The following is a 113,299-nucleotide window of genomic DNA, read 5'->3' as shown; positions in this document are numbered from 1 at the left end:
CCAGAGGCGGTAGAACCAGTAGCTGTCGTCGTCGCTTTGCACACGCCGCGCCAATTCAGCGGGGCTTTGGCCCGTCACGCGCTGGGCTTCGCGGCACAGGTGGGACTGGTCGGCATAGCCCGCGTCCAGCGCCACGTCTTGCCAGCGCGGAGCCTGGCCGGACGCCTCGCTGCGCTGGCGCGCTTGCATGAGGGTAGCTTCCGCCCGCGACAGCCAGCCCAGTCGCCGCAGCGATTGCCCCGCCCAGATGCGAACGTGGCGCTCCAGGCTGCGCAGGCTGCCCCCAAAGCCCCGGGCCGAAGCATGCAACTGCAGTTCTCGCATCCAGCGGAAGGCCGTGGCGCCGGCCAACTGGGCGCTGGGCTGGGCGTGGCCATGGCCCGCGACAAACTCCTCCAGCAGCACCATCCGCGCGGTGTCGTCCGCCGCAAGCCGGACCTGGTCGCACAAGGCCACCCAATGGGGAGGCAACGCATCTTGTGCAGGCAGCATGCCGTCGACCAGGGCACTGATATCCAGGCCGGCGAGACGGTGAAACGCCTGGGGGTAGAAAACCACACCGAAGGTGCGAACCGGCCCCGGGTTGCGCGTGACCCATGGCCGCGTTTGCGGGCCCAGCAGCAGGGTGGAAGGCAGGGCCTGCTGCACTTGCAGGTCGGGGCCCACCCACTCTGAGCGCCCCTCGAGAAACCATGCAATGCCGCAATACACGGACGCCGGATAGCGGTTGATGCCCTCCCCTTTCTGCGGGGACCCTGTGGTGTCCTTGGTGATGTAGGCGCGAATGCTGCCCGCCAGAGAAGCGGGCGGCAGGGCCACGGTGGCAAAAGGGAGTTGGAGGCGGATTCGCACAGGCGCTTATCGTAAACAGGCGCAAGGCTGGAACGTCCCACCGGAAACCCGCACGGTTGGCGAAAAAGTTCAAGACAGCCGAACTGGCGCCTTTCAAAATTGCGGCCACCATGCAGCCAGAACAAAGAACCCACACACCCTCTTCGCCTCTCCAAACCACCGTGGGCCAGCCGCTCCTGGCGTCAGCCCGGCCCAGCCACACAGCACTGCTTTGTGGCATTGCGCGGGCCCGGCACCAGTTGCTGGAGGGCGGTGAGATCTTTCAGGACCCGCTGGCGCTGGACATCCTGGGGCCCGCGCAGGCGGCGCAGTTGCGTGAGGCAGTGGACGGAGACGGCCCACAGAGCCGCCGCAAGGACGCGGGGAGCTTCTCACAGGCCATGCGCGGCGCGTTGGTGGTGCGCAGCCGCATTGCCGAAGACACGCTGCACGAAGCGGTGGCAGGCGGTGCCACGCAGTACGTGCTGCTGGGCGCGGGCCTGGACACGTTTGCCCTGCGCAATCGGTGGCCCCAGGGCTTGCGGCGCGTGTTCGAAGTGGACCACCCTGCCACCCAGGAGTGGAAACGGGGTCTCGCATCGCAGGCAGGGCTGGCGATGCCACCGGCTGCCACCTATGTGCCCGTGGATTTCGAACGGCAGGACTTCATGGAGCGGCTGGTGGCCCACGGGTTCCAGCGCCATGAACGCACGGTGTTTGCCTGGCTGGGCGTCACGATGTATCTGGCACCTGCCGCAGTAGAGGCCACGCTGGCGGGCATTGGCGCGCAGGTGGCTCCGGGCAGCGTGGTGGTCTTCGACTACGTGCGCCGGCCAGAGCCTGCGGAATGGGGTCGCCAGCTGGCACTGGCGCTGATGGGGCGGCGGTTTCGCCGCTTGGGCGAGCCTTGGCGATGTGCCATGGGCGATGCTGAACTGTACGGAATGCTGGCCCGACACGGTTTTGACCCCGCCGAGGTCATGACCCCCGCCACGATCAGAAGCACCTTGTTGGCACACCAGCCTGCCACCCTCTTGCAGCGTGCCCTGGGTGGGTTGCTCGGCGGAATCGTGCGGGCCCGTGTCGCGGCGCCAGCTCCTGCGAAACCAGCGTGAACGGCCTAGCAATCGCCATCACCCGTCCGAATGGGTCACGAAGGCTTGAGATACCGCACAAACGTCTTGCGAAACTTCTCCACCTTCGGCCCCACCACAAACGCGCAATATCCCGCGTTGGGGTTGTTGGCAAAGTAATCCTGGTGGTAGGCCTCGGCCACGCTGTAGTTGGCCAGCGGCTTCACCTCAGTGGTGATGGGTGCGCCAAACAGCTTGTCTTGTGACATCTGGCGGACCATGTCGTTGGCGATGTCGCCGTGCTCGGGGGTTTCGTAATAGATGCCGCTGCGGTACTGCGTGCCCACGTCGTTGCCCTGGCGGTTGAGGGTGGTCGGGTCATGAGTGTTGAAGAAGATCTCCAGGATCTCCTGCAGGCTGATCTCGTCGGCATCGAACGTCAGCCGCACCACCTCGGCGTGGCCGGTGTCGCCCTGGCAGATCTGTTCGTAGCTGGGATTGAGGGTGTGGCCGTTGGTGTAGCCGCTTTCCACATCGGTCACGCCGCGCACGCGGTCGAACACGGCTTCGGTGCACCAGAAGCAGCCGCCGCCCAGGGTGATGGTTTGCAAAGTCATGGTGGTCCTTGGGTACAAAACCTGAAGATTATGAATTGACGCTCCAGTTCATGCTTGCTACATTACTAACCGGTCAGTCATTAACGAAATTCACCCCTTGTCCCCCACATCCACCCCACCCAACGCCCCTGCTGGCACCAAACGCGAGCGCCGCAAGGAAGCCCGCCCGGGTGAGCTGCTGGAAGCCGCGCTGGACCTTTTTGTCGAAAAGGGGTTTGCCGCGACGCGGGTGGATGAAGTGGCGGCGCGGGCCGGGGTGTCCAAAGGCACGCTGTTTCTGTATTTCCCCAGCAAGGAAGAGCTGTTCAAGGCCGTGGTGCGCCACAACATCGCGGGCCGCTTTGAAGAGTGGCGTGGGGAGCTGGAGTCCTTTGAGGGCAACACAAGCGAACTGCTGCAGTATTGCTACCAGGTGTGGTGGGAACGCATCGGCGCCACCAAGGCCTCGGGCATCACCAAGCTGATGTTCAGCGAAGCCCAGAATTTCCCGGAGATTACCGAGTTCTACCAGCAGGAAGTGATTTTGCCGGGGCAGGCGCTGATCCGCCGCATCGTCGAGCGCGGCATCGAGCGCGGCGAGTTCCGCCCCGTGCCACTGGACTACATCGTGCACGTGGTGCTGGCGCCCATGATCTTCCTCATGATGTGGAAGCACTCGGTGGGGGCCTGCATTCCAGACTCGCTGGGCCTGCGGCCTGAGTTGTATATCGAGGCGCAGATCGACAACGTGCTGCATGGGCTGCTGGTGCGGCCCCCGGCGTCGCCTCCCATCCCCTCCCCTTCCTCTCCTTCTTTGCCGCCCTCACGCGGTACCTGACCATGAAACGCTGGATTCTCTGGATGGCGGCAGCCGTCGTTGTTGTCTTGCTCGGTGGCGGCGTGTGGCGTGCCATGGCGGCGCGGCAGGCGCAGCAAAAGGCGCTGACCGAAGCCACGGCGCAGCGCGCCCAGGCGCCGCTGCAAGTTGCCGCCGATGAGGTGTTGCCAGTGCGGCGGCAGAACCTCTCGCTCGGGGTGCCGGTGTCCGGGGCCTTGCGGGCGGTGGATTCGGCCATGGTCAAGGCCCGCGTGGGCGGTGAATTGCAAGGTCTCACGGTGCGCGAGGGCGACAGCGTGAAGGCCGGGCAGGAAGTGGCCCGCATCGACCCCACCGAGGCCCGCGCACGGTTGCGCCAGGCGCAGCAGCAGGCCGACGCCGCCAAATCCCAGGTGGAGATCAACCAGCGCCAGTACACCAACAACCGGGCACTGGTGGACCAGGGATTTATCTCGGCCACGGCACTGGTCACCTCGCAGGCCAGCCTCGAGGCGGCCCAATCCAGCTACCAGGCCACCGTGGCAGCGGCCGACGTGGCACGCAAGGCGCTGGAGGACACGGTGCTCAAGAGCCCCATCAGCGGGCTGGTGGCGCAGCGCCTGGCCCAGCCGGGCGAGCGCGTGGCGGTGGACGCCCGCATCATCGAGGTGGTGGACCTGTCGCGGCTGGAGCTCGAGGCACTGCTCAATCCGGCGGATTCGGTCGCGGTGCGGGTGGGCCAAAAGGCGCAACTCACCATCGAGGGCATCGCGGCCCCGGTGCCTGCCACTGTGGTGCGCATCAACCCCAGCGCCCAGGCCGGCAGCCGCACGGTGCCCGTCTACCTGCGGGTGGAGCAGGCCCCCGGCGCCACGCCACTGCGACAAGGCCTGTTTGTGCAGGGCACGCTGGATACCGGGCGGGCCGACGTGCTGGCCGTGCCGCTGGATGCCGTGCGCACCGACAAGCCCGCGCCCTATCTGCAAACACTGAAGGATGGCCGCGTGGCCTATGCAGAGGTCAAGACCGGCACGCGTGCCGTGGTGGGCGGCCAGACCCTGGTGGCGGTGGAAGGTGTGCCCGAAGGCACGGTGGTCGTTGCGGGCCGGATCGGCCAATTGCGCGAGGGCACGGCCGTGGCGGTGGCTGCCGCAGCGGTCCCCACGGCGTTGCCAGCAGCATCCCGCGCAGCCCCCTGATAGCACTGACGCACCATGTGGTTCACCAAAGTCAGTCTGAAAAACCCCGTGTTCGCCACGATGGTGATGCTCGCCATCGTCGTGCTGGGCCTGTTCTCCTACCAGCGCCTCAAGGTCGATCAGTTTCCGAACATCGACTTCCCGGTGGTGGTGGTCACCGTGGACTACCCCGGTGCGTCACCTGAAATCGTCGAGAGCGAAGTCACCAAGAAGATCGAGGAAGGCGTCAACTCGATTGCAGGCATCAACGCCCTCACCTCGCGCAGCTATGAGGGCACGGCCGTTGTCATCATCGAGTTCCAGCTCCACATCGATGGCCGCAAGGCCGCTGAAGACGTGCGCGAGAAGGTCGCCACCGTGCGCCCCTTGCTGCGCACCGAGGTCAAGGAGCCGCGTGTGCTGCGCTTTGACCCAGCCAGCAGGGCCGTGTGGTCGTTGGCCGTGTTGCCAGACGACACGGCGGGTGCCAAGCCGCGCAGCGCCGTCGAACTGACCACCTGGGCCGAGCAGATCCTGAAGAAACGCCTGGAGAACGTGCGCGGCGTGGGCGCCGTGAACCTGGTGGGCGCCACCAAGCGCGAAATCAACATCTACCTGAACCCGCAGGCGCTGGAAGCCTTTGGCGTGACACCCGACCAGGTGGCCACCGCCGTGCGCAACGAGAACCAGGACCTGCCCGTAGGCTCCATCCGGTCCCTCGCGCAGGAGCGCGTGGTGCAGATCGATGCGCGCATGGAGCGCCCTGAAGATTTCGGCAAGATCATCGTGGCCCGCAAAAACGGGGCCCCCGTGCGGCTGGACCAGGTCGCCCGCGTGAACGACGGCGCGCAGGAAGTCGAAAGCCTGGCCCTGTACAACGGCCAGCGCACGCTGCTGCTGTCGGTGCAGAAGTCGCAGGGCGAGAACACCATTGAAGTGGTGGATGGCCTGAGCGCCGCCGTGGTGGAACTGAAAAACCAGCTGCCCCCTGGCGTGCGGCTGGAGACCATTGGCGACAGCGCCCGCCCCATCCGCGTGGCGGTGAACAACGTGCGCCAGACGCTGATTGAGGGCGCCATCCTCACGGTGTTGATCGTCTTCCTGTTCCTGAACTCCTGGCGCTCCACCGTGATCACCGGGCTGACCCTGCCGATTGCGCTGATCGGCACGTTTTTGTTCATGAACATGTTCGGTTTCACCATCAACATGATCACGCTGATGGCGCTCTCGCTGTGCGTGGGCCTGTTGATCGACGATGCCATCGTGGTGCGCGAGAACATCGTGCGCCATGTGCAGATGGGCAAAGGCGCCTACGCGGCAGCCATGGACGGAACGCAGGAGATTGGCCTGGCGGTGCTGGCCACCACGCTGTCCATCGTGGCGGTGTTCATGCCCATCGGCTTCATGGGCGGCATCATCGGCAAGTTTTTCCACGAGTTCGGCATCACCATCGTCGCGGCGGTGATGATCTCGATGTTTGTGAGTTTCACGCTCGACCCCATGCTGTCGAGCATCTGGCACGACCCGAGCATCCACGCCCACGGCCAGAAGACAGAGCCTGTCACCTTCTACGACAAGACCATCGGCCGCGTCACCGGCTGGTTCGACCGTGCCACCGACGCGCTGGCAGAGGGCTACCAGCGCATCCTGCGCTGGTCGCTGGTGCACAAGCTGGCCACGATGGGCATTGCGCTGGCCATTTTTGTGCTGAGCGTCTTCATGGTGCCGCTGCTGGGCACCGAGTTCGTGCCCAAGGCCGATTTCTCTGAAACATCACTCAATTTCTATACCCCCGTGGGCTCGTCGCTCGAAACCACCGAGGCCAAGGCGCGGCAGGTGGAAGGTATCTTGCGCGAGATGCCCGAGGTGCGCTACACGCTGGCCACCATCAACACGGGCAATGCCCAGGGCAAGATCTACGCCAATATCTATGTGCGCCTGGTGGACCGCAAGGACCGCAGCCGCAGCGTGGACCAGATGTCTGACGTGCTGCGCGAGCGCCTCAAGACCGTGCCGGGCATCACCATCACCCACGTGGGCCTGCTCGATGCGGTGGGCGGCCAAAAGCAGGTGGAGTTCTCGCTGCAGGGGTCTGACCTGCAGGAGCTGGAGCGCCTGACGAAGGTGGTCACCGAAAAGATCCGTGACATCCCCGGCCTGGTGGACCTGGACACCAGCGCAAAGCCCGACAAGCCCGTGATCGCCCTCGATGTGCGGCGCGAAGTGGCATCCGACCTGGGCCTTTCCGTGGCACCCATGGCCGCATCGCTGCGCACCTTGGTGGCAGGCACCACGGTGGGCAACTGGCGTGCTCCGGACGACCAGACCTATGACGTGAATGTGCGCCTGGCCCCCGAGGCCCGCACCGCCCCGGCCGACCTGGAGCGCCTGCCCTTTGCCCTGACGGCCGCCGATGGCACCACCCGCATCGTGCGCCTGAACCAGGTGGCCCGCGTGACCGAATCCACCGGTGCCAACCAGATCAACCGGCGCGACCTGACCCGCGAAGTGGCCGTGAACGCCAATGTGGCCCAGCGCTCGGCGGGCGAGGTGTCCAATGACATCAAGAAGGCGCTGGAGAGCGTGAGCTTTCCGCCCGGCTACCGCTACCAGTTCAGCGGCTCCACCAAGAACATGGCGGAATCGTTTGGCTACGCCATCTCGGCGCTGGCCATGGCGATCATCTTCATCTACATGATCCTGGCGAGCCAGTTCAAGAGCTTCCTGCAGCCGCTGGCGCTCATGACCTCGCTGCCGCTCACGCTGATTGGCGTGGTGCTGGCGCTGCTGATGTTCCGCTCCACGCTGTCGATGTTCTCGATCATCGGGGTGGTGATGCTGATGGGCCTGGTGACCAAGAACGCCATCCTGCTGGTGGACTTTGCCATCCGAGCCCGCGAGGAGCATGTGAACGACGAGGGCCAGACCGTGCCGGGCCTGCCCCGTGCGGACGCCCTGTTGCTGGCCGCCCGCGTGCGGTTGCGCCCCATCCTCATGACCACGCTGGCCATGATCTTCGGCATGGTGCCGCTTGCTTTTGCGCTATCGGAAGGCTCGGAGCAGCGCGCCCCCATGGGCCAGGCCGTGATTGGCGGGGTGATCACCTCGTCGCTGCTGACGCTGGTGGTGGTGCCGGTGGTGTATTGCTACATGGACGACTTGGCACAGTGGGCGCTGCGCAAGTTCGGCCGGGCCCCGGCAGCGCCTAAAATCAAGGGTTTGTCCTGATCGTCCCGACACCTGCCTCCTACGGAGAAATTCCATGAACATGCCCCTGAACACGTCCGCCAACATCAGCGATCCTATTGCGCAGTCCCGCTACAACATGATCGAGCAGCAGATCCGCCCCTGGAACGTGCTCGACGCCGATGTGCTCGACCTGCTGGCCGTGGTGCGCCGCGAAGACTTTGTGCCCCCGGCCTACCGCAGCCTGGCGTTCATGGACATTGAAGTGCCCCTGCTGGGCAACGACGCCGAAGAGGCCGTGCGCCTGGGCCACAGCATGCTGCAGCCGCGCGTGGAAGCCCGCATCCTGCAGGACCTGCAGATCAAACCGACCGACCGAGTGCTGGAGATTGGCTCCGGCTCGGGTTACATGGCCGCCCTGCTGGCCCACCGCGCCGAGCGTGTGGTATCCCTCGAAATCAACCCCGAACTGGCCGAAATGGCCCGCGAGAACCTGCGCGATGCGGGCATCCAGAACGCCGATGTGCGCCTGAACGACGGCGCCCGTGACGCCATTCCCGACGGCCCTTTTGACGTGATCGTGCTCAGCGGATCGGTGGCCCAAGTGCCCACCGCCCTGCTCTCACTGCTGCGCGACGGTGGCCGCCTGGGCGGCATTGTGGGTGGCGAACCCGTGATGCGCTTCACGCTGACCCGCCGCACCGGTGACCGTTTCGAGACCACGTCGCCCTGGGACACCATCGCACCACGCCTGGTGAACTTCCCCGAGCCGTCCGGCTTCACGTTCTGAGTCTGATTTCATCCTTCGGAGTTCTGCATGATCGATCACGTCCGCCCCGCCCAGCTGTCTGCCTGGTTTGCCGCCGCACCCGAAGGCAGCCAGCCCCTGGTGCTGGACGTGCGCGAACCCTGGGAGCTGCAGACCGCCAGCGTGCGCGCGGATGGCTTTGAGCTGGTGGCCATCCCCATGGGCGAGCTGGCAGCGCGCCTGGCCGAGCTGGACCCTGCCCGCCCCATTGCCTGCCTGTGCCACCACGGCGCACGCAGCCTGCGCGTGGCCGCGTTCCTGCAGCACAACGGTTTTGAGCAGCTGGCCAATATCACGGGCGGCATCGATGCGTGGTCGCATGAAAACGACCCCGCCGTACCCCGCTACTGATGGAGGGTCGCACGTGCCGCCTCGCCACCCTCTGACCTGTTTCGCTCCCATTTCGAACCGCAGACTCTCCCGAAGGACCCCCATGACACCGCACCGGCCCCGCTCCTTGTCCCTTCTGTCCCTGGCGCTCGGCGCGGCGCTGAGCGCCCCGGTGCACGCCCAGAGCCTGGTGGACCTCGTGGAATCGGCCCGCACTTATGACACGACCTGGCAGTCGGCCCGCGCCCAGCTCGATGCGGCGTCCCGCCGCGCCGACCAGGCCCGCGCGGGCCTGCTGCCCAGCGCCGGTCTCACGGCCGGACTCAGCCGCGCCAATGTGGAGCTGAGCCGCCCGCCCATCGAAAACACCGGCACCACACAGACCCTGGGCGTGCAGGCATCGCAGCCGCTGTACCGTCCCGCCAACCGCATCACGCTGGAGCAAGGCCAGCGCGGCATCGACGTGGCGCAGGCGCAGCTCGACGCCGCCACGCAGGACCTGCTGGTTCGTGTGAGCCAGGCTTACTTTGACGTGCTGGCGGCGCAAGACACCCTGGCCTTCGTGCAGGCACAAAAAGCTGCCGTGTCGGAACAGCTGGCCTCCGCCAAGCGCAACTTCGAGGTGGGCACCACCACCGTCACCGACTCGCGCGAAGCCCAGGCCCGCTACGACCTGGTGGTTGCACAGGAAATCGCCGCTGAAAACGACTTGCGCGTGAAGCGCCTGGCGCTGGACCAGCTGGTGGGCATCACGGGCACCAAGCCCCAGCCACTGGCGCTGCCCGTGCAATTGCCCACGGCGCAGCCCGACAACGTGGCGACCTGGGTCGATACAGCACGCGACCAGCAGCCCGGCGTGCGCCAGGCCGCGATCGCGCTGGACATTGCCCGGCTGGAAATCAAAAAGGCCGAAACCGGCCACCTGCCCACCCTGGACCTGCAAGTGGGCTACAACATCACGCGCAACCCCAACGGAACGATCACGTCGCCCGGCGTGAACAACCGCACCAACAGCGCCAGTGTGGGCGTGGCCTTCAACCTGCCGCTGTTCGCTGGGTTCTCGGTGCAAAACCGTGTCAAGGAAACGCTGGCGCTGGAAGAAAAAGCCGCAGCCGACCTCGAAACCACCCGCCGCAACGTGGCCCAGGCCACGCGCGCCGCCTTCTTTGGCGTGCAGTCCGGCCAGGGCCAGGTGCAGGCCCTGGAAGCGGCCGAAGCCTCCAGCCAGAGCGCGCTGGACGCCAACAAGCTCGGTTACCAGGTGGGTGTGCGCATCAACATCGACGTGCTCAACGCACAAAGCCAGCTGTTCCAGACCAAGCGCGACCTGGCCCAGGCCCGCTACAACGTGCTGCTGGGCACGCTCAAGCTGCGCCAGGCGGCAGGCACGCTGACGCAGCAGGACGTCGAGGCGATCAACGCGCTGCTGGTCAAATAAAGGGGCTATAGGGCAGCACGGCGCAGGGCGAGAGAAGGCCGCTTGCCGGCCCCCGGCTATCCGCTGCCTGTAGCGAGGAACCTCGCCACAAAGTCCGCATGCCCCCGAACCCCGGGCGCTGATTCAGCCAAGCCCAAGCGTTTTTCGCAGGATTGAATCGACGGGGCCTGTGGGCATGCGGTCTTTGCAAGATTGCGGGCGGTGCCAAAAACCCAGCAGCCTCGCTCTGAGAATTTGGTGGCCAGGGCGCGGCCAATGCCCGATGAGACACCGGTCACAACGACAACTGGGGAGTTCGACACAGCGCTGGCTCCTTGGGGGGTGAGGTGGTTATGCAGACGGCTCAGCGGCACACGAGGGCCGTTGGGCACAGTTTCCGGGTCTGCGGACGGGCGATTTCGCCCGTTCACACCGGTGTCTCCCTGGCCTCAAGGGGTTTGTTGTTGTCGGGCCGAATCCGGAACCAGATGGAATACATGGCGGGCAGGAATACAAGCGTCAGAACCGTCCCCGCCAAGGTGCCCCCAATCAGCGTGTACGCAAGAGCCCCCCAAAACACCGAATGGGTCAGAGGGATGAAGGCCAGGATCGCCGCGAGTGCCGTCAGGATCACCGGGCGTGCACGCTGCACGGTCGCCTCAACCACCGCTTGGAACGGTTCCAGTCCCTCTTGCTGGTTGTGATCGATTTGTCCTATCAGGATGAGCGTATTGCGCATCAGGATGCCTGACAGCGCAATCAGGCCCACCAGCGCATTGATGCCGAACGGCTGGCCGAAGACCAGCAGGGTGGGTACTACGCCAATCAGACCTAGCGGGCTCGTCAAAAAGACCATGACCATCGCGGAGATCGAGCGCACCTGGAAGATGATGATGAGCAACGTGGCCGCCAGCATGATGGGAAAGAGTGGCAACATGGCTTGGGTCGCCTTGCCCGACTCCTCGATGGAGCCGGCTTCTTCGATGCGGTAGCCGCCTGGCAACTTGTCCATGACGGGCCGCAGCTGCGCGGTGATGGCGGTGGAAACATCTGGAGGCTGCACGCCATCGGCGATATCGCCATGCACGGTGATCGTCGGCATCCGGTCGCGCCGGCGCAGGACGGGCTCCTCCATGCGCACATCGACTTTCCCAACCTGAGACAGCGGTATGCGTTGGCCATTGGCGCCAGACAGCGTGAAATCCGCAATCCTCGCAGGGTCGAGCCGGACAGCACCCGCCGAGCGGGCCACCACCTGCACCGTGCGAATGTCCTCGCGCACGGCGGTGACAGGCACACCGTTCAGGAAGAACTGCAGTTGCTGCGCCACCGCGCTGGAGGTCAGGCCTAGCGCTTGCAGCCGGTCCTGGTTCAAAGTGAAGTGCAGAGTGGGCGTGCGCGTACCCCAGTCGGTATTGACTGTGCGCATCATCGGACTGGTGGTCATGACCTGTTGCACTTCGGCCGCTATTTCGCGAAGCTTGTCGGTGTCGGGGCCTATGACCCGGTAGGCGACCGGAAACGGTGAATACGGGCCGAACACGAGCTGAGTAACACGCACCCGCGCCTCAGGGGCCAGCCCGTCGGCAACTGCCTGGCGCAGCCGGTGCTTCAACGCATCACGCTCTTCCTGGCTGCCCGTGCTGACCACGATCTTGGCAAACGAAGGGTCGGGAAGCTCTGGGCTCATCGCCAAGTAAAAACGCGGCGCGCCCTGTCCGACATAGGCTGTGACGATGCTGGCTTCTGCCTGCTTCGCCAGCCATGCCTCCACCTTTGCGGTTGCGTCGCTGGTCTGCGTGATCGATGTGCCGTAGGGCATCTGTACCTCGACCAGAACTTCTGGCCGATCCGAGATCGGGAAGAACTGTTTTTTGACGATACCCATGCCGAGGATGGCCACCACGAAAAGACCCACCACGGCGCTGGCGACGAGCCATTTGCGGGCGATCACGCGCCCCAACACCTGGCGCAAGCGGTTGTAGCGCTGCGTGTCATAGATCGCGGCATGGCCTCCCTCGACCTTTTTGAAGTCGGGTAGCAGCTTGACACCCAGGTAGGGCGTGAAAACCACCGCAACGACCCAAGACGCGATGAGCGCAATGCCGACGATCCAGAACATGTTGCTGGTGTATTCGCCCGCAGTCGATGCTGCGAAGCCATTGGGCATGAAACCAACCGCCGTGACCAGTGTGCCGGAGAGCATGGGGGCAGCGGTGTGGCTCCAGGCGTAAGCGGACGCGGCCACACGGCTGTAGCCCTCTTCCATCTTCACGACCATCATTTCGATCGCGATGATGGCGTCATCCACCAAGAGTCCGAGTGCCAGAATCAATGACCCCAGCGTGATGCGGTCGAAGTTCTTGCCCGTCGCAGCCATCACCACGAAGACGATCGCCAAGGTCAGTGGCACGGCAGCCGCGACCACCAGGCCTGCGCGCCAGCCCATGCTGACAAAGCTCACCAGCATGACCACGAGCAGTGCGGCAAAGAACTTGACCATGAACTCATCGACCGAGGCGCTGATGTTGACGGCCTGGTCCGTGACCTTGGTCAGGCCCATGCCCAACGGCAGGTCAGCGTTGATGGCGCTCACCTCACCATCCAGCGCCTTGCCCAGGTCCAGCCCATTCCAGCCCTCGCGCATGACAACGCCGAGCAGCAACGCAGGCTCGCCACCATTGCGGATCATGAAGGTCGCCGGGTCTTCATAGCCGCGCTGGACCGTGGCTATGTCCGACAGCTTGAGGGTACGGCCTTGCGCTGACACCGGCGTGTCGCGGATCTTCTGGAGTTCGTCGAACGGACCATCCAGGCGGACGAACACTTGCGGGCCCTTGGTGTCAACGGACCCTGCAGGTGTCAGGGCGTTCTGGCTGTGGAGTGCCGCGAACACGTCCTGCGGGCTGATGCCCAGAGTGCCCAGGCGTTCGTGCGAAAACTCGACATAGATGCGCTCGGATTGTTCGCCCGTAATGTTGACCTTCTTCACGCCAGGCACATGCAAAAGCCGCTGGCGCAGCGTCTCGGCGTCCCGCACCAGCACGCGCTGTGCCTCGCCCTTCGCCTTGAGCGCGTACAACGCAAACGTCACATCCGCGTATTCGTCGTTGACCATGGGCCCGATCACACCCAACGGTAGGTTGCCCACTTCATCCCCCACCTTTTTGCGGGCTTGGTAGAACTGCTCCTGCACCTGTGAAGGTGGCGTGCTGTCGAGCAACGTCAGCGTCGTGAACGCCAGGCCAGGCCGGGTGTAAGTTTCGGAGCGGTCGTACCAACGCAACTCTTGCAGCCGCTTTTCGATTTTTTCGGCGACCTGGTCCTGCATTTCCTGCGCGGAGGCGCCGGGCCACGCGGTCACGATGGTCATCACCTTCACGGTGAAGGCTGGGTCTTCCGCCCGGCCCAGTTGGAGAAATGCCACCAGTCCCGCCAGCGTGATGAGGGCGATCAGGAACAGGGTGATGGAGCGCTCGCGTACCGCGAGCGCCGACAGGTTGAAGCGGCTTGCGCTCACGGGCGGACTCCTGCTGCAGCGGCATCGGCCCGGTCTGCCACCGTCACTTGATCACCTTCGTGCAACAAATGCGCACCCAGCGCAACGATTTGCTCCCCTTGCTGGAGTTTGCCGGTGATGCGCGCGCCACTGTCCGTCAGGTGGCCGACCACAACGGGCTGCCAGTAGACTTTGGCGGGCGCGCCGCGGATGACCCAGACTCCCGGGCCCTTGCCCATGTCGATCAGCGCGCCAATGGGCACCAGTAGATCGCCAGGCGCAGCAGACGCTGCATCCAGAATCCGGACAGTGACCGTGGCGCCCAGGGGGGCGTTGGCGAGTTCGCCTCTGAGCACATAGCGCGCCTCAAAGGTGCGGGTCAACCGGTCGGCGGCATCCGAAAGCTGCCGCAGTGTGGTGGGCACCACCACGCCCTCTTTGCCAAACAATGTGGCCTGCCCGGCGGAACCGACTGCGGGGCGCACGGTTTCCGGGAGTTGTACGACGGCTTCGCGCGGACCTCCCCGCGCCATTCGCACCACCACTTGAGCGGCGGTCACGACCTGGCCGGGTTCGGCCAGCGTTTCCACCACCACGCCATCGCTGTCTGCCACCAGCTCTGCATAGCGGCGCGCGTTGAGAGCCAGGTCGGCCTGCGCCTCGGCGGCACTGAGTTGGGCTTTCGCAGCGTCCGCCGCCGCCTTGGCCTGATCGTAGGCCGTGGCCGATATCGCGCCCGTGCCCCGCAGATCGCGGTAGCGGGCTTCGTCGCCTTCTGTCTGCAGAGCGCGTGCCCGGGCTGCAGCCACCGCCTCCTGCTGCGCATGGACGGCGAGCCTCAGATCAGCGGGGTCGATGCGCATCAGCACCTGGCCCCGTTTGACGGCCTGCCCTGTGTCAACCAGCCGCTCTAGCACCTTGCCTGGCACGCGAAAGCCCAGGTCGCTCTGAACCCGGGCCGCTACGGTTCCGGTGAAGGTTCGCGACGAGGCGCCGGCCTCTTGGACCGTGGCGACGCGTACTTGCGGTGATTGAGTGCGCGGATCGGGCGGCGACTCATGGCCGCAAGCGATCAGCGCAAACGGCAATGCGCAGAGGACGGCAGAGATAGAAAGGCGGCGCCAAAGCATGAAAGTCCCAGTGACGAAGTGATCAGGACTTTCATTTTGTTTCTTGTGACTAATTTAGTCAATAGTCACAAGCGGATTTTTGGATCAAGGGGACAAACTTCGCAGAACCAAGCTCGACAAATGTGCCGGCGCCTCCTGGTTGTAGTCAAAACTGTGCTGCAACAGCAGAGGGTTGAGATAGGGCCGGATCACGAGGTAGACCGCTAGCGCCGTTTCGTCCACGGGCGTCTTGCGCTCAAAGTCTCCGCTCTGCCGCCCCTCCTGAAGGATGTCCTGAATCAGCTTCTGCGTGCGCTCCTCATAGGCCACGACCGAAGGCCACCGCTCGCTGGCGGCCGACGTGGCAATCTCAAACAGTTTGCGGTCCTGAAAAAACAGGCGCAGGCTTGCCTCAATGATGGTCTTGAACATCCGCCTCAGTTTTTCGGGGGGCAGATCGGTTTGTGCCACCGCCGCCCTCACCTCCCCTTCGATCTCGCGCAGGCAATTGGCGCAAATCATCTCGCCAATGGCCTGCTTCGATTCGAAGAATTTGTAGATGTAGGCCTTGGAGAAGCCGATGGCTCTGGCAAGGTCCGAGACGGTAGTCTTCTCATAGCCGTACCGGCTGAAGTGCTGGGTGGCTGCTGCGACGACTTGGTCTCTCACTTCATGGTCGGCCGGGCCGCGGGTCAGGACAGCCGGGGTGTCTGATTTTTTCATGGATGCAGCTTAGCCGTAGTTTCCTCAATGAACAACCAGTGACCATTTGGTATTATGGTCACAAATTCACACTTGGAAACTGCCATGCCAACCAAACACACCCTCGCCGCACTCACTGCTGCCTGCCTTTTGGCCGGTTGCGCGGTGGGCCCGAACTACGCGCGCCCTCACTGGCACGCGCCGGAACGGTACCCTGGCCAGACGACCGTCGAGCAACGGGCTGCGGCTGGCACGGTGGATCTTGCCGTCTGGTGGGATGGCTTCGGTGATGCGCAGCTGAGCCGGTTTGTGTCACTGGCGCTCGATCAGAACCTTGATGTCGCGCAGGCGTTCGCCCGCGTCACACAGGCGCGTGCAGGGCTGGGGGTCGCGAATGCTGCGCTGCTACCCTCCGGCTACGCCAGCGGCCAGGCCGCCAAGGCATACCAATCCGCGGAGACACCTCTTGGACAAGTCTTGGATTCCACGCCCGATTTCAACCGCCATGGCAGCGCTTACGAAATGAACGGTGGCGCCAGCTGGGAGCTGGACTTGTTCGGAGGCCTGCGCCGTGGGCGCGAAGCCGCACTCGCCGAGTACCAGGCGTCAGAAGCGGCCGCAGTGGCGGTACGGTTGGCTGTGGCCGCGCAAACGGCCGATGTCTACATCACCATCCGAGGACTTCAAACGCGCCTTGACCTCGCAAGGCGGCAGATTCAGACCCAGCAAGAGCTGTTTTCGACGGTCTCGCTCTTGCACAGCAAAGGGCTGGCGGCCGAACTTCAGCGCAGGCAGGCCGAAGGTGCGCTTGCCCAAGTCCGGGCGGCGTTGCCAGTGCTGGAGGCGGGGCTGGACACGGCCATGAACGCCCTGGATGTCATGCTGGGCTCACACCCCGGAACCCACCGGACCGACCTGGCGACTGCTGGGGCCTTTCCCGCCGCTCCGCGAATTGTCAGCACCGGATCGCCGGGCGAATTGCTCACGCGCCGGCCTGACCTGATTGCGGCCGAGCGCCGCCTTGCGGGATCGAACGCGCGCATCGGTATCGCCATGGCCGAGTACTACCCCAAGCTTTCGTTGAGTGGCTTGATCGGCAGTGCGACCTCCCTTTCCGGGGGCAACCTTTTCAGCAGCGGTGCCACGCAGTCCGCTGGCGTGCTGGGCCTGCGCTGGCGATTGTTTGACTTCGGGCGCATCAACGCACAAATCGAGTTGGCCAAAGGCCGGGAAGCCGAGCTGCTGGCCGCATACCGCTTGGCCGCCCTGCGCGCAACACAAGAAGTGGAGGATGCGTTTTCGGCGCTCGTGAAACGCGAAGAGCAGGCGGCGGCGCTGAGCCAAGGGGTTGACTCGCTGGGCCAGGCGCGAGCCGCTTCATTTGCTGCGTATCAGAAAGGTGTGGTGAGCCGGATCGAAGTCCTGCAAGCCGACGAAAGCCTGCTGCGCGTGTCGGATGCGCGGGCACAGGCACGCACAGAGTCTGCCCGTGCTGCGGTGGCGGTGTTCAGGGCCCTCGGTGGGGGCTGGCAGCCTCACCAATCCTGAAGTGGCATGTCCGGTTGCACGATGCCCAAAATGGCCTGCACCGTGGCCCGTGCGGCCCCCCGGTGCGCCGTGGCAAAACGGGTGGCGCGGCCGCTGGCGGCGGCCTGCTGCGTGGCATCCGTCGCCAGCCTGGCCGCCAGGGCCATGCCCGCGGCCATGTCGGGCACGCGCTGGGCGGCCCCCGCCGCACAGGCCAGCTCGGCCGCCTCGGAAAAATTGAAGGTATGGGGGCCCAGCACCACGGGGCAGCCACAGGCGGCGGCCTCGATCAGGTTCTGGCCGCCCAGGGGCGCAAAACTGCCGCCCAGCAAGGCCACATCGGCCAGGCCGTAGTACAGCGCCATTTCTCCCAGTGAATCGCCCAGCCACACGTCGGCCGCCTCGGGCTCTGCCGACCAGTGGGTGCGGCGCGACACGGTGAGTCCGGCGCGCAGGAGCAACTGCTGCACCTCGTCAAACCGCTGGGGGTGGCGCGGCACGATGAGCCACTGCACGCCGCTTGCTTCACTATTGATAGCATTTGGCGCTTTTCCATCAAGCGCTAGAGCCTGTTTTTGCTTGAAATTCTCGATCCACATCGCCTCCTCGCCCTCGCGGCTGCTCGCCAGCAGGACCACGGGGCGCCCGGTGTGGGCGCGCCAGGCCCGGCCCTGGGCAATTTGGGCGGCATCGGGCACCACGTCGAACTTGAGGTTGCCAAACACGCCGCGCACCGGGGCACCGATGGCCCGCAGGCGGGTGGCGTCGTCCTCGGTCTGCGCCCAGGCCGCGGCCAGGCCCCCATAGGCGGGCCGGGCCAGCGCGGCCAGCCGCTGGGCCTTGTGCAGCGACTTTGCGTTGAAACGCGCATTGGCCAGTACCAGCGGCACGCCACGCTGCTGGCAGCCTGCCACCAGGTTGGGCCAGACCTCGGTTTCCATGAGGATGCCGATGGCCGGGCGAAAGGTGCGCAGAAACCGCGCCACGGCGCCGGGCGTATCCCAGGGCTGCCACACCTGCACGTCGCCGGGCAGCAGCAGCTTTTCGCCCTCGGCCCGTCCGGTCGCCGTGCCATGGGTGAGCAACAGGCGCATGCCCGGAAGCTGCTCCCGCAGCTGGGTCAGCAAGATCGCGGCGGCACGGGTTTCGCCCAGCGACACGGCATGGACCCAGACAAATTGCCCCAGCGGGTCGACGCTGTGGTGCGAGACCATGCTGTCCATCGGCACCGGATACCGGCCAAACCGCTCGCCCACCGCATGGGCATAACCGGGCTCGGCCACGGCGCGGCGGCGCAGCTTGCGGCGCAGCAAGGGCTGCGCGCACCAGGTCACCAGCGAATACAGGGCGCGGGCAGCGTTCATTCGGAAAGGATCAGCCGATCAGCTCCACCACGCCGCCCGTCCAGCCACTGTCGCCCCGCGCAGCCCAGACCAGGCAGGCGCTGTCATCGGGCGCGGCTGCCACGCAGTGGCCACCGGGCGCCCAGAAGGCGCTGCGGCCCGCGCTCACATAGCCGCCGGACGGCCCGCTGTAGTTGGCTGCCAGCACCGCCATGTCGTGGTCGCGGGCGTAGCCCTGCAGCAGGGCCGATTCGGCCCCGTAGGCTTTTTCGGAAATCAGCACACCCGCCGCGTACAGCCCAGCGCCCGCATTGCTGGCGGCCAGTGCGTGTTCGGGGTGGGTGATGTCGGCACACACGGCCAGCGCCGTGGGTTCACCGGCCAGCAACAGCACCTGGGCGTCGTCGGTGCCAGCACTGGCGAACCGCTCCTCGCTGGGGTGCAGGTGGCGCTTGCGGTACAGCGCCACACTGCCGTCGGCCCCGAGCACCCAGGCGCCAATGGCCGGCAAGGCGCCCGCCACCACCGGCGCAGCCGGAGCGCCGACCACCAGGGTGATGCCGTGGTGCTGGGCCGCCTGCCGCAAAGGGGTCAGCGCGGGATGGTCGACCGACAGCACGTTGGCCGCCAGCAGCTTCGGTTCATACCCCGTGAGCGACAGCTCGGGAAACACCAGCACCAGCACACGTTCGTGCACCGCCGCCCGCACAAAGGCCAGGTGCGTTTGCACGTTGCGCGCCACATCACCCGGCGCCGAGGGCGACTGGGCAGCGGCAACACGCAAGGGGGTGGACAGTGACGGTTTCATGCGGGACGGTTCAACAACAAAAACGGAAGATGGGCGCGGCGGATTCGACGATACGGCGTCAGTGGCTGGCGGCGCCCACGTGGGCATCAGGCTTGACCCGGTGCAGCAGGGCCAGCATGGCCGCTTCGATGCGGGCCAGGGCCTCGGTGGTGTGGCCCTCAAAGCGCAGCACCAGCACCGGCGTGGTGTTGCTGGCGCGGATCAGGCCAAAACCGTCGGGCCAGTCCACGCGCAGGCCGTCGATGGTGCTGATGATGGCGGGCGCGGCGAAGGTATCGGCCGCCAGGGCCTGCAGCTCGGCGGTGAGGCGGTGCGGTTCGCCCTCGGCGCAGGCCACGTTCAGCTCGGGGGTGGAGAAACTGGTGGGCAGCGCGTTGAGCACGGCGCTCGGGTCGCTGCTCTTGCTCAGGATTTCCAGCAGGCGGCAGCCTGCATAGGTGCCATCGTCAAAGCCGTACCAGCGCTCCTTGAAGAAGATGTGGCCGCTCATCTCTCCGCCCAATGGGGAGTTGGTCTCTTTCATGCGGGCCTTGATGAGTGAGTGGCCGGTCTTGAACATCACCGGCACGCCGCCGGCGGCCGCAATGGCGGGCGCCAGGCGCTGGGTGCACTTCACGTCGAAGATGATCTCGCCGCCGGGCACGCGCGAGAGCACGTCTTGCGCAAACAGCATCATCTGGCGGTCCGGGAAGATATTGGTGCCATCCTTGGTCACTATCCCCAAGCGGTCGCCGTCGCCGTCGAAGGCCAGGCCCAGTTCGGCGTCGCTGCTCTTCAGGGCCTCGATCAGGTCGCGCAGGTTCTCGGGCTTGCTGGGGTCGGGGTGGTGGTTGGGGAAGTTGCCATCGACCTCGGAGAACAGCTCGATCACCTCGCAGCCCAGGGCGCGGAAGATGTCCGGCGCCGACGCACCGGCAATGCCGTTGCCGCAGTCCACCACGATCTTGATCGGGCGGGCCAGCTTCACGTCGCCCACGATGCGCTCGCGGTAGGCAGGCAGCACGTCCACATGGCGCACCGAGCCGCCGGGCAGCAGCCGCCAGGTTTCCTGCTCCATGGTGCTGCGCAGGGCCTGAATCTCTTCGCCATAGATGGCACGGCCATTGAGCACCATCTTGAAGCCGTTGTAGTCCTTGGGGTTGTGGCTGCCCGTGACCTGGATACCGCTGTTGCACAGCGTGCTGGCCGCAAAGTACAAGAGCGGCGTGGTCACCAGGCCCACGTCAATCACCTCGATGCCCGCCTCCACCAAGCCCTGGATCAGCGCACCCGAGATGGCCGGGCCCGACAGACGCCCATCGCGGCCCACCGCCACGGTGGTCTGCCCTTCGGCGCGGGCTGCCGTACCAAAGGCCCGGCCCAGGCCCAGGGCCACTTCTTCATTCAGGGTGGACGGCACGATGCCGCGGATGTCGTAGGCTTTGAAAATGGCGGGTGTGGGCTGCACGCAGGGGGCCTTTCGCGAAGGGGGGTGGACGGGTTTTGGAAGTCCGCTGCATTGTAGGCGCGCCCCCTGGGCCACTTCGGGCATGCGTGCAGGCACATGTCCGAAAACGGCCAGTGAAAACACCCCCGGCTCCTATGATCCGGCCCATGAATCCGCCGACCCCGCCCGCCACTTTGGCCACCGCCCCCCCCCTGGACGAGGGCCGCTATCTGGCCGTGCTGGCGCGCGATGCGCGTTTTGACGGGCACTTCTTCACCGCCGTGACCTCCACCGGCATCTACTGCCGCCCGGTGTGCGCCGTGCGCACGCCACGGCGCGAGAACTGCCGCTTTTTTGTGCTGGCCGCCCAGGCCGAGAGCGCAGGCTTTCGCCCCTGCCTGCGCTGCCGGCCCGAACTGGCCCCGCAGGCGCTGGTGTGGTCGGTGCAGGACGCCAGCGGCATCCTGGTGCAGCAGGCCGTGCGCCTGCTGGATGCGCCCGACCTGTGGCCCGCACCGTCCGCGCGTGGTGAAGGCAGCGCCACGGTGTCCCGGCTGGCCGAGCGCCTGGGCGTGAGCGACCGGCACCTGCGCCGTATTTTTGAGGCGGCCCTGGGCGTTTCGCCCCTGCAATACCTGCAGACGCGCCGGCTCCTAACCGCCAAGCAGCTGCTCACCGACACTCGCATGCCCGTCACCCAGGTGGCCTTGGCCAGCGGTTTTGCGAGCGTGCGGCGATTCAATGCGGCGTTTTCGGGGCACTACGGTCTGAACCCCACACAGCTGCGACGCAGCGGCGCCACCGCCGGGGAGCAGCCCACCAGCACCTTGCGCCTGGCCTGGCGCCCACCCTTTGACGTAACCGCGCTGCTGGCCTTCTTTGAACGGCGGCAATTCCATGGCGTGGAATGGGTGCTCCCGGAAGAGGCGACGCTGCGGCGCACGGTGCGCCTGCAGCATTCCGGTCCGGCCCACACCGGCCTGCCCGGCGAGACCACGGGCTGGTTCAGCGCACGCTTTGACATGGCCCGCCACCAGGTGCTGCTGCAGACCAGCGACAGCCTGTACCCGGTGCTGCCGCTCGTGATCCGCCGCGTGCGTGCCATGCTCGACCTGGACGCCGACCCCGCTGCTATCAACGCCGTGCTGCACCCGTACTTCCCGGACGGGGACGGGCTGCGCGTGCCCGGTGCATTCGACGGCTTCGAGCTGGCCGTGCGCGCCGTGCTGGGCCAGCAGATCACCGTGGCCGCTGCGCGCACCCTGGGCCAGCGGCTGGTGGAACGGCTCGGTGAGCCCATCGCCACGCCCTGGCCCGGACTGAACCGGCTGTTTCCCACCGCCGCCACGCTCGCCGTGGCCGACGGCGACACCCTGGGCCAGCTGGGCATCGTGCGCCAGCGCCAGGCCGCCATCGTGGCGCTGGCCCGCGCGGTGGACAGCGGGGGCCTGGCGCTGCATGCGGGCGCCGACGTGGCAGCCACCACGGCCGCGCTGTGCGCCCTGCCCGGCATTGGTGACTGGACCGCACAGTACATCGCCATGCGCGTGCTGCGCTGGCCCGATGCGTTCCCGGCCGGGGACGTGGCGCTGCACAAGGCTTTGGGCGTGCAAGGGCACAAGAACCCGTCCCGCGCCGCTGCCGAGGCCTCGCAGGCATGGCGGCCCTGGCGCAGCTACGCGGTGCTGCGCGCCTGGGCCGCAGGCACTCTGGTGGGTGCAGTGCCAGCAGCTTCATAACTATCAAATTAATAGCTATTAGCGCTTATTCATCAAGCGCTGGCTGCCAATTTCATCCAAAAACCATTTCCTTCAGCCATGCAATTCCATCCCCATACCGTACAGATGCGCACCTCCACCGCGCTGGGTCCCGTGCGCCTGGCGGCATCGCCCACCGGCCTGGCCGGTGTCTGGTTTGAAGGTCAGCGCCACGAGCCCAGCCTGCAGCTTCATGGCCCCGCCGCCTGGGCTGATGCGGCAGGCCACCCGCTGCTGCAGGAAGCAGCACGCCAGCTTCAGCAGTACCTTCTCGGCGAACGCGCCGGGTTTGACCTGCCGCTGGACCTCTCGGGTGGCACGCCGTTCCAGCAGGAGGTGTGGCGCGCCTTGCTGGCCATCGGCCGTGGCGCCACCACCAGCTACGGCACCTTGAGCCGCCAGCTGGGCCGTCCCCTGGCCGTGCGCGCGGTGGGCGCCGCCGTGGGGCGCAACCCGGTCAGCGTCATCGTGCCCTGCCACCGGGTAGTGGGCACGGACGGCAGCCTTACCGGCTACGCCGGTGGCCTCGACCGCAAAAGGGCCTTGCTGACCCTGGAGAATGCGTACGCCACCGCCACCGGCGCAAGCCACTCCAAAGGAAATGCATGAACAGCCCGGGAACCCAGCCTGTATCGACCTGGATCGGAGAATTCATCCTGCTGGCGGCTTTGTGGGGCGCATCGTTTCTTTTCATGCGAATGGGCGCTGCCGAGTTCAGCCCCCTGCCCATGGTGGGTTTGCGCGTGGCGCTGGCCACCGTGTTCCTGTGGCCCATCATGCTGCGCCAGGGCCACTGGCCCGCGCTGCGCCAGCACTGGCGGCCGATCCTGTTTGCCGGGGTCATCAACTCTGCCATTCCGTTTGCGCTGTTTGCCTGGGCCGTGATGCACATCCAGACCGGGCTGGCCTCCATCCTGAATGCCACGGTGCCACTGTTTGGCGCGCTGGTGGCCTGGGTGTGGCTGGGTGACCGCATCAATCGCCTGCGCTGGGTGGGCCTGGCACTGGGTTTTGTGGGCGTGGCGCTGCTGGCCTGGCGCGCGCCGGCGGGCACCGGCTTCAAGAGCGACAGCGCCGGCTGGGCCATTGCGGCCTGCCTGCTGGCATCGTGCTTCTACGGCCTGTCGGCCAGCTTTGCGCGGCGCTACCTCACGGGCATTCCGCCGCTGGCCACGGCCACCGGCAGCCAGCTGGGCGCGGCGCTGGGCCTGGCCGTGCCCACGCTGTGGTTCTGGCCGGCGCAAATGCCCGGCCTGCACGCCTGGGGCGCCATTGTCGCCATCGCCGTGCTGTGCACGGGCATTGGCTACATCCTGTATTTTCGGCTCATCGAGAGCGCCGGGCCCAGCCGGGCGCTGGCCGTGACCTTCATCGCGCCGGTGTTTGCCGTGCTGTATGGCGCACTGTTCCTGGGGGAGCGCATCACGCCGTGGATGGTTGGCTGCGCCCTGGTGATCGTGTGCGGCACCCTGTTGTCAACGGGACTTATCAGGACACTCAGGCTGGCCCGGCCTGCTTCAGAACGGCCCTAAACTTGGCCCATGGGGTTTTCATCGGGCTTTTGCCATCTGACCAAGTCCGTCAACGGCACGCGGCGCTGCTGTATTGCCACACACATTCCCGGCCGCGCGCCCTGTACCCCCGGGCCTCAAGCCACCCCACCGCAGGTGGGTGCACAGGCGCATTGCCATGGGTAACAACACCCTTCTGGCTGCCACAGCGCTCATGTCGCTGCTGCTGTTGCTGGCCTGGCTGCCGCCGCACGAGTCCTTGCACCCATCGCGCCGCACCTTGCTGCTGCTGGGGTTGGCAGGCGGCCTCGTGTCCTGGATTTCTTTTGAGGCACTGCGCTGGAACGCCCCCGAACTGCGGGTGGTGGCGTACCCCACAGCTGCTGCGTTCCTGGCACTTTTTTTCCGCGTCCCTGCGGCCATCGTCACGGCGCTGATCGCCCTGGTGGCGGCGCTGTCGGCCGATGTGTCCGATGTGGTGCCCGCCAGCGCCGTGCTGGCGGCGGCCGTGGCCACCGGGGTGCTGTGGCGCAAGGTGGGGCACCGCCTGCATGTGCCCAAATGGGCCGCGCTCATCGGGCTGACGCTGACCCTGCCCCTGGCGGTGGCCGGCTGCCTCTGGGCCGCCGGCAGCGCGCCCGACCTGACCCGCAACCTGCCATGGCACCATGGCGCCGGGGTGTTCATGCTGGGCGTAGGCCGGTTGCTGCTGGCCAGCAAGGCGCGCTCCGAGCTTTCGCGCAGCGACATCCAGCAGACACTCGCGCAGCAGGAGCAGCGATTGCGGCTGGTGCTGGACTCCATGGGGGGCGGGCACTGGGAATGGGATGTCGTCCGGCGCGAATTTCGCTGCCACGGCAGCTTCTACGAGACCTTCGGCATCACCGCCGCCGATCTGGCCGCACCGGACCTGTGGCAGCGCTGGTACGCCCGGCGCCACCCGCAGGATGCCGAACGCAATGCCCCCAAGCTGGCGCGGGCCATGGACGGGCTGGAAGACAACTACGAAGCCGAGTTCCGGGTGATGGACACCGAGGGCCAGTGGCGATGGCTCATGTCGCGTGGCACGGTGGCGCGGCGCGACGCGCAGGGCCGCCCGGCGGCCCTCATCGGCATGGACGTGGACATCACCGCCCACCGGGCGGCCGAGGACGCGTTGCGCTCGTCCGAGGCCAAGTACACGACCTTCTACCAGACGCTGCCCGATCCTGCAGGCATCTCCCGCATCTCGGACGGCCGCTACATCGACGTGAACCCCGCGTTCTGCGAGGTGCTGGGCCGCCCGCGGGAAGAGGTGATCGGCCGTACCTCCACCGAGCTGAACATCTGGGCCTCCGAGCAGGAGCGCAAGCGGCTGGTGGAAACCTTCCGCCGCGATGGCAAGGTGGACCGGCTGCCCCTGGTGGCGCAGCGCGCAGGTGGCCGCATCCCGGGGTTGATGTCGGCACGCTCCGTGCTTGTGGATGGCGAGAACTGTTTTGTTTTCGTTTTCCACGACATGACCGAAGCCCACCGCGCCAGCGACGAGCTGCGTGCCCTCAACGGCCTGCTGCAGCAGGCTGGCCGGCTGGCCCGGCTGGGGGCCTGGGAGGACGAGCGCGGCAAGGGCCTGGTCTACTGGTCGGACGTGTGTTTTGACATCCATGGCCTGCCCCCCGGATCGCCGCTGCCCAGCGACTACATCGACCGCCATGTGGCCCCCGCCTACCGTGAGCCACTGCGCGAGCGCTTTCGCCAGAGCATTTTGGAACGCTCCGAGTGGAGCATGGAGATGGAGGTGCAGCACACCGACGGCCGCCTGGTCTGGGTGCGCGCGCGCGGCGAGCCCGTGGTCGAAAACGGCAGGGTCACCCGGGTGCGCGGCGTGATGCAGGACATCGACGAGGCCAAACGCGCCGAACAGCGCCTGCGCCAGTCCGAAGAGCGCTTCTCGCGCATCTTCCACCTCATGCCCTACCCCATGGGCCTGTCGCACCGCAGTGACGGGCGCTATGTGGACATCAACCCAGCCTGGGTGGAGATGCTGGGCATCTCGCGCGAAGAGGCGATCGGCAACACCGCCATCGAGCTGGGCATCTTCACCGAGGTCGACCGCGCGCGCCTGCTGGAGGCCGAGGGTGGCACGGGGCACCTGAGCAGCTACGAAATCACCTTGAACGTGCGCGGCGGCCCACCCCGCACGGTGCTGCAATCCATGCGCGCCACCGAATTCGACGGTGAGCCATGCTGGCTGTTCTCGGTGCACGACATCACCGACCGCAAACGCAACGAAGAGCAGGTGCGCGAGCGCGAGGAACTGCTCTCACTCACCATCTCGGCCGCATCGCTGGGCCTGTGGGACTGGAACCTGCAGACCGGCACCGTCACCGGCGACAGCCGCTGGCGCGCCATGCGGGGCCTGGACACGCCGCGCACCCCGCTGGCACCCATGCAATGGACGGCAGGCATTGCGCCCGACGACATCGACCGCATCACCAGCGAACTGGCCCGCCACATCGCCCACCCGGGCACCCCGTTTGACGCCACCTTGCGCGTGAACCAGGCGGGCGACCCCGCGCGGTGGCTGCGCAATCTGGGCAAGATCGTGGGCTTTGACGAGGCGGGCCGCCCCGCCCGCATGCTGGGGGTGGCCATTGACGTGACGCCCCAGCGCGAGCAAGAGGTGCTGCTGCAGCGGCTGGCCCTGTTCGATGCGCTCACCGGCCTGCCCAACCGTGTGCTGCTGGCCCGCAAGCTGCAGGAATGCATGGACCAGGCCCGCCAGAGCGGCCGGCAGCTGGGCGTGGCCTACCTGGACCTGGATGGCTTTAAGCCCGTGAACGACCGCCTGGGCCACGGGGCGGGCGATCGCCTGCTGGTGGTGGTGGCGGGCCGCTTGACGCGTGCGCTACGTCCCATGGACACGGTGGCGCGCCTGGGCGGAGACGAGTTCGTGATCCTCATGCCCGAGCTGGAATCCGTGGACGGCTGCGAGCGCATGCTGCACCGGGTGATGGAAAGCATCTCGGCGCCTTACACGCTGGACACCGAACGTGTGGTGGTCACCGCCAGCATCGGTTTTACGGTGTTCCCGCAGGACGAAGCCGACGCCGACGCCCTGCTGCGCCACGCCGACCAGGCCATGTATGCCGCCAAGCAGGCTGGGCGCAACCGTTTTCACCAGTTCGACGCTGCGCAGGAACGCGCTTTGCAGCTGCTGCGCGAGCAAGGCCGCCACCTGCGCGATGCACTGGCGGCTGCGCAGTTCACCCTGTACCTGCAACCCAAGGTGGACATGCGCAGCGGCGCCGTGGTGGGCGCCGAAGCGCTGACCCGCTGGCAGCACCCCGAGCGCGGCCTGGTGTCACCGGGCGAGTTCCTGCCGCTGCTGGAAGGCACCGAGTTGGAGATCGACTTTGGCGAATGGGTGATCGAGGCCGCCCTCACTGTCCTGGAGCAGTTGCAGGCGTATGGGTTACCCCTGCCGCTGAGCGTCAACATCGCCGCCCAGCACCTGCAGAACCCCGACTTTGCCGACTGGATGGCCCAGTGCATCGCGCGCCACCCCAGCGTGCCCGGCCACTTGGTGGAGATCGAGATCACCGAAAGCGCTGCGCTCTATGACCTGACCGCCGTGGCGCAAACCCTGACGGCGCTGCGTGCGCTGGGGGTGGTGGTGTCGCTGGACGACTTTGGCACCGGCTACTCGTCGCTGACCTACCTGCGCCGCCTGCCCATGGACACGCTCAAGATCGACCAGAGTTTTGTGCACGGCATGATGGGCGACCCCGGCGACCTGGCCATCGTGCAGGGCGTGATCGGCCTGGCCCGCTCCTTCGGCTACCGCGTGATCGCCGAGGGGGTGGAGACCGTGGAGCAAGGGCAGATGCTGCTGCAGCTTGGCTGCATGCAGGCCCAGGGCTATTGCATTGCCCGGCCCATGCCGCTGGAAGAGTTCATTGGCTGGATACCAAGGTGGCAGCCGCCGGTGGGGTGGCAGCGGCAGCGGCCGGTGTAAATTTTGATTTAAAACAGGCTCTACCGCTTATCCATAAAGCGTTAGCAGCTATCTTTTTAATACCGCTCCAGATTTTCATGCACCGCCGAGGGACCCCCATGAGCATTCGTGAACTGCATGCCCACGAACTGACGCAGCTGCTCACCCTGTACCAGCATCTGCACGAACACGATGACCCGCTACCTCCGGTGCATGAAGTCGAAGCCGTGTGGGCGGAGGCGCTTGCGAATCCGCGTATTCAATACTTTGGGGCCTACGTGGACGGTGCGCTGGTTTCCACCTGCACTCTCACCGTCATTCCAAATCTCACACGCGCCTGCCGACCCTACGGTGTCATCGAAAACGTGGTCACGCATGCGTCACACCGTGGCCAAGGTTGGGGGCACGCGATCCTGACACATGCGCTCGGGCAGGCCTGGCAGCGGTGTTGCTACAAGGTGATGCTGATGACCGGCCGAAAAGACGAAAGCACGCTGCGGTTTTACGAAAAGGCCGGGTTTGACCGCACGGCAAACAGGCTTTTGTCGCCAAACCGGCAACTTAGCCCGTCGCTGTTCCCGCTTCGCCCCGCAATCCGCAGGGCACTGGCAGGTCCTGCCCATGGGCTCCGGTTACCCCACCAGATCCTTCACCTGCTGCAGGGCCGCCGGGTCTTCCATCGTCGTCAGATCGCCGGGATCGCGCCGCTCGGCCACGGCCTGCAGCGCGCGGCGCAGCAGCTTTCCGCTGCGGGTCTTGGGCAGCACAGAGACAAAATACACGCGCGACGGGCGGGCCACGGCGCCGAGCTGCTGGTCCACCTGTTTCATCACCTCGCCTTCGAGCTTGAGGCGTGCAGCCTCATGGGTCAGGCCCGAGGCATCGCGCGCCACGGCAAACGCCATGGCCACCTGGCCTTTGAGGCTGTCGGCCACGCCCACCACGGCCACTTCGGCGATGTTGGGGTGGGAGGCAATGCTTTCCTCGATCTCCCGCGTACCCAGGCGGTGGCCGGCCACGTTGATCACGTCGTCGGTGCGGCCCAGAATGAAGTGGTAGCCGTCGGCATCGCGGATGCCCCAGTCAAAGGTGCTGTAGATCAGGCGGCCGGGGATGCTCTTCCAGTAGGTGTTCACAAACCGCGCATCGTCGCGCCACACGGTTTGCATGCAGCCGGGGGGCAGCGGGCCTTCGATGCCGACCACGCCTTTCTGGTTGGCACCGGTCAGTTCTTCGCCGTTGCTCTCGTCGATCAATTTGACGTGGTAGCCGTACATGGCCTTGCCGGGGCTGCCGAAGCGCGTGGTTTGCTGCTCTACGCCGTTGGCCAGCGTCAGGATGGGCCAGCCGGTTTCGGTCTGCCAGTAGTTGTCGATGATGGGAACGCCAAGCGCATCGCTGATCCACTGCGCCGTGGGCTCGTCCAGCGGCTCGCCCGCCAGCCACAGGGCCTTGAGGGTGGAAACGTTGTATTTCTTGAGCCAGCTCGGGTCCTGCTTCTTGAGCACCCGCACCGCCGTGGGCGCCGAGAACATGTGGGTGACCTGGTACTTCTCGACAACGCTCCACCACACGCCCGCGTCGGGCCGCGTGGGCAGGCCCTCGTACATGATGGTGGTCATGCCCGCAATCAGCGGGCCGTAGACGATGTAGCTGTGCCCCACCACCCAGCCGATGTCGCTGGTGGCGAAGTACACGTCGCCTGCTTTCGCATCAAAGATGTGCTTCATGCTGGCGGCCAGCGCCACGGTGTAGCCGCCTGTGTCGCGCTGCACACCCTTGGGCTTGCCAGTGGTGCCACTGGTGTACAGCGTATAGCTGGGGTGGGTGGATTCGACCCATTCACAGGGCACCACGGTGTTCAGGTGCTGCTCGCGCAGCGCCGCCCAGTCGTGGTCGCGGCCCGGTTGCAGGTGCATGGGCGCCAGGCCCCGGTTGGTCATGAGCACGGCGGCGGGCTTGTGTTTGGAGAGCGCAATAGCCTCGTCCAGCAGCGGCTTGTAGGGCACCACCTTGCCGCCGCGCGAGCCTGCATCGGCGCTGACCACGGCCACCGGCTCGGCGTCTTCAATGCGCGAGGCCAGCGAGCCCGAGGCAAAGCCGCCAAACACCACCGAATGCAGTGCCCCAATGCGCACGCAGGCCAGCATGGCAAAGGCGGCCTCGGCAATCATGGGCATGTAGATAAGCACACGGTCGCCCTTCTTCACCCCCAGCGACAACAACACGGCTGCCATGCGCTGCACCTCGGCATGCAGCTCGGCAAAGCTGTAGCTGCGCTCGGTGTCGGTTTCGGTGGAGATCGCCACCAGCGCACTTTGGCCGGCACGTGTGGCCAGGTGCCGGTCGACCGCGTTGTGGCACAGATTGGTGGTGCCGCCGACAAACCATTTGGCAAATGGCGGGTTGCTGTAGTCGCACACCTGCTGGGGCGGGGTCTTCCATTCAACCAACCCGGCCTGCTCGCGCCAGAAAGTGTCTGGCTGGTCGATGGACTGGCGGTAGAAGTCGGCATATGCGGTCATTGTGGGTGTCTCCTCGGCATCTCTCTCGCCCTGCCACGGCAGCAGGTTTTGAATTCATAATTATTCATAACGGGCTTGCGGCAAACTGACGCATGCCTTCGCACTTGCCATGAATCCACTGCGCTTAGCGGCCTGGTGCCCGCTGCAGTAAAGCGCATGCATCCGGCATCGCCGCCACTTTTTGCACGCGACCCGCCCCCTCCCATCGCTCTTTTGTATGCCCTGAAGCACTCGGCATGCAAGGATTCTTTGGTGACAACGATATCAAAAATAGAAATAACTATTTCAATAAACAACGCATATACTTCAAATCATGTGGTCCACCCTCATCATGACGCTGCCCACGCAGCCCAACGCCGTGCGGCTGCGCATCTGGCGCAATCTCAAGGCACTGGGCTGCGCCGCCCTGCGCGACGGCGCCTATCTGCTGCCGGAAGAACACGCGGGCCTGCTGGCCCCCATTGCCACCGAGGTGCGAGAACACGGCGGGACGGCCATGCTGCTGACCCTCACTGCGCCAGACAGCGCACAGCGCCAGGAGATTGAAGCGTTGTTCGACCGCACGGAGGCCTTCACTCAGTGGCGCGACACGGCCACGGCCTTGCAGGCGGAGCTGGCACAGATCACGGAAACCGAAGCGCGCCGCCGCCTGCGTGGCATTGCCGACGCCCTGCAGGCCTTGCACCGCACCGACTACTACCCCAGCGGCGCCGCCGCGCAGGCCGATGCCGATCTGGCCAGCCTGCGGCAGGTACTGGACGCCTGCTTCTCGCGCGGGGAGCCAACCGCCCTGCCCGCCCATGGCATCGCGCGCCTTCACGCCGCCCAGTTCCAGAACCAGCGCTGGGCCACGCGGGCGCGGCCCTGGGTGGACCGCCTGGCCTGCGCCTGGCTGATCCGCCGCTTCATCGACCCCGGTGCGCGTTTTGTGTGGCTGGCCGATCCGGCATCGCCGCCTGCTGATGTCCTGGGCTTTGACTTTGACGGTGCCCGGTTTACCCACGTGGGTGCCCTGGTGACCTTTGAGGTGCTCATTGCCAGCTTTGGGCTCGAAGCCGACTCCCGCCTGCAGCGCCTGGCCCGCGCCGTGCACTACCTGGACACGGGCGGCATGCCCGTGCCCGAAGCGGCTGGGCTGGAGGCCGTGCTGGCCGGCCTGCGCGAAGTGCATGCCGATGACGACGCCCTCACCCAGGCCGCCGCGCAGGTGTTCGATGCCTTGTACGCCGTGCCGTCCGCCCTCCCTTCCTCGCAGGCCCCGCTGCCCAGCACCGCACCATGACCACCCCCACCTCTGCGCCCGCCACCTCCGCCCTGGACCGCCCCGCCCCCGTCGGCTTTGGCGAGGCTTTCCTGTTCTGGCTCAAGCTCGGTTTCATCAGCTTTGGCGGGCCAGCGGGCCAGATCGCGATCATGCATGCCGAGCTGGTGGAGCGCCGCCGCTGGATCAGCGAAAAGCGCTTTCTGCACGCCCTCAACTACTGCATGCTGCTGCCGGGCCCCGAGGCGCAGCAACTGGCCACCTACATCGGCTGGCTCATGCACCGCACCTGGGGTGGCATCGTGGCCGGAGCGCTGTTTGTGTTGCCCTCGCTGTTCATCCTGATCGCACTGTCGTGGGTGTACCTGCGGTTTGGCGATGTGCCGGTGGTGGCGGGCATCTTCTACGGCATCAAGCCCGCCGTTACCGCGCTGGTGCTGCATGCGGCGCACCGCATTGGCACGCGCGCGCTCAAGAACGGCTGGATGTGGGGCATTGCCGCTGCGTCTTTTGTGGCCATCTTTGCGTTCGACACACCCTTCCCTGCCATCGTGCTTGTGGCGGGCCTCATTGGCTACTTTGGCGCGCAACACTGGCCGGCCGTGTTTGCCCTGGGGGGCGGCCATGCCAACGGCCACAAGGGCTATGGCCCGGCCTTGATCGACGATGACACCCCCACGCCCGCCCATGCGCGCTTCTCGCGCAGCCACCTGGCCAAGGTGCTCGCGGCCGGGCTGGCGCTGTGGCTCGCGGCCATGGCCGCGCTGGTGGCCACGCAGGGCTGGCAGGGCACGCTCACGCAGATGGGCTGGTTCTTCACCAAGGCCGCGCTGCTTACCTTTGGCGGCGCCTATGCCGTGCTGCCCTATGTGTACCAGGGCGCGGTGGAGCAATACCAGTGGCTCAGCGGCCCCCAAATGATCGACGGCCTGGCGCTGGGCGAGACCACCCCCGGCCCGCTGATCATGGTGGTGGCGTTTGTGGGTTTTGTGGGCGCCTGGCTGCAGCAGGTGTGGGGGCCAGATGCGCTATTTGCGGGCGCCGCTGCCGCTGCCGCCGTGGTGACCTTTGTGACCTTCCTGCCCTCGTTCATCTTCATCCTCGCGGGTGGCCCGGTGGTGGAGGCCACCCACGGCAAGCTCGGTTTCACCGCGCCACTGTCGGCCATTACCGCCGCCGTGGTGGGCGTAATCCTCAACCTGGCACTGTTTTTTGCCTACCACCTGCTGTGGCCCAAGGGCTTTGGCGGGGCGTTTGATGCGATCTCGGCCGTGATTGCACTGGGGGCGGGCGTGGCATTGTTCCGCTTCAAAACCGGTGTGCTGCCTTTGCTGGGCGCGTGCGCAGCCGTCGGACTGGCTGTGACTTTTATCAAACCGTGGCTTGCCTGAGCCGCCAGCTATTCATCCAACTTCCAGGAGCCGCACCATGCAAGCACGCCCCCAAGCCCTTCCTTTTGACCCGGCCACACTGCCCGGCCTGTCTGAAAAGCTGCTGCGCAGCCACCACAAGAACAACTATGGCGGCGCGGTGGCGCGGCTCAACGCCATCCGGTCGCAGCTGGCGGGTGTGGACTTTGCTTCGGCCCCCGGCTTTGCACTCAACGGGCTCAAGCGCGAAGAGCTGATCGCCAGCAACTCCATGCTGCTGCACGAGCTGTACTTCGCCAGCCTGGGTGGCCAGGGCGCGGCACCGGCGCCCGGCATGGCGCTGGCCCTGGCGGCCAGCTTTGGCAGCGTGGAGCGCTGGAGCGAAGAGTTCGTCGCCATGGGCAAGGCGCTGGGCGGCGGCTCCGGCTGGGTGCTGCTGGTGTTCCAGCCGCGCGAGGGCACGCTCGTCAACCAGTGGGCCGCCGACCACACCCAGGTGGCAGCGGGAGGTGTGCCCATCCTCGCTCTGGACATGTACGAGCATGCCTACCACCTCGACCACGGCGCAGCAGCGGGTGCCTATGTGGATGCCTTCATGGCAAACATCCACTGGGCCGCCATCTATGAGCGCTACCAGCATGCGGTACACGCCGCGAGTGAAGGGCTGCAAGCGTCCATTCAAGACGCGCAAGCAGCGGCACAACTGATTGATGTGCGCCGCGCCGGTGTGTACAAGGCGGCCACCACGGCCATCCCCAACGCCCGCTGGCGCGACCCTACCGCCATCGACACATGGGCCCCGGAGCTATCTGCCAGCGAAGACGTCGTGGTGTATTGCGTTTATGGCCATGAAGTAGGCCGCTCGACCGCGTTGCGCTTGCGCGCCGCGGGCCTCAACGCGCGGTTTCTGCAAGGTGGCCTGGACGGCTGGGTCGCGTCGGGCCAGCCCGTGCAGCCCAAAACGGCAGTGTCGCCGCCCGTTTAGTGCGCGGTCTGCGGCGCCATGCGCCGCTGCACCTCAGCCGCCAGGTGGGCGAGTGCGGGCAGCGGCCGCACGAACACTTCCAGGGTGGTGATGCGGCCCTGCCCATCCAATTGCAGACGGTCCACACCCCGCACGGTGTGGTGCCCGATGTGTCCCTCAAAGGCAAGGGCCAGCTGGCGCCCGTCCTCGCTCCACAGGCAATCACCATAGGAAAACCGGTCGTACAGGCTGAAGGCCAGGCCCAAAACCCCACCCACGGCGCCCGCGCCGTGCAGTGGTTGGTCGTCCAGCGGCGAATGCAGCAGCACCTCGGGGTGCAGCAGGCTCCCCACCGCACTGAAGTCGCCCGAGGCAAACATATGGCGCCATGCAGCCAGGGTGCGCACGGTGGCTGGGGCTGGGGCTGGAGAAGGAGAAATCCCGGGGTTCAGGGATGGCAGAGAGGTTGTCATGGCAGTGTCCTTGGGCTGGGGTGGAAAGAGCCGTGAATCCTCGCGGTGCCGGGTCATGCGCGCAATCACCTCCGAGGTCATAAAACCCACGGCACCTTGTGCCACCATCGGTGTCCATGTCACCCGTCGCCCCTGCAGCCTCCGACACCACCCCTGCGCGCATCGGCAGTCTGCTGCGGGCATTGCGCGTGCGGCGGCGCCAGAGCCAGTTGGCGCTGGCCATGGACACGGGCGTGTCCCAGCGCCACCTGAGTTGCCTGGAGACCGGCAAGGCCCAGCCCAGCCAGCCCATGCTGCTGGCGTTGCTGGATGCACTGGGCGTGCCTTTGGCGGAACGCAACCAGGCACTGATGGCGGCAGGGTTTGCGCCCCGCTACCCCCGCAGCGACTGGTCCGCCCAAGGCCTGGCCCCGGTGCGCGAGGCCTTGCACCGCCTGCTGGTGGCCCACGAGCCCGCGCCCGCAATGCTGCTGGACGCGCAATGGAACCTGCTGGAAATCAACGCCGCCGTGCCTGCGCTGATGCGCCTCATCGGGTTTTCGCCCCCAGCCGCCGAAGACTCGGAGCCCTTGAACTTGCTGGATCTTCTGCTCGGGCCGCAGGGGCTGAAGCCCTGGATCATCGACGCCCCGCGCATTGCCCAGGCGGTGCGTCGGCGTGCGGGCGCCGAGGCGCCATTCAACCCTGCCCTGGCCCACCGCCTTCAGGCGCTGCCCGAAGAAACCCGGCACCGCAGCGGCCAGCCCAGTGCCGAGCTGTCACCACCGGACTCGCCCGTGCTCCTGCTGCAATTGCGTTCCCAGGCGGGTGTGTTGAGCTTCATCTCCGCCACCACCACCCTCGGATCACCGCTGGACGTGACGCTGGACTCATTGCGCATCGACCACCTGCTGCCAGCGGACAGCACCACCCGCGCAGCGCTGGAGCGGGCTCTCACGTAAGGGGGTGATCTCACTTTCCGTGCAGAAAACCCGGTTAAGAGCTACGGGTTAACCCGCAATTTTTTATTGTCTGGAATTATCAGTAGCGAATACGTAGACTGCAGCAGGCTCGCGACCACGCCAGCCACGGGAGGACCAGCTTGTCTAGCTACTACCTACGTTTCGTTGGCGCCGATACCCTGCCAAAATCGCTATCTAAGCGGGAAGTCGAAGAGTGCTTTGGGCTGAGCATTGAAGACATCCAGGAGCTGCGCCCGCCCCGGTTCAGAGGGACTGCACGCCTTGGCGCTGCAGTCCAACTGGTCATGCTGCGCGCCACCGGGCGGCACCCCGATGCCTTTTCAGGCCTCCCCTCCGTTTTGCTGCGGTACCTGACCTCAGCGCTTGGTATGCATGCGACGGATATCGCTTCGGTGACCTCGCTGTACAAGGACAAGGACACGCGATACGAGCACCAGCTCTGGGCTCGGGAACGTGTCGGCTTCGCGGTAGTAGATGACACCACCAAACCGCTCCTGGCAGATGCTTTGGGGGAGCTTTCCGCCTCAGCGGTATCAGTCGATGACCTGATCCAACAGTCAGAACACTGGCTTTTTGATCGACGGATCGTCCTGCCTGGTGACCGGACACTGCGCGACATGGCGCGCATGGCCTTTGCTGAACAGGAGAATGCAGCAATCGCAGCGGTCCGCACCTGCGCGCCACCCAAACAGGTTCAGGCGGCGCTCTCGCACGCATTCTCAAAGCGATCAGGGCCTGGCGGTCACACAGTGCTGGAGTGGCTGCGCACACCCCCAGGGAAGCACGGGCAGATCACGCTGAGCGAGGTCACCAAGAAAATCGAGTGCCTCAAGTCACTGCAAGTTCACAAGTGGAAGCTGTCGGCGATTCCATTGAATCGTCTCAGGGCGTACAGCCAAGAGGTGATCAATCGTCCACCCTCCGCGACGAAATTTCTCTCTGAGGATCAGCGCGATCTGCGCATCGTCTCTTTCCTGCATGTCACCCTCTTGGATCAAACCGATCTCGCCGCAGACATCGGTGCGCGATGTCTCACAGATCTTTATCACAAGGCCTCTGGCAAGGTCCTAAAGAAGCAGGCCGAAAGTGCTGTGGATCTGCGTGCCGAGCGCGTCAAGCTGAAGGACATTCTCTACGACACGCAGTTGACCGATGCTCAGATCGTCGCGGCGATGCGCGACCTGGTACCCAAGAATGGAGAAAACTTTGCTGGCACGCGGGCTCAATTCGTCCGCGAAACACTGGTGAAGGATCAAGCGCCGCGTATGTCTGCCCTGCTCAATGCCCTCGGAGTCCTGGAGATCAAAGGCGACGAAACGGACAAGGCGCTCAAGCTGCTCAAGACGCTGCGCGATTTGTCCAAACGCGGCATCAGCAGCCTTCCCGAGGGGTTTGATGTGTCGGTCGCGGACCCAAGCTGGCACTCGCTGCTGGAAGGCCCTGATCGCAAGGTTGCTCTTGCAGCTCTCAAAGCAAGCGCAGCGACTTCTTTGAAGAAAGCGATCAAGGGCGGAAAGCTGTGGCTGGAACACAGCAGCCGCCATCGCAACCGTGCCGATCAGCTGATACCCGAAACGCAGTGGGCCGAGAAGCACAAGTCGCTGATCCGAGCTTTGAGCTTGACGGACAATCCAGATAAGTTCCTGGAGCGCGTGCTGGGACGGGTCAAAGCGGGCATCGGCCAACTGGTGCAGGCCGTGGAGGACGGGGCCTTGACCATAGACAGCCAGGGGCATATTCACATTGCACCGATTCAGGCGCTTGAAGTCGAACCCCAGGTCACCAAGACACGCGAGAGCATGTTCAACATGATCGGCGATGCCCAGTTTGGCAACATGCTGGTCGAGATCGACGCAAAAAGCGGCTTTAGCCAGGCTCTGCTAGGCCGCAGAGCCAAAGACATGGCTGAACTGAAGGCCGTCTACGGCGCCCTATACACACACGGAACAGAGAACACTGCCAAAGGTGTATGCGCGATGATCCCAGGCCTGCAGGTGTCTCAGGTCACTATGGCCATGCGTGCAACGGAGGCCAGCGGCCGTTTGCGGGAGGCCAACTCACGGGTCATTGAGTTCCAGCAAAGCATGCCTATTGCCAAACTCTGGGGCCAGGGCGACAAAGCATCCTCTGATTCGATGACGCTCGATACGTCACGGTACCTGCACTCGGCGCGTATGGAATACCGCCGCAAGCAGCATGGTGTTGGCATCTATGTGCACATGCTTGATACCTGGGCACTGTTTCATGACCAGCCTATCGTGATCAATGACCGGCAAGCAGCGCCAGCGGTGGACGGTGTCGAAGCGCACAACTGTTCCCGCCGCGAGGACCAGATCCGACTATCCCTGCTTGCTGTGGACACCCATGGCTACACCAACGCAGCGATGGCCATCGCCAAGTTGCTGGGCTTCGATCTGTGCGTCCGTTTGCGCCAATTGTCGGAACGTAAGATGTTCTTGGCCAGGGGGGACACTGTGCCGGAAGCTTTGGAGCGCCTAACCGTTGGGAAGGTCTCGCTTGGGAAGATTCGAGCCGGATGGATGGACCTACTGCACCTGGTTGCCTCTATCCGGCAAGGGCGCTTGACAGCTGGAGAAGCTATCGCCCGCCTTGGCAGCGCGGCGCGGGGCGATCCCGTGCACGCTGCCGCAGACGAATTGGGCAAGTTGCTGCGTACGATCTTTTTGTGTGACTATTTCACCATTCCCGAGTTTCGCCGCGAGATGCATGCCTTGCTCAACAGGGGCGAATCTGTACACCAGCTGCAGCGCGCTGTGTACCACGGACGTGTAGGAGTCTCACGCGGGCGCAGGGCTGATGAGCTGCGGGCTATCTCAACAGCGCACACCCTGCTGACCAACGTCGTGATCAGCTGGAACACCATGAAGATGCAAGATGTCGTGGATCGCTGGAAGGTGGCCAAACACCCCATAGATGAAAGCTGGCTGCGCCGCATCGGACCCGTGCACTTCGAGCACGTGAATTTTCGGGGGACGATTGCGTTCGACATGGATCCTTACATCGATGCGCTCATTGAGCGCCCAGCCAAGCAGCGTGTGGCACGTTTGCAGTGAATCGGTAATTTGAGCCGCTACCGAGCGAACCAGCCGGAGTCAAGACCAGTGTCGAAGTCCTTGCGCCCCCCACCGTGAGCCCTCGCCCGTGCTCCAAGACGCACTCCTGGACGCGCGCAAGTTTTCAAATGTCAGCTCTTTTTGCGTGCGATTTACCGGGTTAGCAGCTTGCAAACGTCAATAAAATCAACAACTTAGAGTTTTGCTTAAAAAATAGGCACCTCTTTTTGCGTGCGATTTACCGGGTTAGCAGTTCCGGGAAAAACCAGCTGCCCCAACCCCATCCTTCGGATTGCTGCCGCTCCATATGTGGCCGCACAGAACCTCCTGAGCACGACGGGCTCACCAGCGAGCACAACATCTTTCAGAGATCTTGTGACAAGGCTTCCACCAGTCGTTTTTGAATCTGTACATCTGCTGTTGTTGCGTCTGCTCTCGGGCTTACCGCCCATTGAGAGCACTGAACGGCCATTTTCCTCGCTTCAGATGTTGCCAAGCATGAAAGTCGGAAGACTGTCCCAATGATTTTTCTGCTCTTCTCGGCGTAAACACGTTGCCAGAGGCCTGAATGCTTGTTGGCGAAATCTTGCAGCAAACGCGTCAGCGTCCTGGTTAACTCCGCATCATCTTTAGCAACCAAAAGGTCTCCTTTTGGATTGAGTATTTTTGACACATCCATCGCAACTATGCCCCGGTGGCCGGATCCAATCTCTGTCTTGAAAGTCTCCTGAAGTTGTGAACAGGCCTTGCGCAGATTGCCCTCCAGCGCCTGCTCACTGGTCACCCGTTTGCATTCAACCCAAATTTTCCGTCCCTCGATCTTGATTCCAGTGTCGCTGCGAGCATTCAAGATCGCCTCCACGCTCCGAGCTGGGCGATGAGCCATGGCGGCTACGCTTGCTTCGAAAAGGAAATTACGTGCGGCCGTGGATTTTTGGGTCTCGCTGACTATATTGACTGGGCCGTTGACGGCCTTCTTTAGCTTTTCGATTACCGAGGTCAGTTCGAGCGGAGAAACGTCTTGATGGAGAAAGACACGGTCTCTTTCGCGCCCACGGTAATCGTTGTGTTGCCACCCGAGTACGTCGTTGAAACAGTGAACCTCGGATCCACCGCTTGCAATTGATCGACCAAGGCTTTGTGCACGTTGCCTATGGCTTCTGGATAAAACCCAGGCGTTCGGGTGCCCATGGCCATGGCCGCCATGCGATAGATATCCTTTTCATCGGGAAGCCGTTTGCCTTGCTCCATCAGAGCCCTTGCCTCAGCCGATGTTTTCCATGCTTTGAGCGTTCCTGCAGGGTACGAGTCCGGATCCCGGTCGATGATCGTCGAGCAGGTCTGGCATAGCCAGATGATGTTGCCAAAGCCGCGCCGGTCCTCTGCGGTCATTGCTGCGAGATAACGCGGCCCTCCAGGCGATGCCGCATGAATATGCGCGGCGACCCCCACATTGGAGAAGTCAACTTCGCCCACTGGCGCGGAGGTGGTGGCACGGCAATCGGGGTTGGAGCAACGACCCGCCACCCGCTGGTAAGCCTGATTCTTGGTCGGTTTCGTGAAGTCGTCGCGTGCCATGGGATAGTCGCTAGGTTGTATGCAGATACTGTGTGGAGCTTTTTCGCCGACTGACGGCCGACGTGCAAGCAATCAATGGCCGTCCATCGGTTTTTTCTTGCGAGCGGGCCTGGGCGGTGGTTGAAACTGCGCCACCAATCCGCGCAGGGTGTCAGCCTCCGCTTTGTGCTGCGCCACTGCCTGCAGTGCCTGCTGCAGCTCAACGCCTTGCAGTTGGTTCACGCGGGCGCTCTCGGCCAGCGAAGCCCGTGCGCTCTCCAGGTCTGCGGCCAATCGTGTCTGGGCTGCGTTGGCCTCCAGGACCTTTGTATGGTGATCACGCTCCACTTCTGCGAGCTTGCCCCGCAGCTGCTCCAGTTGCTTGTCTACCTGTGTTCGAGCAGTGCGCTCCCGATCAATTTCACGAAGCGCGCGGCGCTCGGCCTCGGCCGCACGGGAGGCCGCCTCATCGATGGCCGCACGCCCCTTGTCAAGTTCAGCACTGAAATGCTGCCTGCTCTTCGATTGTTCCAGCTTCAGCTCATCCACCTGCCTGGACAGCGCCTCACCTCGCGCTGTGCTCGCAGCGTGCGCACGCCGTTCTTGCTCAAGCTCTGCAGCAAGGGCCTGAGCTCGGGTCTCCAGTTCGGTGACTTTGGTCTGTGCGGTCTGTATCTGGGTCTCCAGGACGGCGCTTCGCTGCAGAGCCTCCTGCAGGTCTGCCTTTGCACTCTGGGCCTCTTTGTGCGTCTCGACGCGCAGGACAGCTAGCTCCTCGCGTGCCAACTCCGTTGCCTGGGTCCACAGCACGCTGACCGCCTGGCCTGCGGCCTCTTTAAGCGCCTCCGGTAGATCGGGGTGATCGATCTCTACCCGAGCCTTGCCGCGCAGATCTTCCCAGAACTTGGCCAGCGCTTCGGCTGGGGCGCTCATGGAGCCTTTTCGCACGTGCTGATACAGCTTGCTCGCGGTGGGCGTGATGCCGTACCGGAAAAACAGCAACGCGCACACCTCGCGGTACAGCGCTTTCGTATCGCTGAAACGCTCCCGCAGGGCTTCAACTTCGGCTTGGATTTCGGGTTCTTCGCTCATTTTCAAATAATACAACGTATAACGTATTAATCAATGATTTATTTTCGGATCTCTGGACATAATTAATCTAATGTCCATAGAATTCGGCTCATGAGCAGTTTGATCGTCGCACCAACCGTTTTCGCGCATCTTGAGCCCTTGGACGGCTTGGTGCTACCCGTTCATCTTTCCGGAGAGCGTGGCCGAAATCGTGCCCAGGGCCTGCCCCAGGTCGCGGCCAATGACGACCGCTCTGCGGTTTTGGCTTGGCTGGCGCGCTACAAGGATTCACCGGCCACGCTGGCCAGCTATCGCAAGGAGGCGGAAAGACTGCTGCTTTGGTGTGTGCACCAGCACGGAAAGGCCCTGTCCGATCTGACCCATGAGGATTTCCTGGTCTACGAGTCCTTTCTGAAAGATCCCCAACCGGTTGATCGATGGGTCATGCAGGTCGCGCAGAAGGCTCCTAGGTCCTCGCCCCACTGGCGTCCGTTCGCCAAGCCGCTGGACCGGCAGAGCCAGCGCCAGGCCCTGTCGATCCTCAACAGCCTCTTCAATTGGTTGGTTCAAGCCGGGTATCTGGCAGGCAACCCCTTGGCTCTGCGCCGCCGCAAATCAGTGGCTCGCCCCGCCAAGACCAGCAGGTTCTTGCCGCACGAACACTGGGCGCAAGTACGCGCAACGATTGAGTCCCTTCCCACGAGCACGCCTCGCCTCGCTCTCCAAGCGGCCCGATATCGGTGGCTCTTCTCACTCCTCTACATCGGTGGGCTGCGGATTTCGGAGGTCTGTAACAACTCGATGGGCGACTTTTACTGGCGACGGGGAGCCGACGGACGGGAGCGCTGGTGGCTGGAAATTCGTGGCAAGGGAGAAAAAACCAGAGTGATCCCCGCGACAGACGAGTTGGTCTCAGAGCTGATGCGCTACCGAAAGTCGAATGACCTGGGACCTCTACCTCATGAGGGCGATTCCTCCCCACTGCTCCTGCCGTTGATTGGTGGGTCTAAACCTATGGGACGCAGTGCGGTGCACGAGTTGGTCAAGACCATCTTCCGTGATACCGCAGCCCGCCTGCGCGCGCTAGGTCCTGACCATGAGGCCGCTGCCTCTCATGTAGAGCAGGCCTCAGCCCACTGGATGAGACATACGGCGGGCACTCACCAGAGCGACAACATGGATCTCAAGGCTGTGCGCGACAACCTGGGGCACGCAAATATTTCTACCACCAGCATCTATGTGCACACGGAAGACGATGTGCGCCATGACCAGACCACAAAAGCGCACAAGCTGGGGTGGTCGGTTTGATCGCGAGAAGTTGATCCTGTCGTTCAGTTGCGTGACATGCCATAAAAAGGTACCTCATCGGGAACTGGTTGCAGGTGCTGCTGCAGATATTCGAGTTTCGCCAACAGTTCGTCAAAGGTAATCACCTCCACGTCCTTGCAGGCGTTGCGGAAAACCTCAAAACAACGCAGTTCATGCTCTTCAATAGGGCGTCGTCCAGCAAGCACAACGCATCTGACCACATCCGCCCGGGAGGGGCGCAGAGATGGGTTATCGAAAACATGTGTCTGCCACCGAGTGCGCAACTCACTTTGTTGATGCAGCACCTGGGTGATAGCGCCACTAAGTTCTGAATGAGGGCCGAAAACATGCGGTTTCCTGTACGGCGTGACAAGCATCAAGGGTGCATCTGGGGTTTTGATTTCCACAATGGCAAGCGCTTGACCTTGCTCTTTGAAGAGGAAGTCCCCAATCTGCGCGCCCGACCCTGTCAGGCCTGATCCTTGAGCATGAAACTGCGTGTGAGACAGTTCGACAGGTCGAGCAAAAGCCAAACTCAAGACGAATTTATGCTGTTCAAAGAAACGTTGCCAGAGGTGTTCACCGAGCTTCTTCTCCAGCATATCTCGGTACTTGCCGATCATCGCTGTAAGCGTGGCTCGCTCGATTTCCGCGTGTAGTTTCAAGAGCTCAGTAGGTGCCTCGGCCGCCAACTCATCGACCTGCTTTCGCACTGTCTGAACATTGGCTCGACGCTCCGCGCGCTCGCGACTGGAGGTCTGCGCGGCGCTTTCGCGTCGTACCCGCACCAAAGGTGGAGCAACCCGCTCGATCCGTTGGAACTTCTCGGGATTGATTCTCGTGAGCACGTCGTCATAAACGAGGCCCTGCTGGATCCTTTGGATCAGGCTTCGCCCACGGGTCTTGGTCCTGTTGAAGGCGCGGCGCAGGCTGTCCAGTTCACTCTGGTCGATAAACACCGTGCGCCCATCCAGGCGCATTTCTGTTCTTTTTCCAATGGAAAGAATGTCAGCCTGCTGTACCAGCGACAGGGCCCGCCAAACCGTGTCGAGATCTTTGATAAGGCCAAGCCCGTCACCAGGCAGATCAAAAATGCTCGATGCCAGTCTCAATGCGACGTGAGCTGCCGCGTCCTGCGGGTCGCTTGGCAAATCGCTACGGGCGCCATCTTCGTAAATAACGGTCGTGAAGCGACCATGTTTTGGCTTCAGATAGCGCTTTGTGTGTGGATTCGCATGTATTGGATACATGATGATCCTGTTTGCCAGGATGGTCGCCAGCAAGGGCCGCTCCGATTCGGGTCTTGCTTGCCATATCTGCATGTCCCGGTCGATGGGTTGGAACGTCTTCAAATACAGCTTCTGCGTGGGCTCGCCGTTCTCGGTTGCTTCTTGCAACTTGAACTGCGCCTCCATCACGTCATCGCCACTGAGAATCTGCTGCCCCTCGGCTATCGCTCCCACCTCGGTTTCCATAGTTGTGCCCCTCCATGAATCGCTACCCAATGGTAGGCCATGGACTTCATGGTGAAATCACTCGCACTATGACCGACTCTTTGCACCTTCCAGCCCTGCGCGGCGGCCTGTTTGCACTGCTGGCAGCAGCCCTGTTCGGCATCAGCACGCCTTTGGTACAAAAGTTGGGCGTTGGATTGGGCGCTTTCAGCACGGCGGCGCTCCTGTATGCAGGAGCGGCCCTGATCGGGGTACTGTCGCTGCGGACTGCTGCGCATGAAGCGCGGGTGCAGAGATCCGACATTCCGAGCCTTCTGGCGATGGCTGGCTTTGGCGCGGCGCTGGGGCCGGTGGCCCTGGCCTGGGGCCTGCAGCACACGAGCGGGGCCAGCGCATCGCTCATGCTCACGTTGGAGGCGTTGTTCACCGCGACGCTGGCATGGTGGCTGTACAGCGAAACCATGGACCGCCGCGTGTGGGCCGCCATGCTCTTGCTGCTCGCAGGAGGAATGGCGCTTGTTCTGGACCAGGGCCTACAGGGAGGAGTTCAGCTGATGGGGTTGCTTGCCGTGTTGCTGGCCACGGTCGCCTGGGGGGTAGACAACACTTTGTCCCGTGGACTGGCTGAGCGCGACCCCAGCCAGGTGGTGATGGCCAAGGCTACCTTGGGAGCCGTAGTGACGGCTGCATTGGCGGTTTCGACTGGGGAGCCTTGGCCTTCGTTATCCGCAGCACTAGGACTTCTCGCCGTGGGAGCCACTGGCTACGGCCTGAGTCTGCGCTTTTACCTTCTTGCCCAGCGGGAGTTTGGCGCGGCGCGCACAGGCTCGGTGTTTGCTTTCGCGCCCTTCATCGGTGCTGCCGTGGCCTTCGGTTTCGGGGACCGCTCTGCGGGATGGTTGATGCTGCTGGGCGGGGTATTGATGCTGGCGGGAGTGGTACTGCACTTGGCGGAAAGCCATGGTCACGAGCACACACACGAAGTGCTTGAGCATGAGCATGCCCACCGGCACGACGATGGGCACCATTCACATGTGCACTTTGTGATGCCCAAGGGCAGCCACAGTCACAAGCACACCCATGAACCTATGACCCACGCTCATCCCCATGCTCCTGACGTGCACCATCAACACGTTCACTGAACCCCAGGGATTTTTTGTCTGCTCCCCCGAGGTCACTTGACCGTCAGGTCGGCGACCAGGCGAGCCTTGTAAGCCCTTTCCCGAATAGCATCCTCGCCGTCAGTCGCCCATACAAACGTGCTCTTCCATGCCCAAACCGTTCCATCGATCCGAAGAAACCGTAGGTCACCAGCTTTGCCATCCACGGTTGCGACTTGACGCTCTCCTTCGAAATCCAAGGTGAACGTATGCGTTCCTGGCTTCAACTTGAAGCGCACCATCGTGTTGGGGAGAGTCTCGGCGGCCATTTCGTTATCCGCGCTGATCTTCACAAACCGCCCGCCATCTCCCCAGTTGCGCCGTACGACGTAGACGGTGAGCGCATTCGGATCGGGAGTAAAGCGCTTCGCCTGAGCGTCGGCATTCAGGCTGGGGGCGGGTACCCGAGTGCACGCGACTACTCTGCCCTTACTGGTCTTGTAGCAGTATGGCTCTTCGGCGGAGGGATCGGCCCCAGTAGAGGTAGCACAACCCGCCAGCAGGCTAGCTGCCAGCACAGAGCTGAGGATCACGGAGAGGCGGCGGGTGCCTGAATATGCAGGTATTTTTGTCATGGATCTGTTTTTTTGCTGTGGAGGTTGTTGCGTATTGCCTGAAGCTTCATCAGCGACCCCGGTACCGTCACCCACGGTCTGCCTCCTTGGATTGCATATGGCGGTGCCGCGATTTCGGTGTTTTTCGGTGTTTAAAACGCATTGCCTGTCGATCCCTCAGTCTCTTGGCCAAGCGTCGGCTGTACTTGACTCTCACCGCCATTGGCGGGTGGCGTTTGAGCCAGATACGCCGCAGCCTCCAAAACACAAACACGGAGCTCAACAAGCCGATCCAAATCCAGAACAGCTTGGCAAAGAGCGCGACCTGTGCAGCCTGCATTGACATGGATCGCTCCTTTTTGGCCTCCAGCACAGGCATGTTGCCGATGGGCGGTCCGAACTCGCCGATATGTAGTCAGCTGCTTTGACGTGAACGGACTGCGGAAAGTGGGATCACCTCTGGAGGCGTTGCGAAGGCGATCCCCCCAGCCGGCCTTCGTGTACTACTTCAGCGTGAAGCGGACGGAGGCAACCGACTTGCCGGCCTTCGAGACGGCGACGACGGCTTTGGTACCTGCGGGAACCTTGAAGCTGCCCGACGCTTCCAGCTTGCCGTCGCCGACCTGGAGCTGAACTTCCTGCTTCTCGCTGCCAGCCAGCAGAGTGACCTTGGCTGTCATCCCCGTCACAGCAACGGGCTTCCCGTGGTCGCGCATATAGAGCTGCAGTTTGTCGGCGCTAGCAACGAATTCGTACTCGACCTCCTTGGCTTCTGCAACAGCACCACCGTGCATCGGCTTTAGGTCGTGACCGTGATTGTCCGCAGCGAAGGCTGCGCCCGAGATCGACACTGACAGGGCGAGAATGAGTTGGGAGAGTTTCATGACAGTTCCTTTGGGGTTGGAGAAAAGGGACGGTCCCACGATCAGCGAGCGGGACCGTTTCAACTACGCGGACGCGGACACGTCTGGGGGATGCGAGGGCTCAGCGGACACGTCCTCGTCTTCCTCATCGGGCCGGTGGGCCAGACGGTAAAGAATCGGCAGCACGAGAAGCGTGAGCAGCGTGGACGAGAGAATTCCGCCGATCACCACGGTGGCCAGGGGACGCTGGACTTCAGCGCCGGTGCCTGTCGCAATGGCCATTGGAATGAAGCCCAGCGAGGCCACCAGGGCAGTCATCAGAACCGGCCGTAGCCGGGTGAGCGCGCCGTCACGGATTGCTTCGTCAAGACCAACGCCGCCTTCCCTCAAGCTGCGGATGTACGAAATCATCACCAGACCATTGAGCACGGCCACCCCAGAAAGCGCGATGAAGCCGACAGCCGCAGAGATAGACATCGGAATGTCGCGAAGCCAAAGCGCCAGGATGCCCCCCGTCAAAGCGAATGGGATGCCAGTGAAGACCAGCAGACCATCCTTGACGTTGCCGAACATAGCGAATAGCAGCACGAAAACCAGCAGCAGGGACACCGGCACGACGACCTGCAGGCGCTGCGTGGCCGACTGCAAGTTCTCGAAGGTTCCGCCCCAGCTCGTCCAATAGCCGGTAGGAATCTTGATCTGGGCCAGGCCTTTCTCAGCCTCTGCGACGAAAGAGCCCACATCGCGCCCGCGCACGTTGGTGCTCACGACGATGCGGCGCTTGCCGTTCTCTCGGCTCACCTGGTTGGGGCCAGGAGCAAGCTCGAATGTTGCTACCTCGCCCAGCGGGATGAAGTTCGTTTTGGCCTCTGTCCCATTGGCAGAACGCGGCAGCGGGATAGGAAGGCGCTTCATCCCTTCGAGATCGTTGCGCAGGGATTCAGGCAGACGAACCAGGATGTCGAATCTGCGGTCGCCCTCGAACATAGTGCCGGCCTCGCGTCCACCGATAGCGGTGGCCACGGTGTCTTGAATGTCGGCAACGTTCAGACCATAGCGAGCAGCCTTCTGGCGGTCGATATTCACGGTGAGCATCGGAAGCCCCGTCGTCTGCTCAACCTTCACCTCAGAGGAGCCCTGAATCTTCTGCAGCATTGCGGAGACTTCTTCTGCGGACTTGTTCAGGACATCCATGTCGTCACCGAAGATCTTCACGGCTACGTCACTGCGCACCCCGGAGATCAGCTCGTTAAAGCGCAGCTGAATGGGCTGGGAGAACTCATAGTTGTTGCCCGGGATTTTCCCGATGACTTCCTGAATCGCCGCGAGTAATTCGTCGCGGGTTTTTCGAGGTTCGGGCCATTCGGCCATTGGCTTGAGCATGATGTACCCGTCCGAAATGTTCGGCGGCATGGGGTCCGAGGCAATCTCAGCAGTACCGGTTCTGGCGAAGATGCGCTCGATCTCGGGGAACTTCTCTTTCAAGGTCCTTTCAATCTGCTGCTGCATTTGGACTGACTGGGAAAGGCTGGTGCCTGGGATGCGCAGCGCCTGGATCGCAAAGTCGCCTTCATTGAGATTGGGCACAAATTCGCTGCCCATGCGCGTGGCGATCAACCCGCACAAGACCACAGCAACTGCAGCTGCGGTCAGTACGACCGCCTTGGCGGCCATGACACGGTCGAGCAATGGACCATACAAGCGCTTGGCATGGCCCAGCAGGAAGTTTTCCTTCTCGCTGACCCGATTGCCGATGAACAGGGCCACCGCTGCGGGGATGAATGTCACCGACAGAATCATGGCGCCCAGCAGTGCCGCGACCACCGTGAATGCCATGGGGTGGAACATCTTCCCTTCAACGCCTGTCAGCGCGAAGATGGGCAGGTACACCACCATGATGATGAGCTGTCCGAACAGCAATGGACGCCTTGACTCCTGGGATGCCAAAAATACCTCATGGAAGCGCTCAGCCCGCGTCAGTGGCCGACCGTGGTGCGCTTGTGCATGGGCAAGTCTCCGTACGCAGTTCTCAACGATCACCACCGCTCCGTCGATGATGATGCCGAAGTCCAACGCTCCCAGGCTCATCAGGTTGGCGCTCACCTTGTACTGAACCATACCCGTGAAGGTAAAAAGCATCGACAAGGGGATGACCATTGCCGTGATGATGGCGGCACGGATGTTGCCCAGAAAGAGGAACAGGATCACGATCACCAGAACCGCGCCTTCCAGCAGGTTCTTCTTCACCGTACTGATGGCTTTGTCAACAAGCACGGTACGGTCGTAGACTGTCACCGCGTGTACCCCCTCTGGGAGGCTCTTGTTGACTTCCAACATCTTCTTGTCCACCGCCTGCGAGACAGTCCGGCTGTTCTCGCCGATCAGCATGAACACCGTGCCGAGGACCACTTCGCGCCCGTTGTCTGTTGCAGCACCTGTGCGCAGTTCCCGGCCAATGCCAACTTCTGCCACGTCGCGAACGCGCACAGGAACACCGTTGGCGCTGCTGAGGATCACGTTACCGATGTCTTCCAGCGACTTCACCTGACCAGGTGCACGAATCAGATACTGCTCGCCACGCTTTTCGATATAGCCCGCGCCCACATTGCCGTTGTTGCGGTCCAGCGCAGTGACCACATCCTGCAGTGTCACGCCCAGAGAAGCCAGGCGTTCAGGGATGGGCGCGATCTGGTATTCCTTGGCAAAGCCGCCAATGGAATTGATCTCGGTCACGCCAGGAACATTTCGCAGCTGTGGCTTGATGATCCAGTCCTGAATCTCGCGCAGGTCAGTTGCGGTATAGGGTGAGCCATCGGGCTTCTTCGCCCCGTCCTTGGTTTCGACAGTCCAGAGATAGATTTCGCCCAGCCCGGTCGAGATGGGCCCCAGCGCTGGCGTGATGCCGGCAGGCAGCTTGTCGCGCGCCTCCTGGATACGCTCGTTGACGAGCTGCCGAGCAAAATAGATGTCGGTTCCGTCTTTAAAAATGACGGTCACCTGCGACAGACCGTACCGCGAAAGCGACCTGGTCTGCTCCAGGTTTGGCAGGCCAGCCATGACCGTCTCAATGGGGTATGTAACCCGCTGCTCAGTCTCCAAAGGCGAGTAGCCTGCGGCCTGTGTGTTGATCTGAACCTGGACGTTCGTGATGTCAGGGACCGCATCGATAGGCAGCTTTTGGTAGCTGAAGACGCCAAGCGCCGCCATGCCCAGGGCCGCTAGAAGCACCAACCATCGCTGTTCGATCGAGAATCGAATGAGTTTTTCAAACATGTATGCGCTCCGCGATCAGTGCGTGTGTTCGGCAGATCCCTTGCCGAGTTCAGACTTCACGACGAAGCTGCCGGTCGAGGCGTAGGGCATACCGGCTTTGAGACCCGAGAGGACTTCGACCCGCTTGCCATCGCTTCGGCCCAGCTTCACGGGTTGAGCGATAAAGCCTCCATCAACCTTGAGGAAGACCACCGGCTTTTCCCCGACGTTTTGGACGGCGTCGGCCGAGATGGTTACAGGCGCTGCCGTTTCTTCGGACACCACCTCAACATTGACAAACAGGCCGGGGCGCCAAGCGCCCTTGGGGTTGTCAAGAACCACGCGGGCTTTTGCCGTGCGGGTTTGCTCGCCAATGAGCGCTCCTACAAAAGCGACAGTGCCTGTAGCGGAGGCGTCAAAGGCGGTGGCCTTGATCGTGACCTTTTCGCCCACACGAACCGATGGCAGATCTTTCGCAGGAACATTGATCTCAGCCCACACTTGGGAAAGGTCCGAGATGGTGAAAACCGCAGCATCTTCCTTCACGGCTTCGCCGAGACTAAGGTGCTTCTCGATGACAATGCCATCAAAGGGCGCTCGCAACTCGATACGGTTCAGTCCTGCTACCGACGAGGCGGACAGGCCCATCGCGCTCAGTTTCTGATTGGCGTTGGCTACTGCGACCTCTGCTTCGCTCAAGGCCTGCTTGGCCTGCAGGTAGTCTTGCTCGGCAGACACCTTCTGCTCCCACAGCTTTTTTTCTCGCTCGTAGGTGGTCTTTGCCAGCGTTAAGCGCTTTTGGGCCGTCTGCAGCTCGCTGCGTTGCTCGGAAGCAGTCGGGCTCGCGATCACCGCCAAAACTTGCCCTTTCTTGACCACTTGGCCCAAGCTGGCATTGACGCTTTCCACGACTCCCGCAAGCCGGGGAACAACGTGAGACGTGCGATCTTCGTTCAAGCGTATCTCCCCGGGAAGGAGCAACGCCGTCTTGATGTTGGCTTTCACAGCAGCGTCCAGGCTGATGGATGCAGCCTTTATCTGGGCATCGGTCAGTTCGATCTTTCCTTCTTCCTTGCTCATCACGAACATGAAAGGCTCTGTGGCAGTCTGCGCAATGATCTCGATGTCGAACGCATGGGGTTCAGCAACGATCTCTCGGCTGACAAGACTGTCTTTTTCAGCGGCAAACGTCAGTTTCTGCTTTTCATCTGTCGGGCGGGTCACAGTTGCCGTGACCGTTGCAGCATTCAGGGGCAGCGGTTTATCTTTGTCGGACAGCCAGATTCGCAGTCGAGGCTCGCCACCGTCTTCAGACAACAATGCTTCCAAGCTGAAGTCGCCTTCCTTGAACACGGTACCGCCATGTGGTCCCTTGGCTTCGCTCTTTTCATGGTGTTCACCATCGGCATGCCCCTTGTCATCGTCGTGGCCCTTTTCGCTACCCTTGCCATGGTGCTCGCCGTCGCCGTGTCCCTTGGCCTCGGTATGGCCGCCGTGCCCGTGGCCATCGTCCTCGGTGGCTGCGGCTTTGGGCTTGCCGCCACCTTGCAAGATGAAAGTTCCCGCGCCGACCCCTATTGCGAGGACTACTGCAATGGCGATCAGGTGTTTTTTACTGATGGTGGATTTGCTGGAGTTCGTGTTCATGGTCATGCTCAGTGTTGCGTTGCGATCAGGCCGGGAACCATGCTGGCCCCGAGCAGGCGGTCGATATCAGCCGCCGCACGGTGTGCTTCGCCAAGGGCTTTGAGGTACTGGGATTTGGCTGTGAAGTAAGTGCGTTGGGCATCGAGCACTTCCAGGAAATTGAACTTACCGTTCTCGAAACCAATGGTGGCGGCGTCATAGGCCGACTTCGCACCGGGCAGAACTTCCTGCTGCAGTGACTGAACCTCTGCGGTGATCGTGGAAAGGCGCTCTCGTGCCTGCGCCACTTCGCTGTGCAGGCGCACGGTGGCTGCTTGCAGCTCATCGCGGGCCTTGTCCTCAAGTTTCAGCGCCTCCAGGAGGTTGCCTTGGTTGCGGTCGAAGACGGGAAGAGGCAAAGAGACCCCGAAAAGAAGGACGTTGCGCTGCGTCTCGTTGCTGCGCTGCATGCCGACGCTGACGGTGACATCGGGGACGCGTTTGCTTTGTTCCAGGTCGGTCAAGGCCTTGCGCCGATCCACCTCGATTCGCGCAAGTACCACGCCTGGCGAAGAAGCAATCAGGGGCTGGAGATCGACGAGGCTCGGGACCGAGGGCAGGTTCTCGGCCTTGCCCTCCAGGACGGTGTACGGCGCATCGATCCGTCCCAACAGCGCGAAAAGGCGAGACAGTGCATTGCGTTGTTCGCTTGCGGCCTGGGCGAGTTCGACGCGAACGCCGGCTTCGGCAACCCGGGCCTTGGACTCTTCCACTGGGGATACTTTGCCAGCGGCTACACGCTTTGAGACGGTATCCGTTGAAGATTTGGCCAGCGCTGCGCTGTCTCTGGCCAGTACCAATCGTTCCTGCGCAGTCAGAACATCAAAGTAAGCGGCAGCGACATTGGCCCGCACGGTGGCTTGCAGCTCGGCGAGTTGGGCCTGTGCTTGCTCGCGCGTTTTTTCGGCCGCCTTAGTGCGTGCCGCACGCTTTCCACCCAGTTCCACGGGAAGATTGAGTTGCCAGCTTTGCGTACGTGTTTTGGAGCGTGTGTCTTCCAGCGAGTACGCGAGCTCTGGATTGGGGCGCGAGCGTCCTTGAAGAACCTGTCCTTCGGTTGCCTCCCATTGGCGCTTTGCCGCAGCCACCTCCGGATTTCCCTCCAGGGCTAGTTCGATGGCCTTGGCCAGGGACAAAGGCTCAGCTGCGGCCGCTGCAGCTGACTGAGGTGCTCGTTCGCCAACGGCTGGCCCTGGTGGTAGGCCCTGGGAAAAGGCACCGCCCGAGGCGCTCAGCCATATAGCTGCGGCGCCTGCCGCGAGCTTGATCTTTCTACCGCCGCGCCATGCGTGCGGCATCTCTTGAAGGTAAATACCCTTGAACATCCGATTCTCCAGTGATTTCAAAACACGAGGGAATCGGCGGACTGGCAACCGTGCAGCTGCCTGGCAACTCGTCAGTCACTTCAGCTGCAACACACGCAACTGCTTCCGCCGCGATGGCGGACAAGACTGAAAAAGAAAAGTGAGATGCCCCCGCCGATCAGGCGAGGACGGACCACTGAGGGCGGTCAGGGGGCGTGGGCGTTACAGCCAGCAGACGCTGGCCTGGGGAAGACTCCACACGGCTGTCATGGGAAAAGGCTGGCTTTGCATCTGACCAGCTCAAGGCCCCGATACCCGCGCCATGGCAAACTGAACAGTCAACATCAAATGCAACTGCACCCTGGCTGGACTTTTCGGCCTGACCATTCCCGCCTTTGGCTTCATGCTTGTGTTCGTGATGCCCCAAATGCTGCGACTGCGAGGTTGAGCTCTCATGCATGCAATAAGCTGCCACCGCAGACCAGCTGAACTGGAACGGAAGCAATGCAAGCATAAGAACGGCGATCAAGCGGCACATTTTTGAAGTCTAGCATGCGTCATGAAGGGCGCGCTCGGGCGTGGATGGCCGCTGCGGAGCGCTGGGTTTAGAAATCAGCGAGCGCCGCCGTTCAGGTCCTGAAGAGCCTTCTTTTCAGCTGCAGACATGTTGAGAAATTCCTGTTGAACTTGCTCACGGGTCTTCGTTGCGCCCGTTGCTTTGACAGGCAACGCCCCCCCGCGTGAAAGGGTCGCCAGCGTGCCATCCCGGCGCGCTACTTCGACAGCCTGAAGCACATCGCCACGGGACATTGTGCTCTGCGTGTGGTCGGGATGGGTGGTCATGCCCACTTCGCCGTCGGCGGGATGGTACAGCGACGAGGCAGATGCCAATCCTGGAGCCGCGATAGCGAAGGCAATCAAAGTGAGCGTGAGGGGTTTGCGAACGGTCATGGTGTTGTCCCTTGATTTAAATCAGCCCTCGGCGATTTGCCGGGACTATGCCTTTCGACACAGGGATACTTTAAAAAACCGAGTGCGACAAGGCGCCAACAGCCAGATAACAAATTCGTAAACTACGAACAGGCCGGATTCTTCGAGAATGGCAGCATGAAAATTTTGCTCATCGAAGACGAAGTCAAGCTGGCCGAGTATCTGCGCAAGGGCCTGGGAGAGGCCGGCTACGTGGTGGACGTTGCACACAACGGGGTGGATGGCCTTCACATGGCTCTGGAAGGCGTGCACGATCTGCTGGTCTTGGACGCGATGCTTCCAGGGATCGACGGCTTCAGCCTTTTAACAGCCTTTCGCAAGACCAAGCAGACGCCGGTCTTGATGTTGACAGCAAGGGTCAGCGTCGAGGATCGGGTATTGGGACTCAAGACGGGTGCTGACGACTATCTGGTCAAGCCCTTTGCGTTTTCCGAACTGAGCGCCCGCATTCAGGTGCTGCTCCGGCGGACCCATGGTGCGAGGGATGCCGCAGAGCCCACGCAACTGCGTTTGGCGGACCTTGAATTGGACCTGGTACGGCGCAAAGCGTCCCGGCGTGGTCAGCGTTTGGAGTTGACTGCCAAGGAATTTCTGCTCCTGACGCTGTTTCTGAGAAGAAAAGGGGAAGTGCTTTCTCGCACTGAGATCGCTGAGCAGGTGTGGGATATGAACTTCGACAGCGATACCAGCGTGGTGGAGGTCGCGATCCGGCGCCTCCGTACCAAGATCGATGTGCCGTTTGACACTACGCTGCTCCACACCATTCGCGGCATGGGATATGTCATGGAGGACCGCAACGGATGAAGGCGTTGGCCCAACATCGCTCATTGCGCCAGCGGTTGTCGTGGTGGCTGGCGCTGCAGAGCTTTGCCGGACTCGGGGTGGTCTGTCTGATGGTTTATCTGGTGACCGAGTTCAATTTTCGTGATCGGCAAGAGGAAACGCTGGCACAAAAAGAAACCGTCATTCGGCACTTGCTGCAGGATGGCAAGGAGCATGGGGATTCGGAAGACCTTGCGCACAAACTCGATGACTTCCTTGTTGGGCACGGAGATCTGTCGCTCGAAGTCGCGCAGGCGGACGGGATGGTTATCTACGCCCACGCCCGCAACCAGAGTGCCAAGACGGTATGGCGCCAACGGCAGTTCGAAGTAGCACAGACTGCGGACCAGACTCCCTCAAAGAACTTGCGCGTTCAGCTGTCGCTGGACATTCGAACCGACCACCAGTTGTTGCACCGACTTGCTCTTACCTTGCTGGTCGCAGCCATCGGTGGGGCCATCGTTGTATCGCTGGGCGGATTCTCCCTGGTCAACTTGGGCCTGGCGCCCGTCCGAAGACTGGCCAGTCAGACGCGCGCAGTGTCGGCTGACAATCTACATCAACGTCTCGACAGCGCCGAGCAGCCCCTTGAGCTCGTGCCTCTGATCGACCAGTTCAACGCGCTTCTGGCGCGCATTGAGAAGGCGTATTTACAAATGGAGGGCTTCAATGCGGACGTGGCGCATGAGTTGTGCACGCCTTTGGCCACGCTCATTGCCAACAATGAATTGGCTTTGCTGCGCCCTGAGCGGGCGGATATGCGCGAGGTGCTGGCGTCCAACTTGGAGGAGTTGCACCGCCTGACCGGCATCGTAAATGACATGCTGTTCCTGTCCCAGGCGGATCGGGGTGTGGGAGCGCGCCGCGCGCCCGTGGCGAGCCTTGCATCAGTGGCTGCTGACGTACTGGACTACCACGAGGCCGCGCTGTCCGAGGCAGCTCTCACAGCTAAAGTGGTTGGTGATGCGCATGGCGCCTTCGACGTGCCGTTGCTGCGCCGGGCCCTGTCGAACTTGCTCGGCAACGCCACTCGATACGCGAGCTCTGGCTCAATCGTCCAGATCAACCTCAGAACCACCGATGAGGGTCGTGTGCTGATCAGTGTCACCAACTACGGCAGCACGATCGATCCCGAGATACTTCCGCAGCTGTTTGATCGATTTTTCCGCGCAGATCCTGCGCGCAGCCATGGGCAGAGCAACCATGGCCTCGGTTTGGCCATAGTAGGCGGTATTGCACGCATGCATCAGGGCAAGCCATTCGCATCGTCAGAAAATGGGGTAACGAATGTGGGAATCGAAATTCGCCCGAATTGATGGTGGTTTTCAACGGGGTGGGGTCGATCCTGTGCCCCTGCGACTGGGTACGGACCGTTCAGAAATCCGATTTACCCAGGACAAAGCAGTCATATTCTTTTTGCTGCTTGACTTTAAAGCCACTTCAAGGTTTCCAATTGGGCTATGAAATCAGAAACAAGCACACCTCCCACCACTGTTGACACCTGCTGCTCCTCGGGCAGTTCCAGTTCCGCAGCAGCGGTCCCTGCAGCCGCAAGCATCCCGGGCCAAGGCAAGCTGTTCCGAATCGCCACCATGGACTGCAGCGCTGAGGAGTCGGAGATCCGGCGGGCGCTGGAACCTCTGGAGGGAATCCGCTCGTTGGGCTTCCAACTCGGCGCGCGCACGCTGAAGATCGATGCGGAGGATCGCGCCTTGCCCCTGGCGCTCGATGCCATCCGCAAGGCGGGCTTCGATCCACAGCCGGTGGTCGCTGCGGTAGACACCCAGGGTAGCCAGGGCCGGGTGTTTCGCATTGCGACCATGGACTGCAGCGCCGAGGAGGCGGAGATTCGCCGGGCGCTGGAGCCTCTGGATGGGATTCGCTCTCTGGGCTTTCAGCTCGGTGCGCGGACGCTGAAGATCGATGCCGACGAAGGCACCTACCCGCTGGCCCTCGACGCCATCCGCAAAGCGGGCTTCGATCCGCAGCCAGTGGCCGGCGCCAATGGCTCCGAGGGCGGACAGGCGGGCGAACCAGCCGAAGGCGACGACCATGGACATGGTTTTGCAGGCGGCATCTCCCGTTTGGTGGCCGCGCTGGTGTTCGCCACGGGGGCTGAGGTCCTCTCGTTCTTTGCTCCAGACCAGATGGCCTGGAAGGTGGTGGGCATGGCCATCGCCGCGCTGGCTATCTGGCTGGCCGGGATCGACACCTACAAGAAAGGCCTTGCGGCGCTGCTGCGCGGCAAGCTGAACATCAATGCGCTGATGTCGGTGGCCGTCACCGGCGCATTCCTCATTGGTCAGTGGCCAGAAGCCGCGATGGTGATGGCTTTGTACGCGATTGCGGAGCTCATCGAAGCCAAGGCAGTGGACCGGGCCCGAAACGCTATCAAGGGCTTGCTGGAACTGGCGCCCGAAGAGGCTTTGGTACTGGGCACCAACGGAGCGTGGACCGCTACACCGGTGGCTTCGGTGGCCATCGGAGCGACCGTGCGCATCAAGCCGGGCGAACGCGTGCCGCTGGACGGTAAGGTGACCAAGGGCAATGGCGCCATCAACCAGGCCCCCGTGACTGGCGAGAGCATCCCCGTGGACAAGGCACCTGGCGACCAGGTGTTCGCCGGCACGATCAACGAGACTGGTGAGCTGGAGTTCGAGGTCACAGCCTTGTCGAGCAACACCACCCTGGCCAGGATCATCCAAGCCGTTGAGCAGGCGCAGGGCACGCGCGCTCCGACGCAGCGCTTTGTGGATCGGTTCGCCTCCATCTACACCCCCGCAGTCTTCGCCATTGCCGTGGCGGTGGCGGTCCTCACTCCTTTCCTGATGGGACTTACCTGGCTGGAGGCGCTCTACAAGGCCCTGGTCCTGCTGGTGATCGCCTGCCCATGCGCTCTGGTCATTTCCACGCCGGTCACGGTGGTCAGCGGATTGGCCGCAGGAGCGCGCCGTGGGATCTTGATCAAGGGCGGAACCTACTTGGAAGATGCCCGGCTTCTGAAGGCGGTGGCGCTGGACAAGACCGGCACCATCACCGAAGGCAAACCCAAGCTGGTGAAGTGGAAGGTGTGGGGTGCCGGTGACGAGGCCGCAGTCCAGCAGATGGCTGCCAGCCTGGCGGCTCGTTCCGACCACCCGGTTTCCAAGGCGATTGTCCAGGGCTTGGATGTAAAGGGTCCAGAAGCAGAAAGCTTCAAGGCCTTGCCTGGGCGCGGCGTCGAAGGCATGGTCAATGGTGTGCGCTTGATGCTGGGCAATCACCGACTGATACATGAGCTAGGACTGTGCGGTCCGGAGCTGGAGGCGGAGCTGGCCACCCATGAAAAACAAGGCCGCACGGTCACTCTCCTGGCGGACGAATCGCGCGTCCTGGCGCTGTTTGCGGTAGCGGACACCATTCGCGAGACGTCGAAGCAGGCCATCGTCGACCTCAAGGCGCTGGGAGTGACGTCGGTGATGCTGACGGGTGACAACACTGCCACGGCAAAGGCCATCGCTGCCCAGGCCGGCATTGACGATGCCCGTGGCGATCTGCTGCCCGAAGCCAAACTCGATGCCATCAAGGAAATGCAAAAGCGCTATGGCGCCACCGGCATGACCGGCGACGGCATCAACGATGCGCCGGCGCTAGCGCAGGCCGACATAGGTTTTGCCATGGGTGCGGCGGGAACCGACACGGCCATGGAAGCAGCCGATGTGGTCATCATGAACGATGACCTGCAGCGCGTCGCCGAGACAGTGCGTCTATCCAAGCGCACCCACGCCATTCTCTGGCAGAACATCACCCTGGCGCTGGGCATCAAGAGCGTCTTCCTGGTGATGGCGGTCGTTGGCACGGCCACCATGTGGATGGCGGTCTTCGCGGACATGGGAGCGAGCTTGCTGGTGGTAGCCAACGGACTGCGTCTGCTTCGCGGTACACGGGTGGAGCCAGCCGCCAAGCCAAGCCGCTCAGAAACCAAGGAGCATGCGCATTCCCACTGAGCGTTCGTCAGCGCGCGCCAAGTCCACCGGTGGGCTTGCGGAGCGCTTACTTGAATGTCCCGCTTTCATTTCTTGGTTTTGGAGACCTCTTGCGCCACTAGGTCAGTCAGCTGTTTGTGGCCAAAACTGGGCAGCGGGCGCCCGTTGACAAAGAAGGTCGGCGTCTTCTCGACCTTGAGGGCGGTCAGGTCCTGCACGTCCTGTAGCACCACGGCGTCCAATGCAGGGGCTGCGATGTCCGCCCGCGCCCGTTGCATGTCCAGCCCCGCCTGTTCAGCCGCCTTGTAGGCCAACTCCAGGTTGGGGGTTCCATGGTCCGCCCACTGCGGCTGTGCGGCCAGCACCGCTTCCAGCACGGCCAGGTACTTGTCCTGCCGCCGGGCCGATTCCAGTAGCTTGACCACCTGCTCCGAGCCTTGGTGGAAAGGCGCGTAGCGGATGACCAGCCGCACTTCGGTGGGGTACTGCTGCATCAGTTCCTTCACCACCGGATAAAAGGCGCGGCAGGTCTCGCAGGCGGGATCGAAGAACTCGACGATGGTCACGGGTGCCTCACGGGGCCCGATCACGGGTGAATGCATGCGGACCAGGCGTTCGGCTTGTCCTGCCACCTGCAGCTCCTGTGCACTTTGCACGCGGCTCTGGTACAGATTCACGCCGACAAGGAAGGCCACAAAGGCCATGCCCAGCACGAGGAAGATGATGAGTTTTCGGTGTTTCATTTGTCTGTTTTTCGCAGATAGAGGGAGAGCGAGACGGCGATGGCAATGAACGCCGCCAGTGAAAGCCAGGGCAACTCAATGCCGTAGAGGATGTCGAGCTTCTGATCGGCGCATGACACGCCGGCGCCGCAGGGGACCCAAGCCTTGGGCACCAGGCCTGCCGCCAAGAGGCTGTGGTAACCAGCCACGACCGCACCCGCCAGCGCCAGAGGCAAGGCATAGACAGCGCCCCGGCGGTCGTCGCTGTAAAAGGCCATTCCAAGAAGCAAGGCCAGCGGGAACATGGCAATGCGCTGGTACCAGCACAAGACGCAAGGAGCCATGCCCATGACTTCGCCGATGAACAACGCACTGCCGGTGGCGGACACAGCCAGCAGCCAGGCGATCAGGAGCAGCACCGAGGGCCGGCTCATCGACGCCTCCTTGAACAACGGTTCTGGCAGGAGGCACCGATCAAGGCACAACTGCGTGTGTAGATTCCAGAGCCATTCGACCCGACAGTGGAGGACATGGAAAGATCCCGAAGGCATGCTAATGAGGCCAGCACACGCTGTGCTGGCACGCTTGGCGGGGATCGGAGACGGTGGTGACCGATGCCCTGGTCAGGCCAGGGCGGGCCACTGCGGGCGTTCGGGGCGACTGACGGACTCTGAAGACGGCCACCCGCGCGTGTCGGTGTAAAAGCGCCCCAGGGGAAAGGCCGGCAGTAGATCGCGTTGCGCCTGAAAGGCTTCGGTGCCCTGCAGATGGCAGGAACCACAGTCCACGCTGGGCGCTGCATCGCCAGCTCGGGTGGATTCATCCATTGCTCCGTCCCGCAGCTGGGCGTGCTCGCAGCAATGCATTGCCACAGGAGGCAAGGAGCCCGGTCCTTCATCTTTGCAGTACGCGCCCACTGCCGCCCAGCACAGTTGCAGCGGCAACAGTACCAAGAGGAAAACAAGCAGTCGGGTGCGGGAGTGCATCCGGAAAATTGTAGTGGCATCCCAGGCGGAACGACCACTTTGGAGCGCCGGCCGATGCCATGCCCGGCAGTGTCGAATCGATCACACAGCCAGGCGCGACAACATAACAAACTTGTAATCCTGCGGTGCGCAAGCTGTCGGCATACGGTCAGCAAACTGTCACACGTGACCCGTCGGCTGGCTAGGAGTTGGTGCAGTTTCCGGGTCACGTGCATTCAAACCCAAGGAGATACACATGACACTGTCAAGATTCATCGGCGCCAACATCAATGTGGGCAAAGCCCAGTGTCAGCACATAAACAGAGTAGCAGTCAGCAGTATGCCAATTACCACGGGCTGCAAAGTGTCTGCTCTCGCCGCCCGTCCCTCGTCAGCTGGTTGTTTATAGAAACTACAAGTGGTTGTCGGACAGAGCCGAAAAGCAGCAGCGCAACTTCTCCCCCAGCTCCTGTTGGACTCCGGTGTCTGACAAGCCCGTTGTTCCATCGCATGCGACCAGGTTTTGCCAACAAGAGTCAGGCCAATCCTCCAGATCGTCATCAAGAGCTATCCACTGCCGGGGTTTTCTGCGCTGAGCGTCCTCTTGAACTTGCACGCCCCGGGGGGTGGTGCGGAACATGGAAAGGTTCCAGGGATCCACGCCATGCACACGCCTGTGGTACGTCCCACCAATAAATCGAGCACGCAAGGAGACAGGAAGGCGTTTGAGGGTTGCGCTGTATCCGGGACGGATGCACCAGGTGCTGCTCAGTACCAAGGCAACGGCTGGGTAGGGTTCAAGCACCGACTCCAGGACAGAGATCCATTCGAACAAGGAATGTCCTGCAGCCTCATACGGACTCATGTGGATGCCTTTGCGGGGATGCCAGAGCACCTTCTCATGGTGGACAACACCATCGAGGTCCAGGTACAGAACGACGTCCGCGCTGCGTGGAGTGGACGCGGGGAGATAAGGGGAATTCTGGTTAGTGGACATAACCGTATGTCGGGATTCTGTTTGGTGGCAATTTGCCCAGCGGGGATGAAGGCAGGTCCAGATCGGACTCAGAACTTACCAACACCCTTCGTACACCTACGAAAACGCTCCGTACTGGGCCTGCAAGAGCAAGCTTCTCAGAACCTCCAGGCCACCGGGCTCATTGAGCACATCGAGAGGCCTCCGATCACCCAATGCTGGGACCACCCCCATGAGCCAGTGATCAAGCCAGGCCTGTGCGTCGAAACCAGTTGGGTCGCCAGACTCATCAACCATGCGCCGCACAAGCATAGTGAGAATAGCGATGTGGTCTTCTAGGGCGATGGGGGCAGAATTCGTGTCCACAAGTTACCGATCAGTCCCGTTAACAATGGCACAGCGGCGTCGCCTGAGTGTCGGATCTTTGGTTGCATCGCCCGAGCGCGCATATTCCCTTGCGGTGATGACAGGAAGAGCGTGCTTGACCTTGATTGTGATGACGCGCTTCGCCTTGCGGGCAGCCTGACCTGTGCGGTGCAATTCCATGGCGCGGGGATCTCTCAAGAGCTGTCGCGAGCTTCGGAGAGCGATTTCATCAAAGTACCTCTCAGAAAAACGTCGCCCACGGGGGCATACTTTCGCAGAGGTCGCACCGGGGGCTTGCTTTGCGCTAATGATAGCAACGAAGTTCAAACTCATCGCGGGGTTGTATCGGTAGGAGAACCAGCGCTGACTCACCAAAGGCCACGCTTGCTCACTTTTACCAGCGCACTGGTAAGGGCCATCAGCGTCTCTGCATCTGTCAGCGCCTCCGCCCCCTTCAACGTGGACGGCAACGAAATTCCAGCGATCTCTTGAGTACGGTTGAGCACCTGCTCGACCAAACTGGTTCGGGGAACAAACATGTAGTGCACTTCACAGTCCAGGCCATGAGCCAAACGTGTAAGCGTATTCAGCGTGATAGTGCCGTTGGCCTCGGCCTGCTCCAGTTTGCGGACTCCCTGTGCCGTCATGCCCAAACGCTCACCTAGCGCTTTGGAACTCATGCCCAAGGCCAATCTCACCGTCTTTGCCCAGCCACACCTGGGCGTGGCATTTCGCTGCAGCTTCGCGAAATCGCAAAACTGCCGATCAAGTTCGGCCAAGCGGGTGAGATTCAGGCGGTTTTTCACGGGGCAAACGAATGAGACAACAGACTGGTTGCCTCTTTAAGCGCATTTGGGCAACCGGTATATTTCCATTGGGAGACGGGCGCACTTGGAACGAAAAAACGCCATCTCTGTTCAGTTATCTTCGCACGCCACGGTCTCGAACGGGACCAATTGGTCTCATATTAACTGGAATGGCGAATGATGCTGCGTTTAAAAAAAGCGACTCTCGGAAAGTTTGGTCCACAGGACATGATGGGTCTGATCACATCACGGGGATGGGAATCCATCTTGCCGGATGCGCTGAATGACAACCACCTTTTGTTGGTGTCAGACCAGCTCCGAGACCTTCTGTCTGGCTCGGGTTGGAGCGGGGATCATGATCCCGCTCGTGCTGCCTTACCGCTCACCCTGTTGCTTCTGACCAAGGCGGGAGCCAAGCGTTCAGGCGACAGCTTGGAAGTGGGTCTGGAAACTCTGCAAGAAGCACTGTGCTTGCTCAGCACTGCCGTGGATCGGGAGATCGTCAATCGGATGCTGCAACGCCAAGATGCCACACCCATTGGCACCGGTCTGATACAAGGGCTTCAAATTCTGGTTCAGCATGCCAAAGAACAGGCCGACTCGGAATGCCACGCCTAGTCTGAAATGATGCCCTTGAAGTCCGCTTTGACGGTCCTGAGGAGTTCATTGACCAAGTTCGTGTCCAGGTCTGGGCAGTACGCGGTAGCAATCAAGGTCAAAGGGTGTATCTGCATCTGCTCGGCCAATACCTCGATGGTGCGGATACTGGGCACTTGATGTCCCTGCTCGATGCGACTGATGTGTCGGCGGCTCGTTGCCAGCAACATGTCTTCCTGAACCAAGCCGCGTGCCGCGCGCAGTTGCTGCAGCGCCCGACCAAAGTCGGCTTGGGGTGGAACACGCTTTCGGGAAGACATCCACCCGATTTCCGTCCAATGAGACTAAAAAGACCACGACCAAATAGTCTCATTGGCTCGCTAACTCGGAAAAATATTTAGCCCTGTTGGAAATCTGTTTCTGAAGTCGCGCTGTGCCCATACTCTTTCTGGATTTTGATGGGGTCCTGCACCCAGAGCACTGCCACGAGTCGAGGCACTTCTGTTGCCTACCTATCTTGGAAGATGCGTTACGGCAGGTGGCAGAGTGCCAAGTCGTGATCACCAGCACCTGGCGCCTGGAGAAGTCCTATGAGGATCTCCTGCAAAGGTTCTCTCCGGACATTGCCGCGATGATCGACGGCGTCACCCCCAGATATTGCGATCTAACGAACGTCCCGAATACGCTAGTAGGCTATCAGCGGGAGGCGGAGTGCCACGCCTGGCTTTGGGCCAACGAAATGCCGCATCGCAGCTGGGTGGCCGTGGATGATCGATCGTGGCTATACCGGCCGTTTTGCAAGTCATTGTTTTTGGTCGATGGCCGCGCGGGGCTAACGCAGGCTACCGGTTCGCAACTTGCAGCTCGTCTTCAAAGCCTTCATTGAAAAGGCAGCCAGGAAGGTAGACGACAGGCCCTCAGATAACAAAGCTGGGGTTCACCGATAGTGAAAATACCTCTCGTCGGAAAAGTGGGGGCCACCTTTCTGCCCCCTCGCTCGGCTCTACTGGAGCTGCGCTTGGCAAGTCGAAGGATGGCTCAGTACGTCAATTCGATCCAGCGCAGTCCATAGCGCTGAATATCGCCCGAATCGGGCCACCAGCCTCCAACTTCCCCTGCATCTGTCTGCGTGAGTTCGAGCCCATCGTCGGTTACCAAGCGGTTGTGCTCTGGGAAATCCAAAACGTAAGCGTCGCCCTCGAAGTCAATGACCGTTTTGACCCCAGACCAACCGAAATGATTGGATCCATTGTTCTTCCCCAGATCAATGAGACCCACCACCTTGCCTACAGATCCCTGAGGCAAGAACTCATCCGGAGCATTCAATTTACGGCCTTCGCCGGAAGCAAAAATCTGCATAGGTGATCTCGTTTGACGCGGTCTGCCCAATGGTAGTCGCAAGTTCTGATTCGCAGGCGCTTCTGGGGAAAGATCGAAGTCTGCTGGATACCTGAAGGCGCGTTGGTGAGTCGAATTTGATTAGTGTACGTTTGTTCACTAAAATATCGAGCATGGCCCGAACCAACCGCGACACGATGCATTTGCTCAGTCTCCGAGCGCTGTATAGGAGTGAGGGATGCTTTCCGTCTTACAGTCGGATCGCTTCCCATCTGGGGTTCAAGGCCAAAAACGCCGCCTTCAAGCTCATCGGCCGACTCATCTCAAGTGGGGTGATCTCACTTTCGGTGCAGATTACCCGGTTAGGATGCTCGGGTTAACCCTAGATTTGTGTTTTCTGAGGCTAGGTGGTCTGCACTCCTGGCAGTCTTTTCAAAGTGTGGTTTGAAGACGAGCTGTCAGTTGTGAACCGGTGGCCTGCGTGAGTCCCGTTCGCCCATCGACCAAAAACAACGACTTGCAGAACGGCCGATAGAGCCACGATCGATCATCCACCGCCACCCATCTGCGATGTGGCACATCGTTGGCCCAAAGCCAGGCATGGCACTCGGCCTCCCGCTCGTACCCCACCAGCGTATTCGGGACGTTCGTTAGATCGCAATATCTGGGGGTAACACCTTCGATCATGGCGGCAATGTCCGGAGAGAACCTTTCCAATAGATCCTCATAGGCCTGTTCCAGGCGCCAGGTGCTGGTGATCACGATCTGGCACTCGGGCATCCACGCAAGGGCATCTACATGAGCCCGTATGAGGCTGCAGGGCATTCGCTGTTCGAATGGGTTCCAATCCTGGAGTCGGTGCTCCAACCCCACCCAACCGTTGCCCTGGTACTGAGTAGCACCTGGTGCATTCGCCCCGGGTACAGCGCAACCCTTAAGCGCCTTCCAGCGTCCTTGCGTGCTCGGTTTATTGGCGGGACATACCACAGACGTGTGCATGGCGTGGACCCATGGAACCTGTCCATGTTCCGCACCACACCCCGGGGCGTGCAAGTTCAAGAAGACGCTCAGCGCAGAAAACCCAAGCAGTGGATAGCGCTCGATGACGATCTGGAAGATTGGCCTGACTCCTGTCGGCAAAACCTGGTCGCATGCGAGGGAACTACGGGCTTATCCAACCCCGAGGTATAACACGAACTGAGGGAAAAATTGCGCAGCTGTCATGTGGCCTTATCGGCCAGAACCCCATAGCAGCTCGCGGGGTACAGTGGACTTAACAACGGTCCAACTATCGAATCTTCATTCGAGAAAACCCCCGCCGCAAGTGTCTTGGATGCAAGGTTAGACGCATCCTGAATGTACATTTTGACGAGCCTTCAATGTACATTTGGACGGTAAACGCATCATTGCTTTCCCATGCATAGTCCGACCATCCCATTTCGCCTAGTCTCCACTCAGCGCGAAGAGCAATTGGCTCAATTCAACGCCAGGAAAGAAATTGCTTGGTTTGGGTTTAGGGGGACGTTCAAAGAGCCAGGCTTGGCGATCATCAATTTCACCAAAATCGAATCTGGCCTTCAGGGAGGTGGAGGAACCTCCGCAATCAATGGCGGTGTTATCGCCGCAGGTTTTGATGCAGCCTTCGTGCTTGCAGGTTTGGGCCACTACGATTCCAAGGTCGTCGTCACCCTGGAGTTGTCGGTCAAATTTTTGTCCCTTGCACTTGTCAGCGAGTCGCTTGCATTCCAAGCGCATCTCGTTCGATCTGCTAAAAACTTCTCGTTCGCCGAGGGCTTTCTCTCTCAGGCAGGTACAGGACCAGCCCAGCATTTGGCAATTGCCACCGCTATGGTGGCGCCTGCGCGCTAGGCACGCGGCGGGAAGGCGCAAGGCGCAAGGCGCCAAAGGTCTCCTTCCCCTCGGCTGAGATGGAGATTTTCGACAGTCGTTCACCCAAGGCGCGAGCGTTCTAGCTCGTAGAGACACCACCAGCACTGAGGTCGTTTGCTGCTTTCCGATCTTCTATGCCGATTGAATTCCGTGAGACCTTGACCTTAACACCGTGGCAAGGTTCATAGTCAAAACGTGAATCAACCAAAGGAGGCTCACATGGTCCATTTCAATGTTCCTGATATGACGTGCGGCACTTGCGCCCAGCGCATTGGTCGTGCAATAGCTCAGGCCCAACTGCCTGGGGGCATCGAAGTAGAAATCGACGCAGCTGCATGTCAGGTACGCATCCCGGCGCAAGCCGGAGAAAGCACTGTGGAGCTTGTCCGCTCAGCGATTGAGCGTGCTGGATACAAAGCAGACGCGGCGGTGAGTCCTGCATCTCGCCGAACAACCGGTGGCTGCTGCTGTGCGTCTCGGTCCACAACCTCTGTTGATGTGAATCAAGGCGCTGCGAACCGTACGTCGTCATGCTGCAGTTGAACCTACAAGGAGACCATCATGCGTCTGAATATCGTCGCTGGGCTGTTGACAACCCTTTTCGTGGCGGGCTGTGCCGTCGCGCAATCTCCAAAACCTGCGGACGAACACGCAGGCCACCACCCCGGTGATGCGCAGAGCGGTGGCGTAACCACCCAGTCTGCCCCGGCAGCTACCACCCCGCCAACACCGGACGCCTTTGATCGTCAGATGAAGGCGATGCAGGAAATGCACAAAAAAATGCAGGCGGCCAAGACTCCCACCGAACGTTCAGCGCTGATGGGGGAACACATGAAGCTCATGCAGTCAGGCATGGCCATGATGGGCGCGGGTAGTTCTGGTGGCATGGGGATGGGAATGATGCAGCAAGGGGCGCAGACCAAACCTGCCATGCCTGCAGCCTCTGGAAACTCGGGTATGGGAGGCATGATGGGCATGCACGCTCAAATGGAGCGCCGTATGGCCATGATGGAACAGATGATGCAAATGATGGTGGACCGCCAAGCAGCCATGCCATCCAAGTAGTCTCACCGCGAACGTTCTTTGCGGGGGCAAGCTATCACTATTCCAAACGCTGGTGAGCTGCGCGAGGCTTGGTGACTCAGTCACTAACCACAGTGCAGTTGCGCCCGAGCGCCTTTGCCCTATAAACAGCTTGATCAGAGCGTTTTAGCAGTCGGGCGAGGAAATCCGCTCCGGTTTGGTGTACTGCACACGCCAGCCCGACACTGACCGTTACTGGCCCTGCCAATGAGCGCACCCGTCTGGCGCATTTGTGCACCCGCTCAGCAATTCTGGCAGCTGCTTCTGCGTCCGCATCAGGTAACCAAAGGACGAATTCTTCCCCACCGTATCGCACCACCAGGTCCGAACCACGTGCGTCTGCCTGTATCTGGCGAGCAAAGTTCACCAGCACCCGGTCGCCCTCGGGATGGCCATGCGCGTCGTTGATCCGTTTGAAGTAGTCCACGTCCACCATCAACAACGACACGTAACTCTGTCGAGAGGCCGTCCGTTGCCACTTCTGCACGATCAATTCCAGCGCACGGCGGTTTTTAAGACCCGTAAGCGGATCAGAGAGACTCAGTTCCGAAAGCTGGCGATTCTGCAATTCAACCTGTTGATTGCTGGCGGCCAAGCGCTGGGCAAGACCCTGGGCCTCTGCACGGGCCTTGATCAACTCGCCTTCGAAACGGCTGCGTTCGCGGGCCACAAAAAAGGCCCATACGATGTGGTCGCCCGTGTCCAGGCGCTTGCTGACCGCATTGACCATGACAGGAACAGTCTCGCCGCCAACACCGCGCAGGTGGAGGAACACTTCGCGCGCACTCTTGGCGTGATGCAGCGTGGGAAACAGGTGGGTCTGGCTGAAAATTCGAGAAGCTGGTGTCAACAGTTCATCCATGGAGTGGCCGAGCCAAAACGCCTCCGTGCCCCCGATCAGGACAAGGAACTCCCCGTTCATCCGCACGATGTGCCCCACCGGGTCCGTGATCATCATCGCGCAAGGGATGTCATCAACCGCCAGCATGTTCTGCCCTCTCGGTTTCGCTCACGCTAAGGAGAGATATCGCTGCATGGCGGCCGTCACCAGGTGCGGATGACTCATGTGGGCGCAGTGTCCGGTCACGTCCAGCACTTCCAGCGTGCTGTCCCTGAGCTTCTTGTGCATGTATTGCCCCACCGAATGGGGCGCCAACGCATCGTTGCCATGCTGCAGGATCAGACTCGGCCGGGTCACGAGCGACAGCTCCTCTCTGGTATCCGCAAAGAAGGTTGCCTGCGCAAAGATACGAGCCATCGTAGGATCGGTTGAGCAGAAACTCTCAGACAACTCTCCGCCCAGACTGTCTGCCTGCGGCGCTCCCGCCACAATGGGTGCGAGGTAGCTGGACCAGCCCATGAAGTTCTGGTCCATGAGGTCCAATAGGCCCTCCAAATCCTGGCGCTCGAACCCTCCAAGGTAGTCCGGAGCGTGATTGAGGTAGCAAGGCGACGGGCCAACCAGAATCAGGCGGTCAAAAAGTGTAGGTCGCTCGATGGAGGCCAGCAGGCCGATGCTGGCGCTGACCGAATGTCCAACAAAATGCACTCCGCGCTCGATGCCCAATGCGTCGCATACATCCAGCAGATCTTGCACGTAGCCTTTCAGACTTGCGTACTTCACGGGGTCAAAGGCGGCCAAGTCTGATTGGCCGCAGCCGACGTAGTCGAACAAGACCTGGCGGCACTTACCTTCAAAGGCCGGAGTGATATGTCGCCACATATGCTGGCTACACCCAAAGCCGTGCGCATAGACGAGCAAAGGGGCGTCCGGGCGAATTGGGTCGATCATATGAACGTTGTTGCGCTTACGAATTTCCACTGTTGTTCTTTCTGGGCGGTCTGCCCGCAGATTTTGCACGCCCGACGCTTGCACCGCGTGTGAAATGTATGCAAGCGTGCACGATTGCGAGCGCGAAACGACAGGTTTATTGGGAGCACTTGGTTGCGCAACGCAGCGTTCAGCCTCCGGATGCCTCTGCTTTCACTCTCCTTGGCTTACGCATCAGCACATAGGCCGCAGGAATCACGAACAAGGACAGCAGCGGCGCCGTCACCATACCGCCCAGCATGGGTGCCGCGATGCGGCTCATGACCTCCGAGCCTGTCCCGCTGCTCCACACGATGGGCACCAGGCCCGCCAGGATGACAGCCACGGTCATTGCCTTGGGTCGCACGCGCAGCACGGCACCTTCCCGAATCGCGTCCAGCAGCTCTTCCAGTGTGGGCTGCCTGCCGTCTGGACATCTCTCTGCGAGTGCCTGCTTGAGGTAGATGAGCATGACCACCCCGAACTCTGCCGCGACCCCCGCCAGGGCGATGAAGCCCACACCGGTGGCGATGGACAGGTTGTAGTTCATCAGGTAGAGGAACCAGATGCCCCCGGTCAACGCGAATGGCAACGTCGCCATGATCAGTCCCGCCTCACCCATGCGCGAGAAGGTCAAGTACAAAAGCACGAAAATGATCAGCAAGGTGGCTGGTACCACCACCTTGAGGCGAGCATTGGCCCGCTCTAGGTACTCGAACTGGCCAGAGTACGTGATGCTGACTCCTGGCTGCAGCTTGATCTGTCGGCTCACCGCGTCGCGCAGGTCATTGGCCACCGATGCCAGATCTCGTCCCCGCACATCAACATACACCCAGCCCGATGGACGGGCGTTCTCACTCTTGAGCATGGGCGGCCCATCGGTGATGGAGATGCTGGCCACCGTTGCCAGCGTGATTTGCTGCCCCATGGGGGTGGAGATGGGCAACTGGGCCAGCCGTTCGGGCGAGTCTCTCCACTCACGCGGGTAGCGCAGGTTGATGGGGAAGCGCGCCAGGCCCTCGACCGTTTCCGAGACGTTTTCTCCACCGATGGCCCCGGAGACCACGGCCTGGATATCGGACACATTCAGCCCGTAGCGCCCCGCGGCCGTGCGATCGATGCGGACATCGACGTAGCGGCCCCCTGTCAGGCGCTCGGCCAGTGACGAGGCCACTCCCGGAATGCCTTTGGCGACCTGCTCGACCTGTGCCGCGATCCCATCGATCACCTGCAGGTCGTTGCCCGTCACCTTGACACCGATGGGGCTCTTGATGCCGGTTGCCAGCATGTCGATTCGGTTGCGAATGGGTGGAATCCAGATGTTGGACAGGCCGGGGATCTTGACGGCCTTGTCCAACTCTTCGATCAGGCCCTCGGGCGTCATTCCTGGACGCCATTGGTCTCTGGGCTTGAGCTTCACCGTGGTCTCGAACATTTCCAGCGGGGCCGGATCGGTGGCGGTCTCTGCGCGGCCCGCCTTGCCGAAGACGCGCTCGACCTCGGGCACCGTCTTGATCATCCGGTTGCTCAATTGCAGAAGCTCCGTGGCTCGCTGTGCCGACAGGCCCGGCAGGGCTGACGGCATGTACAGCAGATCGCCTTCATCCAGCCTGGGCAGGAACTCGCCCCCCAACCGCGACAGGGGCCAGATCGTGGTCGTCAGCGCCAGCACGGCGATGACCAGGGTGGATTTGGGACGATGCAAGACCCACTCAAGGCAAGGTCGGTACACGGCAATCAGCGCGCGGGTGATGGGGTTTTTCTGCTCGTCAGGGATACGCCCCCGGATCCAGTAGCCCATGAGGACCGGGATCAGCGTGACCGAGAGTGCCGCAGCTGCGGCCATCGCGTAGGTCTTCGTGAACGCCAGCGGTCCAAACAAGCGGCCTTCCTGTGCTTCCAGCGTAAAAACGGGCACAAAGGACAACGTGATGATAAGCAGCGAGAAGAACAGCGCGGGGCCCACCTCCTCGGCAGCTTCGGTGATCACTTTCCAGCGTTCTTCCCCCACCAGTTGGCGGTCGGGATGCTTGTGCTGCCAGGCCTCCAGCTTCTTGTGGGCGTTCTCGATCATCACCACAGCTGCATCGACCATGGCGCCCACGGCGATTGCAATCCCGCCCAGGGACATGATGTTGGCGTTGATGCCCTGGTAGCGCATCACCAGAAACGCCGCCATGATCCCCAGCGGCAGAGAAATGATGGCGACCAGCGCAGAACGCAGGTGCCAGAGGAACAAGACACAGACCACCGCCACCACAATGAACTCCTCTACGAGTTTGGTGCTGAGGTTCTGGATCGCCCGCTCGATGAGTGCGCTGCGGTCGTAGGTGGTGACGATCTCCACGCCCTGGGGCAGGCTGCTTTGCAGCTCGCTGAGTTTGGCCTTTACGGCCTGGATCGTTTCCTGGGCGTTCTTGCCAGATCGCAGCACGACCACGCCTCCAGCCACTTCCCCCTCGCCGTCGAGTTCAGCGATGCCGCGCCGCATTTCCGGCCCGATCTGAACGGTGGCGACATCCCCCAGGCGCACAGGCACCCCTGCGCGCGACACCAACGGGATGGCGCGGAAGTCGTCCAGCGTCTTGAGATAGCCGCTGGCGCGCACCATGTACTCGGCGCCGGACAGTTCCAGCACCGATCCCCCCGTTTCCTGGTTGGCATTCATGATGGCCTCGCGCACCTGCCCCTGAGTGAGGCCTTGGGACGCAAGCTTGATGGGGTCGAGCACGACCTGGTACTGCTTGACCATGCCACCGACCGATGCCACCTCGGCCACGTTGGGTAAGCTCTTGAGTTCGAACTTCAGGAACCAGTCCTGCAAGGCGCGAAGCTGGGCCAGGTCGTTTTTGCCGGTGCGATCTACCAGGGCGTACTGGAAGATCCAGCCCACCCCGGTGGCATCTGGGCCCAACGACGACTTGGCCGTGGCGGGTAGTCGGCCCTGCACTTGGTTCATGTACTCCAGCACCCGGGAACGCGCCCAGTACAGGTCCGTGCCATCCTCAAACAGGATGTAGACGAATGAATCGCCAAAGAACGAAAAGCCTCGCACCGTCTTGGCGCCCGGGACGGACAGCATGGTGGTGGACAAGGGGTATGTGACCTGGTTCTCCACGATCTGCGGTGCCTGGCCGGGATAGGAGGTGCGGATGATGACCTGGACATCCGAAAGATCGGGAAGAGCGTCCACGGGGGTGCTGCGCACACCCCACACGCCCCAGGCCGTAAGCATCACGGTCGCCAGCAGAACCAGGAGTCGGTTCGCCACCGACCAGCGGATCAGACGCGCGATCATGGCTTGATCCTTTCCACGGCAGTGATCACGAAGTCCTTGCCTTGCTGCTGGAAGGTGAACTTCACCTGCTGCTCGGGTTTCAGTGCTTTTGCCAGTTCTGGGTTTGCCAACTTGAATGGCATGGTCATGCCGGGCCACTTCAGTTCAGGCACGGCCTCGTGGGTAAGGGTCAGCTCGGTGGGCGTGACCTCATCGACCACCCCTCGCACCGTAAAGCTCTTGGACGCCGGAGCCGCAGAGGCCGAGGAACCCTGTTCAGCGATGGGTTGCGCGCTGCTGCCTGGAGGCAGTGCGGGCATGATGCCTCGCAGGCTGGCTTCCGAGTCGATCAGGAACTGTGCCGAGGCGACCACCTGTTGTCCTGCGGTGAGGCCGCCTTGAATGACGAGGCGGTCATCGATTTCCCCGCCGAGTTGCACCTGGACGGGGTGGTACTTGCCAGGACCGTCCACCACGTAGACCAACGCCCTCTTGCCGGTGCGGATCACCGCTTCGCTGGGCACCAGCAGCGCTGGTTGTGTGCGTCCGGCCAGGACGATCTGCCCGGACATGCCCGCCTTCAGGCGCTGGGTGGGGTTGGGAAGCTCCAGGCGCACGCGCACCGTGCGGGTGTCCCGGTTGGCCTCTGGGAGGATGCTCACGACCCGGGCGTTGAGGGTTTCGCCCGGAAACGCGGCCAATCGGACCTGGGCGTCCTGCCCCAGTTGCAAGGGACCGCTTTGCGCTTCAGGAACGGCCGCTTCGATCCAGACGCTGGCCAGGCCGTTTACGCGCACCAGACTGCCCCCCGAAGAGACCGTCATGCCCTGGCGCACCATCAGTTCAGCCACCATGCCGGCCTGCGGGAAGGTCACCGTGTAGCGGCCCTGAGGTTCGCCCGTGCGCTCCACCTGGGCCACGAGCGAGGCAGGCATGCCCAGCAGCGACAGCCGCTGGCGCGCTGCTGTCGTCAGCGACTCGTCCTTGAGCGCCCGGACCGCGAGAAACTCGCGCTGCGCAGCCACCCACTCTGGCAGCAGTAGATCGGCCAATGGCGCGCCTGCGGCCACCACGTCGCCCGGGGCCCGGGCATAGACGCGTTCCACGAAGCCGCCCGAGCGGGCCTGGACGATGCTCACATCCCGGTCATTGAGCTGGACCGTGCCCAGCACGTCCACATCGGACCCAATGTCTCGCTGCTCTACCAGGGCGGTGCGCAGGCCGAGGGCTTGCACGGCCTGGGCGGAGACGCTCAGGCCGGAGCTTTCCGGAGTGTCCTCATCCGCATACTTGGGTACCAAGGCCATGTCCATGTAGGGGGACTTGCCTGGCTTATCGAACTTCTGCGTCGGCGACATCGGGTCGTACCAGTACAGCACCTTGCGGTCGGCTTTTGCTGCTTCTGTCGATGCGGGACTGGCTCCCAGTGCGTGGTTGTTCGCGGTGCGCCATTGGGAGACGGTCCAGCCGAGGGCGATGCCTGCAGCCACCAGTGCTACGGCCACAACGGTCTTCTTGAAAACGGTATTGGTCATGTGGTTCTCCCTTCAGTCCGCGATCAGGCTGTTCAGGCGGGCAATCACGGTGTCCCGCTGTGCCTGCAGCTCAATGAGTCGCCAGTGCGCCTCCCGCACCTGGGCCCTTGTAGCCAGCACGGCGCTCAAATCGCCCTTGGCAGACTGGTAGTTGGCCAACGCGAGTTCGGCGCGCCCTTGTGCCAAGCCGATGCCAGCCGATTGCAGCCGCTCGATCTGACTGTTCAGTGCCGCCAGCTCTGAGGCGCTGTCCTCCAGCTCCTGTAGGTGCCTGCGGGTCACGTCCTCCTGCTCGGCTTCCAGGCGCTGCAGCTCCAGCTGCTTGGCCTTGATCTGGGGTCCCTGACGCCGCTCCTGTTGCCAGGGAAGATCAAAGGTCACCTGGAAAGACACCATGTCGCCCCAGCGGCGGTCGCGGCGGCTGTAGGCGACTTCCCAGGACCAATCACCCTTGGTTTCTGCCTGGGCTTCGCGCGTTTCCGCCAAGGCCATGGCTTGCATGGCGGGGTACTGCGCGAGTTCCGCGTGGCGGTGTACCTCTGACCGAAGCTGGTCCAAAGGGCGGCTCAGCGGCCCGGGAACTCCCTGCAGCGCCTCGTCGGCGCGGGCGCCAACCCAGCGCCGCAACATCGCCCTGGCCTTGGATCGGTCCCGCTGCAGATCGTCCCTGCGGTCCGACAGCGCAAGAGCCTCCTGCTTGGCCATCAGGAGATCGCCCGCTTGGGCCGTCCCCCCCTCGATGCGGGCGGGCAGGCTGTCCTGCAGGCGCTGGTTCTCACTCAGTAGACCGGTGAGTACCTGATCACGTTGCTCGATAGCCTGGGCCATGATCCAGGCTTGGCTCAGCTCCTGGCGGATCTGCAGACGCTGGACCCCCAGAGTGGCGCGTTCGCGCTCCACCTTGGCCTGGGCGCTGGCGATCTGCGCATCTCGTTTGGCACGGTTGGGAACCTCCTGCATCAGCGCCAGGCGTTGCATGGTCATGGACTCGCGCGTAAGGCTGAAGCGATCCATGCCGCTGATGGGAAAGTTCTCGACCCCGACCGAGAGCTTTGGATCCGGCAGAGTTCCCGCCGACTTCTGGGTACTGCTGGCTGCGTCAATCTGCAGCCGCTGGGCCGTGATACGAGGGCTGTGCTGCTCCGCCAGATCCAAGGCTTCGGCAAACCCCAGGGCGTGGGCCTGGTTGCCTGCAAGGCCGATGCCGGCCAGCAGGAATCCGAGAGCGCAAAGGCGCAGATGGTTGAGGTTGCGCACACGGATGCGCGGCGAGAGAGGATGAATGCGCAGTTGCGCAGGCAGGCGCTCGCAGGGAGCGCCGAAGGAGATGTTGGGCATGATAGTCCTCGAAATGAAGGGGCACGAAGTCAGACCTGCGCGCACGCTGCAAGGCAGCGCACACGCCGTGCACGTTCAATTCCGAAAGACCTGATGGGTCAGATAGATGGGGGGAGAGCCCGCTCGACTGTCCAGCTCTGCGTAGACAGCCCGAGGGTCAATATGGCGTTCTGAGTCCAGGATCACGGGCAGCACATAAGCAACCCAGATGGCGTGAGCCGCGAGCGCCTGCAGATCGAGACCTTGTAGCGAGGGGGAGGACAAGCTGTCGCCATCACAATGGGCTCGACACAGCTGAGGATCTTGCTCATCCATGGTTCCCGCCATAGCGTGGCAATCGGGCATGGAGGGCATGCCGACTGAGTCTTCCATGGCCATGCCCGCTTTTTGCATCGATGCCGCATGGGCTGCGGAGTCCAGCTTGGGACAGGCATAGGCCGCCAACGCGAACTGCATCAGAAGCAACACCGCGACCAGAACGCTGGTTATCCAGCGTCTTTGGCGCAACACGGTGTTCCTGACAGCGATCATGGTGCGAATGGTATCCAGAATGCCAGTCACGGACTTAACCCAGATCAAGTCCGTGCAAGCGGCCCCTCCTCAGCCCTTGCGCAGCCGCAGCGCGTTGGTGATCACCGACGCAGAACTCAGGCTCATCGCCAGGGCCGCAATCATTGGCGACAGCAGCCATCCGGTGAAGGGATACAGCAGCCCTGCGGCGATCGGGATGCCCAGCGCGTTGTAGAGGAAGGCAAACATCAGGTTCTGCTTCATATTGCCCACCGTCGCCTCCGACAATTCCCGCGCAGTGGAAATCCCTCGCAGATCGCCCTTGACCAGGGTGACCTGTGCGCTGTTCATCGCCACGTCGGTGCCGGTGCCCATCGCGATCCCCACATCCGCCTTGGCAAGGGCGGGCGCGTCGTTGATCCCGTCCCCCGCCATGGCGACAACACGGCCTTCGGCCTGCAGCCGCGACACCAGGGCCAGCTTGTCCGCAGGCTTGACTTCGCCATGGACCTCATCAATCCCCAGTTTGGCCCCCACCGCCTTGGCGGTGGTCATGCCGTCGCCCGTGGCCATGACAATGCGCAGTCCCGCCGCATGCAAGGTCGCCAGCGCTTCCGGCGTGCTGGCCTTGATGGCATCCGAGACCGCCAGCAGGCCTTGAAGCTGGCCATCGGCCGCCAGGTACATCACGCTGGCGCCTGTGGCGCGCAAGGCCTCTGCCTGCGCAAGCAGCGGGTTCGCTGAAACCCCAACCTGCTCCATGAGGACCGTGTTGCCCAGGGCGAGCTGGCGTCCAGCGACCTGTCCGCGCACCCCGATGCCCGAGCCGGACTCAAAGTCCTCGGGCTTGTCCAGGGCGAGCCCCTTGGCGCGAGCTGCCTGGACAATGGCATCGGCCAGCGGATGCTCGCTGCCTTGGTCCAGACTGGCCGCCAGGCGCAGAACCTCATCCTCGGACAGACCGGGCATGGCCACTACACGTTCGAAGGAGGGCTTGCCTTCGGTGAGCGTGCCTGTTTTGTCCACGATCAGCGTGTCCACCTTGCGCAGGTTCTCGATGGCTGCCGCGTCCCTGAACAGCACGCCGCTGGTCGCCCCCCGGCCTGTGGCCACCATGATGGACATGGGAGTTGCCAGGCCCAACGCACAAGGGCACGCGATGATCAGCACCGCAACTGCATTGACCAGGCCGTAGACCCAGCGTGGCTCCGGACCGAACAGGCCCCACGCGAAGAGTGTGAGCAACGCGATACCCACCACAGCCATCACGAAGTAGCCCGCCACCTGGTCGGCCATGCGCTGCATGGGGGCCCGTGAGCGCTGTGCCTGCGCAACCATTTGAACGATCTGCGACAGCATGGTGGCGGAGCCCACCCGCTCGGACCGGATCACCAGTGCCCCGTTGGTATTGAGCGTGGCACCGATGACGGCATCACCAGGCCCTTTGACGATGGGCACCGGCTCGCCAGTGAGCATGGCTTCGTCCACCGCGCTGCTCCCCTCGACCACCACACCATCCACAGGAACCTTCTCGCCAGGCCGCACGCGCAAGAGGTCTCCCACATGGACATGGGACAAGGGAACATCACTCTCCTGACCGTTGGCGTCAATACGCCGCGCGGTCTTGGGGGCCAGGCCCAGCAGCGACTTGATGGCGGCCGAAGTCTGCGAGCGCGCCTTCAGCTCCAGCATCTGACCCAGCAGCGTGAGCGAGATGATGACCGCTGCAGCTTCGAAATACACCGCCACGCGCCCCATGGCCTGGAACGAGGCGGGAAACACCCCCGGCGCAACGGTCGCGACCACGCTATAGACAAATGCTGCGCCCGTTCCCAGACCAATCAGCGTCCACATGTTGGGACTGCGGTTCACGACCGACTGCGCACCGCGCAAGAAGAAGGGCCAGCCCGCCCACAGGACGATGGGTACCGTCAGCACCAGTTCAATCCAGCTCTGTGTGACCATCTCGAACCACTGCAACCGGTGCCCAAGCATGGCCAGGACGGTAACCACCACAGTGAGAGGCAGCGTCCACCAGAAGCGATGCCGGAAATCCACGAGCTCGGCGTTTTCTCCCTCATCCAGCGTGGGCAGCATGGGCTCCAGTGTCATGCCGCACTTGGGGCAATTTCCAGGATGGTCCTGTTGCACCTCAGGGTGCATGGGGCAGGTATAGGTTGTGCCCGGTTGCGCCGCTTCGGGCTCAGGCTGAGGCGCGCGCTCGCTGATGGGAGTCGAGAGAAACTTTTGCGGCGCTTCCATGAAGCGTGCTTTGCATTTGGCGCTGCAAAAGTAGTAAGGACGCCCTTCGTGCTCTGTCGAGTGATGCGATTGTTCCGTCACATCCATACCGCAGACAGGATCCTTTAGTCCCGTCGTGGGCAACGACACATGCGTGTGATGCCCTTCATGATGCTGGTGGTCATGATGGACGTGTTCGTGCGGTTGCGCATTCGACATGGATAGCCTCCCTGGGTGTTTTGGCCGTGCAAGATTACTTCTTGCTCGAATCGACGTTGTGGGAGCCGTGCCCCCCGTGTCCGTGGAAAAGGTGCATCAGGGGGCAAGCCAGCAAGAGCAGATACGGCCAGTAGCCCGCGACATGCGACCAGTGCTCTTTGAGAAGAAAAAACATGCCAATGAAAGCGAGCATGACGACTGCGCCAATCAGTCTCTTTCTGCCCATTGAAGCGCTGGCCTTATCCGATTGTCCTGTACTGTGATCGTGGTTCATGGTTTTCTCCATATGAGGTCGTCGAGACAGTGACGAGCCGTATGGAAACAATAAGGCTTAACACGGTGGCAATGTCAAACTGATGACAAGTCCTCTTGACGTGGATCATGTGCCTGCTCAGCCCCCATGCGCACTGCAAACGGCGTCTGAGTAACGCTGCCCTGATTCCCCGACAGCGGTCCAAGGGTCAGGGCAGCGATCGCTGAGTACAGAGAACTATTTCGTGGGTGCTGTGGGTTGCTTGCCATTGCGAACGAGAAACGCATCCAGCACAGCGATTTCCTTTTTTTGCGCGGAAATAATGTCCTGGGCCATGCTGAGTAGTTGGGGATCTTTTCCATCGCGCAATTGGCTCTGCGCCATGTCGATGGCACCTTGATGGTGGATGCGCATCATTTGCGCGAAATCCACATCGGGATTGCCTGACGTCTTCACGGACGCCATCTTGTCGTTGTTCTCTTTCATCATGGACTTAATGTCCATCTTGCCTGCAGGCATCGTCTGATCCATGGCAGCGCCTTTCATGCCAGCGTGTGGGGCAGACTGGGCGTGCAACGACAAGGGAACCACCAACGCGCATGCAAGAAAGGCGGTTGCCGAGACGGTTTTCGAGGGTGGGTGCAGAAATCTCATGGTGGGCTCCTTGAACAGCGTCAATCTGCGTGGGCCATGGCGGCACATTCTTGAGCGCATTTGTGGCAAGCGGCGGCACATGCCTTGCAATGCTCGGCTTCGTGCCTAGCGCACTCATCGCCGCAGGCCTTGCAGATCTGCGCGCACAGCGCACAAATCGCCTCGGCGTATTCGCTTCGGCGCGCCATCACATCGGCAGCTAAGCTGCAAGCGGCCGCACAGTCCGCGTCCAGCGCAATGCAGCGGGCCATCATCTTGACGTCCTCCTCCTTGAGGCACTCTGCGAAACACTGATGGCAAGCCGTCGCGCACGACCGGCAAGCATTGATGCAAGACATGTAGGGGTTCGGGGTGTGAATCATCTGGATCTCCTGATAGGTTTGGATGGCTCAAAAAGTTGAACTTGATCCTACGCAGCGGGCTGCAAGGAGCATCCATCTTCCGCCGCGAGAAGCATTCGGTTCTGTAGGCTCGCGCCGACGATTGACTCAGCCTTCGAGCAATTTGCCGCAATTTCGGTGCAAGATGACGAAGAGGTTTCACGGTCGTAATCTAGATGTCACATTCGACCAAGTAGTCTTCGCCAAGGCTCTTTGTTACGCCTATTCGCACGGCTGCCGTCCAATCACAGCCCTTCAAAGCTGACGTAACCACCATGCAGTGCACTACGGGCCCAGCTGTGGTACCTCTTACGCCACAAGGCGTCAGCGCACACGCGACGATCGGATGCCAGAAAGAACGCCAGATGGTTCGGCTTCCCCAGTGTTTGATCGCGCAGCGAGCATGCGGCCTGCGGCATCGACTTTGATCATGGCCAATCTTGGATGGCTCCAGTAGCGCGTTTTTCCATCCTCCGTCGCAACTCTGGTGGCCGACGCTTCAACGCGCACCTCGTTGTCGGTAGGTGCGGCAAACGTGGTCGCAGACGCCAGCGACGCTGCTGCGACCAACATAGACACAATCATCTTTTTGTACATGGTCTTACTTTCCTCATCAGTCATTAAAACGTCAGCTGGGCCGACGGCTACACGCGGATACAAGACATCAATGGGCGGCGTGTGGAAGAGGATTTTGGGCTACGGGGACGAACGAGAAGCTGTAGTGCGGATGACGTTTTCGAAATATACGGAACATGCAATGTTCATCGGGTGCTTCATCCCGGTGAGGAGACATAGACCGTATCTCGAACCAAATCCCTCTGCACTTTTCACCTCGCCCCAAACCTGTCAAAAGCGTAATCGGGAGGTCACCGCTTCGTAGGGGTGCGGGTTCTAGACTTCTCTCCGTGGCGCAGAAAAACGCCACCTGGATGGACCATATCGGGCATCCGGCGCCACAGGAGACCATCATGAAAATTCGTACTGCCATCCTCGTCGCCAGTCTCGCTGCATTCGCTACAGCGTCCTTCGCTACTTCGGTCTACCACGCAAGCCCAAGTCAGGAAGAAGGCGTGAGTCTGGCCCCCGACCACCTGGGCAACGCAGTCAGCCGTCAAGCTGTCGAAAGCACCGTACTGGCCGCGCAAAAGGACGGTTCTCTGTACTGGATCAGCCGTGGTTACCCGGCTACTTATCCGCTCGTCCCTGGCCCCAAGCTGACAAAGACCCGCCAGCAAGTCTTGGATGAGTTGCAGGCCGCCAAGCGCAATCCCGTGACCAGCGATGGCATGCGCGATCTCGGAGGCGAGGCAGGTTGGGTCAACGCCAGCCAACTGCCCTGAACCCCGAACCATCCCCACTCCCGCGAATCTCCAAGACCGGCCTGCGGCTGCACTCAAACCATCTCCATTTATCAAGAAGGAAATCCCATCATGAAACTCAAGTCCACCCTCATCGTCCTCTCTCTTATCGCAGCCCCTGCATTTGCTTCGGACCAAGTGGTCAGTAAGACGCGCGAGCAAGTCCGTGCTGAATTGGCGCAGGCTCAGCAGAGCGGCGACATGCTCGCCTTTGGCGAATCGGGTCTTACGCTCAAGCAGATCAATCCTGGCGCCTATCCCGTGGCTACTTCGACTCAGGTCGGCAAATCCCGAGAGCAAGTGCGGGACGAGCTGGAGCAGGCTATCCGTACAGGCGACATCATGGTGGCCGGTGAATTCGGCGTCAAACGCAATGAACTGATGTCAGGCCGCTATCCCATCGTGACAGGCAAATCGCTGAAGACACGTGACCAGGTAAAGAGCGAGCTGGCACGCGCCATCCGCGAAGGCGAAGTCGTCGCTGTGGGCGAAGACGGCCGCAAGCTCAACGAAATCTATCCGGACCGCTATCACGCAGCGCAGCATGCGGCCATGGCCACCACCTCGGACGAATCCTCCAAGGCGCCACGGTTTCAGTGAGTTTTCCCAGGGGGTCAGCGGCTGAGCTGGAGGAGCCTTGCCAAAAAAGGGCCGCCTCCAGCTTGAATGCAAAGCATGCCCACGGCCCCGACAGCAGGTGCGCACGACCGTTGTCTTACAACTCGCTCAGGATCAGACCTGCATGTTCATCACATCGGTGTAGGCCTGGACAATTCGATTGCGGCTTTGCAAGGTCGCCTGGAACGCAATATTCGACTTGACTCCAGCGAGCATGGTCCCTTCCAAGCTGACCGTGGGGTTGCCAAGTGTGACCTCTCGACTCAGCCGACCCGATTCACCTTGCAATTGGCTTGTGATTGTCAGCGCCTGCTTCATGGCGTCTAGAAAACCGCCCCCTTGGATGCTCGGTGCTGTGGACACAGAGTTTCCCAACAAACCGACTGGCGACAGACCAACCAATGGCTTGGTAGTGACGTTCATGTCGAGGACCTCATGGTTGGACGAAGAATTTGCGAAGTGCCGCCTTGGAGATCTCTACCAAGGTGATGGTCCATAGTAGTTACTGGCGCCAGACCTGGATCGTTTTTGGGCGCAGGGTTTCAGCCGCTAGTCCCTCCGTTCGGGATAACAGGAAATTCATCTTGCCGACATCGCCGAGAATCGAACCCGAGGCTCAAGGAGCGAAACCCAGGCGAACCGCACCATGCAAAAAAACCGGGTCTCACAGCTGCTGCGAAATCTCCAGCAGCGGCTTGATACTGGAACCAAAACGGCTCATCAAAGCGTGGTTCTGCTCCAGTTGGCTATACGGCAGGTACCGGATTCCCAACTCCGAAACGCGGGAGAATGCAGGCCTTTGAAGTTGTTCAGCGACCTTGTCTCTGCGATTGTCTGGAGCCACAAGAAACAATGCACAGTTACCTGCAACCGACGTGCCCAAGGCCAGGTCGAGCATTCGCACGATCCCCGAATAGATGGACGTGGTGTGCTCGACTTCAAATGCGGCCGCGACCTGCGATGTCTGAGTATCAATCCATACGACATCAATGAGTCGAATCGACTCCAGTCCCCTGTCCACGCTGGCAGGCAACTGCGCCAGACATCCGTCTCCCAAAAGGCCGCTGCCGTAGGAGCGACCCCGGTCGTTGGACGCTATCCAGACATCAAACCCGAGAGACTTGCCCAGATCGCGCAATGAAGCCTGAATACCCGTGTGGGTCGCATCGCTTTCGGTCGCCTGGGACATCTCCCGTTGCGATGCGGTGGATTCCAGCCGCACACGTTCAAGGTCTTCTTGCCAGAGTGTCGCCGTCGCCGCATCCATTGCTTGTGGCGGCGCTGCATATCGGCCACTGCCAATGTCAAACATGAGTCCCGCAATCGCACCGAGATCATTCGATAGTTTCAGCCGGTACTGCGCGTTCAAGCGCAGCAAGCCCTCCCGCATAGAAAGATAGTGGTCCCAACGTCCGAGCTTCACGCGCCCGCCAGTCACTGCGTTGAAACCATTGACAATGGCAGTGTTAAAGGGAGAGAGCAGCGTTGGGTGGATGAAATACAGCAAGTTGGCGACTGCTGGGCCCAAGCCTTTGATGCCGATTGCATCGATGCGCTGTATGGCGGCAACGACGTCTTCTGCGCAATCGCAGTGATCGCAGGTGTGAAGGAGATCTGCGAAGGCGAGCTGGTTACTCGTGTTCTCGTAGATGTCCGGAATCCTCAGCTTGGGTTTCCAGAGGAACGCGTGGTCCGCACCTTTGAAAATTTGGCGCTGCTCTGCCACGGAACCCACGATCGTCTCCAGCGAGGAGCCTCGGTAGGCGTTGCCAAACGTTCCTCCCCGGATGTCCTCCACCACCTGTGCAATGCCTCTGCGTATGGAGCGGAAGTTCTTGATCCTCTGATCCCACAGGAACCAGCTGTTGTAGGTGCTGCTCGGATCCGCCTTCCAGCAGTCAATAAGGGTTGCAAAGGGGTCATGCATTTGTCGTGAAGTGCTTGCCAATGGTCTGTGCACTGGGGAAATACATCGAAAAACAGGTCCTGCCATCGGCCGAACTCACTGAGATGCGGCCCCGGTGTGCATGAACAATCGCCTGGGTGATGGACAAGCCCAAGCCTGCACCGTCGGAATCCAGTTGCTTGCGCGACTTGTCTGCCCGAAAGAAACGGTCAAACAGGCGGGGGATCATCTGCGCATCGATAGAAGGTCCAGTGTTGACTACATCCACGGTGGTTCCGTGAACGTCCCCTTGAATGTCAACGACCACCTGTTCTCCAGGGGGGGTGTAGCGAACGGCGTTGGACAAGAGATTGCTCAGCGCCCGGCGAAGCATCAACCGGTCGCCAGTGATCTCCGCCGTTCCGATCAGTTGCAGCCGGACCCGCTTTTCTTCGGCAAGTGCCTCGTAGAAATCAAACAAGGCCTGTGCTTCATCATGAACTGCGATTCTCTCCGTGCTGGGAAGAATAAGCCCGTGGTCAGCCTTGACCAGGAACAACATGTCAGCCACCATGCGGGCCAAACGCTGGTACTCCTCGGCGTTGGAGGCCAGTATGTCCTGGTACTCCTCGGAGGAGCGAGCTTGGCTAAGCGTGACCTGGGTCTGCGTCATCAGATTGTTGATGGGCGTTCGCAGCTCGTGAGCCAGGTCCGAAGAAAACTCGGACAGCCGGTCGAACTCCTCCTTGAGCCGCCGGAGCATCTCGTTGAGAGTGGTCGCCAAGTCTGCCATTTCCACTGGAAACTCCTGGGTTGGCATCCGCTCGTCCAGTCGCTGTGCCGTGATGGCCATGGCGCGAGATCTCATGGCCCGAAGGGGGGCCAAGCCATTCTTTGCGGCCCACCAGCCCAGGACCCCGGCCACTAGAGTGGCCAACGCCACATAGCCCACAAGCACCCAAATCAATTCGTACATGAAGTGCTTGTGGTGGGCAATGTCTACAGCTACCCAGACCTGCAGCGGCGGCTCGGCGGAACCCGGCAACGTCACGAGTGCCGACATCCCTCGGTATTCCCGCCCCTTCGTTTTCCAGGAGGCAACCCCCAGGCGGGCCCTCTGGGCCAGGGCATGGAGATCATCTGGAAACTGGAAATCCGTGGTCGCGTAAAGCGTGGCCCTGTCACGGAAAACGCTGACAAAAAGGCCCTCATGGCTGTGCAAGACGTCGTCCAGACGCATTTTGAGGTCTTCAGGTGACGTGGATTTTCCTATCACCTCACGTGTGAGGTGGATCTTGTCGCGCAGGGCATCGCGATCCAGTTCCACAAAATGGCGATCGATAGAAATGGCGACGATGGTCCCCAAGCCAACGAGCACAAGCCCAGAAGCCAGCGTAAAAAAGGCCGTCAGCCGTGTCGTCAGCGAGTGCCGGGCTTTCACGGAATCTCCTGTGGCGCTTCAAGCACATACCCCATGCCTCGCACCGTCTGGATCAGTTTGGCGTCATAGGCATCGTCAATTTTGGCCCGAAGCCTACGCATTGCCACCTCGACCACGTTGGAGTCGCTGTCGAAATTCATATCCCACACCTGCGACGCGATCAGAGAGCGAGGCAAAACCTCTCCTTGGCGACGCATCAGCAGTTCCAGCAGACCGAATTCCTTGGGCGTGAGGTCGACGCGTTTGCCGGACCTGCTGACTCGACGCCGCAGAAGATCCAGTTCAAGATCGGCCACCTGCAGAATGGTCACCTCGGCGCCACTACGGCCGCGCCGCAGTATGGTCCGGGCCCTTGCCAGCAATTCGGCAAAAGAAAACGGCTTGACCAGATAGTCGTCTGCGCCTAATTCCAGCCCCTTGATCCGGTCTTGCACCTGATCCTTGGCCGTGAGAAATAGCACGGGCATCTCAAGGCCACGGCGACGCATATTGGTGAGGACCTGCCAGCCGTCCATCCGAGGAAGCATCACATCCAGGATTACCAGATCGTAGTCTTCCTCTTGAACCATACGCAGACCATCGACACCGTTGTGGACTAGATCAGCGTTGAATCCCGCTTCCCGCAAGCCTTGGCGCAGGTACTCCCCGGTTTTGATTTCGTCCTCAACGATCAGTATCTTCACGAGACCTCCTTGGCGCTGCGAGTGGCCGCCAGTGTGCCCGCAGATTTGCGCCTTTCTTGAACATGACAAAGATGTAATTGAGGCGTTATCTATTTGGAAGCCATTGACTCACACAATGCGTTGCATCAAAACGCATGGTGAATCTATGAGAAATTCCTGGCTTTCACGACTTAACTCAATCCCCTGGCTGGCCGCTGCACTGCTGGCGCCTTCGCTAGCCTTTGCTCAGATGCCAGACGGTGCACCCCCGAAAGTGGACTACCAACTTTCGTACCGATCAGCTCTGACAGGCTATGAGGTCTACAAAGAGCAATCCGTCCAGCCCTGGAAGGCTGCCAACGACAAGGTAGGCGAAATTGGAGGATGGCGCGCCTATGCCAAGGAAATGCGCCAGCCCGCACCCGCAGCGGACCAGGGCCAACCAGCCCAAGGCCATGACGCACACCACGGGGGCAAACAATGATCCGTACCCTTCGCATGCCCCGCGCCAAACTAGTGATCGCTGTTGCCGCAGTGGCGGTCTTGTCTGGCTGCGCCAGCGTGAATCTGGAGCAAAACCTCTCCAGCGCCAACGCGGCGACAAGCGGTTTCACGGACGGCGGACTTACTCTGGCCCGGGACCGGAATGAGCAAGATGCCTTGCGCCAACGCGCCTCGGACCTGTTGGCCAAACCGCTCAGTCAACAAGATGCCGTTCAACTCGCTCTGGTCAATAGCCCGTCCCTGCAAGCCATCGTGGCTCAAAACTGGGCGGACGCTTCCACGGCGGCCCAGTCCGGCCGCATCGCCAACCCTATTCTGAGCCTGGAGCGCGTTCGGCTAGGCAGCGAGACGGAGATCGGACGCCTCCTTTCCTTCGGTCTGCTTGACCTGCTGACCTTGCCCATGCGCAAAGGTATCGCCGAGCAGCGTGTCAAACAGACTCAGCTGCGCCTCAGCAGCGATGTAGTGGACCAGGTGACCCAAGTGCGCCAAGCCTGGGTCCGCGCTGTTGCCGCGCAACAGACGTTGACTTACACCCAACAGGTTGTCGCAAGCGCTCAAGCCAGCGCCGAGTTGGCCAAGCGCATGCAGGCAGTCGGTAATTTCAACAAGCTTGACCGTGCACGCCAGCAAGCGTTCTATGCCGACACAGCGACCCAGCTGGCCACCGCCCAGCACGGGGTCACAGCGGCCCGTGAAGAGCTGGTGCGGATGCTGGGCCTTGATGACAACCAAGCCCAGCAGCTCAAGTTGCCTGAGCGCCTGCCGACGCTGCCCAAGGAGCCGCTGTCCCCAGCAGATGCTGGCCGTCAGGCGTCCAAGGGGCGGCTGGATCTTCAGATCGCGAAGGCCGACTATGACGCAGCCGCACGCGCGCAAGGCTGGAACACGATCACGACCTTCACGGACATTGAACTGGGTGTACGGCGCGACTCTGTCTTCGATGCAGCCGAGAACACCCACTCGACGCGGCGCGGCTTCGAGATCAGTCTGCAGCTGCCGATCTTCGATTGGGGGGGCATGCGACGCGATTCCATGAACGCGCAAACCCTGGCCGCTGCCAACCGCCTGGAGGCCACAGCCCGCGCGGCGGGCTCGAACTTGCGCGAGAGCTATTCCGCGTACCGCACGGCGTATGACATCGCGCGCCACCACCGCGACGAGGTGATCCCTCTGCGAAAAACCATTTCTGAAGAAAACCAGCTTCGCTACAACGGGATGCTGATCAGCGTCTTTGAGTTGCTTGCCGACTCCCGCGACCAGGTGAACTCAGTGATGGCGGCTCTGAACGCCGAACAGCAGTTTTGGCTAGCGGACGCAGCCCTTCAAGCCTCCCTCATCGGCAAACCCACCAGCGCAGGTGTCTCGGGCGGTGGCGCAGCCGCAGCCGAAGCTGGTGCAGGTCACTGATCCCTCAAGGAAACCAACATGAATTCAAGAAGAGATTTTTTCCGATTTGCTGGCATTGCTGGGGGGGCTGTGGCCGCAGCGAGTGTGAGCCGGGTGGCGATGGCCGCTCTGCCAGAGCCAGTGTTCCAGACGAGTGCAGACACCATGGCGCCGCTGGTGCCCAATTCGGGGCGCCCCTACAACCCCGTGGTCACGCTCAACGGCTGGACGCTGCCGTGGCGCATGAACCAGGGGGTCAAAGAGTTCCACTTGGTGGCAGAACCCGTGGTGCGCGAAATGGCGCCCGGTTTCAAGGCCCACCTGTGGGGATACAACGGCCAGAGCCCAGGTCCCACCATCGAGGTGGTGGAAGGCGACCGCGTCCGCATTTTTGTGACCAACAAACTGCCCGAGCACACCAGTATCCACTGGCACGGGCAGCGTTTGCCTAATGGCATGGACGGCGTGGCGGGCTTGAATCAGCCAGCGATCCAGTCCGGCAAAACCTTCGTCTACGAGTTCGTTGCGCGCCGTCCGGGGACATTCATGTACCACCCCCATGCCGACGAAATGACCCAGATGGCCATGGGCATGATGGGTTTTTGGATCACGCATCCCAAGACCAAACATCCGCTGATCGACGAAGTGAACCGGGACTTCTGTTTCCTCCTGAGCGCCTACGACATCGAGCCCGGCGCCGCGACGCCCAAGGTCGCGGAAATGCTGAACTTCAATTTGTGGACCTGGAACAGCCGCATCTTTCCTGGCATCGATTCCTTGAACGTCCGGCTCAATGACAAGGTGCGGATTCGCATCGGTAATCTCACCATGACCAACCACCCGATGCATTTGCACGGACACGAGTTTCTGGTAACGGGCACGGACGGCGGTCCCACGCCCAAGAGCACCCGTCTCTATGAAGTGACAACCGACGTGGCCGTGGGCCAGATGCGCCAGATTGAGTTCCTCGCGGACGAAGAAGGCGACTGGGCGTTCCACTGCCACAAGAGCCACCACACCATGAATGCAATGGGTCACGACATTCCCACCATGATTGGCGTGGACCACCGCGGCGTTGCCAAGAAGATCAACAACCTGATCCCCGACTACATGGTCATGGGCGAGCGCGGCATGGCAGACATGACGGAAATGGAAATGCCCATTCCGGACAACACCATCCCGATGATGACCGGAGAAGGCCCGTTCGGCTCGGTCGAAATGGGCGGAATGTTCAGCGTCCTCAAAGTACGCCGCGACCAGAAGCCGGGCGACTACAAAAACCCGGGTTGGTACAAAAACCCGGAGGGCACGGTGGCCTACGAGTACACCGGTCCGATGGCGGAGCCTGCCCGCTTCAAGGCGGAAGGCGGCCAATCCATGCCCCGCAAAGAGAAGTCCAGTTCGGACACCGTCGTCAAGGTCAAAAAGCCGTCCTCGCACGGCGGCCACTGATCGCCTGCTTTCCCCATCAACAACCCAAGGTAAATATGAAACGCACCCTTTCCCTGATCGCTGCCTCAACCCTGGTGGCTCTGTCTTTCAACAGCTTTGCGGGTGGCAACCACGGTGGTGGTCACGACGGCGGCGGCGCCCACGGCCATGGCAGCGCTGAATCAGCTATTGGCCAGCCCGGCAAAGCTGCCAAGGTGACCCGTACGATCAACGTGGACATGGCGGACACCATGCGCTTCACGCCTGCAGCGATTTCCGTCAAGCAGGGCGAAACGGTCAAGTTCGTGATCAAGAACAGTGGCCAGGTCAAACACGAGTTCAGCTTGGGCACCGATGCCGAACTCAAGGAACACTACGAGACGATGAAGAAGTTCCCGGATATGGAGCATGACGAACCCAGCAAAGTGTCGCTGGCCCCAGGCAAGCAAGGCGAAATCATCTGGCAGTTCACAAAGGCTGGTGAAGTCAAGTTTGCCTGCCTTTACCCAGGCCATTACGACGCGGGCATGAAGGGCCAGGTCACGGTGGTGAAGAAGTAAGCGGAAAAGCCTTCTACGCGATTGAACAAGGAGTTCCTATGAAAAACGCAAACAGTCTTTTGATCGGCGCGATGTTGTCGCTGGCCGCACTCATGCCGTTGTCAGCCACGGCGCAAGCCTCTGGAGACGCCGGAAGAGCCGCAACCACGGCCGCAGCCTCCATGACCGATGGAGAGGTGCGCAAGATCGACAAGGACGCCGGAAAAATCACCATCAAGCATGGCGACATCAAGCACTTGGAGATGCCGGGGATGACCATGGTGTTCACAGCCAAGGACAAGGCCCTGCTCGACAAGGCGCAGGCCGGCGACAAGATCCGCTTCATGGTGATCAACGAGGGCGGAAAGATGGTCGTCACTGCCATCGAGCCTGCCAAGTAAGCGCAAAAAGTGTCTCGCTACGCCCTCAAGAAAAGGGGGCGTTCTTCTGTTCGCACGTCAACCCACCAAGGAAAAATCATGAAAACGCTCCTTATTGCCCTCGCCATGACAGCAGCATCGTCCGCATTCGCCGCTGGCGACACCCAGGAAGCCACGCCCTATACCAACTCCAAGGCGCAAGCGCATGGCGAAGACCACAAGAAAGCCCGTCCTGCAACCGGTGTGAAGCAGATCAAGGATGGCGGTACAGCGCGAGGTGAAGGCTCTGGCCTTGCGGACACCAGCAAGGCCGAAGCCCGTGGTCAGGAAAAGGCCAATGCGCGTGAAGCCATGCCGCACAAGGAAGCCACTCCGGGCTCCACGCCTAAGTAATGCAAACAGGTGGGCCACAAGCGTGGCCCGCCCAAGTACGGGCTGGCCGCAATCGTGGTGCAAGGTGATGGCTCTGCAAGCCACCTCACGGCCTAGTTCAATGCCCGCTCCGATGCACGTGTACGCCACGCATCCATGTCATGAGATCCAAATGACTGGTTGTCGGCTTGTTGGTTACCCCAGAGTGAGCGGGGGTGGCCTTGGCACCGCGACGCTTCGGTTTGACAAAGCTAGCACTGTGATTGGGGGCCGAGGGACTGTCTGCGGCGAGGTTTTCCAGAATCGCGCAATGGGCATGTTCGTCACCTGCGCACACAGAAACCAACTGCTCTAACGCCGATTTCATCTCGACAATTTCCCGTAGCTTTTCCTCCAGATCTGCCAGATGGCGCTCGGCAATCCCTTTTACCTGCCGACTGGTGCAGTGTGTGTCGCCCCATTGGCCGATCAGCTCTGCAATCTGGGGCATGGAGAAGCCGAGGCGGCGCGACTGCCGGATGAAGCGCAGTACCGAGACTTCACGTTCACCGTATTTTCGATAGCCGGCCTCGCTGCGTTCGGCTTCCGGCAACAAACCTGTTTGCTCGTAGTGGCGGATCATCTTGGCCGATACGCCTGCCGCCTTGGCTGCATCGCCGATGTTCATGAGTGTGGTCACGGATGCTCCTGTGCAATGGAATAACACGGTAGCAAGGACTTTCGTCCTTACCACCGTGTCAATGTCAAGCGCTCTGAATATTACGTTCTGTAAAGCCTAGATCAGGCGGGCGGATATCCAGCTTCGGTCAGTACCTCGACCAGTGTCTTGCGATCTTCCGCACTTTGCACAGTGACCATACGTTTGGACATGTCCACCTGCACTTTGCATTCAGGGTCTGTCATCTGCAGCGTCTGGCTCACCATCCCAGCGCAGTGTCCGCATGTCATGTCGGGGAGTTGGAATTCATGCATTTTTCGCCTCTTGGAAAAAGTTAAGAGGCTTTCAGTCTCCGGTTTGCCACTGGGGCAAGGTCAAGTGGCCAGATAGATATCCAAACAAGGAGCGCCGGCTCGCTTGCGTCTCCCATCGTGTCAACCCTGAAAGTTCGAACTCTGCCGGTTAACGCCGGAGTTGAACACCACATGGAGATTGCTATGAATACCTCTGCCCATGAAGCGGGGCCGTCCGCCTCACTATCGATCGCACACCTGAATCTTCCGATACTTGGCATGACCTGCGGCTCTTGCGTTGGACGGGTTGAAAAGGCTCTCAAAGCCGTCCCTGGGGTCCGTGAGGTGACCGTGAATATTGCTACTGAGCGCGCCTCCGTGGTTGCCGCCTCAACGGTGCCGGTCCCGGCCTTGGCTGCGGCTGTCGAAAAGGCTGGATACGCAATAGCGGAAGAGTCCGTGGAGCTGTTGATCGGTGGGATGACCTGCGCGTCGTGCGTGGGACGTGTCGAAAAAGCGCTGAAGGGTGTACCAGGCGTCAAGCACGCGGAAGTCAATCTAGCCACGGAGCGTGCGCAGGTTCGTTTTGATGCAGGATTGCCTCCCGAGCGCCTGGTAGCCGCCGTTGTAAAGGCGGGCTATGAGGCACAGGTTGCGGATACGAGCACTTCCACTGAACACGACAAGCAGTCAGCGCCCTGGTGGCCTGTCGCTCTCGCCGCTGGTCTGTCCTTCCCCCTGGTATTGCCCATGCTTGGCATGCTGTTCGGTCAAGACTGGACACTCAACGGCTGGATTCAACTGGCCTTGGCCACCCCTGTGCAGTTCTGGCTGGGCGCGAGGTTCTACCGCGCTGGCTGGAAAGCTCTTGGTGCAGGCGCAGGCAACATGGATCTGCTGGTCGCATTGGGTACGTCGGCCGGGTACGGCTTGAGCTTGTACCTGCTGTTCAAGCACGCTGAGCACGGGACGCCCCACCTGTACTTTGAAGCCTCCGCTGTCATCGTCACGCTAGTCCTTCTCGGGAAGTGGCTGGAAGCCCGAGCCAAGCGGCAAACCACAGAAGCGATCCGGGCGCTAAATGCGCTGCGCCCAGAAATTGCGCGTGTGCGCACTGATGCCGGTGACATTGATCTACCACTCTCACGCGTGAAAGTAGGTGATATGGTGGTTGTCCGCCCCGGGGAGAGAGTCCCGGTAGACGGCTCGGTGATCGAAGGCGCAAGCCAGGTGGATGAGTCATTGATCACCGGGGAGAGCCTGCCTGTGGCGAAGCACGTCGGTGATAAGGTGACGGGAGGCTCCGTGAACGCGGAGGGCTTGTTGTTGGTACGGACGACTGCGATAGGCGCAGAGTCAACTCTGTCGCGCATCGTGCGGATGGTTGAGTCGGCGCAGGCGAAGAAGGCTCCCATCCAGCGGATTGTGAATGAAGTGAGTGCGGTCTTTGTGCCCGTGGTGCTCGGCCTTGCTGCCATCACCCTGGTGGGCTGGGGACTTGCAACTGGCAACTGGGAACAGGCGATCCTCAATGCTGTCGCGGTACTTGTCATTGCGTGCCCTTGTGCGCTGGGTTTGGCGACTCCCACCGCGATCATGGCGGGCACCGGCGTTGCAGCACGCCACGGTATTCTGATCAAGGATGCAGAAGCACTGGAGGTTGCCCACCACATCGACACCGTGGCGTTCGACAAGACCGGCACCCTGACCGAGGGGAAGCCCACTTTGACGGCTGCGATGCCTGCCGAAGGCCTCCAGGATCAGTTGCTGCCGTTTGCTGCGGCCATTCAGAACGGCAGCGAGCATCCACTGGCCAAGGCCGTGATGGACGCTGCACGCACCCAGGGTGTGACCGTTCCTCGTGCCACTGAGGTCACAGCGGTAGCTGGCAGAGGCATGTCTGCTGTCATCAAAGGACGCCAGATCCGCCTCGGGAGTACACGTTACATGGAGGAGTTGGATGTCAACATGGCCAGTCTGACCGGGGCTGCAGTACAGATGCAACAAGAGGGCCGCACAGTATCCTGGTTGGCTGACGTGACTGATGCGCCAGAAGTGATGGGTTTATTGGCATTTGGAGACACAGTGAAGCCCAGCTCACAACAGGCCATTGCCCAACTGCATGCTCTGGGCATCCAGACCGTCTTGGTCACCGGGGACAACAAGGGAAGCGCAAGCGCAGTAGCCAGCGCGTTGGGCATCGATCAGGTTCGTGCTGATGTGCTGCCGGAAGGCAAGGCGGATATCGTGGCGCAGCTCAAGTCAGGTGGCAGGCACGTTGCGATGGTGGGTGACGGCATCAACGACGCGCCCGCTCTGGCTGCGGCGAATGTGGGAATTGCCATGTCCACGGGCACCGACGTGGCCATGCATGCTGCGGGGATCACGCTGATGCATGGTGACCCCGCGTTGATCGCAGATGCCATCGACATCTCTCGGCGCACGTACGCAAAGATCCGTCAGAACCTTTTCTGGGCATTCGCGTACAACGTGGTCGGGATCCCCTTGGCTGCATTTGGCTTGTTGAATCCCATGGTGGCGGGAGCAGCTATGGCCCTCAGCAGCGTGAGTGTGGTGACCAATGCGTTGCTGCTGCGTTCTTGGAAGAGGTAAGGACTAGCGCCAGATCCGACAACGGATCCTGTCAGATGTAGACCGCGTATGTCCATCGCTATCCGGTCGAACTCAAGAGGTTCTGTGAACGTGCTGATGGTGCACATCTGGTGCGTGGGGGTGAGCGTGGGTCATAGGCACTCGATTTTCTTGGTGACCTCGCTCAGCGTGAGCTGCCCGTGCTTCCCTGGGGGTGTGCGCAGCCACTCCAGCACTGTGTGACCGCCGGGCCCTGATCGCTTTGAGAATGCGTGCGAGAGAGCCGCCAGAACCTGTTTGGGTGGCGCACAGGTGCGGACCGCTGCGATTGCTGCATTCTCCTGTTCAGCAAATGCCGTGCGCGCCATGTCGCGCAGTGTCCGGTCACCAGGCAGGACGATCCGTCGATCAAAAAGCCAGTGTTCTGACTGTTGGATCAGGTCATCGACTGATACCGCTGAGGCGGAAAGCTCCCCCAAAGCATCTGCCAGGAGCGGTTTGGTGGTGTCATCTACTACCGCGAAGCCGACACGTTCCCGAGCCCAGAGCTGGTGCTCGTATCGCGTGTCCTTGTCCTTGTACAGCGAGGTCACCGAAGCGATATCCGTCGCATGCATACCAAGCGCTGAGGTCAGGTACCGCAGCAAAACGGAGGGGAGGCCTGAAAAGGCATCGGGGTGCCGCCCGGTGGCGCGCAGCATGACCAGTTGGACTGCAGCGCCAAGGCGTGCAGTCCCTCTGAACCGGGGCGGGCGCAGCTCCTGGATGTCTTCAATGCTCAGCCCAAAGCACTCTTCGACTTCCCGCTTAGATAGCGATTTTGGCAGGGTATCGGCGCCAACGAAACATAGGTAGTAGCTAGACAAGCTGGTCCTCCCGTGGCTGGCGTGGTCGCAAGCCTGCTGCAGTCTACGTATTCGCTACTGATAATTCCAGACAATAAAAAATTGCGGGTTAACCCGTAGCTCTTAACCGGGTTTTCTGCACGGAAAGTGAGATCACCCCGTAAGCGAGGAATTCCGCTTGCCCGTGCCTTTTGCTACTATTTTTATAGCCATCAGCGCTTTATAGACAAACGCTAGATGCCAAAAAGACCAAAAATTCGGCTACTTGATCAGCCCGAGCACATCCTTGAACGCCGGGTGCTCGCTGCTGCCCAGCCATTCAAACGCCACCATCTCGGTCGTCACCAGCTCGGCGCCCGCGCCGGCCAGGCGGTCGAATGCGGCATCGCGGTTGCGCTCAGTGCGCGAGCCGCAGGCGTCGGTCACCACCCACACTTCGAACTCGTCTTCCAGCAGGTCGAGCGCGGTTTGCAGCAGGCAGACATGGGCTTCGCAACCGGCGATCACGATGGTGCCGCGCTCGTCGCCCTGGGCTGCGGCAGGTTTTTGCAGGTGTTTGGGCAGGCTGCGCGCGTTGCCGCCCTGCTGGGGCTTTGCCGGCGGGCGCAGCCATTCGCCCAGACCTTCCTCGGCGGCGCTGAAGTGCATCTTGGCCAGGGTTTTCTGGCACAGGGCACGCAGCGCGGCGTCGTTGGCCCCGAGGCGCGAAGGGTTCTGCTCGGTGCCCCACACGGGCACGTCCAGCATGCGGGCAATCTCGGCCAGGCGGCGGGCGTTGGCCAGCACGGCGGGGCCTTCGTGGATGGCGGGCATCAGGCGCTCCTGGTAGTCGACCAGGACGAGTTGGGATTCGGTGGCGTCAAGCAGCATGGTGGGACCGTTTCTGTGTTCGTTGAATCGCTGTGCGGGCGCAGCGAGGAAGGCAATGGCACATTGTCGCAGCCCGAGCCCGGGGTTTTCAGGTGCGAAGGACGGACTGCAGCGCCGTGGCCAGCGGCCCGGCCATGGCCACGGCGTTGCTCGGGTGAGGGATGCAGTCCGTGCTCCACACCTCCCCCACCCCGGCTTCATGCAGCACCTGCAGCGCATCGCCCGCAAACAGCGCATGCGTCACAGCCACATCCACCGAGGCGGCGCCCGCCTGCAGCAGCAACCGCGCGGCCAGCGCCAGCGTGCGGCCGGTGCTGGCCATGTCGTCCAGCAGCACCACCGCCCTCCCCTGAGCGTTGAGCGCGGGCAGTTCGATGGCCACATGGCGGTCGCCATGGCGCACCTTGGTGCACACGGCATGGTCAAAGCCGTGGCGCGCGGCGGCCTGGGCGATCCACTGGGCGGATTCGCCATCGGGCCCCACCAGCAAAGCATTGGGGCTGCGCTGGGCAATCAGGTCGGCCAGCGGCTCGGCACCGCTGAGCACCACGGCCTGCGGCACGGGGATGGCCTGCTCCAGCCGTTCGATGCGGTGCAGGTGCGGGTCCACGGTGACCACCGCGTCGAACAGCCCGGCCAGAAACCCGCCCACCACCTGCTGGCTCACGGCCTCGCCGGGGTGGAAGGCGATGTCCTGCCGCATATAGGCCAGGTACGGCGCCACCAGCGTGAGGTGCTGCACACCCAGGCTGCGGGCCGTGCGCGCGGCCAGCAGCAGTTCCACCAGCTTTTCATTGGGCTGGTGCAGGCTGCGCAGCAGCACCACCCGCCGGGGCAGGCGGCCCGCCGCGTTGACGGGCAAACGCAGCTTGAGTTCACCATCGGGGAAACGGTGGCGCTCGATGGCCTGGGCAGTCATGCCAGCTGCCTGCGCCAGGCGCACCGCAGGAGCCTCCTCGTCGGCAAAGTACAGCAGACACGCTTGGTGGGAGGCAACAGTCACTGTCAGAACTCCACAAAAACCTTGGGCACCTCGTCGGCGGTCCCCAGGCGGTAGCCGGTGTCACGCTCGCACGCATGGCGCGCAAACTCCAGGTCGGCCGGGTAGCTGGCGTGCACGCGGTACAGTAGGTCGCCCGCCGCCACGGTGTCGCCCAGTTTGTGCATCAGGTCCACCCCTGCGCCCGGCACCTTGGGCGCCCCGGCCAACCGGGCCACGCGGGCGATCTGGTAGTTGTCGATGCCCGCCACCACGCCGCTGGCGGGGGCCACCACGTCCAATGTCAGTACACCCAGTGCCGGGTGGTTGTGGTCAAACCCGGTGCTACCCTGGGCGGCGATGATGGCGTTCATGCGCGCCAGCGCCCGGCCGGAATCAAGAATGTCGCGGGCAATCGCATAGCCGTCGCCGCCGCGCACATCGGGGTCGCACTCGATCAGGCGCCCGGCCAGGCGCAGCGCCTTCTGCCGCAGGTCGTCGGGCGCGCGCGGGTCGTTCTGCAGCACGCGCATCACGTCGCGCGCCTCCAGCACCGGGCCCACGCCGTTGCCCACGGGCTGGCGGCCGTCGGTAATGACCACGTCCAGCGACAGGCCCATGCGCCGCGCCACATATTCAAACAGCCGCCGCAGACGCTGCGCCTCAGGCATGGACCGCACCTTGGCCGTGGGGCCGATGGGAATGTCTAGCACCAGGTGGGTGGCGCCGGCCGCCACCTTTTTGGACAGGATGGACGCCACCATCTGCCCGGCCGAGTCGATGGACAGCGGCCGCTCCACCGAGATCAGCACGTCGTCAGCGGGCGAGAGGTTGGCGGTGCCGCCCCAGGCCAGGCAGCCCCGGTAGTCGCGCACGATATCGGCCAGCTGCTCCAGCGGCAGCTCTACCTTGGCCAGCACCTCCATGGTGTCGGCCGTGCCTGCGGGGGATGTGATGGCGCGGGACGAGGTCTTGGGGCACAACATGCCGTGCGCCGCCACGATGGGCACGACCAGCATGGTGGTGCGGTTGCCGGGGATGCCGCCAATGCAATGCTTGTCCACCACCAGCGGTTCGTGCCAGTCCAGCCGCCGGCCGCTAGCCACCATGGCATCGGTCAGGAAGAAGACCTCCTCCCGGTCCAGCTCGTTGCGGTGGCAAGCCACCACAAAGGCGGTGAGTTCGATCTTGGAATACCGGTGGTCGGCAATGTCGCGCACGATGGCGCCAAAGTCCTCGCGCGTGAGGCGCTCGCTGGCGATCTTGCGGAACAGCGCGCCCATGGACTCGGGCGGCTCGGCCTGGGCCACCGACACGGTGTGGCCGTTGTCCACGCCGAGCTGGGCAAACGCGTCTTCCGACAGGCCCAGCTCATGGCAGCCCACGATGGCAGGGTCGTCCACCACGTTCACCGTGGCCAGGATGCGGCGGCCGTTGGCGCGAACCTCGATCTTGGACAGGGCCTGGAAGCCCTCGGCCCGGTATACGGCGCAGTCGCGGTGCAGGTAGGCGACGTTTTCTCGCCAGGTGTCGATCGCCACACGGCGCAGGGCCAATTGAGACCGGGGCGGCGCATCGGCAGTGGCGACGAACACGGGTGGCGGGGATGCAGGTGAAGAGGAAGACGGCTCGGCATGCATCACTCCAGCCTAACCCCAAAGCGCGCGCCCACGCCTCAGGAAGACCCCGCGCCACCGCGTTGACCGGGCGGAAATTTCAAGCAGCATGACCTGGGTCAAGTTTCCCGCCGTCCGTTGTCCGTCACCCCGGCTGCAAGCGCAGCAGCTGCCCCTGCGGGCTGTCGGTCACCATATAGAGCAAACCATCGGGGCCCTGGCGCACGTCGCGCAGGCGCTCACCATGGCCTTGCAGCAGTTTTTCCTCACGCTGCACCCTGCCGCCCGCCACTTCCAGCCGGTGCAGGGTTCCAAATTTGAGCGAACCCACAAACAGGCTGCCCTGCCACGCTGGGCCATAGCGCGTGCTGGTCAGAAAAGCCATGCCCGATGGCGCAATGGACGGCACCCAGTAGTGCAGCGGCTGCTCCATCCCCGCCTTGGCGGTGCCCTCGCCCATCTTGCCGCCGCCATAGTTCTCGCCATAAGTAATCACCGGCCACCCGTAGTTGCGGCCCGGCTGGGGCAGATTGATCTCGTCGCCGCCTTGTGGGCCGTGTTCGTGCATCCACAACTTGCCGTCCGGCCCCAGCGTGGCGCCCTGGGGGTTGCGGTGGCCGTAGCTCCAGATCTCGGGCAAGGCGCCGGGCTGTTTGGCGAACGGGTTGTCGGGCGGCACGGCGCCGTCGGGGGTGATGCGGACGATCTTGCCGTGGTGGTTGTCGAGTTTTTGCGCGTCGTCCTTGCGCTGGTAGCGCTCGCCCAGCGCCAGGAACAGGTTGCCATCCGCCGCCTGCACAATGCGGCAGCCGAAATGTTGGGCGCTTTCCACCTTAGGCTGCTGGCTGAAGATCACCTTGACGTCCTGCAGGCTGCGCGTGTCTTCCGACAGCGTGGCCCGGGCCAGCGCCGTGCTGTTGCCGCGCGCGCCACCCGCCGCGGGTTCGGAAAAACAAAAGAAGATGCGGCGGTTGCGGGCAAAGCCCGTGTCCGCCACCAGGTCCAGCAGGCCCCCCTGGCCGCCTGCAGCCACAGCGGGCACGCCCGACAGCGCGGGGCCGACCTGCCCGCTGGCACTGACGACCCGCATCCTCCCCGGCCGCTCGGTGACAAGAAACTGTCCCTGCGGCAAAAAGGCCACCGCCCAAGGGTGGTCCAGCCCCTTGGCCACCGGCACCAGCGACACGGCCGGTGAAGTGTTTTGGGCACCGCTGTTGCCGTGGACACCCAGTACTATCAAAAAGATAGCTATTTGCGCTTTATGAGCAAGCGACAGCGGCATTTTTCTCTTGAAATCCATCAACCTGTGCTCCTGAAAAGCAATAAAAATCGAACGTAACAGATGCCACCTGATGGACCCCATTTCAGGGGGCATGCGCGCCGCATCCAGGGCCTTCCAATGATCGGGTGGAGCCGGGGCATTTGATTTACTTCAACGAAATCAACAGCTTGCAAAAGTGATTATTTTCGATAAGTAAGCATTGCGTGTTACCCTTCGCCTCCATGTCCCGATGGCTTTGCATACTCCTCCTGGCCTGCGCCACCTCCGCCCAGGCTGCGCCGCAAGCGGCAAACCCCGACGATATGGACCGTTTCATCACGGACAAAGGCCTGCTGACGCGGCTGGAAGACGTGAGCCACAAGGTTGCTGACAAGGCCCATACGGTGGCTGACCGGGCATCTGGCCTGGTGGTCAACGCCATGGGGTTCCTGGGCGTGCCCTACAAGCGCGGTGGCAACAGCGCTGAAACCGGCTTTGACTGCAGCGGCTTCGTGCGCGCCATGTATGAGCAGACCGTGGGCCTCTTGCTGCCCCGTCGGGCTGACCAACAGGCCGCCGCCACCCAGGTCATCGACAAAAAAGAACTCCAGCCCGGCGATTTGGTATTTTTCAACACCATGCGCCGCAACTTCAGCCATGTGGGTATTTACGTGGGGGACAACAAGTTCATCCACGCCCCCCGCAGTGGTGCCGAGATTCGCGTGGAAGACATGGGCGTGTCCTACTGGGCCCGCCGCTTCAACGGCGCACGCCGCGTGGCAGGATCTGCCAGCGACGATACGGCGCCATCCAAGTAGTACCGGCCGGCGGCCGTCCCACCGTCCAGCCCGCGATATCCGGCCTAGCCGGAGGCCGTGCGAACTGTTTCGCAGAGATGGCCCCTGATGTCTTATAGCAAGCTGCTCGATGCGCAGGTTGCTGCCCGGGCTACTTCTTGATTTCGTACACCGTTTCAGTGCTGCGGATCGGGCCACCCACCACATTCACCGGCCGGACGGACGGGTCGCGCAGCATGGCCTTGGCGGTGGCCATGTCCGCCTGATAGCGTGCCCGGGCCTGTGATTCGCAGCTCCTGCGCTCGGCCGAGCCCATGGCGCGGCATTCCTCCAGGCTGACCTTGAGGCCACCTCCGGCCTCACGAATGGCCGTCTGGTAGCGCTGCTGGGGCGTGGTGTCTGGCGCTGCCCCGCGCGCCAGCGACGCCTCGTCTCCATTTTGCGCAGCGGCTGTGGTGGGCACCACGGCGGCACCGCCCAGCGCTAGAGCGGCCACAAACACCAGGGAGAAAGAGCGGGTCTTGAGGTTTTTTGTCATCGGTCTTCTTTTCAGTGCAGACGCTCCAATGTACGACCCCACCACGCGCTGGCATGGCAAGCCCCCGCCGCGCTACGATGTCGGACACCGCCCACAACCTGCTGCCATGACCGCCGTCCCACACACACCGCACGACAAGGCCAGCCTGCGCCGCCTGCTGTCGCAGCGCAACCAGGAGCCCGGCAACACAGCGGCCATTGATGCCGCCATCGAGCAGGCCTTTGTGCGCAATGTCGCGATTCTGGTGCTGGATATGTGTGGCTTCTCGCGCATCACGGCGCGCCATGGCGTTATCCATTTTTTGGCCATGGTGCACCAGATGGAACAAGCCGCGCGCCCCGCGATCAGTGGCAACGGCGGCGAGGTCATCAAACAGGAGGCAGACAACCTCTTTGCAGTGTTCGCCACGGCCGAGCAGGCGCTGGAAGCAGCCCTGGACACGCTGCGCGCCCTGGAGGCCATGAATGCCGTACTACCGCCCGAGCGCGCGCTTTTGGTCAGCGCAGGCATTGGCTACGGCCCCACGCTCGTCATTGCCAGCGAAGACCTGTTTGGTCCAGAAATGAATTGCGCATGCAAGCTGGGCGAGGACATCGCCGGCGCAGGCGACATCCTGCTCACCCATGCTGCCCATGCCAGCCTTCCAGCCAACCGCTACGCCTGCTCTGAGGAAGCCCACGAAATCTCGGGCCTGGTGCTGCAGTCCTACCGTTTTGGGCAGTGCCTGTTCGACCGCCCCTGGCGCAGCGCATGACCAAGGGGCTGACGGAGGGGACGCTTACAGGGCGCTTTGTCCGACAAGTCCACCGCTGCCCCGTCTTTAGAGTCAGCGCATCGCCGTCGTAGCAACAACACAGGGGAAAAAATCATGATGTCATTGATAGGAACGCTGGTGGTCGGTTTGGTGGTGGGTCTTCTGGCCCGCGCGTTCAAGCCGGGGGATGACAAGCTGGGGTGGATCATGACGGCGTTGTTGGGGGTGGCGGGTTCATTTCTTGCCACCTACCTGGGGATGGCCATGGGCTGGTACCAGCAGGGCGAGGCAGCCGGATGGATTGCCTCGGTGGTGGGCGCCATGCTGCTGCTGGCGGTTTACAGCCTGGTAAAAGGCAAAAGCTGATGAAATGATGGCCCACGGCCACCGTGGGTTGCCGGTCCAGTTTCACCCCAATCTCATCCGATACACCTGATCCATGCCCACTTCCTTGCAGATGGCGGCCGGCAATCCAGCCTTGGCCGCAGCCGTGCAACGCAGCCGCAAACTGCTGCATCGGCGTGCCCTGGTGGCCGCAGCGGCCAGCGCCTTGCCCGTACCTGGCCTTGACTGGGCGGTGGATGCCGCCCTGCTTTCCCGCCTGCTGCCGCAGATCAATTCCGAGTTTGGCTTGTCGGCCGCACAAATTGACCAGCTCGACCCCAACAAGCGCGAGCAGGTGCAAAAAGCCGTAGGGCTGGTGGGCTCGGTGCTCATCGGCAAGCTGATCACGCGCGAGCTGGTCATCCGGGCCACGCAGACCGTGGGCCTTCGCCTCACCACCAAACAGGCAGCCAAATATGTCCCCATCGCGGGCCAAGCCGTGGCGGCCACCATTGGCTATGCCACGCTGCGCTACCTGGGCGAGCAGCACCTGAAGGACTGCGTCCGCGTCGTGCAGGAGGCGCACCTGCAACTGCCCGCGCCGAAGCGCTCCCGTTAAAAACCGGCGAGAAGGCCACACCGGCAGCCATTTTTTGCCGCGGTGTGGCTCCTGGGTCGCGCCGGGCTACTCCGCTGCGCAGACGAAGCTGCTCGCCTCCTCCACACTGCCTGATCCCTTGTAGCGCGCAAACTTGGGATATGCACACAGCGGACGGGTGCGGTGGGGGAAATCGGTGCTGCTGGGGAGTGCCTTTGCGATGATCGAATCGGGCGCAATGCCCTTCTCCACCCAATCCACCATGGCCTGCACCGAGTCGAAATTGTCGGTCGCCGGCCCGCCTGAGCAATGGTTCATCCCTGGAACCATGAAGGCCCGCGCAAAACCCTGCGTGGCGGCCACGCCCCCATTGTTGGCCGCCAGGCGTTCGTAGTAGTCGATGGTGTCGAACGCCGAGAAGATCGGGTCGGACATGCCATGGATGAAGAGGAGCTTGCCACCCCGCTGTTGGTAGGCCGCCAGCTTGTCGTCGGCGTAGGTGTCGTAGATGGCTGAATACGCTGCCATGCGCGATGGGTCCGTGTCGAAATTGAACGTCAGCGGGTTGAACGTGAGGTCGGGCGGTGTGAAGAACTCATTGATCAGCGCATCGACCATCAGCGTGACGTAACGCGCATCGGGCGTCGCCGTGGACGAGTTGCCCAAGGTCCAGGAGCGCCAGCCGGGCGCGCCCAGTCCGGCATCCCAGGGTTGGCCGGTGTACAGCGCCGTGCCTGCCGAGTTGCGGGGGCCCGCAAACACCTTCTTGAGCGCCCCCACCTGTGCGGACGACAGACAACTGTCCGTCTTCTCGCCACTGCATTGCAACGTCGCCGGGTCGAACGCCTTGCAGGCGCTGAAGTTCTGGGCCAGGCCGTCCACCACCCCATCGGCCGCATCGCAGGTGGCGTTGACGGCGTTGGCCACCAGCTTGAGGTCGCTGTTGCTCAACGCCTTCGACAGGATGCGCTTGCCGCCCGCATCCTGTGGCGCAATGGCGGTGAACTGGATGGTGTTCCACATGGCCGCCACGGTGGCGCCGCTTGATACGCGCATCGCAGGCGCACCGGCCGTGATTCCGTCGAAATAGTCGGGGAACCGCTGCGAGAACATCATTGCCTGGCGCCCTCCGCCTGAGCAGCCCGAAAAGTACGAACGGTCCGGCTTGCGGCCATACAGCGCACTGATGAGCGACTTGGAGGCCACGGCCGTCTTGTCATAGGAGTTGTAGGCATGGTCGATGCGGGCCTGCGGGTCGGCCCCGAAGCTGGCCGAGGTGCCGCTGTGCCCCGCATCGGTGGAAACCACCGCAAAGCCCTGGCCCAGCGGCGACGGCGTGCCGCCCGAGATGCTGGAGCTGAGCGAGGTGTCGCGCAGGATGCCGTCATTGCCCCCACCCCCGATGAACAGGAACCGCCCATTCCACTGGTCGGGCAGGCTCAGTTGAAAGCCGATGGCGTAGTTCTTGCCGTCCACCCCCACGCGGGGATGGATGCTGCCGGTGACCACACAGTGCCCGGGCAGGAAGGCCCCTGTGGCGGCACCGCCCGGGCGCTTGGTGCCCGCCTCTACGTAGCTCGCCACGAGCGTGGTGGCCGCCAGCCCCGCTTTGGAGGGCAGCGCGGCGCAGGCGGCTGCCGAGGAGACCGGTTGGGCTTGTGCATCACCGTGGCCACCACCGCAGGCGGCCATCAGCAGGGCCATGGCGAGTGCGGCAGGGCCAATGTTGCGGCGCAGTCGGGCGATGGGGGCTGTTGCTGTTGCAGATGCAGGCGGCAGAGCCCGCCGGGCATGGTCAAAGGGCATGGTGGATGTCTCCTGAAGCTGTTGTGATTGCGAGGGGCGTTGCGAGCATTCGCCGGGCATGGCTGCGCCCGGGCACCTGCCGCCGGTGCGGGTGCTGTGGGAACGGCAGGTCGTGCTTGGGGCGGCGTCAGCCGCTCCATCGGCGGTCAGCCCATCAATCCGCCTTGAAACCCGTGGCCGCCACCGCTTTGCCCCAGGTCACGGTGTCGGCGGCGATGGTGCGGGCAAAGTCCTGCTGGCTGGTGCCCGTCACGCGGAAACCCGCCTCTTCCATCTTGGCCTTGCCCTCTGGCGATTGCACGGCCCGCACGATGTCGGCATTGAGCTTGGCGACGATCTCCGGCGGCGTCTTGGCCGGCGCCACGATGCCGAACCACGACGAGAACTCCAGGTTGGCGTAGCCCTGCTCCTTGATGGTGGGCACGTCCGGCAGCGTGTTGGTGCGGGTGGCGCCCGTGGTGCCCAGCGCGGCCAGCTTGCCGGCCTTCACGTTGGGGGCGGCCAGGCCCACGCTGGCGAATACCCCTTGCACATCGCCGCTGAACAGGCCGCCCAGCGCATCCGCCGTGTTCTTGTAGTGCACCGGCTCGGGCTTGAGCTTGACCGCATCGCCAAACATGAAGGCGCCGAAATGCCCGGGCGTGCCCGCGCCGAAGGTGGCCAGGAACAGGCCCTTTTGCTGCTTGGTCCAGTCCACGAACTCCTTCACGTTGCGCGCCGGCACCTTTTGCGGGTTGACCAGCAGCACGAAGTCGGAGGTGACCACCTGGCTAACAGCCGTGAAGTCCTTGGCCGGGTCGTAGGGCAGCTTGTTGTAGCTGCTGGGTGCAATGCTGAGCTGGCCCGTTTCGCCCAGCATCAGCGTGTACCCGTCAGGCGCGGCGCGCGCGGCTTCGCTGGCGGCGATCAGACCGCCGGCGCCGGGCTTGTTGTCCACGATCACGCCGGCATTGCCCCAGCCTTCGGACAGCTTTTGCGCCAGCAGGCGCGCCACGATGTCCGGCCCCGTGCCCGCCGGAAAGCCGACGATGATGCGCACGGGCTTGTTGGGGTACGTGGCAGCCCCTTGCGCCTGGGCACCGGCCCAGGGCATCAGCCCGGCGAGCAGGGCGGCGGCCAGAAGGGCGCGGCGTGGCGTGGCGATGAAAGAGGTGGGCTTGGCAGTGGTCTTCATGGATGTCTCCAGGGTTCTTGTACGTTGGGAAGATTCAAAAATTCAGAAATTGCCCGGGGTGCCGGGCGCTAGCGCAGCTCGAAAAAGCGCATGGCCACCGCCTCCGGGTAGCGCGCGCCGGTGCCCACAAACATGCGCTCGGCAATCCAGCCAAGCGCCGTGGAGGCGGTCTCGAAGCTCGGGCTGCAGCGGAAGTAGATCTGCGCCGGGTCCACCGGCTCGCCGCGCACCAGGCGGGCGATCAGCTCGGCCGGGCCGGAGCGCACCGCCCGGTTCTGCACATAGATGAGATCGCCGCCATCGGTTTCGAGCACGTAGCGGGCGTCCAGCTCCGACAGCCGGTCGCTCACGATGAGCTGGAAGTCCGCGCCACCGGGCAGCACCCGGGCGCTCCAGCCATCGCCGGTGGCGGTGCCGCCCAGGATGGGGATCAAGCGCCGCAACCCGTGCACGGTGTGGCCCACCTCCTGGGGGGTGCCGACCTCCACGCGCAGGTCGGCAAAAAAACGGAATTGCGGCTCGGGCAGGGGGATGAGGTCAGACATGGGACCTAGCGTAAGTCCCGTTGCCACCCAAGCCTGTCATCCCAGAGGATGACGGGATAACCCGGGCTTTCGGCAACAGAATCGGGGGCGTTTTCAGCGCACACTCCACGCTTTCGGCAACGAACACTCCAATTTCCGACTTTTCCCATGCGGCAGTGGCTCCCCCCTTCCCTGCAGAAAGCACCCGGCCGACAGGTGCTGCAAAACCCCGCCAGCGAAACCCTGGCGAGCATGGTCCACCGCCTGGGCGGCAATGGCTTTGCAACCGGGCTGCTGCAGGACCTGGAGCCCGTGTTGCCTGCGGCATCGTGGTCGGTGTACCGCACAGGCCACCGCTGCAAGCCCACGCTGTTCATGTCGGCCAGCCGGGGCGTGCCCGACACCACGCAGGACTGTTGGTGGGCCTATCTGTCGGGCCCCTACCGCAGCGATAGCACCTGGGGCCGGGCTTTTGATGAAGCGCCGTTTGCCCAGCCCGAGACGCGGCTGTGCCACGTCACGGCCACCGAGGTGGAGGGCGAACACCGTGCCCGGGTGTATGAGGCCCACGGCGTGGCCGAGCGTGTGTCGGTGGTCGAATACGAAAGCGATGGCTCGGTGTTCGCCGTCAACTTCTACCGCCACCAGCACCAGCGGGCGTTCAGCGACCGGCAGATCGGCGCGTTCGAGTCCGTGGCGCCCGTGCTGCTGGCCCTCACGCGCAAACACATTGTTCTGTCGCACCCGTTTCCACCTGCTGCCACGGCTGCCTGGCGAACAGAGGACAGCCGCCCAGGCCCGGCAACGTTGACCGTGAATACATCGGGCGCCCCCGCACTCCTGCCAGCCGGCGCCGCACTCGCCCCGCTGGCCGCCGATGGGCTGCCGGTGCTCCGCATGCGCCTGATGCGCCTGCAGTCCGAGCTGACCGACCGCGAACTGGACGTGTGCGCCCGGCTGCTGCAGGGCATGACGCACGAGGGCATCGCCAGCGATCTGGGCCTGAGCGTGCCCACCGTCAAGACCTACCGCAACCGCGCCTTTGCGCGCCTGGGCATCCACTTTCGCAACGAGCTGTTTGCGCGGGTGCTGGGCGGATAGAAAGGGCCTCCCCCGCTCTCACAATCTCAGACGCCCGGCAACCATGGCGGTGGTCGCCGCCGGATGGTCTGCGCCTTCACGATGGCAGTGCTCGTCTGCGCCTTGTCGGCAATGCGGTCCAGCACGCCGTCGAGCTGCTCGATGGAACGCACATACACCCGGGCGACAAAGCAGTCGTCGCCGGTGACCTTGTCGCACTCGCAGAACTCCGGCGTCTCCTGGATCAACTTCTCCACCGCCGCCAGCTGGCCCGGCAGCGGCTTGATACGCACGATGGCCTGCAGCTGATAGCCCAGAGCGCGCGGTTCGATGTCCACCGTGAACGCGCGGACCACCCCGCGCTCCTCGAGCCGCCGCAGCCGCTCGGACACGCTGGGCGACGACAGGCCCACACGTTCGCCCAGCACCTTGAGTGAAGTGCGGGAGTCCTGGTGCAGCACGGTCAGGATGGCCTGGTCGATGGAATCCATGGCAAGCAGCTCCTCAAAGTCAATGGTTGCCTCAGATTATGAGGGTTTACTGAATAAATGCCTTTCTTCATCCATTCCACGCACAGGCCCGTTTTCCTATAGTCATTCCATCAACTCACGGATGGAGTGACCCCATGGACAAGAAGACGCAAGGCACGCTGGAGATGGGCACCGCCATGGCCATATCGGGCACCATCGGCTGGTTTGTCGTGGAATCCGGCCTGCCAGCACTGAACGTGGTGTTCTGGCGCTGCGTGTTCGGCGCGGCCACGCTGGCGGCCGTGTGCGCCGCCATGGGCCTGCTGCGCGGCGTGTTGACCTGGCGCACGGCAGTGTGGGCGGCCCTGGGGGGCGTGGCCATCGTCACCAACTGGCTGCTGCTGTTTGGGGCGTATTCGCACGCTTCCATTTCGATCGCCACGGCGGTCTACAACACCCAGCCCTTCATGCTGGTGGTGTTTGGCGCCCTGCTCTTTGGCGAGCGCATCACCCCGGCCAAGCTCGGCTGGCTGGCCCTGGCATTCGGCGGCATGCTGCTCATCGTGCAGGCCCGGCCCGGCGCGAGCCAGGGTGGCACACACTATGCGCTGGGCATCGCCATGGCGCTCGGGGCGGCCTTCTTCTGGGCCATAGCCTCGGTGATCGCCAAGCGGCTCACCGGCACGCCGCCCCACCTCATCGCCCTGGTCCAGGTCTGCGTGGGCGTGCTCCTGCTGGCGCCGTTTGCCAACCTGGGCACGCCACCGCAGGATGCCCGCACCTGGCTGCTGCTGGTCACGGTGGGCGTGGTGCACACGGGCCTCATGTACATCCTGCTGTACGGCGCGGTGCAGAAGCTGCCCACCTACCTGCAGGGCGCGCTGTCCTTCATCTATCCAGTGGTGGCGATTGGCGTGGACTTTGTCGCGTTTGGTCACCGGCTGCAGCCTGCCCAGTGGCTGGGAGCCGCCGCCATCCTGCTCGCTGCGGCCGCCATGCACCTGCAAGGCAGCCGGCCCCGGGCGACGACCGCCGCACAACCGGCGGCACAAGGGGCCAAATAGCGCCGCATCCCGCCAGGCCCAGCCCACGGGCACGGCACAATCACCGGCCAGTGACACACCCCGGTGACCTCCCTTCCCCCGCCGAGCCGCCCGCACCGCCGCGATCCGACCGCCAGGCGGTGATCGCCGCCTGGGTGACCGCCCTGCGCCGCCAGGCCAATGCAGTAGCGCTGAAGGCCCTGCCCCCGCTGACGGACGCCGAGGCCGCGCGCGTGATGGCGCTGATGCGGGGCGACGAGACCGACACAGAGACCGCCCCGCCGCCGGCCGGGCGCACCGCGCCACCGCCCGGCATCGCCACCGGGCACTTCCGCCCGCGCATCACGCTGATGACGCTGGGCCGGGGCGACGGCCTGCTGGGCCTCAAGCCCCAGGGCAAGATGGGGCCGCGCGGCGACAGCGTGACGCTGGCCCAGATCGACTGGACCTACCGCACCGACGACACACTCCCAGGCGCCATCGCCTGGCAGGCGCCTGCGCCCACGTCCATCCTCAACTCGCGCCCCGCCCCGCTGCAGGACCTGTACGACACCGGCGGTCCCGTGGTGCGCATGCAGCGCGATGTGGCGGCCGAGTCGGACGCCATGGACCTGGTGTGGGACCTGGGCCTGCTGCCCGTGGACGCCCGCTCGCTGCAATGGCGCAACCGCGATGCCGCAGCCAGCCTGGGCCCGCTGTGGACGCTGGCGCAGGAGGCCTTCTTTGGCGACTTCTGGGCCGAACAGATCCCCAAACTCCGCGCCAGAGGCTGGAGCGTGGTGGTGCAGCCCGGCTTTGCGCACGAAAGCGTGCCCGTGTTGCGCTGGAAGCTGCACATCGCCCCCGACACCGGCGAACTGCTGGGCAAGGAAGTGGATGGCCCACTCGGCCCACGCGAGCGCCCCGTGCAAAAACTGCAGCTGCCCGAGCGCGAAGGCGCCTGGTTGCTCAGCCTGGGTATCGAGATCGACGGCGAAACGCTGGACCTGGCCCCCATGCTGGCCGACCTGCTGCGCCGCGACGCGCGCTGGCTCAATGCCCGGCAGATGGCCGCCATTGACGACATTGCCATCATTTCGCTGCGCGCCCCGGGCGGCAAACGCATCGACGCGCCCGCCGGGCCGCTCAAAGCCATCGTGGGGGCCATGGTCGATCTGCTGACCGACCCGACCCGCAACCAGCGCAAGGACGGCGACCCGCTGCACCTGGGTGCGTGGGAGGCCCGCCGTATCGAGGCACTGCGTGCCGGGCTGGTGCTGGCCCACCGCGTGGGCACGGTCAATGGCTGGAACAACGATTGGCAGTTGCAGGGTGATCTGGGCCTGGCGCAGCTGGCCCGGCGCCTGCGCACCATCGGCACGCCCCAGCCCGTGGCCGCACCGCAGGGTTTGCAGGTGCAACTGCGCCCCTATCAACTGGAAGGCCTGGCCTGGTTGCAGTATCTGCGCGCCCAGGGGCTGGGCGGCATCCTGGCCGACGACATGGGCCTGGGCAAAACCGCGCAGGCGCTGGCCCACGTACTGCTCGAAAAGGAGGCCGGGCGCCTCACCCGCCCGGCCCTCGTGGTGCTGCCCACCTCGCTGCTCTTCAACTGGCAGGCCGAGGCCGCGCGCATGGCCCCCGGCCTGCGCGTGCTGGCACTGCATGGCGCCAGCCGAGGCCAGCGCTATCTGCAGATGGCCGACCACGACCTGGTGCTGACCACCTACCCGCTGCTCTGGCGCGACGTGGAGGCGCTGGCCGCACAGCCGTTCCATCTGCTGATCCTGGACGAAGCGCAGATGGTGAAAAACGCCGGCAGCCGCAGCGCCCGCGCCTTGCGCAAGCTGCAGGCTCCGCACCTGCTGTGCCTGACGGGCACGCCGCTCGAAAACCACCTGGGCGAGCTGTGGGCCCAGTTCGACTTTTTGATGCCCGGCTTTCTGGGCGATGTGCGCAGCTTCAACGCCCGCTGGCGCAAGCCCATCGAGGAAAACGGTGAAACCCTGCGCGCCCAGCTCCTGTCGCAGCGCGTGCGCCCCTTCATCCTGCGCCGCCGCAAGCAGGACGTGGCCACTGAGCTGCCGCCGCGCACCGAGGTCATCCAGCGCGTGCAGTTGCAAGGCAGGCAGCGCGAGCTGTACGAGGCCGTGCGCACCACGGCCGACAAGCAGGTGCGCCGCGCGCTCGAGCGCCAGAGCTTCGACGGCGCGCAGATCACCATCCTCGACGCCCTGCTCAAGCTGCGCCAGGTCTGCTGCGACCCCAGATTGGTCAAAGGCACCACAAAAACGGCGCAGACGATGGAGCGCGCCAAGCTCGAACTGCTGGCCGACATGCTGCCCGCCCTGGTCGACGAAGGGCGCCGCGTGCTGGTGTTCTCCCAATTCACCGAAATGCTCGCGCTGGCGGCCGAGCTGCTCGACACCCTGGCCCTGCCCTACCTCACCCTCACAGGCCAGACACCGCCCCGCCAGCGCGGCGCGGTGGTGCGGCAGTTCCAGGCAAGGGACGAGACCAGCGCCCCCATCCTGCTCGTCAGCCTCAAGGCCGGGGGCCTCGGCCTGAACCTCACCGCCGCCGACACCGTGATCCACCTCGACCCCTGGTGGAACCCCGCCGTGGAAGAGCAGGCCACCGCCCGCGCCCACCGCATCGGGCAGGACCAGCCCGTGTTTGTCTACAAGCTGGTGGTGGAAGGCAGCATCGAAGAACGCATGCTGGAGCTGCAAGCCCGCAAGGCCGCGCTGGCCCAGGGCGTGCTGGGCCATGACGCCGAAGGCGCGGTCAAATTCAGCGAGGCCGACCTGCACGCCCTGCTGGCGCCACTCACCGAACCAGCCAACAACCCGCTGGGCATTCCGGGCGAAGACGCGCTGCGCTGGGGCGGCACGGGCAAACGGCGGCCCCGGCCATTGCAGCCGCCTGAAATTTAATTGTTTTTGGCCGCTAGCGCCTATCCAGAAAGCGCTATTAGCTATATTTGTAATAGCATTTATCTTTACTACAAGCGATGAAGCGCCGACGCGGAAGATCCCTGGTCGCGGTGCTGAGAGGCCGTTTCAGCGACGGCTCAGCCACCTCACCCAGCGGGTGGCCAACGCTTCTCGCCCCGCAGGCTCACAACGCCGCAGAAGCCCGCAACCCGCCCCACACCTTGCGCACTACCGCGGTCAGCACCAGCAACCCCACACCGCCAATCAACACCGCAATACCCAGCGCCAAACCCACCAGGCCTGGCCGCAGGCTGCGGTCAGCAATCGACTCGGTGGGGCGCGTGGGGTTCACCCACACCAACACCGGCGTGCCCGTGCGCTGTGCGCCCTTTAGCCGTCGGCCCAGTTGCTCTTGAAAGCTGCCGATGTTGTCGGGCCGTTCGTGAATGGCTGCGCGCTGCCCGGTGTAGGTCACGCCGCCCACCTCGTAGCGATAGCGCACTGAAACGCTGTGCGTAGCGCCTCCTTTGCTCCCGCGGTGGCTCTGCAGCGTGGCCGATTCAACCTGCGCAGCTACCGGTTGCCAGCTTTGCATGCGCGCCCAGTCATAGATGGCAGGGGCCACCATGAACAAAAATATGGCAATGCCCGCTGCAGCAAAGGGCACGGCGAACAAGGCAAGTACCCAAATACCTCCCGGCAGCTTTTCGCGCCTTGGTGCCGCGCGTCGGGAGGTTGCAGCGCGTGTCACGGCAGGCGCTCATACGTGGCCTTGGAGGGCACGTCTGCATTCGAAAAATACGGGTCCGGGTCCAGGCTCAACACCTTGCCCTGCTGGGTGATGGCGTAGGCGCTGCCCGCGTCACGGCGCGGGCTGTTCGACACATAAAACCGCGCCTTATCCGCACGCCATGTGCCGCGCGTCAGCGCATCGCGCAGGGCTTTCTGCACAGCGCCCTCAGAGGCTGCGGCGCCACCGGATGTTGTCAGGTCGAGGTTAATGACCTGGGCATCGGCCTGGATTGCCAGCACCTGGCCGGCCAGGAACTTCGGCGGCGGCGCGCCGTTGATGCTGGCCACCTTCCAGCGGCCCACCAGAGGGTGGGTGGCCTGTGGATCGGCGGCCCAGGCGGCCGACCCCATGCCCACGGTGGAGGCGAACAAGGCCAGCAACAAGGCCTTGCGGAACCCTGCCGTGCGTGTGCGGCGGACGTGTGGCATCAATGAATCTCCTCCCGAGCGATGGGCTTTGTTTTGGTGGTGTGGGCGCTGGCGGCAAACCGCGTGCAGTCTAAAAGATGGGGGCGCGATCAATTCCCCACGCCGACTGGGAGATTTTTCACTGTTTTTGGCCTCCTGCGCACGATATTCATGCGCTAGCAGCTATCAAATAGAGAGCAAACCCGCACTCGGCACACCTCGGTGGCTTGGCGCAAAATTCAAAAGCAAGCTTCGGAGTGCGCCCCGCCCACCCCATCCCTAGAGTGCATGGCATCGCAATCCACCTTGTGAGCCATCCACCATGAACCTGGACACCCTCCACCGCAGCGCCAACGCCCTGGCCCAACCTTTCACCGCCATGCCCAGCCGTGCCACCCCCTCCGCCAAGGCTGCACAAGCCGCCGCCACCCAGACCGACCCGCGCTGGGCGGCGGTGGTGGCGCGCAGCGCGGCGGCGGACGGCCGCTTCTGGTATTCGGTGCAGACCACGGGTGTGTACTGCCGCCCCAGTTGCGCGGCGCGCCCCCCCCGGCCCGAGAACGTGCGGTTCCATGCCAGCTGCGCGGAGGCTGAAGCAGCCGGCTTTCGCCCCTGCCAGCGCTGCAGGCCCCATCAGCCCACGGCGCTGTCGCACCATGCCGCGCTGGTCACCGAAGCCTGCCGCATCATCGAAGGCGCTGCGGCGGACGGTGCGCCCACCCTCGATGCGCTGGCCGCGCAAGTGGGCCTGAGCGCATCGCACCTGCACCGCATCTTCAAGCAGGCCACGGGCCTCACGCCCAAGGCCTATGCAGCCGCCCAGCGCGCGCAGCGCCTGCGCAGCGCGCTCGGCGAGCAGCCCACGGCCTCGGTGACGGATGCGATCTACGGCGCGGGCTACCAGTCCAGCAGCC

General features: G+C 62.7%; 103 protein-coding genes and 2 pseudogenes (2 of these 105 cut by a window edge). 45 read left to right on the top strand and 60 right to left on the bottom strand.

From position 1 onward, the window contains the following. Positions 1–852, bottom strand: partial view of a helix-turn-helix domain-containing protein gene (locus IB243_RS03645; RefSeq protein ID WP_192425016.1) — the 5' portion only. It extends 6 nt beyond the left edge of the window; only the first 852 of its 858 coding nucleotides appear in the window; it begins with the start codon at positions 850–852; the stop codon falls past the left edge of the window. 161 nt (positions 853–1,013) lie between these two features. Between IB243_RS03645 and IB243_RS03640 the strand changes: the two genes are divergently transcribed. After that, positions 1,014–1,946, top strand: coding sequence for an SAM-dependent methyltransferase (locus IB243_RS03640; RefSeq protein WP_192425014.1), 933 nt, complete (start codon positions 1,014–1,016; stop codon positions 1,944–1,946). Positions 1,947–1,981: 35 nt separating this feature from the next. On the opposite strand, the gene msrA is transcribed toward IB243_RS03640, so the two are convergent. Beyond that, positions 1,982–2,521, bottom strand: coding sequence for a peptide-methionine (S)-S-oxide reductase MsrA (gene msrA / locus IB243_RS03635; protein WP_192425012.1), 540 nt, complete (start codon positions 2,519–2,521; stop codon positions 1,982–1,984). Positions 2,522–2,618: 97 nt separating this feature from the next. On the opposite strand from msrA, the gene IB243_RS03630 reads away from it, so the two are divergent. From IB243_RS03630 to IB243_RS03605, 6 genes are all read left to right on the top strand, one after another. Further along, the gene (locus IB243_RS03630) at positions 2,619–3,338 is read left to right on the top strand and encodes a TetR/AcrR family transcriptional regulator (RefSeq protein WP_010458279.1); all 720 of its coding nucleotides are present in this window, start codon (positions 2,619–2,621) and stop codon (positions 3,336–3,338) included. A 2-nt stretch (positions 3,339–3,340) separates the two neighbouring features. Continuing rightward, positions 3,341–4,516: an efflux RND transporter periplasmic adaptor subunit gene (locus tag IB243_RS03625; protein ID WP_192425010.1), complete on the top strand. Its 1,176-nt coding sequence runs from the start codon at positions 3,341–3,343 to the stop codon at positions 4,514–4,516. 15 nt (positions 4,517–4,531) lie between these two features. Further along, complete coding sequence (locus IB243_RS03620; RefSeq protein ID WP_010458283.1) at positions 4,532–7,723, top strand: efflux RND transporter permease subunit; 3,192 nt, start codon at positions 4,532–4,534, stop codon at positions 7,721–7,723. Between the two features lie 34 nt (positions 7,724–7,757). Then, positions 7,758–8,471 carry a protein-L-isoaspartate O-methyltransferase gene (locus IB243_RS03615; RefSeq protein WP_192425008.1) on the top strand — a complete coding sequence of 238 codons (714 nt, stop codon included), beginning with the start codon at positions 7,758–7,760 and terminating at the stop codon, positions 8,469–8,471. A gap of 27 nt (positions 8,472–8,498) precedes the next feature. Continuing rightward, a complete protein-coding gene (locus tag IB243_RS03610; protein ID WP_057224394.1) occupies positions 8,499–8,840 on the top strand; it encodes a rhodanese-like domain-containing protein in 342 nt (113 codons plus the stop codon). 82 nt (positions 8,841–8,922) lie between these two features. Beyond that, positions 8,923–10,257 carry a TolC family outer membrane protein gene (locus IB243_RS03605; RefSeq protein ID WP_192425007.1) on the top strand — a complete coding sequence of 445 codons (1,335 nt, stop codon included), beginning with the start codon at positions 8,923–8,925 and terminating at the stop codon, positions 10,255–10,257. Between the two features lie 182 nt (positions 10,258–10,439). On the opposite strand, the pseudogene IB243_RS27050 reads toward IB243_RS03605, so the two are convergent. The 4 genes and pseudogenes from IB243_RS27050 to IB243_RS03590 form a co-directional block, all read right to left on the bottom strand. Further along, positions 10,440–10,559 (bottom strand): annotated as a pseudogene (locus IB243_RS27050) (SDR family NAD(P)-dependent oxidoreductase); the annotation flags it as partial. A 104-nt stretch (positions 10,560–10,663) separates the two neighbouring features. Further along, complete coding sequence (locus IB243_RS03600) at positions 10,664–13,756, bottom strand: efflux RND transporter permease subunit (RefSeq protein ID WP_192425005.1); 3,093 nt, start codon at positions 13,754–13,756, stop codon at positions 10,664–10,666. Continuing rightward, a complete protein-coding gene (locus IB243_RS03595) occupies positions 13,753–14,865 on the bottom strand; it encodes an efflux RND transporter periplasmic adaptor subunit (RefSeq protein ID WP_192425003.1) in 1,113 nt (370 codons plus the stop codon). Before IB243_RS03595 ends, IB243_RS03600 begins: the two co-directional genes overlap by 4 nt. A gap of 84 nt (positions 14,866–14,949) precedes the next feature. Further along, on the bottom strand, positions 14,950–15,567 hold the full coding sequence (locus tag IB243_RS03590; protein ID WP_010458298.1) for a TetR/AcrR family transcriptional regulator: 618 nt from the start codon (positions 15,565–15,567) through the stop codon (positions 14,950–14,952). A gap of 84 nt (positions 15,568–15,651) precedes the next feature. Between IB243_RS03590 and IB243_RS03585 the strand changes: the two genes are divergently transcribed. Further along, positions 15,652–17,094, top strand: coding sequence for an efflux transporter outer membrane subunit (locus IB243_RS03585; RefSeq protein WP_192425001.1), 1,443 nt, complete (start codon positions 15,652–15,654; stop codon positions 17,092–17,094). Here IB243_RS03585 and IB243_RS03580 read toward each other — a convergent pair. Genes IB243_RS03580 through IB243_RS03570 form a run of 3 tightly spaced genes read right to left on the bottom strand, consistent with a single transcriptional unit; the run spans position 17,082 to position 20,671 of the window. Further along, on the bottom strand, positions 17,082–18,437 hold the full coding sequence (locus tag IB243_RS03580; protein WP_192424999.1) for a 3-deoxy-D-manno-octulosonic acid transferase: 1,356 nt from the start codon (positions 18,435–18,437) through the stop codon (positions 17,082–17,084). The genes IB243_RS03585 and IB243_RS03580 overlap by 13 nt on opposite strands. 10 nt (positions 18,438–18,447) lie before the next feature. Then, a complete protein-coding gene (locus tag IB243_RS03575; protein WP_192424997.1) occupies positions 18,448–19,224 on the bottom strand; it encodes a carbon-nitrogen hydrolase family protein in 777 nt (258 codons plus the stop codon). Positions 19,225–19,282: 58 nt separating this feature from the next. Further along, positions 19,283–20,671, bottom strand: coding sequence for a phosphomannomutase/phosphoglucomutase (locus IB243_RS03570; RefSeq protein ID WP_192424995.1), 1,389 nt, complete (start codon positions 20,669–20,671; stop codon positions 19,283–19,285). A gap of 146 nt (positions 20,672–20,817) precedes the next feature. On the opposite strand from IB243_RS03570, the gene IB243_RS03565 reads away from it, so the two are divergent. The 5 genes and pseudogenes from IB243_RS03565 to IB243_RS03545 form a co-directional block, all read left to right on the top strand. Further along, on the top strand, positions 20,818–22,389 hold the full coding sequence (locus IB243_RS03565) for a DNA-3-methyladenine glycosylase 2 family protein (protein ID WP_370540306.1): 1,572 nt from the start codon (positions 20,818–20,820) through the stop codon (positions 22,387–22,389). Positions 22,390–22,467: 78 nt separating this feature from the next. Then, positions 22,468–23,016 carry a methylated-DNA--[protein]-cysteine S-methyltransferase gene (locus IB243_RS03560; RefSeq protein WP_192424991.1) on the top strand — a complete coding sequence of 183 codons (549 nt, stop codon included), beginning with the start codon at positions 22,468–22,470 and terminating at the stop codon, positions 23,014–23,016. Next, complete coding sequence (locus tag IB243_RS03555) at positions 23,013–23,939, top strand: DMT family transporter (protein ID WP_057224378.1); 927 nt, start codon at positions 23,013–23,015, stop codon at positions 23,937–23,939. The genes IB243_RS03560 and IB243_RS03555 overlap by 4 nt, the downstream gene beginning before the upstream one ends. 157 nt (positions 23,940–24,096) lie before the next feature. After that, the gene (locus IB243_RS03550; protein WP_192424989.1) at positions 24,097–27,915 is read left to right on the top strand and encodes an EAL domain-containing protein; all 3,819 of its coding nucleotides are present in this window, start codon (positions 24,097–24,099) and stop codon (positions 27,913–27,915) included. Between the two features lie 77 nt (positions 27,916–27,992). Next, positions 27,993–28,367, top strand: a pseudogene (locus IB243_RS03545) (GNAT family N-acetyltransferase); the annotation flags it as partial. A gap of 159 nt (positions 28,368–28,526) precedes the next feature. On the opposite strand, the gene IB243_RS03540 reads toward IB243_RS03545, so the two are convergent. Then, entirely contained in the window at positions 28,527–30,461 is a 1,935-nt protein-coding gene (locus tag IB243_RS03540; protein WP_255509268.1) for a propionate--CoA ligase, read from the bottom strand. Between the two features lie 271 nt (positions 30,462–30,732). Between IB243_RS03540 and IB243_RS03535 the strand changes: the two genes are divergently transcribed. The 3 genes from IB243_RS03535 to IB243_RS03525 are packed head-to-tail and all read left to right on the top strand — an operon-like array spanning position 30,733 to position 34,035. Next, complete coding sequence (locus IB243_RS03535; protein WP_192424985.1) at positions 30,733–31,701, top strand: chromate resistance protein ChrB domain-containing protein; 969 nt, start codon at positions 30,733–30,735, stop codon at positions 31,699–31,701. Beyond that, positions 31,698–33,071, top strand: a complete 1,374-nt coding sequence (chrA, locus tag IB243_RS03530; protein ID WP_192424983.1) for a chromate efflux transporter — start codon at positions 31,698–31,700, stop codon at positions 33,069–33,071. Before IB243_RS03535 ends, chrA begins: the two co-directional genes overlap by 4 nt. A gap of 37 nt (positions 33,072–33,108) precedes the next feature. Then, positions 33,109–34,035, top strand: a complete 927-nt coding sequence (locus IB243_RS03525; protein WP_192424982.1) for a Fe-Mn family superoxide dismutase — start codon at positions 33,109–33,111, stop codon at positions 34,033–34,035. Here the strand turns inward: IB243_RS03525 and IB243_RS03520 are convergent. Further along, the gene (locus IB243_RS03520) at positions 34,032–34,487 is read right to left on the bottom strand and encodes a nuclear transport factor 2 family protein (RefSeq protein WP_225584683.1); all 456 of its coding nucleotides are present in this window, start codon (positions 34,485–34,487) and stop codon (positions 34,032–34,034) included. The genes IB243_RS03525 and IB243_RS03520 overlap by 4 nt on opposite strands. A gap of 116 nt (positions 34,488–34,603) precedes the next feature. On the opposite strand from IB243_RS03520, the gene IB243_RS03515 reads away from it, so the two are divergent. After that, positions 34,604–35,428: a helix-turn-helix domain-containing protein gene (locus IB243_RS03515; protein WP_192424980.1), complete on the top strand. Its 825-nt coding sequence runs from the start codon at positions 34,604–34,606 to the stop codon at positions 35,426–35,428. Positions 35,429–35,568: 140 nt separating this feature from the next. Next, complete coding sequence (locus tag IB243_RS03510; RefSeq protein WP_192424979.1) at positions 35,569–38,523, top strand: Tn3 family transposase; 2,955 nt, start codon at positions 35,569–35,571, stop codon at positions 38,521–38,523. 364 nt (positions 38,524–38,887) lie between these two features. Here the strand turns inward: IB243_RS03510 and IB243_RS03505 are convergent, their stop codons facing one another. The 3 genes from IB243_RS03505 to IB243_RS03495 form a co-directional block, all read right to left on the bottom strand. After that, entirely contained in the window at positions 38,888–39,373 is a 486-nt protein-coding gene (locus IB243_RS03505; RefSeq protein ID WP_192424978.1) for a hypothetical protein, read from the bottom strand. Between the two features lie 149 nt (positions 39,374–39,522). Further along, positions 39,523–40,101 carry a hypothetical protein gene (locus tag IB243_RS03500; protein ID WP_192424977.1) on the bottom strand — a complete coding sequence of 193 codons (579 nt, stop codon included), beginning with the start codon at positions 40,099–40,101 and terminating at the stop codon, positions 39,523–39,525. Between the two features lie 72 nt (positions 40,102–40,173). Continuing rightward, positions 40,174–41,172 carry a DNA-binding protein gene (locus IB243_RS03495; protein WP_192424976.1) on the bottom strand — a complete coding sequence of 333 codons (999 nt, stop codon included), beginning with the start codon at positions 41,170–41,172 and terminating at the stop codon, positions 40,174–40,176. Positions 41,173–41,262: 90 nt separating this feature from the next. Between IB243_RS03495 and IB243_RS03490 the strand changes: the two genes are divergently transcribed. Beyond that, complete coding sequence (locus IB243_RS03490; protein ID WP_192424975.1) at positions 41,263–42,459, top strand: tyrosine-type recombinase/integrase; 1,197 nt, start codon at positions 41,263–41,265, stop codon at positions 42,457–42,459. A gap of 23 nt (positions 42,460–42,482) precedes the next feature. Here IB243_RS03490 and IB243_RS03485 read toward each other — a convergent pair whose 3' ends face one another. Continuing rightward, positions 42,483–43,934 carry a Shedu immune nuclease family protein gene (locus IB243_RS03485; RefSeq protein ID WP_192424974.1) on the bottom strand — a complete coding sequence of 484 codons (1,452 nt, stop codon included), beginning with the start codon at positions 43,932–43,934 and terminating at the stop codon, positions 42,483–42,485. A 68-nt stretch (positions 43,935–44,002) separates the two neighbouring features. On the opposite strand from IB243_RS03485, the gene IB243_RS03480 reads away from it, so the two are divergent. Continuing rightward, positions 44,003–45,055, top strand: coding sequence for a DMT family transporter (locus tag IB243_RS03480; protein ID WP_192424972.1), 1,053 nt, complete (start codon positions 44,003–44,005; stop codon positions 45,053–45,055). Between the two features lie 32 nt (positions 45,056–45,087). Here IB243_RS03480 and IB243_RS03475 read toward each other — a convergent pair whose 3' ends face one another. The 7 genes from IB243_RS03475 to IB243_RS03450 form a co-directional block, all read right to left on the bottom strand. Then, positions 45,088–45,723 carry a hypothetical protein gene (locus IB243_RS03475; RefSeq protein WP_370540305.1) on the bottom strand — a complete coding sequence of 212 codons (636 nt, stop codon included), beginning with the start codon at positions 45,721–45,723 and terminating at the stop codon, positions 45,088–45,090. A gap of 407 nt (positions 45,724–46,130) precedes the next feature. After that, on the bottom strand, positions 46,131–46,511 hold the full coding sequence (locus IB243_RS03470; protein ID WP_044402376.1) for a hypothetical protein: 381 nt from the start codon (positions 46,509–46,511) through the stop codon (positions 46,131–46,133). Positions 46,512–46,574: 63 nt separating this feature from the next. Then, the gene (locus tag IB243_RS03465) at positions 46,575–49,763 is read right to left on the bottom strand and encodes a CusA/CzcA family heavy metal efflux RND transporter (RefSeq protein ID WP_192424970.1); all 3,189 of its coding nucleotides are present in this window, start codon (positions 49,761–49,763) and stop codon (positions 46,575–46,577) included. A gap of 15 nt (positions 49,764–49,778) precedes the next feature. Beyond that, positions 49,779–51,395, bottom strand: coding sequence for an efflux RND transporter periplasmic adaptor subunit (locus tag IB243_RS03460; RefSeq protein ID WP_192424967.1), 1,617 nt, complete (start codon positions 51,393–51,395; stop codon positions 49,779–49,781). Between the two features lie 2 nt (positions 51,396–51,397). Continuing rightward, positions 51,398–52,753 (bottom strand): TolC family protein, encoded by a 1,356-nt coding sequence (locus IB243_RS03455; protein WP_192424965.1) that lies wholly within the window; start codon positions 52,751–52,753, stop codon positions 51,398–51,400. Between the two features lie 157 nt (positions 52,754–52,910). Beyond that, positions 52,911–53,270, bottom strand: coding sequence for a cation efflux protein, CzcI family (czcI, locus tag IB243_RS27410; protein ID WP_370540304.1), 360 nt, complete (start codon positions 53,268–53,270; stop codon positions 52,911–52,913). Between the two features lie 74 nt (positions 53,271–53,344). After that, positions 53,345–53,683, bottom strand: a complete 339-nt coding sequence (locus IB243_RS03450; protein ID WP_192424963.1) for a DUF4148 domain-containing protein — start codon at positions 53,681–53,683, stop codon at positions 53,345–53,347. Between the two features lie 156 nt (positions 53,684–53,839). On the opposite strand from IB243_RS03450, the gene IB243_RS03445 reads away from it, so the two are divergent. From IB243_RS03445 to IB243_RS03435, 3 genes are all read left to right on the top strand, one after another. Continuing rightward, on the top strand, positions 53,840–54,526 hold the full coding sequence (locus IB243_RS03445) for a heavy metal response regulator transcription factor (protein ID WP_121420067.1): 687 nt from the start codon (positions 53,840–53,842) through the stop codon (positions 54,524–54,526). Further along, positions 54,523–55,860: a heavy metal sensor histidine kinase gene (locus IB243_RS03440; RefSeq protein WP_192424962.1), complete on the top strand. Its 1,338-nt coding sequence runs from the start codon at positions 54,523–54,525 to the stop codon at positions 55,858–55,860. The genes IB243_RS03445 and IB243_RS03440 overlap by 4 nt, the downstream gene beginning before the upstream one ends. Positions 55,861–56,004: 144 nt before the next feature. After that, a complete protein-coding gene (locus IB243_RS03435; protein WP_370540303.1) occupies positions 56,005–58,530 on the top strand; it encodes a heavy metal translocating P-type ATPase in 2,526 nt (841 codons plus the stop codon). Positions 58,531–58,595: 65 nt separating this feature from the next. On the opposite strand, the gene IB243_RS03430 is transcribed toward IB243_RS03435, so the two are convergent. The 6 genes from IB243_RS03430 to IB243_RS03400 all read right to left on the bottom strand — a co-directional run bounded on the left by IB243_RS03430 (position 58,596) and on the right by IB243_RS03400 (position 62,344). Continuing rightward, entirely contained in the window at positions 58,596–59,252 is a 657-nt protein-coding gene (locus tag IB243_RS03430) for a thioredoxin domain-containing protein (protein WP_192424960.1), read from the bottom strand. After that, a complete protein-coding gene (locus tag IB243_RS03425) occupies positions 59,249–59,650 on the bottom strand; it encodes a disulfide bond formation protein B (protein ID WP_233194846.1) in 402 nt (133 codons plus the stop codon). Before IB243_RS03425 ends, IB243_RS03430 begins: the two co-directional genes overlap by 4 nt. A 204-nt stretch (positions 59,651–59,854) precedes the next feature. Then, a complete protein-coding gene (locus IB243_RS03420; RefSeq protein WP_099741086.1) occupies positions 59,855–60,058 on the bottom strand; it encodes a hypothetical protein in 204 nt (67 codons plus the stop codon). 550 nt (positions 60,059–60,608) lie between these two features. Then, positions 60,609–61,193 (bottom strand): HAD domain-containing protein, encoded by a 585-nt coding sequence (locus IB243_RS03415; RefSeq protein ID WP_192424959.1) that lies wholly within the window; start codon positions 61,191–61,193, stop codon positions 60,609–60,611. 96 nt (positions 61,194–61,289) lie between these two features. After that, entirely contained in the window at positions 61,290–61,469 is a 180-nt protein-coding gene (locus IB243_RS03410) for an antitoxin Xre/MbcA/ParS toxin-binding domain-containing protein (protein ID WP_225584682.1), read from the bottom strand. A 437-nt stretch (positions 61,470–61,906) separates the two neighbouring features. Next, complete coding sequence (locus IB243_RS03400) at positions 61,907–62,344, bottom strand: helix-turn-helix domain-containing protein (RefSeq protein ID WP_192424958.1); 438 nt, start codon at positions 62,342–62,344, stop codon at positions 61,907–61,909. A gap of 177 nt (positions 62,345–62,521) precedes the next feature. On the opposite strand from IB243_RS03400, the gene IB243_RS03395 reads away from it, so the two are divergent. Beyond that, a complete protein-coding gene (locus IB243_RS03395) occupies positions 62,522–62,962 on the top strand; it encodes a hypothetical protein (protein ID WP_192424957.1) in 441 nt (146 codons plus the stop codon). Here IB243_RS03395 and IB243_RS03390 read toward each other — a convergent pair. Further along, positions 62,959–63,261, bottom strand: a complete 303-nt coding sequence (locus tag IB243_RS03390; RefSeq protein WP_082836262.1) for a helix-turn-helix domain-containing protein — start codon at positions 63,259–63,261, stop codon at positions 62,959–62,961. The two genes, IB243_RS03395 and IB243_RS03390, sit on opposite strands and share 4 nt — an antisense overlap. A 113-nt stretch (positions 63,262–63,374) precedes the next feature. On the opposite strand from IB243_RS03390, the gene IB243_RS03385 reads away from it, so the two are divergent. Beyond that, positions 63,375–63,827 (top strand): HAD domain-containing protein, encoded by a 453-nt coding sequence (locus IB243_RS03385; protein ID WP_192424956.1) that lies wholly within the window; start codon positions 63,375–63,377, stop codon positions 63,825–63,827. Between the two features lie 152 nt (positions 63,828–63,979). Here the strand turns inward: IB243_RS03385 and IB243_RS03380 are convergent, their stop codons facing one another. Together IB243_RS03380 and IB243_RS03370 are read right to left on the bottom strand one after the other, a co-directional pair. Then, positions 63,980–64,300 (bottom strand): hypothetical protein, encoded by a 321-nt coding sequence (locus tag IB243_RS03380; protein ID WP_192424955.1) that lies wholly within the window; start codon positions 64,298–64,300, stop codon positions 63,980–63,982. 411 nt (positions 64,301–64,711) lie between these two features. Next, entirely contained in the window at positions 64,712–65,041 is a 330-nt protein-coding gene (locus IB243_RS03370; protein WP_233559560.1) for an HAD domain-containing protein, read from the bottom strand. 36 nt (positions 65,042–65,077) lie between these two features. Here IB243_RS03370 and IB243_RS03365 point away from each other — a divergent pair, with 36 nt between their 5' ends. The 4 genes from IB243_RS03365 (at position 65,078) to IB243_RS03350 (ending at position 67,234) form a co-directional block, all read left to right on the top strand. After that, complete coding sequence (locus IB243_RS03365; RefSeq protein WP_225584681.1) at positions 65,078–65,470, top strand: HAD domain-containing protein; 393 nt, start codon at positions 65,078–65,080, stop codon at positions 65,468–65,470. A 225-nt stretch (positions 65,471–65,695) separates the two neighbouring features. Then, positions 65,696–66,148: a PaaI family thioesterase gene (locus IB243_RS03360; protein ID WP_055400385.1), complete on the top strand. Its 453-nt coding sequence runs from the start codon at positions 65,696–65,698 to the stop codon at positions 66,146–66,148. A gap of 240 nt (positions 66,149–66,388) precedes the next feature. After that, positions 66,389–66,712, top strand: a complete 324-nt coding sequence (locus IB243_RS27405; protein WP_192424951.1) for a heavy-metal-associated domain-containing protein — start codon at positions 66,389–66,391, stop codon at positions 66,710–66,712. 18 nt (positions 66,713–66,730) lie between these two features. Next, on the top strand, positions 66,731–67,234 hold the full coding sequence (locus IB243_RS03350; protein WP_055400387.1) for a hypothetical protein: 504 nt from the start codon (positions 66,731–66,733) through the stop codon (positions 67,232–67,234). A 76-nt stretch (positions 67,235–67,310) separates the two neighbouring features. Here the strand turns inward: IB243_RS03350 and IB243_RS03345 are convergent, their stop codons facing one another. The 11 genes from IB243_RS03345 to IB243_RS03300 all read right to left on the bottom strand — a co-directional run bounded on the left by IB243_RS03345 (position 67,311) and on the right by IB243_RS03300 (position 80,066). Continuing rightward, a complete protein-coding gene (locus IB243_RS03345; protein ID WP_121508533.1) occupies positions 67,311–68,240 on the bottom strand; it encodes a sensor domain-containing diguanylate cyclase in 930 nt (309 codons plus the stop codon). Positions 68,241–68,261: 21 nt separating this feature from the next. Further along, positions 68,262–69,074, bottom strand: coding sequence for an alpha/beta fold hydrolase (locus IB243_RS03340; protein ID WP_370540302.1), 813 nt, complete (start codon positions 69,072–69,074; stop codon positions 68,262–68,264). A 139-nt stretch (positions 69,075–69,213) separates the two neighbouring features. Further along, on the bottom strand, positions 69,214–72,360 hold the full coding sequence (locus IB243_RS03335) for an efflux RND transporter permease subunit (protein WP_121508531.1): 3,147 nt from the start codon (positions 72,358–72,360) through the stop codon (positions 69,214–69,216). Next, positions 72,357–73,874 carry an efflux RND transporter periplasmic adaptor subunit gene (locus tag IB243_RS03330; RefSeq protein WP_192424949.1) on the bottom strand — a complete coding sequence of 506 codons (1,518 nt, stop codon included), beginning with the start codon at positions 73,872–73,874 and terminating at the stop codon, positions 72,357–72,359. Before IB243_RS03330 ends, IB243_RS03335 begins: the two co-directional genes overlap by 4 nt. 12 nt (positions 73,875–73,886) lie before the next feature. Continuing rightward, entirely contained in the window at positions 73,887–75,212 is a 1,326-nt protein-coding gene (locus tag IB243_RS03325; protein ID WP_192424947.1) for a TolC family protein, read from the bottom strand. A 75-nt stretch (positions 75,213–75,287) separates the two neighbouring features. Beyond that, on the bottom strand, positions 75,288–75,773 hold the full coding sequence (locus IB243_RS03320) for a hypothetical protein (RefSeq protein ID WP_231940668.1): 486 nt from the start codon (positions 75,771–75,773) through the stop codon (positions 75,288–75,290). A gap of 39 nt (positions 75,774–75,812) precedes the next feature. Next, the gene (locus tag IB243_RS03315; RefSeq protein ID WP_370540301.1) at positions 75,813–78,071 is read right to left on the bottom strand and encodes a heavy metal translocating P-type ATPase; all 2,259 of its coding nucleotides are present in this window, start codon (positions 78,069–78,071) and stop codon (positions 75,813–75,815) included. Positions 78,072–78,216: 145 nt separating this feature from the next. Next, on the bottom strand, positions 78,217–78,408 hold the full coding sequence (locus IB243_RS03310; protein WP_055402945.1) for a DUF2933 domain-containing protein: 192 nt from the start codon (positions 78,406–78,408) through the stop codon (positions 78,217–78,219). Positions 78,409–78,672: 264 nt separating this feature from the next. Next, positions 78,673–79,089, bottom strand: a complete 417-nt coding sequence (locus tag IB243_RS03305; RefSeq protein ID WP_069106281.1) for a DUF305 domain-containing protein — start codon at positions 79,087–79,089, stop codon at positions 78,673–78,675. Between the two features lie 20 nt (positions 79,090–79,109). Then, the gene (locus IB243_RS27045) at positions 79,110–79,451 is read right to left on the bottom strand and encodes a four-helix bundle copper-binding protein (protein WP_069103138.1); all 342 of its coding nucleotides are present in this window, start codon (positions 79,449–79,451) and stop codon (positions 79,110–79,112) included. A gap of 342 nt (positions 79,452–79,793) precedes the next feature. Then, positions 79,794–80,066 (bottom strand): hypothetical protein, encoded by a 273-nt coding sequence (locus IB243_RS03300; protein ID WP_156779031.1) that lies wholly within the window; start codon positions 80,064–80,066, stop codon positions 79,794–79,796. Positions 80,067–80,437: 371 nt separating this feature from the next. Here IB243_RS03300 and IB243_RS03295 point away from each other — a divergent pair, with 371 nt between their 5' ends. Continuing rightward, a complete protein-coding gene (locus IB243_RS03295) occupies positions 80,438–80,809 on the top strand; it encodes a hypothetical protein (RefSeq protein ID WP_082836304.1) in 372 nt (123 codons plus the stop codon). Between the two features lie 90 nt (positions 80,810–80,899). Then, positions 80,900–81,427, top strand: coding sequence for a DUF4148 domain-containing protein (locus IB243_RS03290; protein ID WP_069103139.1), 528 nt, complete (start codon positions 80,900–80,902; stop codon positions 81,425–81,427). Between the two features lie 132 nt (positions 81,428–81,559). On the opposite strand, the gene IB243_RS03285 is transcribed toward IB243_RS03290, so the two are convergent. From IB243_RS03285 to IB243_RS03270, 4 genes are all read right to left on the bottom strand, one after another. After that, positions 81,560–81,868 (bottom strand): flagellar hook-basal body complex protein FliE, encoded by a 309-nt coding sequence (locus IB243_RS03285; RefSeq protein WP_192424943.1) that lies wholly within the window; start codon positions 81,866–81,868, stop codon positions 81,560–81,562. A gap of 241 nt (positions 81,869–82,109) precedes the next feature. Further along, positions 82,110–83,372, bottom strand: a complete 1,263-nt coding sequence (locus tag IB243_RS03280; protein ID WP_192424941.1) for a type II restriction endonuclease — start codon at positions 83,370–83,372, stop codon at positions 82,110–82,112. Next, on the bottom strand, positions 83,365–84,771 hold the full coding sequence (locus IB243_RS03275) for a heavy metal sensor histidine kinase (protein ID WP_192424939.1): 1,407 nt from the start codon (positions 84,769–84,771) through the stop codon (positions 83,365–83,367). The genes IB243_RS03280 and IB243_RS03275 overlap by 8 nt, the downstream gene beginning before the upstream one ends. Further along, positions 84,768–85,454, bottom strand: a complete 687-nt coding sequence (locus IB243_RS03270; protein ID WP_069103141.1) for a heavy metal response regulator transcription factor — start codon at positions 85,452–85,454, stop codon at positions 84,768–84,770. Before IB243_RS03270 ends, IB243_RS03275 begins: the two co-directional genes overlap by 4 nt. Positions 85,455–85,913: 459 nt before the next feature. On the opposite strand from IB243_RS03270, the gene IB243_RS03265 reads away from it, so the two are divergent. The 5 genes from IB243_RS03265 (at position 85,914) to IB243_RS03245 (ending at position 90,069) form a co-directional block, all read left to right on the top strand. Next, positions 85,914–87,347 (top strand): TolC family protein, encoded by a 1,434-nt coding sequence (locus tag IB243_RS03265; RefSeq protein ID WP_069103143.1) that lies wholly within the window; start codon positions 85,914–85,916, stop codon positions 87,345–87,347. Positions 87,348–87,365: 18 nt separating this feature from the next. Continuing rightward, positions 87,366–88,778, top strand: coding sequence for a multicopper oxidase family protein (locus tag IB243_RS03260; RefSeq protein ID WP_069103144.1), 1,413 nt, complete (start codon positions 87,366–87,368; stop codon positions 88,776–88,778). A gap of 35 nt (positions 88,779–88,813) precedes the next feature. Beyond that, the gene (locus IB243_RS03255) at positions 88,814–89,317 is read left to right on the top strand and encodes a plastocyanin/azurin family copper-binding protein (protein WP_069103145.1); all 504 of its coding nucleotides are present in this window, start codon (positions 88,814–88,816) and stop codon (positions 89,315–89,317) included. A gap of 38 nt (positions 89,318–89,355) precedes the next feature. Next, the gene (locus tag IB243_RS03250) at positions 89,356–89,697 is read left to right on the top strand and encodes a copper-binding protein (protein ID WP_015012915.1); all 342 of its coding nucleotides are present in this window, start codon (positions 89,356–89,358) and stop codon (positions 89,695–89,697) included. 78 nt (positions 89,698–89,775) lie between these two features. Beyond that, positions 89,776–90,069 carry a hypothetical protein gene (locus IB243_RS03245; protein WP_015012914.1) on the top strand — a complete coding sequence of 98 codons (294 nt, stop codon included), beginning with the start codon at positions 89,776–89,778 and terminating at the stop codon, positions 90,067–90,069. A 97-nt stretch (positions 90,070–90,166) separates the two neighbouring features. Here the strand turns inward: IB243_RS03245 and IB243_RS03240 are convergent, their stop codons facing one another. Continuing rightward, positions 90,167–90,727, bottom strand: coding sequence for a MerR family transcriptional regulator (locus IB243_RS03240; RefSeq protein WP_370540300.1), 561 nt, complete (start codon positions 90,725–90,727; stop codon positions 90,167–90,169). 101 nt (positions 90,728–90,828) lie between these two features. Continuing rightward, a complete protein-coding gene (locus IB243_RS03235; RefSeq protein ID WP_094291608.1) occupies positions 90,829–91,020 on the bottom strand; it encodes a heavy-metal-associated domain-containing protein in 192 nt (63 codons plus the stop codon). A 171-nt stretch (positions 91,021–91,191) separates the two neighbouring features. On the opposite strand from IB243_RS03235, the gene IB243_RS03230 reads away from it, so the two are divergent. Further along, the gene (locus tag IB243_RS03230; protein ID WP_370540299.1) at positions 91,192–93,612 is read left to right on the top strand and encodes a heavy metal translocating P-type ATPase; all 2,421 of its coding nucleotides are present in this window, start codon (positions 91,192–91,194) and stop codon (positions 93,610–93,612) included. 131 nt (positions 93,613–93,743) lie between these two features. On the opposite strand, the gene IB243_RS03225 is transcribed toward IB243_RS03230, so the two are convergent. From IB243_RS03225 to IB243_RS03205, 5 genes are all read right to left on the bottom strand, one after another. Further along, on the bottom strand, positions 93,744–94,457 hold the full coding sequence (locus tag IB243_RS03225) for a DUF4158 domain-containing protein (protein ID WP_192424937.1): 714 nt from the start codon (positions 94,455–94,457) through the stop codon (positions 93,744–93,746). A gap of 240 nt (positions 94,458–94,697) precedes the next feature. After that, positions 94,698–95,306, bottom strand: coding sequence for an isochorismatase family protein (locus tag IB243_RS03220; RefSeq protein ID WP_192424935.1), 609 nt, complete (start codon positions 95,304–95,306; stop codon positions 94,698–94,700). Between the two features lie 88 nt (positions 95,307–95,394). After that, entirely contained in the window at positions 95,395–96,309 is a 915-nt protein-coding gene (locus tag IB243_RS03215; protein ID WP_192424933.1) for a ribose-phosphate diphosphokinase, read from the bottom strand. 2 nt (positions 96,310–96,311) lie between these two features. Further along, entirely contained in the window at positions 96,312–97,841 is a 1,530-nt protein-coding gene (locus IB243_RS03210) for a thymidine phosphorylase family protein (protein WP_192425379.1), read from the bottom strand. A 205-nt stretch (positions 97,842–98,046) separates the two neighbouring features. Further along, on the bottom strand, positions 98,047–99,201 hold the full coding sequence (locus IB243_RS03205; RefSeq protein ID WP_192424931.1) for a PQQ-dependent sugar dehydrogenase: 1,155 nt from the start codon (positions 99,199–99,201) through the stop codon (positions 98,047–98,049). A 203-nt stretch (positions 99,202–99,404) separates the two neighbouring features. On the opposite strand from IB243_RS03205, the gene IB243_RS03200 reads away from it, so the two are divergent. Further along, entirely contained in the window at positions 99,405–99,980 is a 576-nt protein-coding gene (locus tag IB243_RS03200) for a C40 family peptidase (RefSeq protein WP_029412902.1), read from the top strand. 130 nt (positions 99,981–100,110) lie between these two features. Here IB243_RS03200 and IB243_RS03195 read toward each other — a convergent pair whose 3' ends face one another. Further along, entirely contained in the window at positions 100,111–100,497 is a 387-nt protein-coding gene (locus tag IB243_RS03195) for a hypothetical protein (protein WP_057224338.1), read from the bottom strand. Positions 100,498–100,525: 28 nt separating this feature from the next. Between IB243_RS03195 and IB243_RS03190 the strand changes: the two genes are divergently transcribed. The 3 genes from IB243_RS03190 (at position 100,526) to IB243_RS03180 (ending at position 102,194) form a co-directional block, all read left to right on the top strand. Next, positions 100,526–101,251, top strand: coding sequence for an adenylate/guanylate cyclase domain-containing protein (locus IB243_RS03190; RefSeq protein WP_225584680.1), 726 nt, complete (start codon positions 100,526–100,528; stop codon positions 101,249–101,251). 114 nt (positions 101,252–101,365) lie between these two features. After that, positions 101,366–101,617, top strand: a complete 252-nt coding sequence (locus tag IB243_RS03185) for a GlsB/YeaQ/YmgE family stress response membrane protein (RefSeq protein ID WP_010458336.1) — start codon at positions 101,366–101,368, stop codon at positions 101,615–101,617. 73 nt (positions 101,618–101,690) lie between these two features. Then, positions 101,691–102,194 (top strand): hypothetical protein, encoded by a 504-nt coding sequence (locus IB243_RS03180; protein ID WP_010458338.1) that lies wholly within the window; start codon positions 101,691–101,693, stop codon positions 102,192–102,194. Between the two features lie 66 nt (positions 102,195–102,260). On the opposite strand, the gene IB243_RS03175 is transcribed toward IB243_RS03180, so the two are convergent. From IB243_RS03175 to IB243_RS03165, 3 genes are all read right to left on the bottom strand, one after another. Next, a complete protein-coding gene (locus IB243_RS03175; protein ID WP_192424926.1) occupies positions 102,261–103,979 on the bottom strand; it encodes a tannase/feruloyl esterase family alpha/beta hydrolase in 1,719 nt (572 codons plus the stop codon). A gap of 154 nt (positions 103,980–104,133) precedes the next feature. Next, the gene (locus IB243_RS03170) at positions 104,134–105,153 is read right to left on the bottom strand and encodes a tripartite tricarboxylate transporter substrate binding protein (RefSeq protein ID WP_192424924.1); all 1,020 of its coding nucleotides are present in this window, start codon (positions 105,151–105,153) and stop codon (positions 104,134–104,136) included. Positions 105,154–105,221: 68 nt separating this feature from the next. Further along, entirely contained in the window at positions 105,222–105,698 is a 477-nt protein-coding gene (locus tag IB243_RS03165) for a DUF3237 domain-containing protein (RefSeq protein ID WP_192424922.1), read from the bottom strand. Positions 105,699–105,845: 147 nt separating this feature from the next. Between IB243_RS03165 and IB243_RS03160 the strand changes: the two genes are divergently transcribed. Continuing rightward, positions 105,846–106,778 (top strand): helix-turn-helix transcriptional regulator, encoded by a 933-nt coding sequence (locus IB243_RS03160; protein WP_370540298.1) that lies wholly within the window; start codon positions 105,846–105,848, stop codon positions 106,776–106,778. Between the two features lie 26 nt (positions 106,779–106,804). On the opposite strand, the gene IB243_RS03155 is transcribed toward IB243_RS03160, so the two are convergent. Then, entirely contained in the window at positions 106,805–107,248 is a 444-nt protein-coding gene (locus tag IB243_RS03155) for an Lrp/AsnC family transcriptional regulator (protein ID WP_192424920.1), read from the bottom strand. 134 nt (positions 107,249–107,382) lie between these two features. On the opposite strand from IB243_RS03155, the gene IB243_RS03150 reads away from it, so the two are divergent. Next, the gene (locus IB243_RS03150) at positions 107,383–108,291 is read left to right on the top strand and encodes a DMT family transporter (protein WP_192424918.1); all 909 of its coding nucleotides are present in this window, start codon (positions 107,383–107,385) and stop codon (positions 108,289–108,291) included. 50 nt (positions 108,292–108,341) lie between these two features. After that, positions 108,342–111,185, top strand: coding sequence for a DEAD/DEAH box helicase (locus tag IB243_RS03145; protein WP_192424916.1), 2,844 nt, complete (start codon positions 108,342–108,344; stop codon positions 111,183–111,185). Positions 111,186–111,369: 184 nt separating this feature from the next. On the opposite strand, the gene IB243_RS03140 is transcribed toward IB243_RS03145, so the two are convergent. Both IB243_RS03140 and IB243_RS03135 read right to left on the bottom strand, forming a co-directional pair. Next, positions 111,370–111,861, bottom strand: a complete 492-nt coding sequence (locus IB243_RS03140; RefSeq protein WP_225584679.1) for a DUF3592 domain-containing protein — start codon at positions 111,859–111,861, stop codon at positions 111,370–111,372. A gap of 71 nt (positions 111,862–111,932) precedes the next feature. Continuing rightward, entirely contained in the window at positions 111,933–112,406 is a 474-nt protein-coding gene (locus IB243_RS03135) for a hypothetical protein (RefSeq protein WP_192424912.1), read from the bottom strand. 358 nt (positions 112,407–112,764) lie between these two features. Between IB243_RS03135 and ada the strand changes: the two genes are divergently transcribed. After that, on the top strand, positions 112,765–113,299 hold the 5' portion of the coding sequence (ada, locus tag IB243_RS03130; protein WP_192425375.1) for a bifunctional DNA-binding transcriptional regulator/O6-methylguanine-DNA methyltransferase Ada. 599 nt of this gene lie beyond the right edge of the window; only the first 535 of its 1,134 coding nucleotides appear in the window; it begins with the start codon at positions 112,765–112,767; its stop codon lies beyond the right edge, outside the window.

It is taken from the genome of Acidovorax sp. ACV01 (genome assembly GCF_014851495.1).
Taxonomy (GTDB): domain Bacteria; phylum Pseudomonadota; class Gammaproteobacteria; order Burkholderiales; family Burkholderiaceae_C; genus Acidovorax; species Acidovorax radicis.
The sequence above is the reverse complement of the archived record's forward strand: the minus strand, read 5'-3'. Positions and strand labels throughout refer to the sequence as shown.

What these genes read in the sequence shown, in the direction of transcription:
- msrA (WP_192425012.1), bottom strand. Translation starts at nt 2,521, where the DNA reads ATGACTTTGCAAACCATCACCCTGGGCGGCGGCTGCTTCTGGTGCACC.
- IB243_RS03625 (WP_192425010.1), top strand. Translation starts at nt 3,341, where the DNA reads ATGAAACGCTGGATTCTCTGGATGGCGGCAGCCGTCGTTGTTGTCTTG.
- IB243_RS03620 (WP_010458283.1), top strand. Translation starts at nt 4,532, where the DNA reads ATGTGGTTCACCAAAGTCAGTCTGAAAAACCCCGTGTTCGCCACGATG.
- IB243_RS03615 (WP_192425008.1), top strand. Translation starts at nt 7,758, where the DNA reads ATGAACATGCCCCTGAACACGTCCGCCAACATCAGCGATCCTATTGCG.
- IB243_RS03610 (WP_057224394.1), top strand. Translation starts at nt 8,499, where the DNA reads ATGATCGATCACGTCCGCCCCGCCCAGCTGTCTGCCTGGTTTGCCGCC.
- IB243_RS03605 (WP_192425007.1), top strand. Translation starts at nt 8,923, where the DNA reads ATGACACCGCACCGGCCCCGCTCCTTGTCCCTTCTGTCCCTGGCGCTC.
- IB243_RS03595 (WP_192425003.1), bottom strand. Translation starts at nt 14,865, where the DNA reads ATGCTTTGGCGCCGCCTTTCTATCTCTGCCGTCCTCTGCGCATTGCCG.
- IB243_RS03590 (WP_010458298.1), bottom strand. Translation starts at nt 15,567, where the DNA reads ATGAAAAAATCAGACACCCCGGCTGTCCTGACCCGCGGCCCGGCCGAC.
- IB243_RS03585 (WP_192425001.1), top strand. Translation starts at nt 15,652, where the DNA reads ATGCCAACCAAACACACCCTCGCCGCACTCACTGCTGCCTGCCTTTTG.
- IB243_RS03580 (WP_192424999.1), bottom strand. Translation starts at nt 18,437, where the DNA reads ATGAACGCTGCCCGCGCCCTGTATTCGCTGGTGACCTGGTGCGCGCAG.
- IB243_RS03575 (WP_192424997.1), bottom strand. Translation starts at nt 19,224, where the DNA reads ATGAAACCGTCACTGTCCACCCCCTTGCGTGTTGCCGCTGCCCAGTCG.
- IB243_RS03565 (WP_370540306.1), top strand. Translation starts at nt 20,818, where the DNA reads ATGAATCCGCCGACCCCGCCCGCCACTTTGGCCACCGCCCCCCCCCTG.
- IB243_RS03560 (WP_192424991.1), top strand. Translation starts at nt 22,468, where the DNA reads ATGCAATTCCATCCCCATACCGTACAGATGCGCACCTCCACCGCGCTG.
- IB243_RS03555 (WP_057224378.1), top strand. Translation starts at nt 23,013, where the DNA reads ATGAACAGCCCGGGAACCCAGCCTGTATCGACCTGGATCGGAGAATTC.
- IB243_RS03550 (WP_192424989.1), top strand. Translation starts at nt 24,097, where the DNA reads ATGGGTAACAACACCCTTCTGGCTGCCACAGCGCTCATGTCGCTGCTG.
- IB243_RS03535 (WP_192424985.1), top strand. Translation starts at nt 30,733, where the DNA reads ATGTGGTCCACCCTCATCATGACGCTGCCCACGCAGCCCAACGCCGTG.
- chrA (WP_192424983.1), top strand. Translation starts at nt 31,698, where the DNA reads ATGACCACCCCCACCTCTGCGCCCGCCACCTCCGCCCTGGACCGCCCC.
- IB243_RS03525 (WP_192424982.1), top strand. Translation starts at nt 33,109, where the DNA reads ATGCAAGCACGCCCCCAAGCCCTTCCTTTTGACCCGGCCACACTGCCC.
- IB243_RS03520 (WP_225584683.1), bottom strand. Translation starts at nt 34,487, where the DNA reads ATGACAACCTCTCTGCCATCCCTGAACCCCGGGATTTCTCCTTCTCCA.
- IB243_RS03515 (WP_192424980.1), top strand. Translation starts at nt 34,604, where the DNA reads ATGTCACCCGTCGCCCCTGCAGCCTCCGACACCACCCCTGCGCGCATC.
- IB243_RS03500 (WP_192424977.1), bottom strand. Translation starts at nt 40,101, where the DNA reads ATGGCACGCGACGACTTCACGAAACCGACCAAGAATCAGGCTTACCAG.
- IB243_RS03495 (WP_192424976.1), bottom strand. Translation starts at nt 41,172, where the DNA reads ATGAGCGAAGAACCCGAAATCCAAGCCGAAGTTGAAGCCCTGCGGGAG.
- IB243_RS03490 (WP_192424975.1), top strand. Translation starts at nt 41,263, where the DNA reads ATGAGCAGTTTGATCGTCGCACCAACCGTTTTCGCGCATCTTGAGCCC.
- IB243_RS03485 (WP_192424974.1), bottom strand. Translation starts at nt 43,934, where the DNA reads ATGGAAACCGAGGTGGGAGCGATAGCCGAGGGGCAGCAGATTCTCAGT.
- IB243_RS03480 (WP_192424972.1), top strand. Translation starts at nt 44,003, where the DNA reads ATGACCGACTCTTTGCACCTTCCAGCCCTGCGCGGCGGCCTGTTTGCA.
- IB243_RS03470 (WP_044402376.1), bottom strand. Translation starts at nt 46,511, where the DNA reads ATGAAACTCTCCCAACTCATTCTCGCCCTGTCAGTGTCGATCTCGGGC.
- IB243_RS03465 (WP_192424970.1), bottom strand. Translation starts at nt 49,763, where the DNA reads ATGTTTGAAAAACTCATTCGATTCTCGATCGAACAGCGATGGTTGGTG.
- IB243_RS03460 (WP_192424967.1), bottom strand. Translation starts at nt 51,395, where the DNA reads ATGACCATGAACACGAACTCCAGCAAATCCACCATCAGTAAAAAACAC.
- IB243_RS03455 (WP_192424965.1), bottom strand. Translation starts at nt 52,753, where the DNA reads ATGTTCAAGGGTATTTACCTTCAAGAGATGCCGCACGCATGGCGCGGC.
- czcI (WP_370540304.1), bottom strand. Translation starts at nt 53,270, where the DNA reads ATGTGCCGCTTGATCGCCGTTCTTATGCTTGCATTGCTTCCGTTCCAG.
- IB243_RS03450 (WP_192424963.1), bottom strand. Translation starts at nt 53,683, where the DNA reads ATGACCGTTCGCAAACCCCTCACGCTCACTTTGATTGCCTTCGCTATC.
- IB243_RS03445 (WP_121420067.1), top strand. Translation starts at nt 53,840, where the DNA reads ATGAAAATTTTGCTCATCGAAGACGAAGTCAAGCTGGCCGAGTATCTG.
- IB243_RS03440 (WP_192424962.1), top strand. Translation starts at nt 54,523, where the DNA reads ATGAAGGCGTTGGCCCAACATCGCTCATTGCGCCAGCGGTTGTCGTGG.
- IB243_RS03435 (WP_370540303.1), top strand. Translation starts at nt 56,005, where the DNA reads ATGAAATCAGAAACAAGCACACCTCCCACCACTGTTGACACCTGCTGC.
- IB243_RS03430 (WP_192424960.1), bottom strand. Translation starts at nt 59,252, where the DNA reads ATGAAACACCGAAAACTCATCATCTTCCTCGTGCTGGGCATGGCCTTT.
- IB243_RS03420 (WP_099741086.1), bottom strand. Translation starts at nt 60,058, where the DNA reads ATGGATGAATCCACCCGAGCTGGCGATGCAGCGCCCAGCGTGGACTGT.
- IB243_RS03415 (WP_192424959.1), bottom strand. Translation starts at nt 61,193, where the DNA reads ATGTCCACTAACCAGAATTCCCCTTATCTCCCCGCGTCCACTCCACGC.
- IB243_RS03410 (WP_225584682.1), bottom strand. Translation starts at nt 61,469, where the DNA reads ATGGTTGATGAGTCTGGCGACCCAACTGGTTTCGACGCACAGGCCTGG.
- IB243_RS03395 (WP_192424957.1), top strand. Translation starts at nt 62,522, where the DNA reads ATGATGCTGCGTTTAAAAAAAGCGACTCTCGGAAAGTTTGGTCCACAG.
- IB243_RS03390 (WP_082836262.1), bottom strand. Translation starts at nt 63,261, where the DNA reads ATGTCTTCCCGAAAGCGTGTTCCACCCCAAGCCGACTTTGGTCGGGCG.
- IB243_RS03380 (WP_192424955.1), bottom strand. Translation starts at nt 64,300, where the DNA reads ATGCAGATTTTTGCTTCCGGCGAAGGCCGTAAATTGAATGCTCCGGAT.
- IB243_RS03365 (WP_225584681.1), top strand. Translation starts at nt 65,078, where the DNA reads ATGAGCCCGTATGAGGCTGCAGGGCATTCGCTGTTCGAATGGGTTCCA.
- IB243_RS03360 (WP_055400385.1), top strand. Translation starts at nt 65,696, where the DNA reads ATGCATAGTCCGACCATCCCATTTCGCCTAGTCTCCACTCAGCGCGAA.
- IB243_RS27405 (WP_192424951.1), top strand. Translation starts at nt 66,389, where the DNA reads ATGGTCCATTTCAATGTTCCTGATATGACGTGCGGCACTTGCGCCCAG.
- IB243_RS03350 (WP_055400387.1), top strand. Translation starts at nt 66,731, where the DNA reads ATGCGTCTGAATATCGTCGCTGGGCTGTTGACAACCCTTTTCGTGGCG.
- IB243_RS03345 (WP_121508533.1), bottom strand. Translation starts at nt 68,240, where the DNA reads ATGCTGGCGGTTGATGACATCCCTTGCGCGATGATGATCACGGACCCG.
- IB243_RS03335 (WP_121508531.1), bottom strand. Translation starts at nt 72,360, where the DNA reads ATGATCGCGCGTCTGATCCGCTGGTCGGTGGCGAACCGACTCCTGGTT.
- IB243_RS03330 (WP_192424949.1), bottom strand. Translation starts at nt 73,874, where the DNA reads ATGACCAATACCGTTTTCAAGAAGACCGTTGTGGCCGTAGCACTGGTG.
- IB243_RS03325 (WP_192424947.1), bottom strand. Translation starts at nt 75,212, where the DNA reads ATGCCCAACATCTCCTTCGGCGCTCCCTGCGAGCGCCTGCCTGCGCAA.
- IB243_RS03315 (WP_370540301.1), bottom strand. Translation starts at nt 78,071, where the DNA reads ATGGATGTGACGGAACAATCGCATCACTCGACAGAGCACGAAGGGCGT.
- IB243_RS03310 (WP_055402945.1), bottom strand. Translation starts at nt 78,408, where the DNA reads ATGGGCAGAAAGAGACTGATTGGCGCAGTCGTCATGCTCGCTTTCATT.
- IB243_RS03305 (WP_069106281.1), bottom strand. Translation starts at nt 79,089, where the DNA reads ATGAGATTTCTGCACCCACCCTCGAAAACCGTCTCGGCAACCGCCTTT.
- IB243_RS27045 (WP_069103138.1), bottom strand. Translation starts at nt 79,451, where the DNA reads ATGATTCACACCCCGAACCCCTACATGTCTTGCATCAATGCTTGCCGG.
- IB243_RS03300 (WP_156779031.1), bottom strand. Translation starts at nt 80,066, where the DNA reads ATGTACAAAAAGATGATTGTGTCTATGTTGGTCGCAGCAGCGTCGCTG.
- IB243_RS03295 (WP_082836304.1), top strand. Translation starts at nt 80,438, where the DNA reads ATGAAAATTCGTACTGCCATCCTCGTCGCCAGTCTCGCTGCATTCGCT.
- IB243_RS03290 (WP_069103139.1), top strand. Translation starts at nt 80,900, where the DNA reads ATGAAACTCAAGTCCACCCTCATCGTCCTCTCTCTTATCGCAGCCCCT.
- IB243_RS03285 (WP_192424943.1), bottom strand. Translation starts at nt 81,868, where the DNA reads ATGAACGTCACTACCAAGCCATTGGTTGGTCTGTCGCCAGTCGGTTTG.
- IB243_RS03280 (WP_192424941.1), bottom strand. Translation starts at nt 83,372, where the DNA reads ATGCATGACCCCTTTGCAACCCTTATTGACTGCTGGAAGGCGGATCCG.
- IB243_RS03265 (WP_069103143.1), top strand. Translation starts at nt 85,914, where the DNA reads ATGATCCGTACCCTTCGCATGCCCCGCGCCAAACTAGTGATCGCTGTT.
- IB243_RS03260 (WP_069103144.1), top strand. Translation starts at nt 87,366, where the DNA reads ATGAATTCAAGAAGAGATTTTTTCCGATTTGCTGGCATTGCTGGGGGG.
- IB243_RS03255 (WP_069103145.1), top strand. Translation starts at nt 88,814, where the DNA reads ATGAAACGCACCCTTTCCCTGATCGCTGCCTCAACCCTGGTGGCTCTG.
- IB243_RS03250 (WP_015012915.1), top strand. Translation starts at nt 89,356, where the DNA reads ATGAAAAACGCAAACAGTCTTTTGATCGGCGCGATGTTGTCGCTGGCC.
- IB243_RS03245 (WP_015012914.1), top strand. Translation starts at nt 89,776, where the DNA reads ATGAAAACGCTCCTTATTGCCCTCGCCATGACAGCAGCATCGTCCGCA.
- IB243_RS03235 (WP_094291608.1), bottom strand. Translation starts at nt 91,020, where the DNA reads ATGCATGAATTCCAACTCCCCGACATGACATGCGGACACTGCGCTGGG.
- IB243_RS03230 (WP_370540299.1), top strand. Translation starts at nt 91,192, where the DNA reads ATGGAGATTGCTATGAATACCTCTGCCCATGAAGCGGGGCCGTCCGCC.
- IB243_RS03220 (WP_192424935.1), bottom strand. Translation starts at nt 95,306, where the DNA reads ATGCTGCTTGACGCCACCGAATCCCAACTCGTCCTGGTCGACTACCAG.
- IB243_RS03205 (WP_192424931.1), bottom strand. Translation starts at nt 99,201, where the DNA reads ATGGATTTCAAGAGAAAAATGCCGCTGTCGCTTGCTCATAAAGCGCAA.
- IB243_RS03200 (WP_029412902.1), top strand. Translation starts at nt 99,405, where the DNA reads ATGTCCCGATGGCTTTGCATACTCCTCCTGGCCTGCGCCACCTCCGCC.
- IB243_RS03195 (WP_057224338.1), bottom strand. Translation starts at nt 100,497, where the DNA reads ATGACAAAAAACCTCAAGACCCGCTCTTTCTCCCTGGTGTTTGTGGCC.
- IB243_RS03190 (WP_225584680.1), top strand. Translation starts at nt 100,526, where the DNA reads ATGTACGACCCCACCACGCGCTGGCATGGCAAGCCCCCGCCGCGCTAC.
- IB243_RS03185 (WP_010458336.1), top strand. Translation starts at nt 101,366, where the DNA reads ATGATGTCATTGATAGGAACGCTGGTGGTCGGTTTGGTGGTGGGTCTT.
- IB243_RS03180 (WP_010458338.1), top strand. Translation starts at nt 101,691, where the DNA reads ATGCCCACTTCCTTGCAGATGGCGGCCGGCAATCCAGCCTTGGCCGCA.
- IB243_RS03175 (WP_192424926.1), bottom strand. Translation starts at nt 103,979, where the DNA reads ATGCCCTTTGACCATGCCCGGCGGGCTCTGCCGCCTGCATCTGCAACA.
- IB243_RS03170 (WP_192424924.1), bottom strand. Translation starts at nt 105,153, where the DNA reads ATGAAGACCACTGCCAAGCCCACCTCTTTCATCGCCACGCCACGCCGC.
- IB243_RS03165 (WP_192424922.1), bottom strand. Translation starts at nt 105,698, where the DNA reads ATGTCTGACCTCATCCCCCTGCCCGAGCCGCAATTCCGTTTTTTTGCC.
- IB243_RS03160 (WP_370540298.1), top strand. Translation starts at nt 105,846, where the DNA reads ATGCGGCAGTGGCTCCCCCCTTCCCTGCAGAAAGCACCCGGCCGACAG.
- IB243_RS03155 (WP_192424920.1), bottom strand. Translation starts at nt 107,248, where the DNA reads ATGGATTCCATCGACCAGGCCATCCTGACCGTGCTGCACCAGGACTCC.
- IB243_RS03150 (WP_192424918.1), top strand. Translation starts at nt 107,383, where the DNA reads ATGGACAAGAAGACGCAAGGCACGCTGGAGATGGGCACCGCCATGGCC.
- IB243_RS03135 (WP_192424912.1), bottom strand. Translation starts at nt 112,406, where the DNA reads ATGCCACACGTCCGCCGCACACGCACGGCAGGGTTCCGCAAGGCCTTG.